We start from the raw sequence: 113,472 nt of genomic DNA, 5'->3' as shown, positions 1-113,472 counted from the left end.
CTCGACCTGAGGTCGATCGCCACCGACTCCGCCGTGGAGGCCGAGGAGCTCGGCCTGCTCGCCGTGGCCAAGTCCATGCTCGACTGGCACGCCCGCCACGGTTTCTGCGCCAATTGCGGCACCGCCACCGTCTCGAAGGCCGGCGGCTTCCGCCGGGAATGCCCGAGTTGCAGCGCCCACCATTTCCCCCGGGTCGATCCGGTGGTGATCATGCTGGTGCGCCGGGGCGACACCTGCCTGCTCGGCCGGGGTCCGCATTTCCGCCCGCACATGTATTCCTGCCTCGCGGGCTTCCTGGAGCCCGGCGAGACGATCGAGGACGCGGTGCGCCGCGAGGTGTTCGAGGAGACGCAGATCCGCGTCGGCGCCGTCACCTACCGGACGTCGCAGCCCTGGCCGTTCCCGTCGTCGCTGATGATGGGCTGCGCCGCCGAGGCGCTCGACGAGGTTATCGTGACCGATCCCAGCGAGCTGGAGGATGCGCGCTGGTTCAGCCGGGCCGACGTCGCGGCCATGCTGGCGGGAACGCATCCCGAGGGGATCCTGGCGCCGCCGCCCATGGCGATTGCCAACTACCTGATGCGCGCCTTCGTGGCCGGCGAGACCTGATCCGGATCAGCCGGACGCGCCGGAGCCGCTGATCTGCAGCTCCCCCGCCGCGCCCGCGTCATCGGCCTCAGACCGCGACGCGGGCCTGCTCCGCCTGGGCCGGCAGCGCGCCACGCATCTCCGAGAAGGCCTCGCCCACCATCAGCAGCGCCGGCCCGTCGAGGCCCGCCGCCTCGACCCGGTCGGCGAGGTCGGCGGCCGTGCCGCGCAGGGCCTGCTGGTTCGGGCGGGTGGCGTTGAACACCAGCAGCGCCGGCGTCGTGGGCGCCAGCCCCTCCTCCACGGCGCGCGCCAGCAAGGCCCGCAGGGTCCGCTTCGGCATGTAGACGATCGTGGTGACGCTCGGATCGGCGAGAGCGCCCCAGTTCAGGTCGTCCGGCAGCGCCCCGCGGCGGTCGTGGCCGGTGACGAACTGGAGCCGGCGCGCGGCGTCGCGATGGGTCAGGGACAGGCCGAGGGACGCCGCCGCACCCTGCGCGGCCGAGACGCCCGGCACCACGGTCACCGGGATGCCGGCGGCCCGGCAGGCCTCGATCTCCTCGCCGGCCCGGCCGAAGACCAGCGGGTCGCCGGATTTCAACCGCACCACCTGCTTGCCGGAGCGGGCGAGCTGCACCATCAGCGCGTTGATGTCGTCCTGGCGGCAGGACGGGCCGTGGCCGGTCTTGCCCACCAGCATGGTGCGGGCCTCGCGGCGGGCGTAGTCCAGGATCTCGGGTGCGACGAGGTCGTCGTAGAGGATGACGTCGGCGTTGCGCAGCGCCCGCAGCGCCTTGAGCGTGAGCAGCTCCGCGTCGCCGGGGCCGGCCCCGACCAGCGTCACGGCGCCGCCCTTCGGAGCGGTCTCGGTCTCGCCGAGCAGCTCGGCGAGATCCCGGTCCGACGGCGCCCGGTCGGGCTCCGCGAAGGCCCGGTCGGTGAAGCGCTCCCAGAAGAACCGCCGGTCGGCGAAGCCGTGGAAGCGGGCCGTGACGCCGTCGCGCCAGTCGCGGGCGGCCGCGACCCAGCGACTGAACCCGCGGGGCAGCATCGCCTCGATCCGGGCGCGCACGGTCTGCCCGAAGACCGGGGCCGCGCCCTCGGTCGAGATGCCGACCACGAGCGGCGAGCGGTTGACGATGGCGCCGAACTTCACGTCGCAGAGGTGTGGCCGGTCCACCGCGTTGACGATGGCGCCGGCGCCGCGGGCGGCCGCCACGAAGGCGACGCACTCGGCCTCGTCCTCCATCGCGCCGATGCAGAAGGCCGCGCCCCAGAGATCGTCCGGGCTCCAGGGGCGTTCGTGCAGGACCACCTGCCCGTCGACGATCTCGCCCGGCACGGCGCGCAGCTCCTCGCCGGGCTCGGGCGCGTAGACGTCGACATGGGCGCCGGCGGCGGCCAGCACCTTCACCTTCCAGGGAGCGCCGCCGGACGAGCCGGCGAGCACCACCCGCTTGCCGCGCAGGGGGACGAAGACGGGCAGCACCGCCAGCGGCTCCAGGCCGGCAGCCTTGGTCTCGCGGGGGGCGCGGGCTGCGCGCAGGGGGGTCTCGGTCACGGGCCTGTCCTGAATCGTCCTGATCCGGCCGGTCCCGACTGCCCCCTCATCCTCGGGTACCGGAGCGGAGGCCTCGAAGGAGGCTCCAGTCGGCCGCGATCCCTGGAGCTCTTCTTCGAGGACCGCTGACGCGGGCACCTCAGGATGAGGTGATCTGACAGGAGAAGCCGATCCATCCTCGCCGGCGAGTGTATCAGAAAATCACGCGGCGCATGCGGTCTGCCCGGCCAGCATCTTGCGGATCTCCGGTATGCACGAGCCGCAATTCGTCCCGGCCTTGCAGGCGGCGCCCACCGCCTCCGCGGAGCCGGCGCCTCCGGCGATGGTCGCGGCGATAATGTCCGCGCCGACGCCGTGACAGGCGCAGACCACCGGACCCGCCGAGGCGGTCGCCGCGCGGCCCGAGAGCAGCGCCCGCCGCTCGGCGGCGTCGGGCGCCTCGGCGGCGAACAGGACCTTGGCGGCCTCCCAGTCCGGCCGCTCGGCGGCGGGGGCGTAGGCGAGGCAGGCGACGAGGCGGTCGCCGTCGTAGACCGCGCAGCGGTAGCGATCGCGGGCGTGGTCGGCATATTCCGCCAGCTCGCCGCCCGGCAGCGCCTCGCTCTGGATCAGCCCGCGCACCATCAGCGCCACGGCGCGGGAGCTGTCGGCGGTGGCGAACTGCGCGCCCCAGCCGCCGGTGATCGCGGCGCGTGCCCACCACCAGCCCTCGGGCAGCGCCACCTGTCGGCGCGTCAGCAGGAAGCCGCGGGCGCGGTAGCCGACGGACTCGACCGCCGCGGGGGTCGCCTTGAGCTCGGGCTGACCCGAGACCGGGTCGGTCATGCCCCGCACCAGCGCGCCGACCCGGGCCCGCGACGCGAAGGCGCCGCCCCAGTGCATCGGCATGAACAGGCTGCCTGGCACCACCGTGTCGGTGACCGTCACCTCCAGCTCGGCCGCGCCGTGCGCGGTCGTGAGCCGGGCGATGTCGCCCTCCGCGAGGCCGTGGGCCGCCGCGTCGTCCGGATGGACCTCGACGAACGGCACGGCGCGGTGCGCGGAGAGCCGCTGGCTCTTCCCGGTGCGGGTCATCGTGTGCCAGTGGTCGCGGACCCGGCCGGTGTTGAGCATGAGCGGGAACGCCGCCGAGGCCGCGAGCGCGAGGGCCGGCGGCTGCACCGCGACGAAGCGGGCGCGCCGGTCGAAGGTGTAGAACCGGCCGTCGCCGAACAGCCTCGCCTTCCCCTGTTGGGCGCCCCGGAAGCCGGAGCGCTTCGGGATCGGCCACTGCACCGGCAGGGCCGCCTCGTAGGCGGCGTCGCCGATGTCCGCGAGCGCGCCGAGGTCGAAATCGCGGGTGCCGTTGTTCTCGTAGGCCGAGAGCCCGGCATGCTCGCGGAAGATCGCGGCGGCGGAATCGAACGCGAAGGCCCGGCCGTGGCCGAGGCGGCGCCCGACATCCGCCAGCGCCGCCCAGTCCGGCCTGGCCTCGCCGGGGCTCGCGAGGAAGCGGCGCTGGCGCGAGATCCGGCGCTCGGAATTGGTGACCGTGCCGTCCTTCTCGCCCCAGGCCTGGGCGGGGAGAAGCACGGTGGTCTTGGCCCGCCCCCGCGCGGTGTCGGAATCCGCCACCGCCTCGGACACCACGTAGAGGTCGAGGCCGGCGAGCGAGTCCCGGATCGCGTCGGCCCGCGGCATCGAGACCAGCGGGTTGGTGCCCATCACCCACAGCGCCTTGATCTTGCCCCGGCCGATCGCCTCGAACAGGGCCACCGCCTTCATGCCCTCGCCGGTGATGATCCGCGGGGCGCCCCAGTAGCGGCGCACCCGGTCCACCTCCTCGGGGGTGAAGTGCATGTGGGCGGCCAGCATGTTGGCGAGCCCCCCGACCTCGCGCCCGCCCATGGCGTTCGGCTGGCCGGTCAGCGAGAACGGCCCCATCCCGGTCTCGCCGATCCGGCCGGTGACGAGGTGGCAGTTGATGATGCTGTTGCCCTTGTCGGTCCCCTGCGCCGACTGGTTCACCCCCTGCGAGAAGGCCGTGACCACCCGGCGGGTGCCGGCGAACAGGGCGTAGAAGGCCGCGATGTCGGCCTCGGTCACGCCGGTGACGGCGGCGACAGCCGCGAGGTCCGGCGCGATCTGGCGGGCGCGGTCGAGGGCGCCGTCGAGGCCGGCCGTGTGGGAATCGATGAAGGCGCGGTCGCGGAAACCGTTGTCCGACAGGTAGACCAGCAGGCCCGAGAACAGGGCGGTGTCGGTGCCCGGCCGGATGCCGAGGAACAGGTCGCATTCCTGCGCGGTCTGGGTCCGGCGCGGGTCGATGACCACGAACTTGGTGCCGCGGCGCTCCTTGGCGTCGGCCATGCGGCGGAACAGGACCGGGTGGCACCACGCGGTGTTGGAGCCGACCAGCACGATCAGGTCGGCCTCGTCGAGATCCTCGTAGCAGCCCGGGACCGTGTCGGAGCCGAAGGCCCGGCGGTGGGCCGCGACCGCGCTCGACATGCAGAGCCGCGAGTTGGTGTCCACGTGCGGCGTGCCGATGAAGCCCTTCGCGAGCTTGTTGGCGACGTAGTAATCCTCGGTGAGGAGCTGGCCCGAGAGGTAGAAGGCGATCGCGTCCGGCCCGTGCTCGTCCGCCACCGCGCGGAGCTTGCCCGCGACCGTGTCGAGCGCGGCATCCCACGAGACCTGGGCGCCGTCGACCTGCGGGTGGAGCAGGCGGTTCTCGAGCGACAGGGTCTCGCCCAGCGCCGAGCCTTTCGAGCACAGGCGGCCGAAATTGGCCGGGTGCTCGGAATCGCCCGCGATGGTGGCGCCGCCCTGCCCGTCCGGGGTCGCGAGCACGCCGCACCCGACCCCGCAATAGGGGCAGGTGGTCCGCACCGTCGGCGCCGCCACTGGCTGGGTCATGGCTGAATCCTCGCAGGGTCGTCCTGGGCGGGAGCAAGCTTCGCGCCGCCGTTCCCCTCCCCGCTGTGGGGAGGGGTTAGGGGTGGGGGTGGTGCAGAAGGCACCGCCCGAGCCCCATCCTGCGCCACCCCCACCTCTGGCTCCTCCCCACAAGCTCGAGCGATCCCGGGCAAGCCCGGGGTCGCCAGGGGAGGAGAGCAAGTTGCGGTTCAGTACACGTCGGCCTGATACCGCCCGGCCTTCTTGAGCGCCGCGAGATAGGCCACCGCGTCCTCGGGGCTCTTGCCGCCGAACTGCGCCGCCACGTCGATGATCGCCCGCTCGACGTCCTTGGCCATGCGCTTGGCGTCGCCGCAGACGTAGAAATGCGCGCCGCCCTCCAGCCACTTCCACAGCTCGGCGCCGTTCTCGCGCATCCGGTCCTGGACGTAGGTCTTCTCCGTCCCGTCCCGCGACCAGGCCAGGGACAGGCGGGTGAGCACCTTGTCGTCCTTCAGGCTGTTCAGCTCGTCCTTGTAGAAGAAGTCCGAGGCCTGCCGCTGGTGGCCGTAGAACAGCCAGTTGCGGCCCGGCGCCCGCGTGGCGGCGCGCTCGCGCAGGAAGGCCCGGAACGGCGCGATGCCGGTGCCGGGGCCGCACATGATCACGTCCTTCGACAGGTCGGCCGGCAGTCCGAACCCGTGCGCCTTCTGGAGGTAGACCTTCACCCTGGTCTGCTCGGGCAGGCGCTCGCCCAGGTGCGTCGAGGCCACGCCCAGCCGCAGCCGCGAGCGGTGGTTGTAGCGCACCGCGTCCACGGTCAGCGACACGCGGCCGACATCCATCTTGGGCGAGGACGAGATCGAGTAGAGCCGCGGCTGCAGCTCGTCCAAGGCCTCCAGGAAGACCTCGGCGTCGGGCCGCGCGCCCGGGAACTTGTGGAGCGCGCCGAGCACGTCGAGATAGGCGGCGTCGCCGTCCGGATCCTCGCCGGAGGCGAGCGCCTGCGCCTTCTTGCGCGCCGCCCCGGAGGTGAGCAGCGACAGCAGCTGGTACAGATTGTCGGGCGCCGCGCCGAGCGCGTAGTTGATCAGCAGGTGCTCGCGCAGGGTCCTTTCCCCGATCACCCGCTCGGGCCGGGCGCCGAGTTCCGCGATCACGGCATCCACCAGTGCGGGGGCGTTGGCGGGGAACAGGCCCAGCGAGTCGCCGACCTCGTACTGGATCGGCGTGCCGTCGAGCCCGATCTCGATGTGCCACGTCTCCTTCTCGCCGCCCGGATCGTTGAGGCGTCGACGGGACAGGAACAGCGCCTCGACCGGGTTCTCGCGGCAGTAGCCGAGCGGGCCGAGATCGGCCGCCGCCTTCGGGACGTCGTCCTCCGCCTTCGGCGCCGCGGGGACGCCCCCGGCGGCGCCGAACTCCTCGTCCAGCTTCTTGAGCATGCGCAGGGTCTCTTTGCCGCCGGGCTGGCAAAGGTTCAGGCGCGCCTCGTTCTTGAGGAAGATGGCGTTGGCGTAGTCGGCGCAGTTGTAGCCGCACTGGCCGCAATCCTGCTGGGCCATGGCGGCCATCAGCTTCTGCGGTTCGGGCCGGTCCTTGGCCATCGCCATCCGGTCGGCGATCGGCACGGACGGGTCGTGCCAGGGGGCGTCGTCGTTGTCGGCGAGTTTGGGGCCCGTGGCGGGGCCCTCGCCGGGCGCGAGCGCCGTCGCGCCCGCGACGGCGGGGCCGAGCAGGGCCGCGAAGTAGCCCGAGAGCCAGGCGCGCTGGTCCTCGTTGAAGGGCGCGGTCTCGGGGATCAGGACGAGGGGGGGCGAGACGTGCTGGGTCATGCGGCGGCCTTCAGGGCGGGCTGGTCCTCGGCGGCGTCGCGGAGCGCCTCCGCGCCGGTGCGGCTGGTGAAGGCCTGGAAGCTCTCCTCGGGGCCTTGGCGTAGGGCGAGGTAGGCGCGCAGCAGCGCCTCGACGCGGGCGGGCGCATCCTCGGCCTTCACGGCCTTCCAGATCTCGGTGCCGATCTTCGGGTTCTCGGCGAAACCGCCGCCGACCACGACGTCGTAGCCCTCGACGGTGTCGCCCTCCTCCGAGACGACGACCTTGGCGCCGATCAGCCCGATATCGCCGATGTAGTGCTGGGCGCAGCTGTGGTGGCAGCCGGTGAGGTGGACGTTCACCGGCACGTCGAGGTTCGGCAGGGCGGTCTCGACGTGGTCGGCGATGATCAGCGCGTGGCCCTTGGTGTCGGAGGCCGCGAACTTGCAGCCCTTCGCCCCCGTGCAGGCCACGAGACCGGAGCGGATGCCCGCCGCCTTGGTGGTGAGGCCGAGATCGAGCACCCGCTGCTCAACCTCGGCGACCTTCGCGTCCGGAACCCCGGAGAAGATGAAGTTCTGCCAGACGGTGAGGCGGATCTGGCCGTCGCCGCACTCGGCGGCGATCTTGGCGAGCGCCCGGACCTGATCGCTGGTCATCTTGCCGACCGGCAGGACCACGCCGATCCAGTTGAGGCCGGGCTGCTTCTGGGCGTGGACGCCGACATGGGCGAACCGGTCGGTGGCCTTCCGCGGCGCGACCTGCTCCGGCGCGACCCGGTCGAGCTTGCGGCCGAGCTTGTCCTCGACGGCCGCGAGGTACTTGTCGAAGCCCCAAGCGTCGAGGACGTACTTCATCCGGCTCTTGTTGCGGTTCGTCCGGTCGCCGTTCTCGATGAACACCCGGATGATCGCGTCGGCGACGGCGTTGCAGTCCTCCGGCTTCAGCACGATGCCGGTGTCGCGGGCGAGGTCCCGGTGGCCCGAGATGCCGCCGAGCACGAGGCGCATGTAGATGCCGGGCGGCACGGCGGCGCCGTCCAGCACTTCCACGGCCTGGAAGCCGATGTCGTTGGTCTCCTCGAGCGTCGGCATCACGCCGCTGCCGTCGAAGGCGACGTTGAACTTGCGCGGCAGGCCGTAGAGCGAGCGGTCGTTCAGGATCCAGTTGTGCCAGGACTTGGCGAGCGGGCGCGTGTCCAGAAGCTCCTGGGCGTCGATGCCGGCGGTCGAGGAGCCGGTGACGTTGCGGATGTTGTCGGCGCCCGCCCCCCGGGCCGTGAGGCCGATATCGGTGAGCCCGTCGAGGAAGGGCTGGGCGTGCTCGGGATCGATCTCCCGCACCTGCAGGTTCGCCCGGGTGGTCACGTGGACGTAGCCGCCACCGTGCTGGTCGGCGAGGTCGGCGACGCCCGCGAACTGCCAGTGGTGCAGGATCCCGTTCGGGATCCGCAGCCGGCACATGTACGAGACCTGGTTCGGCGCCACCCAGAACATCCCGTGGTAGCGCCAGCGGAAATTGTCCTCGGGCTTCGGCTGCTTGCCGGCGGCGGCCTCCTGGATGAGGCGGTTGTGGCCGTCGAACGGGTTCTCGGCGCGCTTCCATTTCTCCTGGTCGCAGAGCTTGCCGCCGTCCTTGACGGTCCGGTCCTGCGCCTTGATGTGGATCGCGTCCGGGCCCGTCGGCTCGGCCGGCGGCGCGGCCGCCCCCGCCCCGCCCGCGGCGAGGCCGCCGGTCAGGCGGACGGCGGCGATGCCGGAGGCGAAACCCTCGAGGTAGCGCTTCTGCTCGGCCTCGAACGCGCCCGCGGCGGTCTGGGTGGTGGTCTCGGACATCCGCGCCTCCTCAAGCAGCCAGGGGCTCGGGCGCGGGGCGCCCGAACATCAAGTCGTCCACGTTCTCGATCGGGTCGCCGGAGCGGATCAGCCCCTTGCAGGCGCCCTGCTCGGCGATGTCGCCGACGAACACCGCGCCGATCAGCCGGCCGCCGCGCACCAGCAGCTTGCGGTAGAGGCCGGCGCCGGGATCGGAGAGCACGATCGCCTCCGCGTCGTCGGGCGTGTCCACGATCCCGGCCGAGAAGACCGGCAGGCCCGAAACCTTCAGGCTCGTGGACAGGGCCGTGCCCCGGTACTCGGCCGGCTCGCCCGAGAGGTGGCGGGCGAGCGTGTCGGCGTGCTCGTAGGCGGGCTCGACCAAACCGTAGATCTGGCCGCGGTGCTCGGCGCACTCGCCCAGCGCGAAGATCCGCGGGTCCGAAGTGGTCATCCGGTCGTCGACCGTGATGCCCCGGCCGATCGCCAGCCCCGCTTCCTGCGCCAGCGCCACCGAGGGGCGCACGCCCACCGACATCACCACGAGGTCGGCCGGGAGCGCGGTGCCGTCCGCCAGCACGAGGCGCTCGACCCGGGACGCGCCCTCGATCCGGGCGGTGTCGGCCTTGAGGATGACGCGCACGCCCCGCGCCTCCATGGCGCGCTTCACCAGCCCGGCGGCGTGGTGATCGAGCTGGCGCTCCATCAGCCGGTCCATGACGTGGAGCAGCGTGGTCTCGACGCCGAGGCGCGCGAGCCCGACCGCCGCCTCGAGGCCCAGGAGGCCGCCGCCGATGACGATCGCCTTCGCGTGCTGCACGGCGGCACGGCGGATCGCCGCCACGTCGGCGAGGTCGCGGAAGGTGATGACGCCCGGAAGGTCCATGCCGGGCTTCGGCAGGCGGATCGGCAGGGAGCCGACCGCGAGGACCAGCCTGTCGAAGGGCAGGACGTGGGTCTCGCCCACGATGACGAGCCCGTTCTCCCGGTCGATCCGCGTCGCCGGCGCGCCGGTGATCAGGCGGATGCCGTGATCCGCGTACCAGTCGAGGCCCCGGAAGGCGCAGGCCGCCTCGTCGACCTCGCCGCCGAGCAGCGAGGAGAGCAGGACCCGGTTGTAGGCGGCCGTGGGCTCGGCCCCGATGCAGGTGATGTCGTAGCGGCCGGGCGCGGCCTCGGTCAGCCGCTCCAGGAAGCGCAGCGAGGCCATGCCGTTGCCGACGACGACCAGCCTCTCGCGCGGCGGGCCGTTCCCGGCGCCCGCGTCGTGTCCGCGTGTGTCCATGGGGGATGTCGCCATCGCTCGATCGCGTCTGGAACCTCGAGTGCAGGGTCGTTGGCGGACCGCCCACGAAAAAGCCGCTGCCGGTCGTCTCCCGGCAGGCTTCAGCCCAAGGGAGAACCGGATCAGCGGCCTCGCTGACGGCGCTGTCCGTCGCCGTTGACGGACGGGGGGAGGTTTGCAGGTTCCGTGCCAGACGCCGCGCGGTCCGCGAGCGCCGCGCGGACCCGCAGGATCGGTGGGGCGGCCGGGACGTTTCGGCCGTCGAGGCGGCGGCTTCGGCACTGCACAAAAACTGTGCGACCCGTCGCAAAAGCGATCACGGGCGGACCGGGCTTTCCGGCAGCGACAGGAAGGTCGGGAAATTTCCGGAGGCGCGTCGACGGGGGGCTACCGCGCGCACGCGATCGCCGCGTCGGCCCCGATGGGCTGACCGGCAACGCGCAGCTTCGGATTATGATGAACGTATTACGTCAGTTCTCGCGACTATAACGCCGCGAGTCGGACCGATTCTCGAGTTGTAGAATCGCAGGCGCGCAATGCCGGCGCCTGGAACGCGCCCGCATCGACGTCGCGGTCCGTTACAGGAGTGTCGACAGCATCGCCAGGAGCCCCAGCGTCGGCATCGCGCCGGCGGCCAGGACCCAGTACCAGGCGTGGTGCGATCCCGCCCGACGGTTGTCGTTGCAGGCGCGGGGCACGCGGCCGCCCCGCGTGACGTAGCGTCGAAGCTCGACCCGCCCGCGCGGATGCGAGATCAACGATCCAGTTTCGAGTTTGCGGCATCCAGGCATGGCTCAAGCACAACGGGCGAGCGTGCCCCGCGTTCCGCCGCTGTTCGCCGCGATTCCGCGCGCCGATGACGAACCGCGCGAAGTGTCGCCGTCGTCAGAGATCCGCCATCGCCGCCCGGTACAGATCCGCCCTGTAGACGGTCGCGATCGCCGCCGCGATGTCGAACTGCGCGGGCACCTGCTGCGACGCCCGCATCTGCTCCAGCAGCCACCGGGCCTGCGCGGCGCGCGGCTCCTCGACCGACGCGCCGAAGCGGATGCGCGTGCCGGGCTCGGCGGACAGGTCCGGATCGCCGAAGGCCCGGCCGACCAGGGCGGGATCGAGATCGAGATAGGTCCGGCGGGCGAGGCGATGGATCAGTTCGGTCCGGTTCTCCGGATCCGCGCACCAGCGTCCGGCCCGGGCGACCGCCCGCACCAGCGGCAGGATCGCGCCGTCGAGCCGCGCGGAGACGGCCAGCACCTTCTCGGGCGCGTTCGGCGCGAGGGCGCTGCCGTGGACCGCCACACGCCCGTGGCCGGCCGCGACCGCCACGTCGTTCCAGGGCGCGCCCGCGCAGAACCCGTCGACCAGGCCGCGCGCCAGCGCCTCCACGCAGTGCTGCGGCGGGACCACGACGGTGCGGAACGCCGCCGCGTCGAGGCCGCCGGCCTCGGCGAACAGCCGCACTTGGTAGCTGTGGCACGAGAAGGGATGCACCGTGCCGAGGGTCAGCGGGCTGCCGGCGCGGTGCCGGGCCTCCGCCACGCCCGCGAAGGCGCGGGCGACATCCGCCAGGGCCTCGCTGGCCGGGTCCATCGCGGCCCAGAGGGTGTTGGACAGCGTGACGGCGTTGCCGTCGGTGCTGAGCTGGAGCGGCACGATCAGGTCTGAGGGCGGCCCCGACAGGGCGAGCCGGCTCGCCAGCGCCAGCGGCGCCAGCATGTGCGCGCCGTCGAGATGGCCCAGCGCCAGCCGGTCGCGCAGCGTCGCCCACGAGGGCTCGGCGGTGAGGTCGAGGTCGAGCCCCTCGGCCCGGGCGAAGCCGAGTTCGTGGGCCGCGATCAGGGGCGCCGCGTCGCAGAGCGGAACGTAGCCGAGCTGGAGCCTCATCCGAGCAGGTCCGCGGTGGTGACGATCGCCCGGGCGATGTCGGCGATCTTGCGCTTCTCGTTCATGGCCTTGCGGCGCAGCTGCTTGTACGCCTCGTCCTCGGAGAGGCCCTTCATGGTCATCAGGATGCCCTTCGCCCGCTCGATCAGCTTGCGGTCGGCGAGTTCGCCCCGCGCCTCCGTCAGCTCGCGCTGGAGGCGCGCGAAGGCGTTGAAGCGCAGGATCGCGATGTCGAGGATCGACTTGATCCGTTCCGCCCGCAGCCCGTCCACCACGTAGGCGGAGATCCCGGCATCGACGGCGGCCTGCATCATGGTCGAGTCCGAGCGGTCGACGAACATCGCCACGGGCCGCTCGACCTGCCGGGAGACACCCGACATCTGCTCCAGGATGTCCCGGCTCGGGCTCTCCAGATGGATCACCACCACGTCGGGCTTGAGCGCGGCGACGCGCTCCATGAGGTCGGCGGTGTCGGGAATCACGACCACGCGCCCGATCCCGGCGGCGCGCAGGCCCTCTTCCAGGATGGCCGCGCGGGCGCGGCTCGGGTCGATCACGGCGACGGTGAGATTGGTTTCAGTCATCGTGGCCCGGTACGGGGCGGGTCTTCTTCTCGAGGCCGGCCCGGCGCGGGCCGCCGCGAGCTAAGCAAGGCCCGTGCCCGTGCTGGGCCCGCGGCGCCCGTTTCCGCGGAATCCCACCTTGCGGCACCAGTAACCGCTGCGCAAAGAAACGGTCCAGCTTCCGCCGCAATGCTGGCCGCACTGTACAGGCCTCGCGGCGGTCAAGGAGATCGGTGATTCGGATGCGCAGGCCAGATCAGCCCGCCCTGACGGCCGCCGCCCACGGCCGCGTGTCCATGCCCTTCCTGCCGACGCTGGCCGTCGTGGCAATCCTGGGCGTGGCCTCGCTCTACTGCCCGACCTCGAAGCCCGGACAGCCCGGCGCCCGGGTCGAAGCGGGCGTGTCCGCCGCTCCCGGACCCACGGATTTCGCGCCGATCGCCGCCGTCGCGGCGCCGGGCCGCCCGCCCGCCGTGATCGCGTTCGCCGAGCAGTACCCGCTCGACGCCGTGATCGCGCGGACGGGGTCCCTGCCCGCCCGTCCGGCCGTGGCCGCACGGGCGAACGCCCACGTCGCGGCCGCGGGCCGGCGCGCCTGCCCCGGCCGGCGCTGCCCCGAGACGCCCCGCAGCAACACCGATCCCATGGCGCCCGCCCGCGGGGCGGCCGATGAGGCCGAGGACGCCCTGCTCCCGTCGCAGGCCATGCCCTTCGCGGCCTCGGTGGTGGAGACCCTGGTTCCGGCCGCGCGGGCCGTCGGCGACGCGGCGAATCTCGTGCGCAGCAGCGCGAGGGCGGTCCAGGGCACGGTGGCCCTGGCGGTGGCCGACTGCCTGCGCTGACCGCGTCGGGCAGCGGGCACCCCGACCTCTGGATCTCGTGACCGGACGTCCTAGGTGCGTCGCAGCGGACGGCCCGGACTGCCGGCCGCGGACCGGGGCCGGGGCCGGATGGCTGCACGCATCGAGGATTACGCGCTCGTCGGGGATTGCCGGAGCGCGGCGCTGATCAGCCGTCAGGGCAGCGTCGACTGGTTGTGCTGGCCGCGCTTCGACGCGGCCGCCCTGTTCACCAGCCTCCTGGGAACCGAGGCGCACGGCTTCTGGAAGATCTTCCCCGAGGCCGAGCACGTCGAGACGCGCTGGTCCTACCGGCCGGGCAGCCTCGTGCTGGAAACCCGCCACACCACGCGGCAGGGCGAGGTCCTGGTCACGGATTTCATGCCGGTCGGCGACGGGTCCCATCTGGTGCGGCTCGTCGAGGGCGTGCACGGGCGCGTCGCCATGCGGATGGAGATGGCGGTCCGGTTCGATTACGGCTCGGCCGTGCCCTGGGTCTCCCGCTCGGAGCTGGGCGACCTGCGCGCCGTCTCGGGCCCTCACAAGGTCGTGCTGCGCACCGACGTCCATCTCAAGGGATCGGACGCGCAGACGACGGTGTCCGAGTTCACCGTCCATGCCGGTGACAAGCACCGGTTCGTCCTGAGCTACGGTCCCTCCCACGAGGAGGACCCGCCCCCGATCGAGCCGCGCAAGGTCCTCGAGGCCACCGACCAGCACTGGCGCGAATGGTCGTCGCGCTGCGCCGGCGGCACGGGCTGGGACCGGATGCTCCAGCGCTCCCTCCTGACCCTCAAGGCGCTGATCTACGAGCCCACCGGCGGCATCGTGGCGGCGCCCACGGCCTCCCTGCCGGAGGGGCTCGGCGGGATCCGGAACTGGGATTACCGGTTCTGCTGGCTGCGCGACTCGACCCTGACGCTGATCGCCCTGATGGACGGCGGCTACATCGACGAGGCGCGCGACTGGCTGGGCTGGCTGCTGCGGGCCGTGGCGGGCAATCCCGAGCAGGCGCACATCCTCTACGGCATCGCCGGCGAGCGGCTGCTGCCCGAGATCGAGCTGGACTGGCTGCCGGGCTACGAGAACTCGCGGCCCGTCCGCATCGGCAACGCCGCCGCCAGCCAGTTCCAGCTCGACGTCTACGGCGAGCTGTTCGACGCGCTCTACCAGGCCCATGCCCGCGGCCTGCCGGTGAGCAAGGACGGCCTGCGGGTCGGCCTCGCGATCCTGAACCACCTGGAGACCGCGTGGCGCGAGCCCGACGAGGGGATCTGGGAGGTGCGCGGCGGGCGTCGCCACTTCACGCACTCGAAGGTCATGGCCTGGGTGGCGTTCGACCGGGCGCTGCGCATGCACGAGATGCACGAGAACGGCGCCACGCAGGAGCAGGCCGAGCGCTGGCGCGCCGTCAAGGACGAGATCCACGCCGAAGTCTGCGAGAAGGGCTTCGATCCCGCTCTCAACAGCTTCGTCCAGTCCTACGGCGCGAAGGCCCTGGACGCGAGCCTCCTGCTCATCGCCCATACGGGCTTCCTCCCGCAGGACGATCCCCGGGTGGTCGGCACCGTGGAGGCGATCGGCAAGGGGCTGATGCGGGACGGCTTCATCCTCCGCTACGAGACCGAGGGCCAGACCACCGACGGGCTGACCGGCTCCGAGGGGGCTTTCCTGCCCTGCACCTTCTGGTACGTGGACAACCTCATCGGCCTGGGGCGGCGCGACGAGGCCGGGGCACTGATCGAGCGCCTGATCGGCATCTGCACCGATCTCGGCCTCGTCAGCGAGGAATACGACGTGCAAGCCAAGCGTCTTGTGGGTAACTTCCCTCAGGCGTTCACCCACGTCGCCCTCGTCAACACGCTCCTCAGCTATACGCGCGGCGAAGGGCCGGCGGATCGGCAGGGTGGTAAGGCCAACGGAGCTCCTCCCGCCGTCCTACGGCAGCGCGAAGCCGCGAAGCGGACCGCGCGAGGCGAACTGGAAGACGCGACATCATGAGCGGTGCTGACACTCCCGCCAAGGCGGCCCTCGCTGAGATCGATACGCTCAGCATTAACACGATCCGGACGCTCGCGATCGACGCGGTGCAGAAGGCCAATTCGGGCCATGCCGGCGCGCCCATGGCGCTGGCGCCGGTCGCCTACACGCTGTGGAACCGCTACCTGCGCTACGACCCGGCGCACCCGCACTGGCCGAACCGCGACCGGTTCGTGCTGTCCTGCGGCCACGCCTCGATGCTGCTCTACGGGCTGCTGCACCTCGCGGGCGTCGCCGAGAGCGACGGCGGCAATGCCCCGGCGGTGTCGCTGGAGGACATCAAGAAGTTCCGGCAGCTCGACAGCCGGACCCCGGGCCACCCGGAATACCACTTCACCACCGGCGTCGAGACCACCACGGGCCCGCTCGGCCAGGGCGTCGCCAACTCGGTCGGCATGGCCATGGGCAGCCGCTTCCTCGGCCAGCACCTGAACCGGCCGAACCTGCCGCTGTTCGACTACAACGTCTACGCCGTCTGCTCGGACGGCGACCTGATGGAGGGCGTCGCCTCCGAGGCCGCCTCGCTCGCCGGCCACCTGCGGCTCGCCAACCTCTGCTGGATCTACGACGACAACACCGTCACCATCGAGGGCCACACGGAGCTGGCCTTCGGCGAGGAGGTCGCGACCCGCTTCCTGGCCTACGGCTGGCAGGTGCTGCGCGTCGCCGACGCCAACGACGTGCACGCGCTGGCGGGCTCGATCGAGACCTTCCTGGCCACCAACGACCGCCCGACGCTCATCATCGTCAAGTCGGTGATCGGCTACGGCGCCCCGAAGAAGCAGGGCACCTCCAAGGCCCACTCGGACGCGCTCGGCGAGGACGAGGTGAAGGGCGCCAAGCGCGCCTACGGATGGCCGGAGGACGCGCAGTTCCTCGTGCCGGACGGCGTGCAGGAGAACTTCCGCAACGGCATCGGCAAGCGCGGCGCCGGCCTCTACGATTCGTGGCAGGGCCTGCTCGCCAAGGCGAAGGAGGCGGACGCCGCCCACGCCGAGGACCTGAACGCCTTCCTGGAAGGCCGCCTGCCGGAGGGCTGGGACAAGGACATCCCCGTCTTCGAGCCGGACGCCAAGGGCCTCGCCACCCGCGAATCCTCCGGCAAGGTGCTGAACGCCATCGCCCAGCACGTGCCGTTCCTGCTCGGCGGCTCGGCCGATCTGGCGCCGTCCAACAAGTCGAACCTGACCTTCGAGGGCGCGGGCTCGTTCGGCCCGTTCTCGCCGGGCGGCCGCAACCTGCATTTCGGCGTCCGCGAGCACGCCATGGGCTCGATCGTGAACGGGCTCGGCCTCTCCGGGCTGCGGGCCTACGGCGCGACCTTCCTGGTCTTCGCCGACTACATGCGCCCGCCGATCCGGCTCGCCTCGCTCATGGAGCTGCCGGTCTTCCACATCTTCACCCACGACTCGATCGGCGTGGGCGAGGACGGGCCGACCCACCAGCCGGTGGAGCAGCTCCTGTCGCTGCGCTGCATCCCGGGCCTCGTGACCCTGCGCCCGGCCGACGCCAACGAGGTCGCCGAGGCCTACCGGGTGATCTTCACGCTGAAGAACCAGCCGGCGGTTCTCGCCCTCTCGCGCCAGCCGCTGCCGACCCTCGACCGCGCGAAGTACGGGGCCGCCTCCGGCACCGCCAAGGGCGGCTACGTGCTGGCCGACAGCGAGGGCACGCCCGACGTGATCCTGCTCGCCTCGGGCTCCGAGGTGCAGCTCTGCGTCGGTGCCTACGAGGCCCTGAAGGCCGAGGGGGTGAAGGCCCGGGTCGTGTCGATGCCGTCCTGGGACCTGTTCGAGCGCCAGGACGAGGCCTACCGCGACTCGGTGCTGCCCCCCGCCGTCAAGGCCCGGGTGGCCGTCGAGCAGGGCAGCGTCATCGGCTGGGACCGCTACGCCGGTTCCGAGGGCGCGATCATCGGCATGCACACCTTCGGCGCCTCGGCGCCGATCAAGGATCTCCAGACCAAGTTCGGTTTTACCCCCGAGAAGGTCCTGGACGCCGCGAAGGCGCAGGTGGCCAAGCACAAGAAGTAGCCCGGGGGCCTGCTCTCCCGCCCGGTCCGGGCGGGAGGGTGCGTTCGGGCGAGAGTACGCGGTACGCGAGGCGAGGAACCGACATGAACGCGCTCAAGGCCCTGCACGACGAACAGGATCAAGCGGTCTGGCTCGACTTCGTGGCCCGCGGATTCATCGAGAAGGGCGAGCTGAAGCAGCTCGTGGAGCGCGACGGCCTGCGGGGCGTCACCTCCAACCCGTCGATCTTCGAGAAGGCGATCGGCCACTCGGACGAGTACGACGACAGCCTGAAGGCCGTGCAGGCGACCGGCGACAGCCGCGTCATCGACCTCTACGAGGGGCTCGCCATCGCCGACATCCAGGCGGCCGCCGACGTGCTCCGCCCGGTCTACGAGGCGAGCGACGGCGCCGACGGCTACGTCAGCCTGGAGGTCTCGCCCTACCTCGCCCTCGACACCGAGGCGACGCTGGCCGAGGCGCGCCGCCTGCACAAGGCGGTCTCCCGCGACAACCTGATGGTCAAGGTGCCGGCCACCCCGGAGGGGATCCCGGCGATCCGGCAGCTGACGAGCGAGGGCATCTCGATCAACGTCACCCTGCTGTTCTCGCAGGAGGCCTACGAGGCCGTGGCGCGCGCCTTCATCGACGGTCTCGACGCGCGCGCGAAGGCCGGCCACGACGTCTCGCGGATCGCCAGCGTGGCGAGCTTCTTCATCAGCCGCATCGACGTCCTGGTCGACAAGCTCCTCGACGAGAAGATCGCGCAGGCCAACGATCCGGACGAGAAGTTCGCCCTCGAGCAGCTGAAGGGCAAGGTGGCGATCGCCAACGCCAAGCTCGCCTACCAGCGCTACAAGACGATCTTCGCCGAATCCAAGTGGACCGCCCTGGCCGAGAAGGGCGCCAAGGCGCAGCGGCTGCTCTGGGCCTCCACGGGCGTGAAGAACAAGGCCTATTCCGACGTCCTCTACGTCGAGGAGCTGATCGGACCGAACACCGTCAACACGATGCCGCCGGCCACCATGGACGCGTTCCGCGACCACGGCGTGGTGCGGGCCACGATCGAGGAGGACGTGCCCGGCGCCGAGGCGGTGATGAACCGCCTCGCCCGGGCCGGGATCGACATCGAGGCGGTGGCCGAGCAGCTGGTGAAGGAGGGCGTGCAGCTCTTCATCGACGCCGCCGACAACCTGCTGGGCGCCGTCGCCGGCAAGCGCGTCGCGCTGCTGGGGCACCGTCTGGACGGGCAGAGCCTCGCCATGGACGACACCCTGGCGGCCGAGGCCAAGAAGGCCGTCGAATCCTGGCGCGCCAGCGGGTCGATCCGCCGGCTCTGGGCGGGCGACGCCTCGGTCTGGTCCGGCCACGACGAGGCGAACTGGCTCGGCTGGCTGCACATCGTCGAGGAAGAGCTCGAGAAGGCCGCCGACTACGCCGCCTTCTCCGACTGGGTGAAGGCGCAGGGCTTCACCGACGCGGTCGTGCTCGGCATGGGCGGGTCGAGCCTCGGCCCGGAGGTCCTGAGCCTGACCTACGGCCAGCGCGAGGGGTTCCCGAAGCTCCAGATCCTCGACTCGACCCACCCGGATCAGGTGCGCGCCCTGGAGGCGAGCATCGACCTGGCCAAGACGCTGTTCATCGTCGCGTCCAAGTCCGGCTCGACCCTGGAGCCGAACGTCTTCCGCGACTACTTCCTGGCCCGCGCCAAGGACGTGCTCGGCGAGAAGGCCGGCGACCACTTCGTGGCCGTGACCGATCCGGGCTCCGACATGGAGCGCGCCGCGAAGGCGGATGGGTTCAAAAAGATCTTCTACGGCGTGAAGCAGATCGGCGGGCGCTACTCGGTGCTCTCGGCCTTCGGCCTCGTGCCGGCCGCCGCCATGGGCCTCGACGTGAAGGCGCTCCTCGAGACCGCCCGCATCATGGTCCGCTCCTGCGGCCCGGCCGTGCCGCCGGCCGTGAACCCGGGCGTCCTGCTCGGCACGGCCATCGGCGCCGCGGCGCTCGCCGGGCGCGACAAGGTGACGATCGTCGCCTCCCCGGCGATCGCGAGCTTCGGCGCCTGGGCCGAGCAGCTGATCGCGGAATCGACCGGCAAGCAGGGCAAGGGCCTCGTGCCGGTGGACGGCGAGCCGGTCGGCGTCCCGGCCGTCTACGGCCACGACCGGTTCTTCGTCTACCTGCGCCTCGACGGCAACGCCGAGGCCGCGCAGGACGAGGCCCTGCGCGCCCTGGAGCGGGACGGCCACCCGATCGCCCGCATCACCCTCGACTCGATCGAGCAGCTGCCGCAGGAATTCTACCGCCTGGAGATGGCGACCGCGGTGGCCGGTGCAGTGATCGGGATCAACCCGTTCGACCAGCCCGACGTCGAGGCCAGCAAGGTCGAGACGAAGAAGCTGTTCGCCGAGGCCGAGGCGAAGGGCGCCCTCCCCGCCGAGACGCCGCTCTACGAGGACGACTGGGTCGCGCTCTACGCCGATCCGCGGAACGCCGACGCCCTCAAGCCGGCCGCCGAGGGGCTCGAGGCCGCGATGAAGGCGCAGATCGGCCGCCTGAAGGACGGCGATTACCTGGGGCTCCTGGCCTACGTCCCGCGCGACGCCGAGGCCGCCGCGATCCTGCAGGAGCCGCGGATCGCCGTGCGCGACGCCCGCAAAGTCGCGACCTGCCTGGAGTTCGGGCCGCGGTTCCTCCACTCGACCGGCCAGGCCTACAAGGGCGGCCCGGACACCGGCGTGTTCCTGCAGATCACTGCGGACGCTGCCGAGGACCTGCCGATCCCGGGCCGGAAGCTCGGGTTCAGCACCGTCGTCGCGGCGCAGGCGCGGGGCGACTTCGCCGTCCTCGCCGAGCGCGGCCGGCGGGCGCTGCGCGTCCACCTCAAGGGCGGCGACACGAAGGCCGGCCTCGTGCGGGTCGCGGCGGCGCTGAAGATGGCTGTCGTCTAGCCGTCCCGGACCGCCGGCGGGGGGCTTCCCGGCCCGCCGCCGGTCCGCCGCGGCGGATCGCCTGTGACGTCGGTGAAGCCGTAGGGGCCTGACCCTCGCCGCGCGGGGGCAATCGGTAAGGAAGGGCAGCAATGCAACTCGGCATGATCGGCCTCGGCCGGATGGGCGGCAACATCGTCCGGCGTCTCCTGCGCGACGGGCACACAGCCGTGGTGTTCGACCAGAATCCGGCGGCCGTCGCCGCCCTGGTCGAGGCCGGTGCGGTCGGCGCGTCGAGCCTGGAGGACCTGGTCTCGAAGCTCGAGGTGCCGCGCGCGGCCTGGGTGATGCTGCCGGCCGGGGCGATCACCGAGCAGACCGTCCAGGCGCTCTCGGGGCTGATGCAGGCGGACGACTGCATCATCGACGGCGGCAACTCCTTCTACGGCGACGATGTCCGCCGCGGGGCCGCCCTGAAGGAGAAGGGCCTGCACTACGTGGATGTCGGCACTTCGGGCGGCGTCTGGGGCCTGGAGCGCGGCTACTGCATGATGATCGGCGGGGACAAGGAAGCCGTCGACCGCCTCGACCCGATCTTCAAGACCCTGGCGCCCGGCATCGGCGACATCCCGAAGACGCCGAACCGCGAGGGGCGCGACCCCCGCGCCGAGCAGGGCTACATTCACGCGGGCCCGACCGGCGCCGGCCACTTCGTCAAGATGGTCCATAACGGCATCGAGTACGGCCTGATGCAGGCCTACGCGGAGGGCTTCGACATCCTCCGCCACGCCAACGCGTCCGACCTGCCGGCCGAGCGCCGCTTCGATCTCAACATGGGCGACATCGCCGAGGTCTGGCGCCGCGGCAGCGTCGTCTCGTCCTGGCTGCTCGACCTGACCGCCCAGGCACTCGCGGGCGACGAGCAGCTCACCGACTTCTCCGGCTACGTCGAGGATTCGGGCGAGGGCCGCTGGACCATCAACGCCGCCGTCGAGGAGGGCGTCCCGGCGACGGTGCTCTCCGCCGCGCTCTACCGCCGCTTCCGCTCCCGCGAGCACGCGAGCTACGCCGACAAGCTGCTCTCGGCGATGCGCAAGGGCTTCGGCGGCCACCAGGAGCCGAAGGGCTGAGCGGGACGCCCGCAGGCCGACCTGTCCGACCCCCGAAGCCGCAGGGCCCGAACCCATGAGCCTTCCCGTCGGAACCCACGTCCTGAAGGATCCGGAGGCGGTTGCCCGCGAGGCGGCCGAGCGGATCATCGTGGCCTGCGGCGAGAGCCGGTCCGACCGGATCGCGCTCTGCCTCTCGGGCGGCTCGACGCCCAAGGTGCTGTACGGCCTGCTCGCCGGGCCGGACTACGCGGCCCGGGTGCCGTGGGAGCGGATCCACTGGTTCTTCGGCGATGACCGCGCCGTGCCGTGGGACGATCCGCGCAGCAATGTCCGGATGGTTCGGGAGGCCTTCGGGCACGGTTCCCAGATCCCGCCGACGCATCTCCACTTCATCCCCTCGGACGAGGGTCCGGAGGCGGGCGCCCGCGCCTACGAGCGGACGCTCCTCGACTTCTACGGGGCCGAGCGCCTCGATCCGGCCCGCCCGCTGTTCGACCTCGTGCTCCTCGGCCTCGGTGAGGACGGGCACACCGCCTCGCTGTTTCCCGGCAAGCCCGCCGTCGACGAGACCCGGCGGCTCGTCGTCGCCGTGCCCGAGGCCGGCCTGGAGCCGTTCGTTCCGCGGATCAGCCTGACGCTGCCGGCGCTCGCGTCCTCCCGGCACGTGCTGTTCCTCGTCACCGGGGCCGGCAAGCGGGTCCCGCTGGCCCGGCTGGCCGCCGGCGAGACCCTGCCGGCCGGCCGCGTAACCAGCGCGGGCGCCGTGGCGTGGCTGCTCGACGAGGCCGCGGCCGGCTGAACCCGCCGCGCCGGCGTCAGCCGCGCGGGAATGATCGGGCGCGCGCAACACCATTTCCTACTCGGGCGTCACCGGGCAATGGCATTGCCACGTCGCACGTGATGACGTTCGAGAACGCAACCCGTCATCGCCAGCCTCTGGGTATCCTTCGTGCAGCCTCGTGAAAGGGCACCGAAGGAGACCTGCCGATGCCGCAGACCACCACCCCGACCGACGTCGAGGCGATGCTGGCGAACCTCGCGCGCTCCGCGAGCCGCTCGCCGGAGGCCTATCTGGCCTCGGCCCGGGCGACCCTGGTGCGCCTGCTGGCCCAGCCGGATCTGCTCGACCCGTCGCGGCTGGTCGGCCGGGGGCCCGGCCTGAGCCGGAACCTCCTGTTCGGCACCGAGGCGATCAGCGTCTGGGCGATGGTCTGGGCGCCCGGCACGGTCACGCCGGTCCACGACCACCACTGCTCGTGCTGCTTCGGCCTGCTGCGCGGCAGCCTGCGGGAGACGTGGTACCGTCCGATCAGCGAGACCCACGCGGTGGCGACCATGGACGCCGTCCGCATGCCCGGCTTCGTCGCCTGCATGATGCCAACGGGGCCGAACCTGCACCGGATCGCCAATGACGGGCCGGAGGCGGCCGTCTCGATCCACGTCTACGGCTACGACCACCGGGCGCAGGACTCGTCGATCCACCGGACCTACGCGGTGGCGGCGGGCTGAGCCCCGCCGCGGCGCGGCCGCGTCACGCCACGTAGATCGTCGGGACGGCAGTCGTGTACTTCATCTCCTCCATGGCGATGGAGGAGGACAGGTTCGAGAAGTCGAGCTTGGCGATGAGGCGCTGGTAGACCGCGTCGTAGGCCTCGATATCGGGCACCACGATCCGCAGCAGGTAGTCGATCTCGCCGGTCAGGCGCCACGCCTCGACGATCTCCGGGAAGCCGGCGACCACCCGCCGGAACGCGTCCGACCAGTCTGCGGCGTGGCGCGGTGCCTTCACGGCCACGAACACCGTGGTGGGGACGTTGACCTTGCGGCGGTCCACCAGGGCGACCCGGCGGCGGATCACCCCGGACGCCTCCAGCTTCTTCACCCGCCGCCAGCACGGCGCCGCGCTGATGCCGACCTGCTCGGCGAGTTCGGCCACCGGGAGCGTCGCGTCCTGCTGGAGGAGATCGAGGATCTTCCGGTCCACGGCGTCCATGCGATCGATGCTCCCGTCGGCGCGTCCGGGCCGGACTACAGGGCGAAGTGCTTCGAGAGCTTGAGCCCCTGGGCCTGGTAGTTCGAGCCGGCCCCCGCCCCGTAGAGCGTCTCCGGCAGGTCGAGCATCCGCTCGTAGACGAGGCGGCCGACGATCTGCCCGTCCTCCAGAAGGAAGGGCACGTCGCGGGAGCGGACCTCCAGCACGGCCCGCGCGCCCGCCCCGCCGGCCCCGGCATAGCCGAAGCCCGGGTCGAAGAAGCCCGCGTAGTGGACGCGGAACTCGCCCACGAGGGGATCGAACGGCACCATCTCGGCGGCGTGGTCCGGCGGGACCTGCACCGCCTCCTTGGAGGCCAGGATGTAGAACTGGCCGGGATCGAGGATCAGGCTGCCCGATCCGTCGGCGGCGAGGGGTTCCCAGAAATCCGCCGCCCGGTGGCGACCGGGGGCGTCGACGTCGACGAGGCCGGTGTGGCGCTTCGCCCGGTAGCCGACGAGGCCGTCGAAGCCGGCGAGGTCGACCGAGACCGCCACGCCGCCCTGGAAGGACGGGCTGCCGGCGTCGACCAGGGCCGAGCGGGCGTGCAGCAGGCCGAGCTCGGCCTCGGTCAGCCGCGGCGCCCCGCGGCGGAAGCGGATCTGCGACAGCCGCGAGCCGCTGCGCACGAGGACCGGGAAGGTGCGCGGCGAGATCTCCGCGTAGAGCGGCCCGTCGTAGCCGGGCTCGACCTGGTCGAAGGCCTCGCCCCGGTCGGTGATGACGCGGGTGAAGACGTCGATGCGCCCGGTCGAGCTCTTCGGGTTCGCGGCCGCCGCGAGATCGGCCGGCAGGGCGAGGCTCTCCTGAAGCTCCGCGATGTAGACGCAGCCCGTCTCCAGGACGGCGCCCGGGCGCAGGTCGACGGCGTGCAGCGACAGCCGGTCGACGCAGGCCTGGACCGTCCGTCCCGAGCCGGGCAGGAAGCTCGTCCGCACCCGGTAGGCCCTGGCGCCCAGGCGCAGGTCGAGGCTCGCGGGCTGGATCTGATCGGCCGCGAAGGGGCTCGCATTCCGGATGCCGCCCGCCCGCGCGAGGGCGGCGATCGCCTGGGCCGGCAGGATGCCGGATCGGCCGTCCGCGCTCGTCTCGGCGGCTCCCGTGGCTGCGCCCGCGTTCATCGCGCCCCTGACTCCCTCGCGCGCCCCGGCCGGTCCGCGTCACGCCGAGCAGCGTTGTCCGCCGGGACCCGCTAACGCGGGCTTAACCGCGTCCGGAGGCCTCGTGAGGCCGGCGCCGCGACCGGCGGCCCGCCGCGCCGCGCGAGGTAGTCCGCCGCAATTGACGGCGATTCCGCCGCCCACTACCACCGGCCGGGAAGCGCGTTCCATTCGGCTTCCGCGAGTCGTACCGTCCGAAGAAGGGCCAAATAGGGCGATGTACAAGGCCGAGACGCGGGGAATAAGTGTGACGGTCCAGTCTCGTTTCGTCGAGGAGGAGTCCTCGCCGACCGAGAGCCGGTACTTCTTCGCCTACACGGTCGAGATCGTGAACAACGGCAGCGAGCAGGTCCAGCTGCGCTCGCGCCACTGGCGGATCATCGACGGCCACGGGGCCTGCCAGGAAGTGCGCGGCACCGGTGTGGTCGGCAAGCAGCCGGTGCTGGAGCCGGGCGAGTCCTTCTGCTACACCAGCGGCTGTCCGCTCAACACGCCCGACGGGTTGATGGCCGGCAGCTACACCATGGCGACGGTGGCCGGCGAGAGCTTCGAGGCCGAGATCCCCGCCTTCTCCCTCGACAGCCCGCACGTCCGCCGCAGCCTGCACTGAGGTCCCGGCCCGGGGCCTCGCCCCGGAGGAATCCATGTCCGCGACCGGCGAGCGGCTGAGCCCGCTCGACATGCTCGCCCGCCTCGTGTCCTTCGACACGGAGAGCGACAAGTCCAACCTCGCCCTGATCGACGCCGTCTGCGCCTATCTCGACGGCTGGGACGTCCCGTACCTGCGCCTCCCGAACGCGGCGGGCGACAAGGCCGCCATCCTCGCCACGGTCGGCCCGATGGTCGACGGCGGCACCATCCTGTCCGGCCACACCGACGTGGTGCCGGTGGCGGGCCAAGCCTGGACCGGCGACCCGTTCACCCTGCGCGTCGCCGACGGCCGGGCCTACGGACGGGGCGCGGTCGACATGAAGGGCTTCGACGCGCTGGCCCTGGCGCTCGTGCCCGACATGCTCGCCGCCGGTCTGAAGCGGCCGATCCACATCCTGCTCTCCTACGACGAGGAGACGACCTGCCTCGGCTCGATGGATGGGATCGCGCGGTTCGGCGACGGCCTGCCCCGACCGGCCGCGGTGATCGTCGGCGAGCCCACCGGCATGGAGGTGGCGGACGCCCACAAGAGCATCGTCACCTGCCTCACCACGGTCCACGGCCACGAGGCCCATTCCGCCCGCCCCGCCCTCGGCGCGAACGCCGTATCGGCCGCCTGCGACCTCGTCGCCGGCCTCAACCGGATCGCCGACCTGATGATCGAGCGCGGCGACCCGTCCGGGCGGTTCGACCCGGCCTCGACCACGGTCCATGTCGGGACGATCCAGGGCGGCACCGCCCGCAACATCCTCGCCAAGGAGTGCCGCTTCCTCTGGGAGTATCGCGGCCTGCCGGATCTCGACCCGGCCGAGATCCCGCGGCTCTTCGCGGCCGAGGTCGAGCGGGTCACCCGCGAGCGCCTCAACCGCTACGGCGCGTTCGGGCGGATCGAGACGCTGGAGGAGGTCGACATCCCCGGCCTCGCCCCGGAGCCGGGCTCGGCGGCCGAGCGCCTCTGCCTGCGCCTCGCCGGACGCAACCACACCGTCGCGGTCCCCTACGCCACCGAGGCCGGGCGCTTCCAGGCGGCCGGTCTCCCGACGGTGGTCTGCGGCCCCGGCGACATCGCCCAGGCGCACCAGCCCGACGAGTTCATCACCCTGGATGCCCTGGGCCAGGGTGAGCACTTCCTGCGCGAGCTGATCGAGGCCAGTGCGTCATGAATGCGGCGACCGGTATCACCATCAAGCTGCGTCCGCTGGAGCGGGAGGACCTGCGCTTCGTCCACCAGCTCAACAACAACGACAGCATCATGCGCTACTGGTTCGAGGAGGCCTACGAGTCCTTCGCCGAACTGCAGCAGCTCTACGAGCGCAACATCCACAACCAGACCGAGCGGCGCTTCATCGTGGCCGATCCGAGCGGGGAGCCGGCCGGGCTGATCGAGCTCGTCGAGATCAACCACCTGCACCGGCGCTGCGAGTTCCAGATCGCGATCCACCCGAGCTTCCAGGGCCGCGGCTACGCGTGGCAGGCCACCCGGATCGCCATGGATTACGCGTTCAGCGTGCTCAACATCCACAAGCTCTACCTGCACGTCGACCGGGACAACGCCCGGGCCGTGCGGATCTACGAGCGCTGCGGCTTCCACCCCGAGGGCGTGCTGAAGGACGAGTTCTTCGTGAACGGGCGCTACCGCGACGCCGTGCGGATGTGCCTGTTCCAGCCGGACTACCTGAGGGCCCGCGGCGGAGGCGGCGACATCGCCGAGCCCGTCCTGAAGGTCTGAACCGGGTCTCGTCCGCCGCCGACGGGCGACGGACGAGCTTGAAACGACGCGGGGGCGGAGCCCGTCGGCCCCGCCCCCGCGCTCACGCCGCTCAGTTGCGGCCGGCACCGCCCGTCTGGGTCTGGCCGCCGGCCCGGCCGGCACCTTGGGCGCCGCCCATGGCGCCGTTGCCGCCCGCGCTGCCGCCGCTCATGCCGCCGCGCTCCGCGCCGCCCGTCCGGCCGCCCTCGGCGCCGGACTTCATTCCGCCCTGCTGGCCGCCGCGATCGGACGCGTTGCGGATGCCGTCCTGCTGACCGCCGCGCATGTCGCTGTTGCGCATACCGTCGTTCTTGCCTTCCTGCTGACGGGAGGCCTTGTCCATCCCCCGATCCTGGCCGCGGTCGTTCCGGTCCATCCGGCCTTCGTTGCGGCCCTCGTTCCGCGACGCGTTGCGGATGCCGTCGCGCTCGCCGCGGTTGTCGAAGCGCGCGCCGGCGCGCTGCTCGGAGCGGAAGCTCGCGCTGACCGCACCGCCGCCGCTCAGGCGCCGGTACTCGGCGGAGCCGTAGCGCACCCGCTGGCCGCGGATCGTCACGAAGCGGTCCTCCTGGACGGAGACGAGGCGGCGGTACTCGGGGGAGCCGTACACCACGCGCTGGCCGCGGATGACGACGTAGCGCTCGCGCGGGCCGGTCTCGCGGACGCTGACCAAGCGGCGGTACTCGGGCGAACCGTAGAGCACGCGCTGGCCGCGGATCACGACGTAACGCGCGCGCGGGCCGCGATTCTCGGTGACGATCAGGCGGCGATACTCCGGCGAGCCGTACACGACCCGGCGGCCGCCGATGAACACGTAGCGGCCCTCGCGGCGGAAGCCGCCCTCGACCCGCTCGGACCGGACATCCGTCCGGCTCACGTCGGTCCGGCCCCGGAAATCGGCGCGGTCGGCGCGGCGGTCACCGCGACGGTCACCGCGATCGGCACGCGCGCCGTCGCGATCCCCGCGCTCGTCGCGGTCGGCGCGATCACCGCGGCGGTCGCCCCGCTCGGTGCCGGCCCGGTCCTTGTCCTGAGCCATGCGATCCTGACCCGTGCGGCCCTCGCCGCCGGCCTCGCGGCCCTGCGCGGACCGGCCTGCCTCGGCACCGGAGCGCTCGGACGCCGCCTGGCGGCCGCCCTTCATGTCACCCTGCATGCCACCCTGGGCGCCGCCCTGCATGCCGCCGCGCTCGCCGCCGCCGGCCTTCATGCCGGACTCGGCGTTACCCTGACCGCCGCGACCGCCCATCCCGGCGCCGCGATCGGCGCCACCCTGCTGGGCGTAGGCCGAGGTGCTGATCAGCAGCGCGGCCAATCCGATCGATAATTTCCGCATGGCGTACCCTCCAATGTTGAATCTGCGACGCAACGTCAAAGGTCGCGAAACGGTTCAGCCTGGAGGGATCAAAAATTTACGCAACGAATACCGATCTTCGTGCGTTTCGCGCGGAAAAGCTTGGCCGTAGACGCGGGCATGCTGGTCCGCAGGCCCGCTGTCCTGCGCTCTACTGGCCGGGCTGTCCGGCGATCTCGGCCTCGACCTCCTGGGGATCGAGGTCGTAGCGCCGGGAGCAGAACTCGCAGGTGATGACGATGCGCCCGTCATCCGCCACCATCTCGTGCCGCTCCTGCGGCGTGAACGAGCGGATCATGCCCATCACGCGCTCCCGCGAGCAGCGGCAGGTCTCCTGAACCGGCTGGCGGTCGAACACCCGCACCCCGCTCTCGTGGAACAGCCGGTAGAGCAGCCGCTCGCTCGACACGTTCGGGTCGACCAGCTCGTGATCCTCGATGGTCGCGACCAGCGAGCGGGCCTCGACCCAGGCATCGTCCTCCGGCGCCTCCCCCGAGAGGTGCGCGTGCCCCTCCGGGATATCGCCCGGGGGCAGGTCGGCGAGGCGCGCCCGATCCACCGACTGGGGCAGGAACTGCACGAGCAGCCCTCCGGCCCGCCAGCGCCCGGCCCCCTCCTCCACGGCCTCGGCCACGGCGAGGCGCACCTGCGTCGGGATCTGCTCCGACTGGCGGAAATACTGGTGCGCGGCCTCCTCCAGGCTCTGGCCCTCGAGGGCGACGACGCCCTGGTAGCGGCTCGCGGCGGTGCCCTGGTCGATGGTCATGGCGAGATGCCCGGTGCCGATCAGCTCGGCATCCTTGAGCGGGCCGGTCCCGAGGGCCGCGACCCGCTCCGGCTCGAACCGCGCGGTGGCGCGCAGCCGGTCCGGGGCCTCGAAATCGACCACGATCATCGCGACCGGACCGTCCGTCTTGGTCTGGAGCTGGAACCGGCCCTCGAACTTGAGGGAGGAGCCGAGCAGCACCGTCAGCGCCGCGGCCTCGCCGAGCAGGCGCGCCACCGGGTCCGGGTAGCCGTGGCGGCGCAGGATTGTGTCGACGGCCGGGCCGAGGCGGACGACGCGGCCGCGCACGTCCAGCGCCTCGACGGCGAAGGGCAGCACGGCGTCGTCGGCGCCGGCATGGCCGTTGCCGGCATTCGGGGCCTGCGGCTGGGATGGCGACTGGGGGTGCGACTGCGTTCCTGAGGTCATGCCCTCTCCGATCGATGCGTCCGGCGGCGCGTGCCGGCAAAGCGGGGATCCGTCCTCCCGGGGGCCGGGCGGCGTGAGGCGATGACCTTGGCGGAGCGATCGGATCCCTCACCCCGTCCAGCCCGGAGCGGGAGCGGCGGCGCAGCGCGCTCCGTTCGTCGCCGGGATGCCGCCTTCCGGCGGCCGTGATGGGGAGACGGGCAGCACGGGCCGCCCGCTCACGCCTATATGGTGCGCCGACCCCGCGAGCGCGAGGCCGGACAGTATGAGTGCGGGATCAGAGCCCGCTGGCGCCGAGGCACCAGGCCAGGATGCCCTTCTGCGCGTGCAGGCGGTTCTCGGCCTCGTCGAACACCACGGAGCGCGGGCCGTCCATCACCTCGGCCGTCACCTCCTCGCCGCGATGAGCCGGGAGGCAGTGCATGAAGATCGCGCCCGGATTCGCCGCCGCCATCAGCTTGTCGTTGACCTGATAGGGGCTGAGCAGGTTGTGGCGGTGCGCCTCGTCGTCGTCGCCCATGGACACCCAGCAATCGGTGACCACGGCATCGACGCCGTCGACGGCCGCGAAGGCGTCGGTGGTGACGTGGACGTCGGCGCCCTCCTGCTGCGCCCAGGCGAGGAGCGCCGGCGGCGGCGCGAGCTCCGGCGGGCTCGCGACGTTGAGCGTGAAGTCGAACCGGGCGGCGGCGTGGACCCAGCTCGCCAGCACGTTGTTCGAATCGCCCGACCACGCGACCTTGCGGCCGCGGATCGGCCCGCGATGCTCCTCGAAGGTCAGCACGTCGGCCATGATCTGGCACGGGTGGGAGACCTTGGTCAGGGCGTTGATCACCGGGACGGTGGCGTACTCGGCCAGCTCCAGCATCTGACCGTGGTCGAGGATACGGATCATGATCGCGTCGACGAAGCGCGAGAGCACCTGCGCGGTGTCGCCGATGGTCTCGCCGCGGCCGAGCTGCATCTCGGAGCCGGTGAGCATCAGGGTCTCGCCGCCGAGTTCGCGCATCGCCACGTCGAAGGAGACACGGGTGCGGGTCGAGGGCCGGTCGAACACCATAGCGAGGGTCTTGCCGGTGAGCGGGCGCTCGGCCGCCAGCTCGCCCTTGCGGCGGCGCGCCTTGATGGCGGCGCTGGCATCGAGGACCCGGCGCAGCTCCGCACCGGAGAAATCCTTGAGGTCGAGGAAATGACGAGGGCCGGCACCGTTCAGGTGCCTGGCCGGGGCCTGTGCCCGGCCGTCAATCTGGGCTTTCATCGCGTCACAATCACTAGAGTCTGCTCACCGATCACCTGATCATGAACCGCACTCTACCTCCTGGCAGGGGCATCTCCGTCACGCGCGGCGGGATCGACCGCGCCCGGAAATGCTTCGGGCCGCCCTCCGGGGTCCGGGGGGCGGTGTTCTCAATCGCGCGGATCGATCCTACTCGGCCGCGCCGCGCACGGCCTCGAAGCCGGACGCCGCCGCGTCCAGGCGGCGGACCGCCTCGTCGATCTCGGCCTCGCCGATGGTCAGCGGCGGCAGCAGGCGGACGATGTTGTCGCCCGCCGGGATCACCAGCAGATGCGCGTCCCGCGCGGCGGCGGCGAAGTCGGTGTTCGGCACGCCGAGCTTGAGGCCGAGCATCAGCCCCTCGCCGCGGATCTCCTGGATGACGTGCGGGTGGCGGTCGCGCAGGGCCGCGAGCTTCTGCTTGAGCAGCAGGCCGGAGCGGGCGACGCGCGCGAGGAAGCCCTCCTCCAGCACGACGTCCAGCACGGCGTTGCCCACCGCCATGGCGAGCGGGTTGCCGCCGAAGGTGGTGCCGTGCGTGCCGGCGGTCATGCCGCGCGCGGCCTCGCGGGTCGCGAGGCAGGCGCCCAGCGGGAAGCCGCCGCCGATGCCCTTGGCGACGCTCATGATGTCCGGGGTGATGCCGGACCATTCGTGCGCGAACAGCCGCCCGGTGCGGCCGACGCCGGTCTGGACCTCGTCCATGATCAGCAGGAGGCCGTTGGCGTCGCAGATCTCGCGCAGCCGGCGCAGGTCCGCGTGGGGGATCTCCCGCACGCCGCCTTCGCCCTGGATCGGCTCGATCATCAGCGCCGCCGTCTCCGGCCCGATCACCGCCTCCAGCGCGGCCCAGTCGCCGGCCGGGACCTGGTCGAAGCCCTCGACCTTCGGACCGAAACCCTCGATGTACTTCTGCTGGCCGCCGGCCGCGAGCGTCGCCAGCGTCCGCCCGTGGAAGGCGCCCGCGAAGGTGACGATCCGGTAGCGCTCCGGCTGCCCGCCGGCCGCGTGGTACTTGCGGGCGATCTTGATCGCCGCCTCGTTCGCCTCCGCGCCCGAGTTGCAGAAGAACACCACGTCCGCGAAGGTCGCGTCGACGAGGCGCTGCCCGAGGCGCTCGCCGCCCGGGATCTGGAACAGGTTCGAGGTGTGCCAGATCTTACCCGCCTGCTCGGTCAGCGCGCCGACGAGGTGCGGGTGCGCGTGGCCGAGGCCGTTCACCGCGATGCCGGCGCCGAAGTCGAGATATCGCTCCCCACCCTCCGTCACGAGCCAGGCGCCCTCGCCGCGCTCGAAAGCGAGCGGCGCGCGGACGTAGGTCGGCAGAAGGGCTGACGTCACGGGTCCCATCTCCGTTTCACGCAGGATCCCGGAGCGAGCGTTGAGCCGGCTCCAAATGAAAGTGCCGCCTCAGTCCTGGGCGGCACGCGCGCGATTACTATGAAAGAGCCGGCGCCTGTCAACGTTTCAGTGCCCGGCGGGCCCGACGGGCAGCCCTGCGCGCGGCACCGATAGAGCCGATCCTGACGGCGAATCTGCGGCGGGCCCGTCCCGGATCACCGGAGAATCGCGGGGCCGCGATCCCGGCCTTCGCGGCGGCGGCCCTTGCGCCGCGGGGGGCGGCCGTGCTCCTGCTCCCGCGGATTCGCAGGAACCAGGGAGAACCCGATGAGCTCGATCAAGGAACGCCTGGCGGCGCTGGGCCTGACGCTGCCGAAGGCGGCGGCGCCGGTCGCCAACTACGTGCCGTTCGTGCGCGCCGGCAACCTCGTGGTGATCTCCGGCCAGGTCTGCTTCGGCGCGGACGGCGCCATCGCGGCCGAGCACAAGGGCAAGGTCGGCGGCAACGTCTCGGCCGAGGCCGGCAAGGCGGCCGCGCGCCTCTGCGCCCTCAACGTGCTCGCCCAGCTCGAGGCCGCGGTGGGCGACCTCGACCGCGCGGTGGTCCAGTGCGTGCGGCTCGGCGGCTTCATCAACGCGGCGCCGGGCTTCTCGGCCGTGGCCGGGGTGATGAACGGCGCCTCCGACCTGATGGTCGAGCTCCTCGCCGACCGCGGGCGCCACGCGCGCTCCACCGTCGGCGTGGCCGAGCTGCCCCTCGACGCCGCCGTCGAGGTCGAGGCGATGTTCGAGGTCCGCTGACGGTGGCCGCCCCCGACTGGCTCACCGCGCGGCCGATCGCCCATCGCGGCCTGCACGACCGCGCGGCGGGCCGGCCGGAGAACACGCTGGCGGCGGCCCGGGCGGCCGTCGCGGGCGGCTTCGCCATCGAGTGCGACGTCCAGCTCAGCGCCGACGGCGAGGCGATGGTCTTCCACGACGCCGCGCTCGGGCGCCTGACCGGGGCGAGTGCGGCTCTGGCCGACCGGTCGGCCGCCGAACTCGGGACGCTCGCCGTCGCCGGGTCCGCGGAGACGATCCCGACGCTGCCGGCCTTCCTGGCGGCGGTGGCCGGGGCGGTGCCGGTGGTGATCGAGGTGAAGTCCCGCTACGACGGCGACCTGCGGCTCGCGACCCGCACCGCCGAAGTGGCCGCCGCCTATGACGGGCCGGTGGCGCTGAAATCCTTCGACCCGCAGGTGGTCGCGGCCCTGCGCGACCTCTGCCCCGCCGCGATCCCGCGGGGCATCGTGGCGGAGACGACGCAGGACGACCCGGTCTACGCGGCCCTGACGCCCTCGCTCCGCCGGTCCCTCTCCGACCTGCTGCACCTCGCCGAGACGCGGCCCGACTTCCTGTCCTGGCGGGTGGACGACCTGCCCTGCGCCCCGACCTACCTCTGCCGACTGCTCGGTCAGATCCCCGTCATGACCTGGACGGTCCGGAATGCGGAGCAGCGCGCCCGCGCGGCCGCGCACGCGGACCAGATGGTGTTCGAGGGCTTCGTCCCGTGAATTTTCCTACGCCCTGTCCGATTCTGTCCGACCAAGATCGCCATGACCGCTTCGAGTGACGCGCGCGCCCGATTCGCGCGGCTCTGCGGGGGCCTCGCCCTCGCCGCGACCCTGCTCTCCCCGGCGCCCGCTTCGGCGGCCGACCCGTGCGCGGGCACGACCCAGGCGGATCTCAACGCTTGCGCGGCTGCCGATTACCGGGCCGCCGACACGGCGCTGAACGCCGTCTACGGGCAGCTGATGAAGAAGATCGGCCCGAAGACGAAGGACGCCCTGCGGGGCGCCCAGAAGGCCTGGCTGTCGTACCGGGACGCGACCTGCTTCCTCGAGACCATGGGCCTCGACGGGGGCTCGGCCTACGCGATGGAGTACAACGGCTGCCTGAAGGGGCTGACCGACGCGCGGATCAAGGTCCTGAAGGGATACCTCGACTGCAAGGCGGACGACGTGTCGTGCGTCGGCCGCCTCGGCGAGTGAGCGCGGGCCGCGACGGCGCCGTCCGGTTCGGAGCGCGCGCGCGTCGCCGCGCGCCGTCCTGGAGGCCGCGCGAAAGCGCGGGGCGGGTGACGTCGGCGGCCGTCTGACAACGCTGCCATGGTCGCCGCGCGCATCCGCCCGCTTGCCCCCGGCCGGTCAGGAGCTAGAGTCCGGCCCATGAAGCAAGCACCCGGGCCGACGCCGGAGACCGCCGCACTGACCGTGCGGGCGCTTCCCGGATTGAAGGAGATCGGCGCGGCGGAATGGGATGCCTGCGCCTTCTCGCCCGAGACCCTGGCGGCGGGCGACGAGACCCACAACCCCTTCCTCTCGCACGCTTTCCTGTCGGCGCTGGAGGATTCGGGCTGCGTCTCGCGCAGGACCGGCTGGCTGCCGCTCCACGTCTCGGTCGAGCGCGACGGCGTCCGCCTCGGCGTCGCGCCCTGCTACCTGAAATCGCACAGCCAGGGCGAGTACGTCTTCGACCACGGCTGGGCCGACGCCTACGAGCGGGCCGGCGGCGCCTACTACCCCAAGCTCCAGGTCAGCGTGCCGTTCACGCCGGTGACCGGGCCGCGCTTCCTGATCGCGCCGGGGGCCGATCCCGACGAGGCCACGGCCGGCCTCGTCGCGGGCCTGCGGGCCCTGCGGGGCGAGACCAAGGCCTCCTCGATCCACGTCACCTTCATGCGCGAGCCGGAGTGGGAGCGGGCCGGCGCGGCCGGCTTCCTGCAGCGCACCGACCAGCAGTTCCACTGGCAGAACGACGGCTACGCGACCTTCGACGACTTCCTGTCCGCCCTCGCCTCGCGCAAGCGCAAGACCATCCGCAAGGAGCGCCGCGACGCCCTGGCGCCGGGCATCACCGTGGAGCACCTGACCGGCGCGGCCATCACCGAGGCCCACTGGGACGCGTTCTACGCCTTCTACATGGACACGGGCTCGCGGAAGTGGGGGCGGCCCTACCTCAACCGCCGGTTCTTCTCGCTCCTGTCCGAGCGCATGGCCGACCGGGTGCTCCTCGTGATGGCGAAGCGCGGGGACGCCTACATCGCGGGGGCGATCAACCTCATCGGCGATACCGCGCTCTACGGGCGCAACTGGGGCTGCATCGAGGACCACCCCTTCCTGCATTTCGAGATCTGCTACTATCAGGCGATCGACTTCGCGATTGCCCGGGGCCTGAAGCGGGTCGAGGCGGGTGCCCAGGGCGAGCACAAGCTCGCCCGCGGCTACCGGCCGGTCCTGATGCACTCGGCCCACGACATCGCCGACCCGGCGCTGCGCCGCGCGGTGGCCGATTACTTGCAGCGGGAGCGCGCCCACGTCGCCGAGGCGGTCGACGTTCTCGACACGCTGACGCCGTTCCGGCGCGCGGACGCGGGCGACGCCTGCGCGACGCCCCCCGACGCCTCGTCCCCCAACACCTCCCCCCCCGAGAGTTCCGAGTCATGAGCCCGATCGACCGCATCAAGACCTACGCCGACGAGCTGACGGCCCTGCGCCGCGACCTGCACGCCCATCCGGAGCTCGGCTTCGAGGAGGTGCGCACCGCCGGCATCGTGGCCGACATGCTGGAGAAGCTCGGCTGCGAGGTCCATCGCGGCGTCGGCGGCACCGGCGTGGTCGGGCTGCTCAAGGGCCGCACCGACAACGGAAAGCGCATCGGCCTGCGCGCCGACATGGACGCCCTGCCCATCGAGGAGGAGACCAACCTCCCCTATCGCTCGACCTACGCGGGCAAGATGCACGCCTGCGGCCATGACGGGCACACCACGATGCTGCTGGGGGCGGCGCGCTACCTCGCCGAGACCCGCGATTTCGAAGGCACCGCGGTGTTCGTGTTCCAGCCGGCCGAGGAGGGCCGTGGCGGCGCCCGGGCCATGCTGAAGGACGGCCTGTTCGAGCGCTTCCCCTGCGACGAGATCTACGGCCTGCACAACCAGCCCGGCGGCGGCCACGGCATGATCAAGCTGCGGCCGGGGCCGATCATGGCGGCGGCGGACTTCTTCGACATCCACATCCGCGGCAAGGGCATCCACGCCGCCCAGCCGCACCGGGGCGTCGACCCGATCATCATCGCCACCGGCCTCGCCCAGGCGCTCCAGTCGATCGTGTCGCGCAACGCCGACCCGCTGAAGTCCATCGTCCTGTCGATCACCCGGATCGAGGCGGGCTCCGCCTACAACGTGATCCCCGAGACGGCCCATCTCGCCGGCACGATCCGCACCTTCGACAAGGAGATCCGGGCGCTCGCCGGAACCCGCATGCGCGAGCTGGCGGCCGGCTTCGGCGCCGCCTACGGCGCCGAGGTCACGGTCGACCTGCAGGACGTGTTCTCCGTCCTGGAGAACGCCCCCGCGCAGGCGGCCGCCGCCACGGAGGTCGCCACCGAGCTCCTGGGCGCCGACAAGGTCGAGTCGAACGTCGTGCCCAAGATGGGCAGCGAGGACTTCGCCGACATGACCATGGCGGTCCCCGGCGCCTATGTCTGGCTCGGCGCCAATCCGGGGCCCGGCCTGCACAATGCCGGCTACAACTTCGACGACTCGATCATCCCGATCGGCAGCGCCTTCCTGGCGCGGATGGTCGAGCGCCGCACCGCGGCCTGACGCCGGGCGCCGTCCCCGCCCTCCGGGACTTTCCGGATGGCGGGCGATGTCGCCGCGCGAGCCCGTCCGGCCGTCGACAGCGCGGCCGGCCGGTGCGAATCCTGACGGAACTCGCCCGCGAGCCAACGCGGGCCGCGAAGGGAGGGCGCCATGTCACCGGAGATGCGGGAATCGCGCGCGGCGCTCATCCTGCTCGCCGCCTCGGTGGGGGCGGTCCTGATTTTCGGCGCCTTCACGCTGCTCACGCAGCTCGGCTGAGGCGCGACCGCGATTGCAACCTGAGCGGGTCGATCCCGGCCCCGATCGGCGCGGCCCGGCGGCCCGACGATCTGGATTCCGCCGTCCGCGCAGGGGAATGCCGTTGATGCTTCACGGGCTATCGAGTTGAGTTAACTGCTCATTAATTCCATCAGCGGTTGTATATCTCCGACGAAGGCGGGCACGGTGCGCGCTGGAACCGGAGTTCGCCCATGATGGCCGACGCAATCCAGGGCCCCCGCCCTCGGCCGGTCGACCTCTCGGCCGCCCTCGACGCCTCCGGGATCATCGGCGCGTGGTCGTGGTCGCCGCGCGCCGAGCGGTGCGTCCTCGATGCCGGCGCCGCCGAGGTGCTGGCCGGGGATGCCGGGCTCGCCGGGCGCCCCCTCCCGCTCTCGGTCGCCAAGGCCTGCGTCCATCCCGAGGATCGGCCGGCCGTGGTGCGGCAGTTCAAGGCTCTGCGCGAGCGCGGCGGCCTATTCGTGGCCGAGTACCGGACGCTGTCGCCCTCGGGGCAGGTCCGCCGGATCCTCGATCGCGGCCGGATCCCGCCGGGCGCGTCGAGCCGGCGCCTCGGGCACGGTGTCATCATCGACGTGACCGACGAGCCGTCGGCGACACGCGCGATGCCCGAGCCCGCGGACGCGCTCACCCAGGCGGTCGACCGCGCTCTCGAATGCCGCGACGCCCTGGAGGGGGTGGCGGATTCCGAGCTTCAACTCCTGATCGACATGCTGCTGCTGCACCTCGGACGGCGCATCGCCAAGGCCTCCACGACCGGTGCGCGCCGCGGCGGCCACTGAGCGGGGCTGCCGCGTCCTGTCGGGGCTCTGCCGGGCCGTCCGGCCCGGCTCACTGCACCAGCACGGCCTGGTTGCAGAGGGTGCCGTCGACCTCGAGGTCGGCGTAGCCCAGACGCAGGCCGAGGCTGCGCAGGACGGTGTCGAGCACGAGGTCGACACCCGGCGTCACGGTGCCCAGGGCGGTCGTCAGGGTCGACTGGATCAGCGGCGGCACGCCGACGTCGCCGACGCTCAGCACGAGATTGCGCAGCAGGCTGCCGGTGAGCGACTGGGTCAGGTTGCCCGAGGCGACCGTGCGAACCGTGTGGTTGGCGATGTCCGCGTCCGAGAACACGAGGGTCTGCGACCCGCTGCCGAGCGTCGCCAGGGCGCGCCCGGAGACGGTGATCCCGAGCACCGTGACCAGGGGCGCGGGCTGCGACAGGTCGGGGCTCGCGCTGCCCCCGTTGATGGCGGTGCGCGGCACCTGCGCGATCGCCAGCGTCGCCAGTCCCGTCTGCGCGTCGAGGGTGACCTTGCGTCCGCCGGACCCGGCGCAGCTGAGCGACCGCAGGGTCGCCTGCGCCGGTGCCACCTCCGCGTAGACCGGCAGGGTGATGGTTCCGAGCCCGAGCGCCGTGACGGTGGTCTCGATCAGCAGCCGGGTCTGCGCCGTCTGCACGGTGGCGTTCCGGCTGCCCGGCCGGACCCAGCCGGAGCTGCGCTTGCGCTCTCCGATCGCCAGGGTCAGGCGGGTCGAGAGCAGGCCGGGCACCGTGGCTCCGAGATCGATCGCCACCTGATTCTGGCCGTTCGCCAGGGAGGCGGCCGCGCCCAGCAGGTTCAGCACGTTGAGCGAGGGGCCGGCGAAGCCCCGCGGCGGCGCCAGCGCGGCGGCGTCGCCGAGCCCGTCCACCTGGCCGATCGCGACGAGGTTTCCGGCATTCGGCAGGGCGTTGAGGATCCCCGACAGGGCCGACACCGCGCTGCCGTTGTCCGCCGCGGCGACCCGGAGCGCCATCAGCATCTGACCGACGCTGGCATTCGCCTGAACGATGTCGGTGTAGTTCGCGGCCTGCATGTTGAGGCTCGCCCCGAGGGCGTCGAGGACGCGCAGCCCGTCGACGCGGGCGCTGGCCAGGGCATCGTAGTCGCTGACGCTGAGCGACAGCTTGGCGCCGAGCAGCGCGCCGAGCAGGGCGTTGGCGATGCCGCCGTCGAGCTTCAGCGTGCCGGACCCGATCGTGAAGGCGGCGAATTGCGCGCTCGCGGCGGTGCCGGTCACCCGCAGCGGCACCGCGGCGGGCAGGCCGATCGCCCGGCCGAAGGTCACCGGGACCGAGGTCGCGAGGCCGACCCGCACCGCGTTCGCCGGGCTGCCGCCGGCGCTGAACCGGCCGCCCGGGGCGACGCCCTTGGTGCTCGCGTCGTAGCTGCCGGGCGCGACCGTGGCGGTCGCCGCGCCGTAGCCGTTGTCGCCGAGGGAGCGGCGGGCGACCGTGTCGGCCTGGCTCGGATCGACGGCCGCCAGCATGGCGGCGATGTCCACCGCCCCCTGCGCCTTGCGCCGCGCCTGGAAGACCAGGCCGAGATCGATCCCGACCGCGCCCGCCCCCATCAGCATCGCGCTGCCGAGCGCCACCAGGATCGCGACGTTGCCGCCGCGCGCGGCCCCGAAGCGGCGCAGGCGCCCGCCCCGGCCGATCACAGGCCGCCCTTCCGGACGCTGACGGTGCTGCGCAGCACGGTCGGGAGCATCGGCAGCAGGCGCGCGAAGGCGTTGATGCCGAGCGTGTTGGCGTCGAGGGTGACGGTGACCGTGTACACCGTCGCGTCGCTGGGATCCGGCCCGACCTGCACGACGATGCTGCCCGGCCGGAACATCGCGCCGGCGCTCAGGCTCCGGTTCACCATGGACTGGGCGAGATTCGCGCGCTCGGCATCCGTGACGCCGGCCACGGAGGCGCGGGCCGCCTCGGCGGCGATCTGGCGGAGGTTGTGGGCGGCGCCGAGGCAGATCCCGAACACCGCGATCCCGGCGAAGAGCAGGAACAGCACGGGTGCCACGAGGGCGAACTCCACCGCGGAACTGCCGCGCCGGCAGGTCCACCCGTTCGGCGCGCTCCGCCGGCGCAAGCGCCGCATGCCCATCGCATCGCCCTCCGCGACTCGCGCAGCACGACCACTGCACGATCCATCGTGGCGGCGATGTTCTAACTAATGGTTGTTTTAATGCTCAATTTTACAACCAAAGCGAGTGGTTCGCGTCCCGGGTGCGCCTCCCGGGCTCGACCGGCTCGTCGCGCCGAGCCGTGTCGCGGTCTCAGATCGCCCGCGGAGGCCGCAGCAGGCCGATCCCCGCCGGATCGAAGGACGCGCTCTTGACGATGGCGTGGACCTCGCGCCCCGGGGCGAGGCCGAGTTCGCGGACGGCCGCGCCGGTCACGCGCGCCACGAGACGGGCGCCGTTGCAGTCGATCTCCACCGCCGTCTCGGCGCCCGCGGCCGTCAGGCCGCAGATCCGGCCGGCCAGCACGTTGCGGGCGCTGAGGCCGCGGGGAGGCTCGGTGGCGACGAGCACGTCGCGGGCGGGGATGCGCACCCGCAGCCGCGTCCCGGCCGGGCGCGACAGGCCCGGCACCAGCAGGCTCCCGGCGGCGCCCGTCAGGCGCGTGAGCCCGGTGGCGGCGTCGAGGGCCTCGACGACCATGTCGAGGAGCGCGCCGGCCTCGGCCTCGTGGATCGGCACGAGATCGGCGCGGCGCAGGATCGTCTCCGCGGGGCCGGCGGCGGCCACCCGCCCGGCCTCCAGCACGATCACCGTGTTGGCGAGCCGGGCCACCTCGGAGACGGCGTGGCTGACGTAGAGGATCGGCACGCCGGCCTCGTCGCGCAGGCGCTCGATGTAGGGAAGGATCTCGGCCTTGCGGGCCTCGTCCAGGGCCGCGAGGGGCTCGTCCATCAGCAGGAGGCGCGGCCTCGCCAGCAACGCTCGGCCGATCGCCACCCGCTGGCGCTCGCCGCCCGAGAGACCGGCGGGCCGCCGGTCGAGGAGATGGTCGATGCCGAGCATGTCGGTCACGGCCGCGAAGGCCGCCGGGTCGGCGCGGCGCCGCGCGAAGACCCGGCCGTAGCCGAGATTGGTCCGGACGCTGAGATGCGGGAACAGCCGCGCGTCCTGGAACACCACGCCGACGTGGCGCCGGTGCGACGGCAGCACCAGGCCGGACGCGGTGTCGACCCACGGGGTGCCGCCGACGACGATCCGGCCCCGGTCCGGCCGCGCGAGGCCGGCGATCAGGTCGATCAGCGTGGTCTTCCCCGAGCCCGAGCGCCCGAACAGGGCGGTCAGCCCCGGACCGGCCTCGAAGGCGGCCGCGAGCGCGAAGGCGCCGCGCCGGAGCTGGACGTCGACCTGGATGCTCACGCGGACAGACTCGCGTAACAGGAGCCCCGGCGCGTCCCGACGCCGGCCCGGACTTGCCCGCGATGATCACGGTCCACCACCTCGAGAACAGCCGCTCGCAGCGCGTGCTCTGGCTGCTGGAGGAACTGGAGCTGCCCTACCGCGTGATCCGCCACGCCCGCGACCCGCGGACCCTGCGCGCGCCCGCCGAACTCCTGGCCGTCCACCCGCTGGGCAAGGCGCCGGTGATCACCGACGGCGGGACGGTGGTCGCCGAGACCGGCGCGATCGTCGCCTACCTGACGGATCTGGCCGGCGCGCGGCTGGTGCCCGTACCCGGGACGGAGGAGCGGCGGCGCTACGTCTACTGGTCGCACTACGCCGAGGGCTCGGCGATGCCGCCGCTGCTGCTGAAGCTGGTCTTCGGGCGGCTGGCGCCGGGCAGTCCCTGGCCGCTGCGGCCCCTTGTCCGCCGGATCGCCGACACGGTGCTGCGGGGCTTCGTCGATCCGGACCTGCGCCGGCACGCGGCCTTCTGGGAGACGGAACTCGCCGGCCGCCCGTATTTCTGCGGCGCCGATTTCACCGCGGCCGACATCCTGATGAGCTTCCCGCTGGAGGCCTTCGCGGCGCGCGGCACGGGCGCGGGCCCGCGCGTCGCGGACTGGCTCGCGCGCATCCACGCCCGTCCGGCCTACCAGAGGGCGCTGCAGCAGGGCGGGCCCTACGCGTATGCCTGAGCGGGCGTCCCGCCCCGGATCGATCGCCATTCAGCCCGCCCCCAGGCGCCGACCGGCCCGCCGCGCCAGGAATTCCGACACCAGCAGCGCCGCGACCGACAGCGCGATCGAGATCAGGGTGAGGCGCAGGGCCGGCCCCTCCCCGCCCGGAACCTGCGTCAGCGTGTAGATCGCCGACGGCAGGGTCTGGGTCTCGCCCGGGATGTTCGAGACGAACGTGATGGTCGCGCCGAACTCCCCCATCGCCTTGGCGAAGGCCAGCACGGCGCCCGCGAGGCACCCGGGCAGGCTGAGCGGCAGCGTGATCGTCAGGAACACCGCGAAGGGGTTCGCGCCCAGCGTCCCGGCCGCCTGCTCCAGGCGCCGGTCCACGGCCTCGATCGACAGCCGCATCGCCCGCACCATGAGCGGGAAGCCCATCACCGCGCAGGCCAGCGCCGCCCCGGTCCAGCGGAAGGAGAAGACCACGCCGATCTCGGCGAGGGGCGCGCCGAGCGGGCCGCGCCGGCCGAAGGCCAGCAGCAGCAGGTAGCCGGTCACGACCGGGGGCAGGATCAGCGGCAGGTGGACCAGCCCGTCCAGCAGGGCGCGGCCGGGGAACCGGCGCCGCGCCAGCAGCCACGCCACGGCGAGGCCGGGCACGAGGCTCGCGAGCGTCGCCACCGTCGCCACCCGCAGGCTCAGGCCGACGGCGGTCCACTCGTCCGGCGTGAGCCCGAGCAAGGGGGCGGCGCGCCGCTACTGGCTGGCGCCGGGCTGCGCGACCACCGTGAAGCCCTGGCGCTCGAAGGAGCCCCGGGCCTCCGGGCCGCGCAGGTAGCCGAGCAGCGTCCCGGCATCCGGGTTGCGCGACTCCCGGGTCACCGCCGCCGGATAGACGATCGGCGGGTGGCTGTCGGCCGGGAAGGTCGCCACAACGTGGACGCTCGGGTCCGCGGCCGCGTCGGTGGCGTAGACGATGCCGAGCGGCGCCTCGCCCCGGGCGACCAGCAGGAGGGCGGCGCGCACGTTCTCGGCCTGGGCGACCTGCCCCTTCACGGCGTCCCAGGCGCCGAGCTTCTCCAGGGCGGCCTTGCCGTACTTGCCGGCGGGAACGGCGTCGATCGTCGCCATCGCCAGCCGCCCGCCGCCGAGGATCCGCGTCAGCGTGGTGCCGAGGTTCGGCGCCAGGGCCACCTGCGGATCCGCGGCGCTGTCCTTCGGCCCCGGGGCGATCAGCACCAGGGCATTGCGCAGGAGGTCGATCCGCGAGCCGGCCTTCAGCAGCCCGGCCCGGTCGACGTAATCCATCCACGCGAGGTCGGCCGAGATGAACAGGTCCGCCGGCGCCCCCGCCTCGATCTGCTTCGCGAGGGCGTTCGAGCCGGCGTAGGAGATCCGCGCGGTCTTGCCGGTCGCCTTCGTCCAGGCTGCCGCGGCGTCGTCGAGGGCGTTCTTGAGGCTCGCGGCCGCGAACACGACGACCGGCTCGTCCGCCCGCGCGGCTCTGTCGGTCGGCGCGAGGACCAGCGCCGCGAGCGCGCAGGCGACCAGGATCCGTCGAGTCAGGGGCATCACGCAGATCTCTCCGGTCGCGACCCGCTATATACGGCGGGGAACGACGGGGATCATAGGCGCGCGCGGGCGGTCGGCCAAGGCCCGGCCGACCCGGGTGACCGCGCGTCAGCCGAGCTTGGCCTCCGGCCGGTCCTTGGGCTCGGCCTCGGCCCGGTGGAGGCGGCTCAGCAGGACGAGGAGATGGCCCGGGAGCGGCCCGTCCGGTGCGGGACCGCCGAAGATCCGCTCGCGTGGTCGGGCAGGCACGGCCGCACCGTTGACGACCACGGGCCCGCGGGGGCCGGAACGCCGGGACTTGGTCACGCTGTACGCACCCTGCTCAATCGTGATTCACGTAAAAAGCCGGCAAAAACGCCGCGCAAGTCGGCCAGTTCCGCAGCTGCCGTACATCATTTGGTTAACGCGCGAACAACCTGCCTCATTCCTGGGCGCCCGCTCGCGCGAATCGGTGTCGCGCCGTCACCAGGTCCGGATGTCGTGCCGCTCGGTCGGGCGCGCCTCCGGCATGCCGTTCATGCCGTTCGCGACCAGCAAGGCCCAGAGCGTGGCGGCGCCCGCGGTCACGGCCGCGAAGGCGACGCTGATGAGGAGAGGCGCGGTCATGGCAGCACGATCGTCTGTCAAAACAGGCGCGCCGCTCCGGGAAGTGCGGCGCGCCCGAGTTGAGGGTCCGGCCTTGGGTAAGCCGAGATTGTTTAAGCACACGCGATGGCTGTGGACACTGGTTTAAGTCGCGCAGAAGATAAGTATTGGCGCTTGTGACCGTCCGGCAACAACGGGCGGGGCCGCCGGTCCGCTCCGCCGCCCTGCCCCGCGGCCCCACCCTTGCCGGGCCCGGATTTTTTCGCGCCAGCCCCTGGGCTGCGGCGCGCCCCGGCGTTACAGCCGGGCACCATGCTCGAAGGCCTGCCGCCCCATCGCCCGTCCCACGTCCTGCGTCTGCTGACCGACGAACGCTCGGCCCGCGCGATGACCGACCTCCTCGGAGAGATGTTCGATCCCACGGAGACCGCGGTGGCGGCCTTCGAGGACGAGGACGGGCGCACGTGGCGGCTTGAGGCCTACTTCGCGGACGCCCCCGACGAGGATTACGTCCGCGAGTTGATCCGCCCAGTCATCGGCGACGCGGCCGACGCGGCGGAGTTCCGCACGATCGACCAGCAGGACTGGGTGCGCGCGTCGCTGGAGGGCCTGAAGCCGGTCCGGGCGGGCCGGTTCCTCGTCCACGGCTCGCACGACCGCGCCTCCGTCCGGGGCAACGATCTGGCCATCGAGATCGAGGCCGCCCTCGCCTTCGGGACCGGGCATCACGGAACGACGCTGGGCTGCCTCCGCGCCCTGGTCTCGGAACTCAAGCGCCGGCGCCCGGTCCACGTCCTCGATGTCGGCACGGGAACCGGGATCCTCGCCTTCGCGGCCGCCAAGGCCCTGCGGCAGCCCGTGGTGGCCGGCGACCTCGACGCGGAGGCCGTGCGCACGGCCCGCGAGAACGCCCGCGCCAACGGGCTCGGCCCCTACCTCAAGCTCTACGAGGGGCCCGGGGTCCGCCACCGCCTCGCCGACCGGCCGCGCCACTTCGATCTCGTCTTCGCCAACATCCTGGCCCGGCCACTCAGGCTCCTGGCGCCGACCCTGGCGCGGGTCGTCGCCACCGAGGGTGTGTTGGTCCTGTCCGGCCTGATCGAGCGCGACGTGCCGGGCGTGCTCTCCGCCTACCGTCTCCAGGGCTTCTCCCTCGTGCGGCGCGGCGTGATCGAGGGGTGGGTCGCCCTGGTCCTGACGCGCGGCGGTGCGGCGCAGCGTCCGCGGCGCTGACCCGCGCGGCATCGCCCCGAACTCCCCGCGCGCCGGCGTGTTGTCCGGCCATGAGCCAGACGTCGCTCCACGATCCGCCCGCGGACCCCATCGCCGAGGGCGCCCGCGCCCGGGCGCAGGGGCGGCCCAAGGATGCCTGCCCCTATCCGGCCGACTCGCCCGCGCGCCGGGCCTGGCTCGAGGGCTACGATGGGGCACCCGCGGACCGGGCGCCGGACCTGCCGATCACGAACGGCTGATCAGCGCGCGGTGCGCAGCCGGTCCGGCGCGCCCGCGGTCTCGGCCGGCGACCCCGGTGCGTCCGCCTGCGACACCGGCGCGCCGAGCGCCGCCATCAGCGTGCGCAGGCCGTCGATCCACTCTTCGAGTTCGGCGAGCGAATCGAAGCCGTCGCGGCGGACGACCGTGTCGGGCTCGATCGTCACGACGGCGTCGAAGCGGCCGTCGGGTCTGTCGCTGATCCGGTAGTAAACGCGGCGTGGCATGTCTGAGTAATAAGCGAGAATCCGCGGCGTGATAAGATTGCTAACGATCTTTAAGCACCGCAACCGACCTCCGACCAACCTCTTTCTCATGACAACAGGGTGTTGCGACGCGGGAGCGGCGGGCGCTAGGCTCGCCGCATGACCGAGACCCGTCCGTCCCGACAGCGTCAACGCTTCCAGAGCTTCGACGACCCGAGCCACCGGAAGGGTGCCGAGCGGATCGAGGCGCTGCGGGCCGCCTTGCGCGAGACCGGGCTCGACGGCTTCGTCGTGCCGCGGGCCGACGAGCACCAGTCGGAATACGTTCCCGCCGACGCCGAGCGGCTGGCCTGGCTCACGGGCTTTACCGGCTCGGCCGGCACGGCCGTGATCCTGATGGAGTCCGCGGCGCTGGTCGTCGACGGGCGCTACACCCTGCAGGCGCCCGAGCAGGTCGATACCGGCCTCGTCACGGTGGTGCCGCTCGCCGAATCGACGCCGGAGGCCTGGGTCGGGGCCAACCTGCGGCGGGATCAGGTGCTCGGCTACGATCCCTGGCTGCACACCCCGGACGGTCTGGCGCGCCTCGAGCGGGCCGTGACCCGCGCCGGCGGGACCGTGCGGGCGGTGCCGAACCTCGTCGACGCGGTCTGGGCCGGTCGGCCGCGGTCGCCGGCCGGTCCGGTGGTGGTCCATCCCGACGCGCTGTGCGGCGAGGGGGCCGCCGACAAGCTCGGCCGAATCCGGGCGGCGCTCGCCGAGGGCGGCTGCGATGCCCTGGTGATCTCCGACCCGCACAACCTGGCCTGGGCCTTCAACCTGCGCGGGTCCGACGTCGCCCACACGCCCCTGGCGCTGGGTTACGCCATCCTGCCGCGCGAGGGACGGGCCCGGCTGTACCTCGTCTCTCCGAACATCGATCCGGCCCTGCGGGCGGAGCTCGCGCCGATCGCCGAGATCCTGCCGCGAGCGGACCTGGACGACGGGCTGGCATCCCTGGCGGGCGTGCGCGTCCGCCTCGACGCCGCGACCGGCGCCGTCGCCCTGAAGGAGAAGATCGAGGCCGCCGGCGGCACGGCCGATGTCGGCAAGGACCCGATAACCGGCATGAAGGCGGTCAAGAACGCCGCCGAGATCGCGGGCGCCCGCGCCGCCCATGTCCGGGACGGGGCGAGCGTCGCGCGCTTCCTCGCCTGGCTCGACGGTGCGGCCGTGGCCGGCGGCCTCACCGAGATCGCCGCCGTCGAGGCCCTAGAAGATTTCCGGGCCGCCGGCGGCGACCTGCGCGAGGTCTCGTTCCCCACGATCTCGGGTTCCGGACCGAACGGCGCGATCGTCCACTACCGGGTGAGCCGCGCCACGGACCGGGCGGTCCAGTCGGGCGAGCTGTTCCTGATCGATTCGGGAGCGCAGTACCCGGACGGCACTACCGACATCACCCGGACGGTCGCGGTCGGCGCGCCGAGCCCGGAGATGCGCGACCGGTTCACGCGGGTGCTGAAGGGGCACGTCGCCATCGCCCGGGCGGTGTTCCCGGTCGGCACGACCGGCGCCCAGATCGACGCCTTCGCGCGGGCACCGCTCTGGCAGGCGGGCCTCGACTTCGACCACGGCACCGGTCACGGCGTCGGCGCCTTCCTGTCGGTGCACGAGGGGCCGCAGCGGATCGCCAAGACCGGCACGGTGGCGCTCGAGCCCGGCATGATCCTGTCGAACGAGCCGGGCTACTACGCCCGCGGCGCCTACGGCATCCGGATCGAGAACCTCGTCCTGGTCGAGGCCCGCGCGATCGCGGGCGGGGAGCGCCCGATGCTCGGCTTCGAGACGCTGACGCTCGCTCCCTACGACCGCCGGCTGATCCGGCCGGACCTGCTCGAACCCGGGGAGCGGGCCTGGATCGACGCCTATCATGCGAGGGTCCGCGAGACCCTGGCGCCCGGGCTCGACACCGCGACGCGCGACTGGCTCGAGCGGGCGACGGCGCCGCTCGAGGAGTGAGCCGGCCGCAGGGGATCCCGAACGCGGTCCGTGGTAAGACCCGACGCCATGGTAAGACCGGACGCCATGGAAACGCCCGCGCCGAGCCCGACACGCCGCGCGTGAAACCGCGACCGCCCCGCGCGCGAAGGGACAGCATGATCCGCCGCCTCGCCCTCCTGATCCTGGCCGTCGCCGCGAGCCTCTCGGCCGCCGCGGCACAGGGGTTCCGCACGCCCGCGGACCTCGTGCGCGCGAGCCTCGTGGCCGAGCCCGCCGCTGTCGCCGGCGCGCAGCCCTTCACGCTGGCGGTGCGGATGCAGGTCAAGCCCGGCTGGCACGTCTACTGGCGCAACCCGGGCGATTCCGGCTTGCCCCCGGAGGTGACCTGGACTCTGCCGGCCGGCTTCAACGCGAGCGCGATCCGCTGGCCGGCGCCGGAGCGCATCCCGATCGCGACTCTCATGAACTACGGCTACGAGGGTGAGGTCACGCTCCTCGTCCCGGTGACGCCGCCGCCGAGCCTCGACCCGGCCGACCCGGTGCGGATCCAGGCCAAGCTGACTTACCTCGTCTGCGAGACCGAGTGCGTGCCCGGCTCGGCCGATCTCGCCCTGACCCTGCCGGTCGGCAAGGCCGAGCCGGACCCGGCCAACGCCGCGCTGTTCGCGCGCGCCCGCGCCGCGCTCCCCGTGCCGGCGCTCTGGCCCCTGAGCCTGTCGAGCCAGGGCGACACCCTGCGCCTCGATTTCGTCGCGGCCGGCCTCAAGCCCGAGGCGGTCCGGAACGCCGCGTACTTCCCCTACGCCGAGACGGCGATCGACAACGCCGCCGCGCAGGTGATGAGCGTCGACGGGACCGGCCTGCACCTGACCCTCGCCCGGAGCAGCCCGACCGACCCGGTGCCCGCCGCGCTGCCCGGCGTCCTGACGGTCGAGGCGGTCGACGCCGCCGGGACCCGCCGGCTCGCCTTCGCGTACGGCGACGAGCCGGTCCTCCCGGCCGCCGCGGCGCCGGCCGCGACCGCGCCGCCCGCGACCGCGCCGGCCGCCGCCGACTTCGACGCGCTGACGCTGGCGACCGCCGCGGCCTTCGCCTTCCTCGGCGGCCTGATCCTCAATCTGATGCCCTGCGTCTTCCCGGTCCTGTCGATCAAGGTGCTCGGCCTCGTGCGGCACGCGGGCGAGGGGCCGGCTCGGCTGCGGCTCCACGGCCTCGCCTACACGGCCGGCGTCCTGGCGAGCTTCCTGGCGCTCGCCGCCGCGCTGATCGGCCTGAAGAGCGGCGGGGCCGCGATCGGCTGGGGGTTCCAGCTCCAGTCGCCCGCCATCGTGGCGGGGCTCGCCTACCTGCTGTTCGCGATGGGCCTGAGCCTCTCGGGCGCGGTCCATGTCGGAGGCCGGCTCGCCGGCCTCGGCGACGGCCTCACCCGGCGCGGCGGCCTGAGCGGCTCGTTCTTCACCGGCGTGCTCGCGACCCTGGTGGCGACGCCCTGCACGGCGCCGTTCATGGGCTCGGCGGTGGGCTTCGCGCTGACCCAGAGCGCCGGCGTGGCGCTCGCCGTCTTCGCGAGCCTCGGCCTCGGCCTCGCCCTGCCCTTCCTGCTCCTGACCCTCTGGCCGCCGGCCCTGCGGGCGCTGCCGCGGCCGGGCGCCTGGATGGAGACCCTCAAGCAGGTGCTGGCCTTCCCGGTCTACGCCACCGTGGCGTGGCTGATCTGGGTGCTGGCGCAGCAGGTCGACCCGCGCGGGCTGCTGGCGGCGCTGATCGGCCTCGTCCTCGTGGGCTTCGCCGCCTGGGCCTGGGAGCACGGCCGCGCCGCCCCGCCGCGGGCCGGCCGGGTCGCGCAGGCCGCCGCCGCGCTGGCGCTGATCGCCGTCGGGGCCCTCGCCGTCACCCTGCCCCGGGACCGCGCCGCGCCGGCCGCGCAGGCCGCCGCCGACGGGATCGAGCCGTTCACGCAGGCGCGCCTCGACGCCCTGGTCGACGCGCACCGCCCCGTCTTCGTGGACATGACCGCCGCGTGGTGCATCACCTGCGCGGTCAACGAGGCGACCTCGCTCAACACCAAGGCCGTGCGGGCCGCGATGGCCGAGCGCGGCGTGACCTACATGAAGGGCGACTGGACCAACCAGAACCCCGAGATTACCCGCCTCCTGGAGAAGCACGGGCGCAGCGGCGTCCCGCTCTACCTGCTCTATACCGGGACGGGAGAGCCCCAGGTGCTGCCGCAGATCCTCACCGAGGGGACGGTCCTGGCGGCGCTGGAGGCGGTGCCGGCCGCCTCGGGCCGGAGCGCGGCGCTGGCGCGCTGAATCCCTGGAGACCGGGACGCGCGGATCTTCGCGGGCCCGTCCCACCGTCTTTGCGAGCGGAGCGAAGCAACCCAGCAGCGCCGCGCGCATCGGCGTCCCGCCGCCCTGGGTCGCTTCGCTGCGCTCGCGATGACGGTGCGCCGGAGCGAAGTCCTATCCGGACGGCCAGTGAGGCCGCCTCAGGCCTCCAGCGAGAAGGTCTCGTCGAAGGCGTAGCCCGAGCCCCGGACCGTACGGATCGGGTCGGTCTGGCGCGGGCCGTTCAGCGCCTTGCGCAGCCGCCCGACATGGACGTCGACGGTACGCTCGTCGATGTAGACGTCGTGGCCCCACACCCCGTCGAGGAGCTGCTCGCGGGAGAAGACCCGGCCCGGCGCCAGCATCAGGAATTCCAGGAGCCGGAACTCCGTGGGGCCCAGATGCAGCTCCTCGCCGCCGCGGCGGACGCGGTGGCCGATGCGGTCGAGTTCCAGGTCGCCGGCCGCTAGCCGGTCCGAGACGTGGGCGGGCTTGGCCCGGCGCAGGAGCGCGCGGATCCGGGCGAGCAGCTCCGGGACCGAGAACGGCTTGACGATGTAGTCGTCGGCGCCCGTGCCGAGACCGCGGACGCGGTCGCCCTCCTCGCCCCGGGCGGTGAGCATAATCACCGGCAGGCGCTCGGTCTCCCGGCGCGCCCGGATCCGGCGGCACAGCTCGATCCCCGAGAGGCCGGGCAGCATCCAGTCGAGCAGGACGAGGTCCGGGATCCGCTCCGCCAGGAGCAGCTCGGCGTCGTCGCCGCGCGCCGCCGAATCCACCAGGAAGCCCTCGGCCTCCAGGTTGTAGCGGAGCAGCGTGCTCAGGGCCTCCTCGTCCTCGACGATCAGGACTTGCATGCTCACGTTCGAAGACTCGTTCTGCGGGCGGTCCCCGGATGGTGCAGGAGGCGCCGCCCCGCCTCAACCCGCACGGAGAGTGACCCCGGCCGCGCCCACAGGAAGGCGCCGGGGTCGGCGCCTCACGGCGCCTGCACGCCGTCCACGGTCGCGTAGTTCGACGCGTCGTTCTTCGGCCGGTCACCCGCCAGCGTCTCGCCCGTGGCGAGGTAGTGGATCGTCTCGGCGATGTTGGTGGTGTGGTCGCCGATGCGCTCGACGTTCTTCGCGCAGAACAGGAGATGCGTGCAGAACGAGATGTTGCGCGGATCCTCCATCATGTAGGTCAGGAGCTCGCGGAACAGGGAATTGTACAGGGCGTCGATCTCGCCGTCGCGCTCCCAGACGTCGTGGGCCGCCTGGACGTCGCGGCTCCCGTAGGCGTCGAGCACGTCCTTGAGCTGACCCTCGGCGAGGTCGCTCATGTGGCGCACGCCGAGCACGATCTTCTGGGCCGGCGCCTGGTCGGAGATCGCCACCACGCGCTTGGCGACGTTCTTGGCGAGGTCGCCGATCCGCTCCAGATCGCCGGAGACGCGGATCGCCGAGATGGTCTCGCGCAGGTCGATCGCCAGGGGCTGGCGCCGGGCGATCAGCAGCACGGCGCGCTCCTCGATGTCCCGCTGCAGCGCGTCGAGGCGCTTGTCGGCGAGGATCACCGCCTGGGCGAGCGTGTCGTCCCGGCGCACGAGGGCGTCGGTCGCCTCCGCGGTCATCTTCTCGGCGACGCCGCCCATCTCCGAGATCGAGCGACGCAGGTTCTCCAGGTCGGTGTCGTAGGAGGTGACGATATGGCCGGGCATGGCGGATCCTTCGATGGGGTCCCGGGGACGGCCCTCCGGGAGGCTTGCGGGACCCGCCGGCGCGCCGGAGACGCGAGCGGCGGTCCCGGGACCGGAGCGGCCCGGCAGACTAGCCGAAGCGGCCGGTGATGTAGTCCTGCGTGCGGCGTTCCGTCGGGTTCATGAACATCCGGTTGGTCGGACCGAACTCGACGAGCTGCCCCAGATACATGAAGGCGGTGAACTGCGAGATGCGCGCCGCCTGCTGCATGTTGTGGGTGACGATCACGATGGTGAACTCGTCGCGCAGCTGCTCGATCAGCTCCTCGATGCGGCCGGTGGAGATCGGGTCGAGCGCCGAGGTCGGCTCGTCGAACAGGATCACCTCCGGCTTCTGCGCCACCGTCCGGGCGATGCACAGGCGCTGCTGCTGGCCGCCCGACAGGCCGGTCCCGGGCTGCCGGAGCTTGTCCTTCACCTCGTCCCAGAGGGCGGCCTTGCGCAGGGATTCCTCGATCCGGCCGTCGAGCTCGGATTTCGGCAGCTTCTCGTAGAGGCGCAGGCCGAAGGCCACGTTGTCGTAGATCGACATCGGGAACGGCGTCGGCTTCTGGAACACCATGCCGATGCGCGAGCGCAGCTCGTTCAGGTCGACGGAGGGGCTGAGGATGTTCTCGCCGTCGAGCAGGATCTCGCCCTCCGCGCGCTGCTCCGGGTAGAGGCTGTAGATCCGGTTGAAGCAGCGCAGCAGGGTGGACTTGCCGCAGCCGGAGGGGCCGATCAGCGCCGTCACCTGCCGGTCGTGGAAGTTGAGGTTGACGTCCTTCAGCCCGTGGAAGCTGCCGTAGTAGAAGTTCAGGTCCTTGACGGCGATCCGCACGGGGCCGCCCTCTTCGGCGCGGTTGCGGTTCAGCTCGACCGTGGGGATCGCGGAGGCGGCGTTCATCGTCGTGTCCTCGAAAGGGGGCTCAGCGCGAGGCCTGCGGCTTGATCACGAGGCGCGCGATGATCGACAGCGCCAGGATGGTGGTGGTGATCAGGAGCGCGCCCGCCCAGGCCAGGCCCTGCCAGTTCGGGTAGGGCGAGAGGGCGAACTGGTAGATCATCACCGGCAGGTTCGCGACGCCGCCCATCAGGTTGGCCGAGAACCAGGAATTGTTGTTGAGCGCGGTGAACAGCAGCGGCGCGGTCTCGCCGGCGATGCGGGCGAGAGCCAGGATGATGCCGGTGACGATTCCGGCCGAGGCCGCCCGCCAGGTCACGCTCATGATCACCGTCGAGGGCGGCGCGCCGAGCGCCGCGCCGGCCTCCCGCAGGGTGCCGGGCACGAGGCGCAGCATGTCCTCGGTGGTGCGCACGATCACCGGCACGGCGATGATCGCCAGCGCCACGCCGCCGGCCCAGCCCGAGTAGGTGCCCATCGGCCGCACCATCAGCGTGTAGACGAACAGGCCGATCAGGATCGACGGCGCCGAGAGCAGGACGTCGTTGAGGAAGCGGATCAGGGCGGCCAGCTTCGAGCCGCGCCCGTACTCGGCCAGGAAGGTCCCGGCCATGACGCCGACCGGCGTCGCGATCAGGATGCCGATCCCGGTCAGAACGAGGCTGCCCAGGATGGCGTTGGCGATGCCGCCGCCCTCCGAGCCCGGGCCCGGGGTCGGGTTGGTGAACAGGGTCGGCGTGAAGCCGCGCACGCCCTGGACGATCAGCATCACCAGGATCGAGCCGAGGACCAGGGCACCCACCACGGTGGCGCCGGTGCAGGCGACGCGCAGGGTCCGGTCGGCGACGCGGCGCCCCTGGCGGACCCGGCCGGGGCGGCGCTGGGCGGTGGCGGCGATCGTGCTGGAGGAAACCATCGCGCGTGCTCCTCAGGCGGCCTGGACGCGGCGCGTCAGCAGCCGGGCGATGATGAGCACCACGAAGGTGATCACGAACAGGATGCAGCCCAGAGCCATCAGCGCGTTCAGCTGGAGGCCGTCCGCCTCGTTGAACTCGTTGGCGATGCGCGACGCGATGGTCGAGCTGGGGTCGAAGATCGAGGCCGAGAGCCGGTTGGCGTTGCCGACCACGAAGGTCACCGCCATCGTCTCGCCGAGCGCCCGGCCGAGGCCGAGCATGATCGCGCCGATGATCGAGACGGCCGCCTGCGGCACCAGCACGTGGCGCACGACCTCCCAGGTGGTGCAGCCGATCCCGTAGGCGCTCTCGCGCAGCACGGTCGGGATCTGGTCGAGCATGTCGCGGGCGATCGAGGCGATGAACGGCACGATCATGATCGCCAGGATGATCCCGGCGGTGAAGACGCCGACGCCCGACGGCACCCGGGCGTAGAACAGCGTGCCGACGATCGGCATGCCCTCCACGAGGTTCGAGACCGGGATCTGGACGTAGCGCGCCAGGAGCGGCGCGAACACGAACAGGCCCCACATGCCGTAGATGATGCTCGGCACGGCCGCGAGCAGCTCGATCGTCATGGCGACCGGCTTGCGGGCCCAGCCCGGACAGAGCTGGGTGAGGTAGACCGCGATGCCCAGCGAGACGGGCACGCCGATCAGCAGGGCCAGGAAGGCGGAGGCGACAGTCCCGATCACCGCGACCAGGGCGCCGTACTGCTCGGTCCCGACGTTCCAGGCGCTGGAGGTCAGGAAGCCGAAGCCGAACTCGCGGAAGGCGGGCCAGCCGCCGTACAGGATCGAGCCGAGGATGCCGGCGAGCACGAGCAGCACCAGCAGGGCCGCGCCGTACGAGCAGGTCCGGAACAGCGTGTCGAGGCTCCGGCTCGGCGCCTTCCGCGCGGTCGCGGAACGGGTTCGGCCGAGGGCGATCGATTCGGTCAAAGCGGGCATCCGCGGTTCTCTGCGAAGGGGGGCGTGGTAGCGCGGTGCGTTCCCGGAAGCGAGGGAGGAGGTTCTCACCCCCTCCCCGCCACGCTCACATGTTGAGGACAGGCTTGCCGTCCTTGCCCTTCACGTCCTTCCACTCCTGGTGGATCAGTTCGACGACGTTGTCCGGCAGCGGGACGTAGTCGAGGTCGGTGGCGAGCGTGTCGCCGTTCTTGTAGGCCCAGTCGAAGAACTTGAGCACGGCGGCGGACTTGGCCGGATCGGCGGCGTCCTTGTGGACCAAGATGAAGGTCGCCGCCGTGATCGGCCACGCCGCCTCGCCCGGCTGATTGGTCAGCGAGATGCCGAAGCCCGGGGTCGCCTTCCAGTCGGCGCTCGCCGCCGCGGCCTGGAACGCCTTGTCGTCGGGCTGCGGGTACTGGCCGGCCTTGTTCTGCAGCAGGGCGTAGGAGAGCTTGTTCTGCTTGGCGTAGGCCGACTCGACGTAGCCGATGGCGTTCGGAACCTGCTTGACGGTGGCGGTCACGCCCTCGTTGCCCTTGCCGCCCTGACCGACCGGCCAGGAGATCGTCGTGGCCGCGCCGTACTCCTTCTTCCAGGGCTCGGAGACCTGGGACAGGTAGGTGGTGAAGATGTTGGTCGTGCCCGACGCGTCGGAGCGGTAGACCGGGGTGATGTTGGCGTCGGGCAGCTTCAGCCCGTCATTGAGCTTGGCGATGCGCGGATCGCTCCACTTCGCGATCTTGCCGGCGTAGATGTCGGCCAGCACGTCGCCGGTGAGCTTCAGCTTGCCGGGCTCGATCCCGGGGATGTTCACCACCGGCACGACGCCGCCCATCACGGTCGGGAACTGGACGAGGCCGTCCTTGGCCAGCTGCTCGGGCTTCAGGGGCGCGTCGGTGGCGCCGAAATCGACCGTCTTGGCCTGGATCTGCTTGATGCCGCCGCCGGAGCCGATCGACTGGTAGTTGAGGCCCGAGCCGGTCTCCTTGCGATAGGCCTCGGCCCACTTCGAGTAGACCGGGAACGGGAAGGTGGCGCCGGCGCCGGTGATATCGGCGGCGAGCGCCGCGGACGCCAGCTGAACCGTCGCGAGGCCGACGGCGAGCGCGTAAGCGAAGGGTCTCAAAGGAATCTCCGTTGCCGTCGGGCTAGAGCCTGCGCTGCCCCGCCGGCGGGCCCGTGCCCGCGGCAGAGCCCTGCGGCCGATCTTCCGAAGAGACCCAGCGCCGGCCGCCCGATGGCCGGGCGGTTACGACAAGTAGATGACACCGGGATGACACGGGGGATGACGGGGGGACGACACGGGGGACGACACCGCGCGTCGGCCGGGCGCGGCACGGTTCCGGCCTCTCGCGCGTTCCTCTCAGCCAGGAGCGGCAGCCGGCAGCAGAAGGACGCGCGGATCGTGGGCGGCGACGAGGTGGATGCGGCGACGGAATCCGATCCGGCCTGGCTGGCCCTGCACGCCGAGCGGGAGGCCGTGGAGCGGGCGCTCGCGCTGGCGCAGGCCCGGCAGAAATTCAGCCCCGACCCGGACGCGGCCTCCGCGGCGCGCGTCGAGGAGGCGGAGCTGCTGGTGAGCCTCGACCGCGTGCTGACGCTGATTCGTGCGGCCGAGTACCGTCGCCGGCCGGGGGCGCGCCGCTGGTGAGGCCGCCGCCCCGGGTCAGACCGCCCGGCGCAGCTCCCGCTCCTTCTGGCGCAGGCGCAGGAGCAGCTCGACATGCGTGTCGGTGATCGGCTGCGTGTCGACGCTGCCCTCGTAGACCGTGCGGAGCGTGAGGCCGAGCTGGCGGGTGTCGACCGCCCGCTTCAGGGGCTGTCCCGCGGGCAGAGACCCATCGGAGTCGACGACTGACGGCTTCATGGCTCCTCCCGCCCTTCGACCGCCCAACCCTGCCGCGGTACCGGGATGACAGCATTCTCACGATGAATAGTTAACGAATTATTACCTTCAACCAACGGTTAAGGTTGACGCCGGTTCACGCGTCGGCGCCCTGGAGGAGTCGCGCGGCCGCCGCCCGGGCCTCGTCGGTGACGGTGGCGCCCGCCAGCATCCGGGCGATCTCCTCGCGGCGCTCGGCGACCGGCAGGCTCGCGACCCGCGTGGCGACGCGGCCGGCCCCTTTCACGGGGGCCTTGGCGATCAGGAAATGCGTCTCCGCCCGCGCGGCGACCTGGGGCGCGTGGGTGACCGCGACCACCTGCACGGTCGCCGCCAGCCGGGCGAGCCGCATCCCGATGGCATCCGCCACCGCGCCGCCCACGCCGGTATCGATCTCGTCGAAGATGAGCGTCGGGGCCGAGCCCTTGTCGGCCAGCACGACCTTCAGCGCCAGCATGAAGCGCGACAGCTCGCCGCCCGAGGCGACCTTCATCATCGGGCCGGGCTTGGTCCCGGGATTGGTCTGGGCCCAGAACTCGACCCGGTCGGTGCCGGCCGGGTCGCGGGAATCCGGGTCCGTGGCGATCTCGGTGATGAAGCGGGCGCGCTCCAGCTTGAGCGGCGGCAGCTCGGCCTTCACGGCCGCGTCGAGCTGCTTGGCCGCCCGGCGCCGCCCGGCGCTGAGCTTCTCGGCCGCCTCGGCGTAGGCGGCCTCCGCCGTCGCGAGCGCCTGCTCCAGCCCGGCCAGCGCCGCCTCGCCGGCATCGATCGCCGCCACGTCGCCGGCGTAGCGTTCCGCCAGGGCGGCGAGGTCGTCGGCCGGGACATCGTACTTGCGCGAGGCGGCGCGCAGGGCGAAGAGCCGCTCCTCGACGCGCTCCAGGTCGCGGGGATCGAACTCCGTCTCGGCCACCGCCGCCTCGAGGACCGCGCGGGCTTCGTCGAGGGCGACCATCGCGGCGTCGAGGACGTTCACGCACGGGTCCACCAGGGCCGGCAGCTGCGCGGCGCGCCGCTCCAGCTTGCGCAGGGCGGCCGAGAGGTGCGGCACGCCGGAATGGGGGCCGCCGACGGCCTCGAGCGCCTCGTTGAGCTCGCGCGCGACCTTCTCGGATTGCTGCATGATCGTGCGGCGCTCGGCGAGCTGGGCCTCCTCACCGGCGAGCGGCGCCAGTGCGGCGAGCTCCTCCACGGCGTGGCGCAGGAAGTCGGATTCCTTTCGGGCCGCCTCAACGCGGGCGCGGTGCTCGGCGAGTTCGGTGCGGGCATGCCGCACGGTTCGCGACGCGGCGGCGACCTTCGCGAGCTGGGTCTGGAGGCCGCCGAAGGCATCGAGGATCGCCCGGTGCGAGGCGGGGTCGGCCAGCGCCCGGTCATCGTGCTGACCGTGGATCTCCACGAGAGCCGCGCCGATCGCCCGCAGGACCTGAACGCCCACCGGCTGGTCGTTGACGAAGGCGCGGGTCCGGCCGTCCGCCATCTGGGTCCGGCGCAGGATCAGGTCGCCCTCGGTGTCGATCTCGGCCTCGGCCGCGATCCGGCGCGCCGGATGGTCGAGGGGCAGGTCGAACACGGCCGTGACCGCGCCCTGCGCCTCGCCGTGGCGGACGAGGCGGCCGTCGCCGCGGCCGCCGAGCGCCAGGGCGAAGGCGTCGAGCAGGATCGATTTGCCCGCGCCCGTCTCCCCGGTCAGGACGCTGAGTCCCGATCGGAAATTCAGTTCGAGCCTGTCGATCAGGACGATGTCGCGGATCGCGAGCTGCGCCAGCATGCGGCGACGGGGATTCCTCAGGATGGGACCGCAGACATAAGGCCGCCGCGGCGCGGATTCACCCCAAAAATGCGTCGCACCGCGCGGTCGGTGCAACGCGCCGGGCGCCGCAATGGGCAAGGCCCGGAGCGGCGGCTCCGGGCCTCGAGGTTTCGTGGGCAGTCCCCGCGCGGGCGCGGCGGCTTACTGGGCCGAGGCGGTCTTGCCCGTGACGGTCCGGTAGATCTTCGAGAGGAACGAGCTCTTCTCCTCGCGGGGCTCGAGACCGCCCTGCGCCAGCAGCGCGTGGGCGTCCTTGTACCAGAGGCTCTCCGGGAAGTTGTGGCCGAGCACCGCGGCGGCGTTCTGCGCCTCCTGGGTGATGCCGAGCGCCCAGTAGGCCTCGGTCAGGCGCTCGAGCGCCTCCTCGGCGTGCCGGGTGGTCTGATACTTGGCGACCACGTCGCGGAAGCGGTTGATCGCCGCCGGGAAATTGCGCTTCTCGAGGTAGAAGCGGCCGATCTCCATCTCCTTGCCGGCGAGCTGATCGCGGGTGATCTGGATCTTCGCCTTCGCGTCCGCGGCGTATTCGGAGGTCGGGTACTTCTGCACCAGCTCCTGCAGCGCGACGAGGGCCTTCTCGGAGCGCTCCTGATCGCGGGTGACGTCCGGGATCTGCTTATAGTTCGACATCGCCATCAGGTACTGCGCGTAGGCCGCATCCTTGCTGGCCGGATGGCGCTGCAGGTAGCGCTTCGAGGCGCTGATCGCGTCGTCGTACTTCTGGCCCTCGTAATTGGCGTATGCCGTCATCAGCAGCGCCTTCCGGGACCAATCGGAGTACTGGTACTGCTTGTCCAGGCTGTCGAACTTCTTGACCGCGCCCTCGTAGTCGCTGTCCTCGAGCTTGGCGAGGCCGTCGCTGTACAGCTTGTCGGCCGGAACGTCCGGCACGACCTCGGGCTTGTACTTCTCGGCGAAGATGCTCGTCGGGTCGAAGTCGCAGCCGCCGAGGCCCAGGCCGAGGACGGCCACGAGGGGCGCCGCGAAGGCCGCTGCCCGGCGATAACGAATGGTGACAGGCATCTGGCGCTCTTTCCCGGAACCGGCGCCGTTGCGCGCCGTCATGCCATCGCGTGGGTGGATCCGGCCCGCCCCGGGCCGTGCCCGCCGTTCACGGACCGTTAAACCGTGCCGTTCGATTCGGGCACGAAAGCGGCAAGGCTGCGGCAGTCAGGATCGGTTGCGGGCTGTGGCCCGTCGGTCACAGGGGCTACAGGTCGCCCGCGAAGGCGGCGAGGCCCAGGCCGGCGCCGAGTTCGGACAGCACGGTCTCGCGGCGCGAGCCCTGCGCCTCGACGATGGCGTAGTTCGCCCGGTCGGCGAACAGGGCCGACAGCACCCCGACATTCATCCGGTGGCCGCCGCAATAGGAGCGGTAGGCTCCCTGGATCGGCAGGCCCGCCAGGGCGAGGTCGCCGATGGCGTCGAGGATCTTGTGGCGGACGAACTCGTCCTGGAAGCGCAGGCCCTCGGGATTGACCACCGCGGTCTCGCCGACCGCCACGGTGTTCTCCAGGGAGGCGCCGAGGGCGAAGCCCGCCTTCCAGTAGCGCTCCACGTCCCGCATCATCCCGAAGGTGCGGGCGCCGGCGATCTCGCGGCGGTAGGTCGCGGGCGACAGGTCCATCGCCTTGCGGGAACGGCCGATCACCGGGCTCTCGAAGTCGATCTCGACGTCGAGGCGGAAGCCGCGGTCGATCGGGCGCAGTTCCGCGAAGGATGTCCCGGTCTCGATGCGGACGTGGCGGAGGATCTTGAGCCAGCGCCGCGGCGTGTCGCAGGTGGCGATGCCGGTCTGGTCAATCGCCTGGACGAAGGGGAGAGCGGACCCGTCGAGGATCGGCATCTCGGGGCCGTCGATCTCGACCAGAGCGTTGTCGACGCCCAGCCCGTACAGGGCGGACATCAGGTGCTCGACGGTGGCGACCGCGCCGGTCTCGACGTCACCCAGGACGGTGCAGAGTTCGGTGGCGGAGACGAGGGCGTGATGCGCCTTGATCAGGCGGTCGTTGCCGTGGGTGGTGCCGGTGCGGAGGAAGGCGATGCCGTGATTGGCCGGAGCGGGTCGGATGGTGATCTCGGCGGGGTTGCCGGAGTGAACTCCGATCCCCGAGAGAGTCGCCGGCCCTTTGAGGGTCGTCTGTTTATGCGTTCGCATTCCTTAGCCCCCGGGCGCGATCATTTCCGCCACCCCGACTGGGGGTGAGGAGAAACTGACTGATCCGTCCGCTGCTTGATGCCCTAGCCCACGCGATCAGGTTGTGTCCTGCTGCGTGTCGTCTCGATCACATGGTTTCTATAGCTGCGCCGCACAGGGCAGCCAAATCACGGATTCTTACGGTCTGTTACAGACACGCTTAGCGGTTCGTAACCACAAAGCGCTGCTCCACCAAAGGCTTAAAGGTTGGTTAATGCGTGACTAACCCGCGGCCGTTCTGTGGCGCGGATGCACCATGCGCCACGGCTCGAGAGCCGCGGTGCACAGCCTCGTCGAGCCCTATTCCTCACTGCAACAACCATGAGTTGCTTTGCTGCAGCGCGAAGGGGCCGGCGGTTTCCCGCCAGCCCCGGGCCATGCCGGAGACCCGCCCCGGTCAGTTCGCCTGACGGCGGAGGAAGGCCGGGATCTCGAGCTGATCGTCGTCCATCATCCGCGGCTGGGGCGCGGCCCGTCCCTGACCGTCGAGGTTGCCCTGGGCCGGGCGGTACTGCGGGACCGCGGGGGCGGCCGGAGCGCGCGGGGCCGGCGGCACGTGGGGCTGCGCCATGTGGGGCTGGGCCATGTGCGACTGGGCCATGTGCGACTGGGCCATATGCGGCTGCGGGGCGGCTGGCGAGGCCGGCCGGGCCGCCGGGGCGCCGTCCATGTCCTCGCGGCGGCCGCCGAAGCCCACCGTCGCGAGCCGGCGCAGCAGCGAGGTCCGCTTGGATTCCGGGGCGGCCTCCTCGGCAGCGCGGTTCGCCATGATCTGCGTCTGGGCGATCGGCGGCAGCTCGTGGATCTGCGGCATGCGCGGGGCGCGGGCGAGCGGCGTGCCCGTCGGGGCGGCCGGACGCGGCGGCACGAACGGGCCGGCCTCGACGGCGGGCGCCGCCTCGACGCGCTGCGGCGCGGGGGCCGGGACGAACGGCGCCGCGGCGCGCGCCTGGACCGGGGCGAGCACGACGTCGTCGCGGGTCATCGGCGCGGCGGCCTCGATGCGGCTGTCGATCCGCGACTCGGGGCGCATCTCGGGGGCCGCGAGCGGCGCGGGGGCCGGGGCGGGCATCGGCGCCGGGGCGACCGACTCGGTGCGGATGCTCGGCACCGGCGAGGCGGCGCGCGAGCGGGCCTCGGCGCGCAGGCGCTCGGCAACCTCGGCGATGCGCTGCTCGGTCTCGGCGATGGCCGGGTTGTTGGGCGAGTTCGCCGAGATCAGCGCCGGCTCGATGCCGGTGGCGACCACCGACACGCGGATGATGCCGTCGAGGCTCTCGTCGAAGGTGGCGCCCAGGATGATGTTGGCGTCCTGGTCGACCTCCTCGCGGATGCGGGTGGCGGCCTCGTCGAGCTCGTAGAGGGTCAAGTCGGAGCCGCCGGTGATCGAGATCAGCAGGCCGCGGGCGCCCTTCATCGAGACGTCGTCGAGCAGCGGGTTGGCGATGGCGGCCTCGGCGGCGCGGTTGGCGCGCTTCTCGCCGGACGCCTCGCCGGTGCCCATCATGGCCTTGCCCATGCCGCGCATGATCGCCCGGACGTCGGCGAAGTCGAGGTTGATGAGGCCCTCCTTCACCATCAGGTCGGTGATGCAGGCGACGCCCGAGTAGAGCACCTGGTCGGCCATCGCGAAGGCGTCCGCGAAGGTGGTCTTCTCGTTGGCGACCCGGAACAGGTTCTGGTTCGGGATCACGATCAGGGTGTCGACCGCGGCCTGCAGCTCCTGGATGCCGGACTCGGCGGTCCGCATGCGGCGCATGCCCTCGAACTGGAACGGCTTGGTCACGACGCCGACCGTCAGGATGCCCATGTCGCGGGCCGCCCGGGCGATGACCGGCGCGGCGCCGGTGCCGGTGCCGCCGCCCATGCCGGCGGTGATGAAGCACATGTGGGCGCCGGAGAGCTGGTCGCGGATCTCGTCGATCACCTCGTCGGCGGCGGCCGAGCCGACCTCCGGGTGCGATCCGGCGCCGAGGCCCTGGGTGACGCCCAGGCCCATCTGGATCACCCGCTCGGCCTTCGAGGAGGTGAGCGCCTGCGCGTCGGTGTTGGCCACGACGAACTCGCAGCCGAGGAGGCCCGACTCGATCATGTTGTTGACGGCGTTGCCGCCGGCGCCGCCGACGCCGAAGACGGTGATGCGGGGCTTCAGTTCCCGGATGTCCGGCGCCTGGAGGGTGATGGCCATGGTGTCGAGCCTCTCGCTAACTGTGCTGTCCGTGCGACGCCTGGGCGCCGGATCCCTTCGATCCCCCCGCGCGAGCGGGCGGGCGTGAAACCTAGAAGCTGTCCCGGAGCCAGCGGCCGACCCGGTTCAGGTAGTTGTCGGTCCCGGTCGCCGCGAAGGCGCCGTGCCCCCGCGGCTCGAAATGCTCGGCATGGGCGACCTGCGGGTAGACGAGCAGGCCGACCGCGGCCGAGAAGGCCGGACCCTTGGCGGCTTCCGGCAGGCCCCGGATGCCGAGGGGCCGTCCGATCCGCACCTGACCCTGGAGGACGCGGCGGGCGACCTCGGGCAGACCGACGAGCTGGCTGGCGCCGCCGGTGAGGACGACGCGCCGCCCGGCCTGGGCGGCGAAGCCCGCGTCGCGCAGGCGGTCCCGCACCAGCTCGACCACCTCCTCGACGCGCGGCTTGATGATCCGCACGAGCTGCGAGCGCGGGATGTGGGCCGGCGCCTCGCCCTCGTCCTCGCCGACGCCGTGCACGGCGATCATGTCGCGGTCGTCGGAGGGGGTGGAGAGGGCCGAGCCGTAGAGGGTCTTCAGCCGCTCGGCCGCCGCCATGCGGGTGGAGAGGCCGCGGGCGATGTCCATGGTGACGTGGTGGCCGCCGACCGCCAGGGCGTCCACGTGAACGAGGTGGCCGCCGGAGAACACGCCGACGCTGGTGGTGCCGCCGCCCATGTCGACGACGCAGACGCCCATCTCGGCCTCGTCGTCGACCAGCGCCGAGAGGCCGGCCGCGTAGGGCGTGGCGATCACCGCCTCGACGCCGAGGTGGCAGTGCTCCACCGCCAGCATGACGTTGCGGGCGGCCGCGAGCTCGCTGGTGACGACGTGCAGGTCGACGCTGAGCGCCTCTCCGATCATGCCCGACGGGTCGATGACGGCGCCCTGCCCGTCGAGGGCGTAGCCGGTGGGCAGCGCGTGCAGCACGGCCCGGCCGGGGCTGACGCCGTGGGCGCTGGCGGTCTCGAGCACCCGCTCGACGTCGCTGCCCGTGACGGTGCCCGAGCGGACGTTCACCCGCGCCTGGAAATGCTGCGAGGCGAGCCGGCCGCCCGACATGTTGACGATGACCGACTGGACCTCGACCTTGGCCATCCGCTCGGCGGCGTGGACCGCCTGACGGATCGCGCTCTCGGCCGCGGCGAGATCGACGATGGCGCCGCCCTTCAGGCCCAGGGAGCGCTGGTGGCCGATGCCGATGATGCGCGCGAGGTGCGTGCGGCCGCGGAGCGTCGTGAGCGCTTCGGCGGGCTGCAGCTCGGCGATGAGGCAGACCACCTTGCTCGTGCCGATGTCGAGCACCGAGAGGGTGGTCGAGCGCCGGGCGGAGAGCGGCTTCAAGCGCGGCGTGAGGCCGTGTTGGCTGTGCATTGACGCTACCGGGCGCGGGATGCGGGACGGGCGGAGATCGACAGGAAGGGCATCAGCTGGCCGCGCCCTTCTTCTTCGCCTTCTGGGCTTCCGCGCGGGCGGCGGCGGCCTCCTCGGTCAGGCGCACCACCAGGCGGTCCGGCATGCGCAGGTCCACCGCGATGACGTCCTTCTCGAGCAGGTGGGCCTCGCGCTCGAACCGGACGAGGCGGGCGAGCGCCGCGGCCGGATCGACCTCGGGCAGGCGCACGTCGATGCCGTCGAACTTGAGGGTCCAGCGCCGGCCCGACACGTAGGTGCCGGCCTTGATCCGCTCGGCGAGCGGCCCCGCGGCGGCGATGAGGGCGAGGTATTCCGGAAGCTTGGTGTTGGCGTCCTCGCCGACCACCAGGGGCAGGCTGGCGTAGCGGTCGTCGCGCATGGCGTCGATGACGGTGCCGTCGGCGGCGATCACGCTGATCTCGCCGTTCTTCTGCCAGAGGGCCGCGGGCTCGCGCTCCACCTGGGTGATGGCGATCTCGTTGGGGTAGATCTTCCGGACCGAGGCCTGCGCGATCAGCGGCACGCGGAGCAGCCGCTCGCGCACGTCGTTGACGTCGAGGAAGGGAACCGAGGAGCGCCAGTCGATCCCGGCGGCCGCCAGGACCTCGCGCTCGTACATGCGGGAGATGCCCGAGATGGTGACGCGCTCGACGCCGAAGCCGGCGACGCGCGCGGCGATGTCGAGGGGGCGGCCCTGCTCGGCCACGAACGCGTCGTAGCGGCCGCTGGCCACGAAACCGGCGAGCGCCACGGCGGCGGCGGAGACGGAGACCGCCACGATCCCGGCGCCGCGGGGCAGGCGCTCGCTCAGGCGCTGACTCGGGCGGGCCCGACGAACCGAGAGCGACCGGGACGTGCCGCGGCCGGTGAGCCGTCCCAGGATCGCGCCGGCGAGGCGCGCGGGACCGCTCCGGCCGGCGGCGTCGCCGCTCAGCGATTCAGGGAAGCGTCCTCCACCATCCATCGGACGAGCTCACCGAAACTCAGGCCCGCATGGGCCGCCATCTCCGGCACAAGGCTCGTCTGGGTCATGCCGGGTTGCGTGTTGACCTCCAGAACCACGAGCAGACCGGTTCCACCCGGTGTGTCGTCGTAGCGAAGGTCGGCACGGCTGACGCCCCGACAGCCCAGTGCTTGATGCGCCGTTAACGACAGTTCTTGGACACGCTGGTAAACATTTGGTTTAAGTTCGGCCGGGAGCACGTGCACCGAGCCCCCCGGGGCGTACTTGGCGTCGTAATCGTACCAATCCCCCGTGGCGGCCTTCACCTCGATCACCCCGAGGGCCTTGTCGCCCATCACGCCGCAGGTGAGTTCGCGGCCAGCAATGTAAGGTTCTGCAAGGACTTGCTCGCCGAACGTCCACTCCTCGGAGGCGAGGATCTGGGGCGGGTGCGAGCGGCCGTCGCGCACGATGATCACACCCACCGATGAGCCTTCCGCGATCGGTTTCACGACGTAGGGTGGCGGCAGGGGGTGTGTCCTGGCGGCCTCACGACGGTTAACGATCCGGCCCTCGGGCACGTCGACGCCGGCGGCGCGCATGACGGTCTTGGCCCGCTCCTTGTTCATCGCGAGCGCCGACGCGAGGACGCCGGAATGGGTGTAGGGGATCTTGAGGATCTCCAGCAGGCCCTGGATGGTGCCGTCCTCGCCGTCCGGCCCGTGGAGCGCGTTGAAGGCCACGTCCGGCCGGAGCGCCGTCAGCACCGCGGCGATGTCGGGGCCGACATCGACCCGGGTGACCCGGTAGCCCTCCCCTTCGAGCGCGTCGGCGCAGGCCTTGCCGGAACTGAGGGAGACCTCGCGCTCGGCGGAGGTGCCGCCCAGCAGGACGGCGACGTGCTTGGACATCAGGGCACCTCGAATAGGTCGGCTTCAATCAGGATCTGAGCGCACCGGTCCGTCCGGAACACCGCTCTCACGTCGTGCCGGCGGGGCGGCCGATGCGCCGGATCTCCCAGCGCAATGCGACCCCGCTGGTCTCCCGGACGCGGCGGCGGACCTCCTCGCCGAGCCCCTCGATGTCGGCCGCGCTCGCGGTACCGGTGTTGATCAGGAAGTTGCAGTGCATCTCGCTGACCTGGGCGCCGCCCCGCCTCAATCCGCGGCAGCCGGCGGCGTCGACGAGCTGCCACGCCTTGCCGCCGTCCGGGTTGGCGAAGGTCGAGCCGCCGGTCCGCTCGCGGATCGGCTGCGCGGCCTCGCGGGCGGCGGTGACCCGCTCCATCTCGGCCTCGATGGCGACCCGGTCGCCGGGCCGCCCGCGGAAGACGGCGCGCGTGAAGATCACGTCCTCCGGGGCGTCCGAGTGCCGGTAGGAGAAGCCCATGTCGGCGTGGCTGAAGGTGCGCAGCGCGCCCCCGCGGTCGATGCCGCGGGCCTCGACCAGCACGTCGGTGGTCTCGCCACCATGCGCGCCCGCGTTCATGCGCAGCGCCCCGCCGATCGAGCCGGGGATGCCCCGGTAGAAGGCGAGCCCGTCGAGCCCGGCCTCGGCGGCCGCCTTGGCGAGGCGCATGTCCGGGACCGCGGTGCCGACGGTCAGCGCGTCGCCGTCGACCGCGATGCTGCCGAAGGCCTTGCCGCCGAGGCGCACGACCACGCCCGGCACGCCGCCGTCCCGCACGATCAGGTTCGAGCCGAGCCCGATCACCGTGACCGGCACGTCCGGATCGAGAGCGGCGAGGAGGCGGGCGAGATCCTCCTCGTCGGCCGGGGTGAACAGCACCTCGGCCGGTCCGCCGACCCGGAACCAGGTGAGGTCGGCGAGCGGCTGGTCGGCGAGCAGGCGCCCGCGGAGGTCGGGCGCGGCGGCCCGGATGCGATCGTGCAGAGAGGCGGTCATCTGTGTGTCTCCCCTCGCCCCGCCCGCGGGGAGAGGGATGCGGCGATCCTGGTGTCGTCGCATCGGGGTGGCAGCGGACGCTGCGAGGCCGGGGTCCGGAGAGTCACCGCCGGGTTCATCCTCGGAGCGCAGCCCAGTGTGGACGGTCGAGGGTGCCGCCGACCCGAGAGGCTTCCCGGGGCGGGCGCGCGCACCGCGCCTACCGTCCCCGCGCGGCGAGTTCGTCCGGCAGGGCGTAGGCCCACTGGGTGATCGTGCCGGCGCCAAGGCACACCACGTAGTCGCCGGGCTTGGCGAGGTCCGCGATGATGCCCGCGAGTTCCTCCGGCCGCTCCAGGGCCCGGGCGTCGCGGTGGCCGCGGGAGCGCAGGCCGGCCACGAGGCTGTCGCGGTCGAAGCCCTCGATCGGCTGCTCGCCGGCCGCGTAGACCGGCGCGACGATGACCGTGTCGGCATCGTTGAAGCAGGTGCAGAAATCGTCGAACAGCGACTGCAGGCGGGTGTAGCGGTGCGGCTGCACGATGGCGACGACGCCGTGCTCGGTCGAGGCGCGGGCGGCCTTGAGCACCGCCTTGATCTCCACCGGATGGTGTCCGTAATCGTCGAAGATCGTCGCGCCGTTCCACTCGCCGGTGCGGGTGAAGCGCCGCTTCACGCCGCCGAAGCCCGCGAGCGCCTGGCGGATCGCGTCCGGCTTCACGCCGAGCTCGTGCGCGACGGCGAGCGCCGCGGTGGCGTTGAGGGCGTTGTGCTTGCCGGGCATCGGGAGGACGAGATCCTCCATCTCCATCCGGTAGCCGGGCCGACGGTCGCGGATCATCACCCGGAAGCGGCTCTGGCCGCCGCGCAGGTCCACGTCGATCAGGCGCACGTCGGCCTGCGGGTTCTCGCCGTAGGTGATGATCCGCCGGTCCTCGATATGGCCGACGAGGTCCTGGACCACCGGGTGGTCGATGCACATCACCGCGAAGCCGTAGAACGGGATGTTGTCGATGAAGCGCCGGAACGCGTCCTTGATCGCGTCGAACGAGCCGAAATGGTCGAGATGCTCGGGATCGATGTTGGTGACGATCGCGACGTCGGCCGGCAGCTTCAGGAAGGTGCCGTCGGACTCGTCGGCCTCCACCACCATCCACTCGCCCGCCCCCATGCGGGCGTTGGTGCCGTAGGCGTTGATGATGCCGCCGTTGATCACGGTCGGGTCGAGGTTGCCGGCGTCAAGCAGCGTGGCGACGAGCGACGTGGTCGTGGTCTTGCCGTGCGTGCCGGCGATCGCCACGCAGGACTTGAAGCGCATCAGCTCCGCCAGCATCTCGGCCCGTCGCACCACGGGCAGGCGTCGCTCGCGGGCGGCCTGCAGCTCGGGGTTGTCGCGCCGGATCGCGGTCGAGACGACGACGAGGGCGGCCTCCTCGACGTTCTCGGCGTCGTGGCCCACGAAGGTGCGCATGCCCTTCTCGGCGAGACGGCGGACATTGGCGTTGTCGGAGGCGTCCGAGCCCTGCACCGTGTAGCCGAGGTTGTGCATCACTTCGGCGATGCCGGACATGCCGATGCCGCCGATGCCGATGAAGTGGATGGGGCCGAGCTTGTCGGGCAGCTTCATGGGTCGAACCGTCTGGTGGCGGGACCGCCGGTGCGGAATCCCTCAAGAAATCAGGTGCGGGCGGCCGTCTCGACGACGACCTCGGCCAGCCGCTCGGCGGCGTCGTGGATGCCCGCGCTTCTGGCCGCATCGGCCGCCGCGGTCAATTTTGCCGGCGTCTCGAAGCAGGCGGTCAGCTCCGCGGCGAGCCGTTCGGGCGTGAAATCCGGCTGCTTCACCGCCAGCGCCGCGCCGATGGCGTCGAGGGTCGCGGCGTTGGCGGCCTGGTCCTGGTCGAGGGAGCCCGGCAGCGGCACGAGGATCGACGGGCGGCCGATCGCCGCGAGTTCCGAGACCGTCGAGGCGCCCGAGCGCGAGACCACGAGGTGGCTCGCGGCCATGCGGGCGGGCAGGTCCTTGAAGAACGGCGCCGCCTCGATCCCGGCGAGCCCCATGGCGAGATAGCGATTCTGAACGGCCGTCAGGTCCTCGGGGCGGACCTGCTGGACGAGGTGCAGGCGGGCGCGCAGCGCGTCGGGCAGGCGGGCGATCGCCTCCGGCACGACCTCGCCCATCACGCGCGCGCCCTGGCTGCCGCCGAACACCAGGAGCCGCAGGGCGTCGCCTGCGCCGAAAGCGGGATACGGGAACCTGGCCGCCTCGATCACCGCCGGGCGGAGCGGATTGCCGGTGTGGATCCGCGGGGCCTTGGCCTTGTCGGGCACGCCGCGCACGACCTTGAAGCCGGTGGCGATGGTGCGGGCGCCCCGCGCCAGGAAGGCGTTGGCCCGGCCCATCACGGCGTTCTGCTCGTGCAGGATCGTCGGCACGCGCAGGATCTGGCCGGCGAGCACCGGTGGGACGGTCGGGTAGCCGCCGAAGCCCACGATGGCGGCCGGGTTGATCCGGCGGATCTCCTTCGCGGCCACGCCGAAGCCCCGGCCGAGGGTCAGCACGGCGCCGGCCCGCTTCAGCGGCGAGCGGCCGGACGGCGTCGCCGAGGCGATGGTGACAACCTCGGAGGCCGGGAACTCGGACGCGATGGAATCGACCCGGGCGTCGGTGGCGAGCGCCACGCGGATGCCGCGGGCCCGCAGGGCGTGGGCGAGGCTCTCGGCCGGGAACAGGTGGCCACCGGTGCCGCCCGCGCAGAGCAGGATCGTGGGGGTGAAGACGGTCACCGCATCACCCCGGCGACGGTGGCCGGCGCGGTGCCGGGGGGCTTCTGGCTGAGCATGACGGTGCGGGGGCGCTTACGGGTCAGGGCGACGAGGAAGCCGGTGCCGAGCGCCAGCGAGATCAGCGAGGAGCCGCCGTAGGAGACGAACGGCAGCGTCATGCCCTTGGCGGGCATCAGCTGGGTGTTCACCGCCATGTTGATGCAGGCCTGCAGGCCGAACAGCGTGGTCAGGCCGGTGATCGCCAGCCGCGAGAAGGTGTCGTCGGTGCGCCGCGCGAGCTTGAGGCCGCGCAGGACGATGAAGGCGAACAGCGCCACGAGGCAGAGGCAGACGATCACGCCGAACTCCTCGCCGGTGACCGAGAAGATGAAGTCGGTATGCGCGTCCGGCAGGTGGCGCTTGGCCACGCCCTCACCCGGCCCGGTGCCGAACCAGCCGCCCGAGCGGAACGATTCGCGCGACCAGAAATCCTGGAAGCCGCCGCCGGAATCCCGGTCGAGGAACTTGTTGAAGCGCTCGCGGACGTGGTGGAAGAACAGGTAGGCAGCGAACACACCTCCGAGGCCCAGCACGCCGAGGACGGCCACCCAGATCAGGTGGAGGCCGGCCACGAAGAACAGCGCGCACCACACCATGGTAATCAGCATGGTCTGGCCGAAATCGGGCTGGAGCAGCAGCGGCACGATGGTGATCGGCAGGAGCAGCAGCGCCAGGATGCCGCCCGGCATGTCGCGGCGCTGGGCGCCCTCCGAGAAGGCCCAGGCGGCGACGACTACGAAGGCCGGCTTCACGAATTCCGAGGGCTGCAGGCCGAAGGAGCCGAACTGGATCCAGCGATGCGCGCCCTTGATCTCGGGCCCGAACTTGCCGGCGAGCAGGCACAGGATGACGCCCAGGATCCAGGTGACGAGCGCCAGCCGCCGGATGCCGCGCAGCGACAGGAACGAGACCGCGCAGATCAGCAGGATGGTCGGCGCGAGGTACATCGCCTGCCGGTTGAGGAAGTAGAAGGTCGGCAGGCCGATCCGCTCGGCCACGGGCGGGCCGCCGCCCATCAGGAAGACGAGGCCCGCGACCATCAGCGCGAACAGCGCCGCGAGCAGGCCGCGGTCCACCGTCCACCACCAGTCCGTCAGGGGGGTGCGTTCCGCGCGTGACATCATGCCGGGCAACGACTCCAGGCCGCGCGGATGCCGATCCGCGCGGGTCGGCCGGGATCCTCGGCAGGAATGGTAAACGGAGCCTTATGACCGACAGATCGGGGCGCGTCGGGGCACGTCAGGACGCGCCGGCCACGCAGCCGGCGGCCCCTGGGATGCTGTATTAGGACCGCGCAATACTAGTAAAAAGACACTCTATGTTAATCTTCCCATTGCAACTTTCGGATGTATCGACCCGGCGGGTCGCGGTGCGCCGCGCCCGATCCGCCCAGCGGAAGCCGACGCGCCATGTTCTCTGCCCTGAACGTCCGTGAAGCGCATGCCAAGCTCGCGGCCCTCGACCGGGTTCAGGGCGTGATCGAGTTCGACCTGGCGGGGCGGATCCTGTCGGCGAACCGGAATTTCCTCGACGTCGTCGGGTACACGCTGCCGGAGATCGTCGGCCAGCACCACAGCATGTTCATGGAGCCGGCCCAGCGGGACGCCCCGGATTACCGGGCCTTCTGGGAGCGCCTGCGCTCCGGCACCTTCGAGTCGGGCCAGTTCCAGCGGGTCGGTCGGGGCGGCCGGTCGATCTGGATCCAGGCCTCCTACAACCCGATGCTCGACGTCCGCGGCCGGCCCTACAAGGTGGTGAAGTTCGCCACCGACATCACGCAGCAGCGCACCGAGGAGGCCGACCGCGCCGGGCAGATCGCCGCGATCGACAAGGTGCAGGCGGTCATCGCCTTCGACCTCGACGGCACGGTGATCGCGGTGAACGACAATTTCCTCGCCGCGATGGGCTACAGCCGCGCCGAGGTGCTCGGGCAGCATCACAGCCTGTTCGTGGAGCCCGCCTACCGGGAGAGCGAGGCCTACCGGGCCTTCTGGGCGGCCCTGCGGAACGGCACCTATCAGGCGGCCCAGTTCCGGCGGATCGGCAAGGACGGGCGCGAAGTCTGGATCCAGGCCTCCTACAACCCGATCCTCGACGCCGCCGGCCGGCCCTACAAGGTGGTGAAATTCGCCACCGACATCAGCGACCAGGTCCGACTGTTCGCCAACCTGCGGACCCTGATCGATCAGAACTTCGGCGAGATCGAGCAGGCGGTGACGCACTCGACCACGGCGGCCTCGCTGGCCTCGTCGGCGGCGGACTCGACCTCCGGGAACGTCCAGACCGTGGCGGCCGCCGCCGAGGAGCTGGCGGCCTCGGTGGCGGAGATGTCTCAGAGCATCGTGCGCTCCCAGAGCGCCACCGACACCGCCTATGCCTGCGTTCAGGACGCGGACGGCCACACCAAACGGCTGGCCGAGACCGCCACCGCCATGACCGGCATCGTCGGTCTGATCCAGGACATCGCCGGCCAGATCAACCTGCTGGCGCTGAACGCCACCATCGAGGCCGCCCGCGCGGGCGCGGCGGGCCGCGGCTTCGCGGTCGTCGCCTCCGAGGTTAAGGCGCTGGCCGACCAGGCGGCGCGCGCCACCGGTCAGATCAACGGCGAGATCGCCAGCGTGCAGCGCGTCTCGCAGGAGGTCGTGCAGGCTCTCAGCTCGATCGGGTCCTCGGTCTCGGTGATGCGCGAGACCGTGGTGGCCACCGCGGCCGCCATCGAGGAGCAGAGTGCCGTGACCCGGGATCTGGCCGAGAGCATGCAGAGCGCCGCGGGGGCCGTCACGGAGATCACAGGCAACATCGGGGCGATCGTCCAGTCGGTGGCCAACGTCTCGCATGCGGTCGACACCACCCGCGACGCCGCCAAGGTTCTGGCGCGCTGAGGTTCTGGCGCGCTGAAGTGGCGCTGCCTCAGGGCAGCGCCTGAACCAGCTCGCGGAAGCGGTTGCCGCGGATCTCGAAGTTCCGGAACTGGTCGTAGGACGCGCAGGCCGGCGACAGGAGCACCACCGGCTCCGGTGCGCCCGAGGCGGCGGCGTTCTCGGCGGCCTTCGGGACGGCGTTCTCGAGGGTCTCGCAGCGCGTGTAGGGCACGGCGCCCTCCAGGGTCGCCGCGAAGGCGTCCGACGCCGCGCCGATCAGGTAGGCGTGCGCGACCCGCTCGAAATACGGCACCAGCGGGAAGATCCCGCCCTCCTTGGCCTTGCCGCCGAGGATCCAGTGGATGTCCCGGAAGGCGGTGAGGGCCTTCTCGGTGGAATCCGCGTTCGTCGCCTTGGAATCGTTGACGAACAGCACGTGGCCGCGCCGCCCGACTTCCTCCATCCGGTGCGGCAGGCCCGGGAACGAGGTGAGGCCGGCCTGGATCTGCTCCGGCGACAGGTCGAGGGCCCGCGCGACGGCCACCGCCACCGCGGCGTTCTGCCAGTTGTGCGCCCCCCGGAGCGAGCCGATCCCGTTGACGTCGGCGAGGGCCGTCCCGTCCGGCTCCCGGACGATCCCGTCGCGCACCGTCAGCGCGTCGGTGCACAGCACGTCGCCGTGGGGCACGTGGACGCGCACGAGGTCGGCGCCGCGGCGGTCCGCGATGGCGCGGCTCGGGGCGTCGTCGACGCCGACCACCGCGAGGTCGGCGCCCTGGATCAGGCGCTCCTTGATGGCCGCGTACTGCTCCATCGTGCCGTGCCGGTCGAGATGGTCCGGCGTGATGTTCATCAGCACGCCGACGCTCGGGTCGAGGCTCGGCGTCAGGTCGATCTGGAACGACGACATCTCGATCACGTGGACGCGGTCGGCGGCCGGCGGCTCCAGCGACAGGATCGCGGTGCCGATGTTGCCGCCCATCTGCACGTCGCGGCCCCCCTGCGCGAGCACGTGGGCGATCAGCGCCGTGGTGGTCGACTTGCCGTTGGTCCCGGTGATCGCCACGAACGGCGCCCCCGGCGCCTGCGCCCGCCGCTCCCGGCAGAACAGCTCGATGTCGCCGATGATCTCGACGCCGGCATCCCGGGCGAGCCGGACGCTCCAGTGCGGCTCGGGATGGGTCAGCGGCACGCCCGGGCTCAGCACGAAGGCGGCGAACGCAGACCAGTCGGCCGCGCGCAGGTCCCGCGTCTCTATGCCGGCCTCCCGCGCGCGGGCGAGGCTGTCGGCATTGTCGTCCCAGGCCTGCACGGCCGCGCCACCGGCCTTCAGCGCCAGCGCCGTGGCGAGCCCCGAGCCGCCGAGCCCGAACAGGGCGACGGTCTTGTCCTGGAAGACGGTGACGGGTGTCATGCGGAACTCCGGATGCGGCGGCCGGACCCGGCCGACCCGAACCGGACCCTCGTCCCGGGCGCCCCGCCTCGGCGACCCCGAAGGCGGGCTCCCGGGATCGCGCGGCCGGCCGGAAGCCTCCTTCGAGGCTCCCCTCCGCGGCCGCGCCTCAGGACGAGGGCGAGGATCGGATCGACCTCTCAGGCCGCCCGTCTAGCACGATTTCTCAGCGCAGCTTCAGCGTCGCCAGGCCGGCCATCGCCAGGATCACCGCGATGATCCAGAACCGGATCACGACCTGCGGCTCCTTCCAGCCCTTCTGCTCGAAATGGTGGTGGATCGGCGCCATGCGGAACACGCGCTTGCCCGTGAGCTTGAACGACGCGACCTGGATGATCACCGACATCATCTCCAGCACGAAGAGGCCGCCGACGATCGCCAGGACGATCTCGTGCTTCGTCGCCACCGCGATGGAGCCCAGCAGGCCGCCCAGCGCCAGGGAGCCGGTATCGCCCATGAAGATCTGGGCCGGCGGCGCGTTGAACCAGAGGAAGCCGAGTCCGGCGCCGATGACCGCGCCGCAGACGACGGCGAGCTCGCCCGTGTCGCGGACGTAGTTCACCTGCAGGTAGCTGGCGGTGAACGAGTTGCCGACGAGGTACGCGATGAAGCCGAACGTGCCGCAGGCGATCATCACCGGCACGATCGCGAGGCCGTCGAGGCCGTCGGTCATGTTCACGGAATTGCCCGCCCCGACGATCACGAAGGCGCCGAACAGCGGGTAGAACCAGCCGAGGTTCAGCAGCGCGTCCTTGAACACCGGGAAGGCGAGCTGATTCTGCAGCGCGGCGGGCGAGTAGACCGCGATGGTCACGCAGGCCGCCATGGCGATCAACGCCTCGAGGGCGAGGCGGAACTTGCCCGAGAAGCCCTTGTGCGACTGCTTCGTGACCTTGAGGTAGTCGTCGTAGAAGCCGATCGCGCCGAAGCCGAGGGTGACGGTCAGCGTCACCCAGACGTAGTGGTTGCGCGGGTTGGCCCAGAGCAGGATCGCCACGACGGCGCCGGCCAGGATCATCAGGCCGCCCATGGTCGGCGTGCCGCGCTTGGTCAGCAGATGGGTCTGCGGCCCGTCCTCGCGGATCGGCTGGCCCTTGCCCTGGCGGATCCGCAGCAGCGAGATGATCCAGGGCCCGAACCAGAACACGAACAGGCCCGCCGTGAACAGCGCGCCGCCGGTGCGGAAGGTGATGTAGCGGAACACGTTGAGCGGCGTGAAGCTGCTGCTCAGGTCCGAGAGAAGGTACAGCATCCGGGCGCTCGGCCCCCTTGTTCAGGCTCAGGTTTCGGGGGACGGCGCCGCACGCGCAGGCGTGCCGGTCACGGGACGGCCTGGGTCCGCCGGGTCGGATCGACCGCGTAGCGGGCTTTCAGCGCCTCGACAATCCGGCCCATGCGGCTGCCGTTCGATCCCTTCACCATGACGGCGTCGCCGGACCGCAGGGTCCGGGCGAGCGGCTCGAGCAGGTCGGCCGCGGTGTCGGCCACCGCGCCGCGGCGGCTCACCGGCAGGGCCTCGAACAGGTGGCGCATCAGCGGACCGGCCGTGAAGACGAGGTCGACCCGGGCCGCCTCGATCGCCTCCGCCAGGCCGCGATGCAGGTCGGGCGCGGCGGCGCCGAGCTCGAGCATGTCGCCCAGCACCGCGATCCGGCGGCCGCGGGGCCCGGTCTCGATCCCCGCCAGGGTCGCCAGCGCCGCGCGGACGGCGACGGGATTGGCGTTGTAGCTCTCGTCCACGAGGTAGGCGGTGCCGCCGCCGATCTCGAGGGCGGTGCGCTCGCCGCGTCCCGCCGGCGGCGTCAGGCCGCCGAGCGACAGGGCCGCACGGGCGAGGTCGGCCCCGAGGCTGTGGACCACCGCCATGACGCCCAGCGAGTTCAGCGCCGCGTGCCGGCCGGCGGTGCCGAGCTTGTAAGTGACGGGCTGGCCCATCACCACCGCGTCGATCACCGACAGGTCGGGCCGCAGCACGATTCTCAGGGCGCGGACGTCGGCATCCGCGTGCTCGCCGAAGGTCACCACCCGGCCCGCCCGGGAGGCCTGGGCGTGGGCGGCCAGGCGGTCGAAATGCGGGGCGTCGCGGTTCAGGATGGCGACGCCGCCGGGCTGGAGCCCGGAGAAGATCTCGCCCTTCGCGTCCGCGATCGCGGCCAGCGAGGCGAAATGCTCGATATGGGCGGGCGCGATCGTGGTGATCAGCGCGATGTCCGGCCGGACCTGCGCGGTCAGCGGCACGATCTCGGCGCCGTGGTTCATGCCGATCTCGAACACGCCGTAGCGCGCGGAGCGCGGCATCCGCGTCAGGGTCAGGGGCACGCCCCAGTGGTTGTTGTAGGAGGCCGCCGAGGCGTGGGTCTCGCCCTGCTCGGACAGGACGTGGCGCAGGGCCTCCTTGGTCCCGGTCTTGCCGACCGAGCCCGTGATCGCCACGACCTGCGCGCGCGTCCGGTCCCGGGCGGCGGCACCGAGGCGCACCATCGCGGTGAGAACCGGGTCGGCGCCCCCCTCGGGCACCGCCAGGACGGGGCCGTGGAGCGCGAGCGCCTCGGCGCGCGCGGCGCTCACCACGGCGGCGCCGGCGCCGCGCCCCAGGGCGTCGGGGACGAAGTCGTGGCCGTCGCGGGTGTCGCCGCGGATCGCGAAGAACAGGTCGCCGGGCTGGAGCGTGCGGGTGTCGATTGAGGCGCCGCCGATCGCGCGCCCGGCGCCGATCAACCGGCCGCCCGTCGCGGATTCCAGCTCCTGCCGCGTCCAGAGTGCGGTCATCGTCGGTCCCCCGTCGTCCTCAGGCCGCCGCGGCGATCGCGGCGCGCAGGACCGCGTGGTCCGAGAACGGCAGCGTGCGATCTCCCACGATCTGGCCGGTTTCATGACCCTTGCCGGCCACGACCAGCACGTCGCCCGGCCCGAGCCGGTCGACGGCGCTGTGAATCGCCTCCGACCGGTCGCCGATCTCCTCCGCGCCCGGCGCCGCGTCCAGGATGGCCCGGCGGATGGCGGCCGCGTCCTCGGTGCGCGGGTTGTCGTCCGTGACGATGACGACGTCGGCGAGCCGCTGCGCGATGGCGCCCATCAGCGGCCGCTTGCCCCGGTCGCGGTCGCCGCCGCAGCCGAACACCGCGATCAGCCGGCCCGACGCGAAGGGGCGGAGCGCGGCGAGCACGCTCTCCAGGGCCTCGGGCTTGTGGGCGTAGTCGACGAGGCAGAGGCCGCCCCGTGCCTCGCCGATCCGCTCCATGCGGCCGGGGACGCCGGTGAGGTGGTCGAGGGCCGCCAGGACGCCGTCGGGATCGGCCGCCCCCGCCGGGGTAGCCAGTGCGAGGCCGGCCGCCACCAGGGCATTCTCGACCTGGAACTCGCCGACGAGCGGCAGGCGCAGCTCCCGGGCCCGGCCCGCGAACAGGATCCGGGCGACCTGCGCGAACCCCTCCGTGCGGACCGCCTCGACCCGCAGGTCCCGGCCGCCCCGCCCGACCGTGCGGACCGGCCGGCCGGCGGCCTCGGCGGCGGCGATGACGCGCTCGGCGTAGGCGCCGTCGGCGTTGACGATGGCCGGGCGGCCCGCCGGGAGTAGGTCCGTGAAGAGGCGTAGCTTGGCCGCGAGGTACTCCTCGATGCTCGCGTGGTAGTCGAGATGGTCCCGGCCGAGATTGGTGAAGCCCGCCGCGTCGAGGCGCACGCCGTCGAGCCGGCGCTGCTCGATCCCGTGGGAGGACGCCTCCATGGCGAGGTCGGTGACGCCGTCCGCTGCGAGTTGCGCCAGCGTCCGGTGCAGCGTCACGGGGTCCGGGGTCGTGAGGGAGCCGTACTGCGCGCCGCGGTTGGTGACGATGCCGACGGTGCCGAGGCTCGCGGAGTCGCGGCCGAGACGCGCCAGGATCTGGCGGACGAAGTCGGCCACCGAGCTCTTCCCGGCGGTGCCGGTGACCGCCACCACGGTCTCGGGCTGCGGGCCCGCGAGGCGGGCCGCCGCGAGGGCGAGCGACCGGCGCGCGTCGGCGACCGGGATCCAGGCGACCGCGTCGGGCAGGTCGGCGGGACGGGCCCCCTCCCCGGCGACCGCGGCGGCGCCGCGCTGCGCGGCCTGCGCGGCGAAACGTCGGCCGTCGGCCTTCGTGCCGGGAACGGCGACGAACACCGTGCCGGTCGCGACCTGCCGGCTGTCGGCCGTGAGGTCCGAGACGGCGAGGTCCGCGGCGGGGCCGGCGGCCTCGGGGAAGAGGTCGGCGAGCCGCGCGCTCATCGCTGCACCCTCATCGATCCGGTCTCACGGGCCGCCCAGCTGGTTGACGTGGTAGGCGTTGAGCTTGACCATCTGCGGGAACGGCCTCACCGGCGGCTCGAACTGCGGCGGAAGGCCGAGGATCGGCGCCACGCGCTCGATCACCTTGCCGGTGACCACGCCGGAATTCCAGGCCGCCGTGGCGTAGCCGCCCGATTCCGGCAGGCCCTGCGGCTCGTCCATGATCGTCACGAACAGGTACTTCGGATCGTTCATCGGCGCCGCCGCCATGAAGGTCGTGAACAGGCGGTTGTGGATGTAGCGGCCGCCGATGACCTTCTCGGCGGTGCCGGTCTTGCCGCCGACGAAATAGTACGGGACCGCCGCCTTCTTGGCCGAGCCCTCGGCCGCGTTGAGCCGCATGATGTAGCGCATCGCCTCGGAAGTCTGGCCCGAGAGGACGTGCGTGGCCCGCGCCCGCGCCGCCTCGGGCGTCGTCTTGAGGAAGGTCGGCGTCATCAGGTCGCCGCCGTTGGCGATGGCCGCCACCGCGGCCGCGGCCTGGATCGGCGCCACCGCGATGCCGTGGCCGAACGCGATGGTGATGGTGTTGATCTCGGTCCAGCGGGACGGGACGATCGGCGCCGCGCTCTCCGGCAGCTCGGTGCGCAGCCGGTCGAGCAGGCCCATCTTCTTCAGGAAGGCCTTGTGGCCGGGCACGCCGACGCCGAGCGCCATCTTGGCGGAGCCGATGTTGGAGGAGTGGGTGAACACCTCCGGCATGGTGATGACGCGGTTCGTGCCGTGGTACTCGTGGATCTTCTGCCGGCCCCAGTTGAGCACGCCGCCCCGGGTGTCGAAGGTCGAGTTGACGTTGTACTTGCCGGAATCGAGCGCCATGGCGAGGGTCATCGCCTTGAAGGTCGAGCCCATCTCGTAGACGCCGACATTCATCCGGTTGATGCGGTCGGGCGAGAGCGCGTCCTTGGGGTCGTTCGGGTCGAAATCCGGCATGGAGACGAGCGCGATGACCTCGCCGGTCTTCACGTCGAGGATCATCGAGGCGCCGGCCTTGGCCTTGAAGTGGTCGATGCCCCAGGCCAGCTCGTCGCGCACGGCGAACTGCGCGCGCAGGTCGAGCGAGAGCTGCACCGGCTTCAGGTCGGCCTGCTTGTTGATCAGCCCGAAGCTGTTGAGGGCCTGCAGCCCGGTGGAGTCGATGTACTTCTCCATACCGGCGATGCCGATGCCGTCGAGGTTCGTCGCGCCCAGGATGTGGGCGGCCGCGACGCCGTTCGGGTAGACCCGCTTGTGGTCGGGCAGGAAGCCGATGCCGGGGATGCCGAGCCGGTGGACCTCGGCCTGCTGTTTCGGGGTCAGCTCGCGCTTCACCCAGACGAAGCCCGCGCCCTTCTTGTCCTTGCGTTGCGTCAGCTTGGCGCGCAGCTCGGAGGCGTTGAGTTCCGGCAGGACGGCGGTGAGCAGCTCGACCGCCTCGTCCTTGTCGTAGATGTTGCCCGGCTCGGCGAAGACCGAGACCGTGCGGATGTCGGTGGCCAGGATCTCGCCGTTGCGGTCGATGATGTCGGGCCGGAAGGCGGTTGAGGACGCGGCCGCGACCCGGTGCTCCTGGCTGGGCGGCTCCCCGAAGATCGCCATCATCAGGAGCTTGGCCGAGATCGTCCCGAACACGCCGACGAAGACCAGCCCGACCATCGCGACCCGCAGGTGCGAGCGCTCGATCGCCAGCCGGAACATGCTGCGCAGGAGCGCCTTGGCGCGGTCGGCGCGCGGCTCGGGCTCGCGCGCCTCCTCCTCCAAGGGGCGCGGCGCGCCGGCGGCATGCGCCAGCGCGGCGGCTTCGAGCAGCGCCGCCTCGTGGTCCGACACGGCGGGCTCGACCGCCGGGTCTAGGGTCTCGTCGGCGTGATCGGACACGGGGGTTTACCTCGAAGCCGTCGTCGGGGTGCGGGTCGTGGTGACGGTGCGGGTGATCGAGCCGGTCGTGCGCGGCTCGATCGCGCCCTTGTCCTTGGGCGTCGCCGTGGCGGCGAGCAGACGGCCGATCTCGTCGCCGCGCTCCGGCCGGGCGGGCAGATCCGAGAGGCGCGCCAGGTGGCTGGTGCCGATCGGCTCCAGGGCGAGATGCTTGTCGACGGCCGCCTGGAGCCGGTCGGGCCGCGTCAGGAGCTGCCACTCGGCGCGCAGCACGGCGATCGCCTGCCGCTCCTTGTGCAGGGCGGTCTGGAGCTTCGAGACCTGACCGCCCTGGTAGAGCGTGTCGTACTTGATCGAGTAGGCGTAGATCGCCGAGGCGACGAGGCCGGCCACCGCCAGCAGGTTCAGGAGGCGGATCATCGGCGATGGCCTCCGCGGGCCGCGTCGGGCAGGCTCGCCAGCGCGGTCAGCGCGGCCAGCGGCTCGGGAACGTCGGATTCGGTGCGCTCCGCGGCCCGGAGCTTGGCCGAGCGCGCGCGCGGGTTGCGGGCGGTCTCGGCCTCGCCCGGCAGGACCGGGCCCTTCGTGACGGGACGGAAGCTGCGGACGGTCTCGACCAGGCCCCCGGGCAGATGGCGGGAGCCCTGCGCGGAGCGGCCGCTGCGCGCCGCGAAGAACTGCTTGACGATGCGGTCCTCGAGCGAGTGGAACGTCACGACGGCGAGCCGGCCGCCGGGCCTGAGCACGCGCTCGGCCGCGTGCAGGGCACGGACCAGCTCGCCGAGCTCGTCGTTCACGGCGATCCGCAGGCCCTGGAAGGTCCGCGTCGCCGGGTGGATGTGGCTGCCGGGCTCGGTCCGGACCACGCCGGCGACGAGTTCGGCCAGCTGCGCGGTGGTCTCGATCCGCCCGCGGCGCCGCGCCTCGAGGATGGTCCGGGCGACCGCGCGCGAGCGCCGCTCCTCGCCGAAATGGTAGATGATGTCGGCCAGAACGGTCTCGTCGGCCTCGTTCACGAGGTCGGCGGCGCTCGGCCCGTCGCAGGCCATGCGCATGTCGAGGGGGCCGTCGCTGCGGAACGAGAAGCCCCGCTCCGGCGCGTCGAGCTGCATCGACGAGACGCCGATATCGAGGACGACCCGGTCGACCTGCGCGATGCCGGCCTCCGCGAGGAGGCTGTCGAGGTCGCCGAAGCGGCCGGAGAGGAGGCGCAGGCGCCCGCCGGACTCCGCGACGAGCGCCTGTCCGCCCGCGATGGCCGTGGGGTCACGATCGATCGCGACGACCTGCAGGGCCGGATCCGCCGCGAGGAGCGCGCGGGTGTAGCCGCCGGCACCGAACGTGCCGTCGACCGCGATCCCGCCCGCGGTGCCGAGCGCGTCGACGACTTCCGCGAGGAGGACGGGGACGTGCGGTTCAGCCGCCGCATCGCCGCCATGGCGGGGCGAACTCTCGGGAGAGGAGCGGCGCCGGCTCATGGCCGCCTCGACGCGCCGGCGCGCCGTGGCGCGCGCGGATGGGCGGATTGTCGGCGCGTCCCGGAAACCCGGGCGCGGATGCGGCTCGTGCGTCTCATGGTGCCCTGTGCCGGGCCGCGCGAGCGCGGCGCGCGTGACGGGAACGGCACCGGATGCGGAGCGCGCAAGACGCCGCGCACGGACGGGACCTGCGCGATGGCAGGGTGCGCCCGGCGATCCGATACACGCCGTTGACGGGAGGATGCCGGGTATCATGGGCCTCGGAGGATCGTCAACGCACAAGCTTGGCACTGCCGCGCGGACCGATCTGAACCCGGCAAGGTTAACCGAAGGTTTTTACCGCCGCGGAATCTTCGGCGCGCCGGCCGTCCGCGCGGGAACGCCGGCGGGGCGATAAAGCCTTGCAGGTGCAGGTCTTATCGGGAAGTGGATCAGCCGGCCTGTAAGCCGGGTTCTGTAGGGCCGGAGCGCTCGCGCGCGCCGGCGTGGCAGCCATTCCTCTGGGACGATCGTCGCCGATCGCCTCGAGCAACCAACCCGGGCGACTGGCCTGGAGAGCCGGCCTGCCCTTCTCGCGAAGGGCGCGCCGCCCCTATTCGGTCTTGCTCCCGGTGGGGTTTGCCGTGCCGTCCGCGTTGCCGCGTCCGCGGTGCGCTCTTACCGCACCCTTTCACCCTGACCCCGGACGGATCCGGGGCGGTCTGCTCTCTGTGGCACTGTCCCTGGGGTCGCCCCCGCCGGAGGTTATCCGGCACCGTCTCTCCATGGAGCCCGGACTTTCCTCCCCGAACGCTCGCGCGTCCGGAGCGGCCGCCCGGCCGGCTGATCCGCGGGCAGATGCGCCCGCGGGGCCGTCCGGGTCAAGGGCGCGGGCCCGCTACCAGGTGCCGGTGTTCTCCATCGACTTCCACGGCTCCTGCGGCTCCTTGGCGCCGCCCTTCTGGAGGATCTCGATGGAGATGCCGTCCGGCGACTTCACGAAGGCCATGTAGCCGTCGCGCGGCGGCCGGTTGATGGTGACGCCCTTCTCCTGCAATTTGGTGCAGAAGCCGTAGATGTCGTCGACCTGATAAGCGAGATGGCCGAAATTGCGCCCGCCCGAGTAGGTTTCCGGATCCCAGTTGTAGGTGAGCTCGATCAGGGGCGACTTGGTCGCTGAGGCCCGCTCGACATCGCCGGGCGCGGCGAGGAAGACGAGGGTGAAGCGGCCCTTCTCGTTCTCGACGCGGCGCACCTCCTTCAGGCCGAACGTGTCGACGTAGAAGGCGAGTGCCCGGTCGAGGTCGGCGACCCGGACCATGGTGTGCAGAAATTCCATCGGATCCTGTCCTGTTCTCTTCGAAGACGGACCACCGGCCCGCTCCGACTGACTCGCCCCGCTAGCTAGCGGCCGGTCCGGCGGTGAGAAGGCCGTCCGATACAGACTCGGGACAATCGGGCCCGGGCGTTCGCGCGGTCGGACCCCGTCGAGCCGACCGGGCGGGCGTTTCGGCAGCCCCCGGCATCGTCGGCCCGGCGGCGGGCCTCGCGCCGCTTGCGTCCCGTCGGCCCCGCCGCGAACTCCCGATCCGCCGGAGGAGAGACCCTTCGGCCGAAAGTATGGGCGCGTCTTACCCAGCAAGATGTAGCCCGGCTGCGACGGATTCGTCTTACTCGGTGGGATGATGAGAGCGGTTTCGAACGTCGGGGGCCGTGATGAGGACGCAGGGATCCGAGGGCGGCAAGCATGATGCACAGATGATCGGTCTCGATGCGGCACGATTCCTAGCCGCAATGCTGGTCATGGTCTTTCATCTCGGCGCCTACGCGTGGCAGGCGCCGCTCTCGACGGCCGGGCGCGCCTTCGACTCCGCCGCAGCTTACCCCGGCCTGTTTGCCTGGACGTGGTTCGGATGGATCGGGGTCGAGTTGTTCTTCGTCATCTCGGGCTTCGTGATCGCCTACTCGGCCGAGCACGCGACCGCGCGCGCCTTCCTGCGCAGCCGCATCCTGCGCCTCGTGCCGGCGGTCTGGATCTGCGCCACGCTCACCGCCCTGGTCTCGCTCGCCATCGGCCGCATGGGGTCCGGTCGGCACGTGCTGCGGGCCTATCTCGACTGCGTCCTGTTCGTTCCGGTCGAGCCGTGGCTGGACGGCGTCTACTGGACCCTCGGTGTGGAGATCGCCTTCTACGCACTCGTCTTCGCGCTGCTGCGGCTCGGGCGATTCCGGAGCATCGGCCCGATCTGCGCCGTGGTCGGCGGTGTGAGCACCCTCTTCTGGGTCGCGACCTTGGCCGTGCCGAACCTCCCCGCCCTGGCGGCGAACCGCGTGGCCGAGCTGACGCTCCTGCGCCACGGCTGCTGCTTCGCGCTCGGCGTCTTCCTGTGGTTGTCGCTCGTCAAGGGGCCGACGGCCGGTCGGCTCTGCGTGATCGCCGTCTGCGCCGTCGGGGCGCTCGTCGAGATCGGTGACGCGGCCGGGTCGTTCCTGTTCCAGATGGGCCGCAGCGAGGATCCGCTCCTCCCGCGCCTCGTCTTCGCGGGCTGCGTCCTGATGATCGTGGCCAGCTTGCGCGGCAACGCGTGGCTCCGCGCGCGGCTCGGCGAGCGGGGCTGCGCGCTGGCCCGACGGATCGGACTGATGACCTACCCGCTCTACCTCCTGCACAACGTCAACGGTGCCGCCCTGATCCACCGCCTCGTCGGCGGCGGGGTTCCGCCCTACGCGGCGCTCGTGGCCGCGTGCTGCGCCATGCTCCTGCTGAGCTACGCCGTGATGCGCTGGGCCGAGCCGTTCGTCCGCGCCCGCCTGTCCGCCACGCTCGACAGGGTCGGCCTCGAGCGGCCGCTCCGCGCGGAGGGCCGCCCCGCCCCGGGGCTCTGAGCCGGGCGAGGACCGCGCCACGCCGGCCGTTTCGACGGCTCCGATCGTTGCGCCGCGCGCTCCGAGGGACCAGAACGGGCCCGCCCCGCACCCGGAGTGAGCCGAATGCGCACCGAGACGCCGCCGCTGATCCGCCTCGAGGAATACCGGCCCAGCGACTACCTGATCGATCGCGTCGACCTCGACATCCGTCTCGACCCGCACGCGACCCGCGTCGACGCGACGCTGACGCTGCGGCCGAACCCGGCCGGCGTGCCGGCGGCGCCGCTCACCCTCGACGGCGACGATCTCCGGCTGGTCTCGGTCGCGCTCGACGGCGCGCCGCTGGCGCCCGACGCCTACGCGGCGACGCCGTCCGGACTGATCCTCCGCGATCCGCCGCAGCGGCCCTTCGCGCTGCGTCTCGTCACGGAGGTGGATCCGACCGCCAACACCAAGCTGATGGGCCTCTACCGGTCGAACGGCGTCTACTGCACCCAGTGCGAGGCGGACGGCTTCCGCCGGATCACCTACTTCCTCGATCGGCCGGACGTGCTGTCGGTCTACACCACGCGCATCGAGGCCGACCGGGCCGAGGCGCCGGTCCTGCTCGGCAACGGCAATCCCGTCGGGACCGGCGCGGCCGGGCCGGACCGCCACTTCGCGATCTGGCACGATCCCCACCCGAAGCCCGCCTACCTGTTCGCCCTCGTGGGCGGCCGGCTCGGGAAGGTCGAGACGCGCTTCACCACGATGGAGGGCCGCCCCGTCACCTGCGCGGTCTACGTCGAGCCCGGCAAGGAAGACCGGGCGGGCTACGCCCTCGACGCCGTCATCCGCTCCATGGCCTGGGACGAGACCGCCTTCGGCCGCGCCTACGACCTCGACGTGTTCAACGTCGTCGCGGTGTCCGACTTCAACATGGGCGCCATGGAGAACAAGGGCCTCAACATCTTCAACGACAAATACGTCCTGGCGAGTCCCGAGACCGCGACCGACGGCGACTACGCGGCGATCGAGGCGATCATCGCGCACGAGTACTTCCACAACTGGTCTGGCAACCGCGTCACGTGCCGGGACTGGTTCCAGCTCTGCCTGAAGGAGGGTCTCACGGTCTTCCGAGACCAGGAATTCTCCTCCGACATGCGCTCCCGGCCAGTGCACCGCATCGCCGAGGTGCGCTCGCTGCGGGCGCGCCAGTTCCCCGAGGATGCCGGGCCGCTGCGGCACCCGGTGCGGCCGCGGGCCTACGCGGAGATCAACAACTTCTACACGGCGACCGTCTACGACAAGGGCGCCGAGATCGTCCGGATGCTGCGGACGCTGATCGGTCCCGAGGCCTTCCGGGCCGGCATGGACCGGTACTACGCCGACAATGACGGCCGCGCCGCCACCGTCGAGGACTTCCTGGCGGCCTTCGCGGCGGTGACCGGGCGCGATCTCGGCGCCTTCGCCCGCTGGTACGAGCGTCCCGGCACGCCCCGCCTCGCCGTCGCGGCCGCGTACGATCCGGCCGCCGCCCGCTACACCCTCCGGTTCGCCCAGAGCCTGCCCGGCGGCGGTGCGGAGTCCGGCGGGCCGCCCCTGGTGATCCCCGTGGCCCTCGGGCTGGTCGGGGCGTCCGGGCCGCTGACGGGCGCGACCTGCCCGGACGTGCGGGACGGCGTCTACGTGCTCGACCGCCCCGAGGCCGAGATCGTGTTCGACGCGGTCGCCGAGGAGCCGGTCCCCTCGCTCCTGCGCGACTTCTCCGCCCCGGTGCGGCTCGACCTCGCCCTGACCGACGCGCAGCGGATGCGGCTCCTCGCGCAGGACAGCGACCCGTTCAACCGCTGGCAGGCCGCGCAGGACGTCGCTTTGCGGCTGATCCTCGAGCCAGACGCCGATCGGACGGAGGCGTTCGCCGCGGCACTCGGCCAGTTCCTCGAAGACGAGGCCCTGGCCGACTCGGCCTTCGCGGCCCTGGTCCTGGCGCTGCCGAGCGAGGGCGAGGCCGCCGACGCGGTGCCGGCCGACGTGGATCCCGACGCGATCCACCGGGCGCGATTCAACCTGCGGGCGCGTCTGGGCCAGGCCCTGCGGCCGCGGCTCGAATCGATCGACGCGGCGCTCGCGCCGGTGGCCGGTGCGCCCTACAGCCCCGACGCCGCCTCGGCGGGGCGCCGGTCGCTCCGCAACGCGGCCCTCGACCTGGTCGCCGCCGGCGATCCCCGGGAGGGGGCCGCCCGCGCCGCCGCGCGGCTGGCCGAGGCCACCAACATGACCGACCGGCTCGCCGCCCTCGGCACGCTGGCGCTGATCCCGGGGGAGACCCGCGAGGCCGCCTTCGCGGAGTTCGCGGCCCGCTACGCCGACGAGCCCCTGGTCCTCGACAAGTGGTTCGCCCTCCAGGCCCAGATCCCCGAGCCCGGCACCCTCGACCGGATCGCGCGGCTGCAGGAACACCCGGCCTTCACCATGACCAACCCGAACCGCGTGCGGGCGCTGATCGGGAGCTTCGCGTTCGGCAACCCGACCCAGTTCGCCCGGCGGGACGGGGCGGGATTCGCCCGCGTGACCGAGACGGTCGCGGCGCTCGATTCGACCAACCCACAGGTGGCCGCACGGCTCCTCACGGCCTTCGGATCCTGGCGCCGGCTGGAAAAATCACGCGGCGCCAAAGCGGTCGAAATGCTGAATGGGATCAAGGCGATCCCGGGGCTTTCCCGGGACACCGCCGACATCCTCGCGCGCACCCTCGGAGGCGGCTAACCGTCTGAACCTGCGGTAGAAATCGATTCTCGGGCTCCCAGGCAACACCTGGGTTCCGTCAAGCCCTTATGGTAAAAAATCCGTGGACAAACTGCCCCCCGAAGTGATTGTATTCAGTCAGATTCGGGGGGCCTTCGGGGGTCGGGTGCCCACACCGGATCACAGTTCCCACGGGCGAGGTTCGGCCATGCCGGAGGCGGCTTCCGCTTCCTTCTCCGCGCGTGCGGATTCGAGTCTCACGATCTCGTGGCCCATGCGGAGCCGGGATCCGCGGCTCGGCCAGGCCGAGCGCTGGCTGCGCTACGCCGTGCCGGGAACGCTCGCGGTGTTTCTGGCCTGCCTCGTCGGGCTCGCCACCCTCCATATCCAGGGCCAGCGTGCCGAGATCCTGGCGGGCGCGAAGGCCGAGGTCGAAGGCTTCGCCCGTCTGGCCGCCCGGGCGGTGGATCCGGCCGGCACTGTGGCGGAGGACCTGCGCGCCCTGATGCCCGAGAGCGAGCGGCATCCCGGCCGCCGCCTGCTGGTGGTCCGCCCCGACACCCGCATCGTCGCCGCCCATCCGCCGCTGCCGGCCGACCGCACGACCCTCTCGGCGGTGCTCGGCGAGAGCGAGCCGCTCTCCGGCCTCGGCGAGCGCGCCGGCGCGATGGCCCTCGAGCTTCCCGGCGGCGAGAGCGTGCTCGCCGCGGTGCACAGCCTGCCCGGCGGCGCGGGACAGGTGGCGGTGCTCCAGCCCATCGAGCCGCTGCTGCGCGGCTGGAGCGCCCGGACCCGCGACCAGATCGTCCTGATCGCCGCCGCCGCGATCGTGATCGTCGGAGTCGGACTGGCCTACGGCCTGCAGACCCGCCAGGCCGCCCGCGCCGACCGTGCCCGCGAGCAGATCCGCGGCCGCCTGGAGACCGCTCTGCGCCGGGGCGCCTGCGGGTTGTGGGACTGGGACATCGCGCGCGGCCGGATCTACTGGTCCGATTCGATGTACACGCTGCTCGGCTACAGGCGGCAGCACGAGTACCTCTCGTTCGGGGACGTCAACGGCCTGGTCCATCCCGACGACGGCGACCTGTACAGCCTCGCCCGGGGGCTCGCGGCCAACCAGACGCATATCGATCACGCCTTCCGCATGCGCGGCGCCGACGGGGCCTACGTCTGGCTGCGCGCCCGCGCCGAGGTCGTGGCGGACGCCGCCGACGGCGGCCGCCACCTCGTCGGCATCGCCAACGACATCAGCGAGCAGCGGGCCCTGGAGGAGACCAACGCCGCGGCCGACATGCGCCTGCGCGACGCCGTCGAGGCGATCTCGGAAGCCTTCGTGCTCTGGGATACCGGCAACCGCCTGGTCCTGTGCAATTCGAAATTCCGCCACCTCCACGCCCTGAGCCCCGAGGATGCGCAGGCGGGCCGGAGCTACACGGACGTGATGGGCCGCGGCGTGCTGCCCCAGGTCCGGCGGGAATCGCCCGAGGCCGGGATGGCGCTGACCGACATGGCCGCCCGCACCTTCGAGGCGGAACTCGCCGACGGCCGCTGGCTGCAGATCAGCGAGCGGCGCACGAAGGACGGGGGCTACGTGTCGGTCGGGACCGACATCACCAGCCTGAAGCGCAATCAGGAGCAGCTCCTCGCCTCCGAGCGCGAGCTGATCGAGACCGTCAAGGACCTCAAACGGTCCCGCCGCACCCTCGAACTCCAGACCCAGCAGCTCGCGGATCTCGCCGAGCGCTACCTCGATCAGAAGGCGGCCGCCGAGGCGGCCAACCAGGCCAAGGCCGAGTTCCTGGCCAATATGAGCCACGAGCTGCGCACCCCGCTCAACGCCATCATCGGCTTCGCCGACGTGATGGAGAACGCGGTTCTCGGGCCGCTCGGCACCCCGCGCTACACCGAGTATTGCCGCGACATCCGCGAGAGCGGTTCGCACCTGCTGTCCATGATCGACGACATCCTCGACATGGCCCGGCTGGAGGCCCGGCGCGTGCGCCTGAGCCCCAGGGCGATCTCCGCCGAGACCGCGATCAGCGCGGCCCTCGCGCCCGTCGAGGCGGCCGCCCGCGAGAAGGCGATCACCGTCAGCGTCGACGTCGTGCCCGGCCTCGAGCTGCTGGCCGATCCGCAGGCGATCCGGCAGATCCTCGCCAACCTCGTGCAGAACGCCGTGAAGTTCACGCCCGCCGGCGGCCGCGTCGCGGTCCGGGGCCGCCGCGCCGGCGCGTGCACCCACCTCTATATCGAGGACAACGGCATCGGCATCCCGACTTCCGACCTCGCCCGCCTCGGCCGGCCCTTCACGCAGGTCGAGCGGCAGATGACCCGGTGCCACAAGGGTTCGGGCCTGGGCCTCGCCATCACCCGCTCGATGGTCGAGCTCCACGGCGGCTCGCTCCGGATCCGCTCCGAGGAGACGGTGGGCACCATCGTGCTCGTCCGCCTGCCGGCCACGCCGGCCGAGCGCCCGGAGGCCGGCGTTCCGGCCGGCTCGGCCCCTTCCGCGACGGCCGATTCCACGATTGTCAGGCGCGAGGCGCCGCGGGCGGGCCGCTCCGCCGCCTGAGCGGGACTGTTCACGGACGCGGGTCGAGCCCGCCGCGGCGTGCGAGGCGGCCCTGTTCCGCGTGCCAGCGCGCGTCCGCCACGGCGCGTGCCAGGCGCCGGATGCGCCAGCGCCGGTACAGCGACAGGACCGGGTTGCCGCCGAGACCGGCCTGATGCCGGCTCAGGCGTCGCAGCAGGTCCGGCAGCTGCGCCGAGGCCGCCTCGCCCGTGGCGATGTCGATGGCCCGCATTTCCGCCCGGAGCCCCGCCTTCCAGTCGTCCATGACGCCCGCCTCCGCGATCATCGCCCGCCCCCGCGGCCGGCCGGAATTCCCAACAGCCCGCCCGCCGTCTCGCCCGCGGCATGAGTACACGCCGGAAAACCCTCCGTTCCGGATCCGGGTTTGCCCCGCAGGTGGTCCGCCCGGCGGACCGGACTGGAGGATATGGCCGATGCGATCCAGGACAACGTACCGCTGCACGCTGGCGCTCCTGCTCGGGCTCGCCGCCGGGCCCGCGCTCGCCCAGAGCACGGGCTACGTCACGGGTTTCCCGGGCAAGGATCCCGCGGGCGACGAGGAGATCGGCTGGGGGCCGGCCTACCGGCCCGAGACGAGCTTCGCGCAGCCCGGCACGCCGCCGACCCCCGGCGCGATCGCCGGCCGCGCCTATCGTGCCCGGACCGGGCACGGCGTCTACGATCGGGTGCAGGGCGACGGTCTGTACCGGGGCCGGTAGTCCCGCTCACGCCCGATGCGCGACGGCGGCGATGATCGGGCCAGAGCCGAGCGAGGCGCGATACCCCTCTCCCGTGCTGGAGAGGGGCACGGCGCGGATGTCTCGACCGGGATCAGCGGCTCCGTCCACGCTCTCGAACCCGACCGGGACCGGCCCTAGCGCCGCCGCAGGGCCCGCTTCGCGGCCGCGCGCGCGTCCCGCTCGAACCGGGCGAGCCGGAGGCGCCGCTCCAGCGAGATCACGTGTCGACCGGGCGGGACCGCGATGATCTCGGCGACCGGAACCCGGTCGCGGTAGAGACCTTCCAGCGCCGATCCTTCCAGCGTCGCCGAGTCGAGCCGGTCGGCGAAGCCGGTCTCGTGGCAGGCCCGCACGATCTCGGCCTCGAGCAGCAGGCCCGGGGCGTGGCCGCGCAGATCCTCGTCGTAGGCGGTCTTCAGCAGGGTCGCGGTGCCGCCGCTGACCAGGGCGAGGCTGACGGCGACAGGCCGGCCGTCGAGGGTCAGCGCGTCGGCCCGGACGGCGACCGGGCCCGGAACCGCGGTGAACAGCGCCCTGGCCAGCGCGGCGCTCTCGGGCCGGCAGGCCATGGCGGTGCCGGCCTGCCCCTTCCAGCCGGCGCGCTCCAAGTCGAGGAAGGCCGCGACGAGGCGGGTGAGGTCCGATCCGTCCGTGGCGCACGCGTGGGCGACGGTTCCGGTCTCCGACAGGCGGCGCGCCCGGCGGCGCAGATCCTTGAAGCGCGCCCGGCCGGGATGGTCGGCGAGGAACGCCGCGTGGTCGGCGCGCCGGTCCATGACCGGGCGGTCGAAGCCCGCCACCGTGCCGATGGCCCAGCCGCGCGCGCGCATCGCCGCGAGCATCTCCGGCACGGCGCCCTCCCCGGTCGGCAGCAGCGGCCAGCGCCAGGGGCATCCGCCGGAGGCGGCCTCGAGGCCGGCCACCAGGGCCAGCGCGTGCGCGGCCCGGTCCGGACCGTCGGCGACCAGGGGAGCCGTGGCGGTCACGTAGGGCGAGAGGAAGGGCCGCAGGACCCGGCCGCCGAGGCCCGTCAGGTCCCGGGCCCCACGGTACGGGAGCAGCCCGACGAGACGGTCGCCCGCGCGGACCGTGACGTAGCGGAGGGCCGCCGGCAGCAGCCCGGCGGTCCGATGGGCCTCGATGACGTGCCGAGAGAAGTGCGGGTGCGCCGCGGCGCCCGCCGCGACCAGTGCGTCCCAGGCCTCCGGCTCCGGCGCGTCGCCGAGGGTGACGACGGCTCCGGACGGCGCGCGGAGGGGGCTCGCGGCGATCATCGGACCGCTCCGGCGGCCCAGACCGGTGTCGGCAACCCGTGGATGCGCCCCGCGGCGCGCGCCAGCAGGGCGGCCCGGCCCACGCTCGCCACCGCGACCGCAACGGCCGCGCCGAGCGTCCCGAGCGCCGGGACCAGGGCGAGGCACAGGCCGGCGGCGGCGAGGAGACTCCCCGCCGTGATGCCGGCGCAGAGCCGCTCCCCGCCCAGCATGGTCAGCAGATCCTCGCCCGGGCCGAACAGGCTCGCCCCGACGCTGCCGGCGATCAGGATGCACAGGATCGGCACGCTGTCGCCGAGACCCGGCCCGAACATGGCCAGCAGCAGGGGGCTGACGGCCAGGATCGCGCCGCCGACCACGAGCGTCGCGGCCGCCGTCAGACGGCCCTGGCGCCGGACCAGCTCGGCGAGGAGGAAGCGGTTGGCCTGCGCCTGGGCGGCGCTGTAGCGCTGGAGCGTCGCCGCGCTGACCGCGTAGTGCACGAACACCACGAATTGCTGGATGCGGGTCGCCGCGAAGTAGATCCCGACCTCGGCCGGGCTCACCAGGGCGCCGAGCACGATCACGTCGACGAAGGTGAAGCCGGCGTTGGCGAGGTCGATCGCGGCGATCGGCAGGCCCGTGCCGAGCCACGTGCGCCACCGGTAGCGGTGCGGCCCGGCCGGCAGCTCCCGCCGGAGCCGCGCGGCGAGGAGGGCGGCCTGCAGGGCGGTCGCGACCGCGGCGGCGACCAGCATGCAGGCCATCGCGACCTCGGCCCGGGGCGGCGCGCCGAGCAGGATCGCCGCGACCATGCAGGCCATCATCAGAGTCTGGCGCAGCAGGTAGGGCGGCGCGATGGCGAGCCCGACCCAGTTCTGGCTGCGCGCCACACCCTCGAGGTAGTCCTGGAGCGCGAAGAGCGGCATCACGCAGAGCGCGACCAGGATCGGTGCCCAGTAGGCGGGGGCGAACAGGTCCGGCTCGAGCGCGAGCAGCGCCGCGCCGAGGCAGGCGACGGCGAGCGCCGCTCCGCCGGTCACGAGGGCGCCGGCCCGGATGTAGCCGCGCGCGAGGTCGAGGTCGCCCTGCGCCTGGTCGCCCGGCACGAACCGGCTGGCGCCCTGCGAGAGGCCGAGGGTCAGGGTGTGGCCCAGCATCGCGGTCCAGACCCAGACCGACGCGAAGATCCCGTAGGCGTCCCAGCCCATCAGCCGCGCCGCGAGCACCTGGGCGCCGTAGGCGAAGCCGGCCGACCCCACGCGGATCGCGAAGACCGTCAGGGCCGCCCGCTGCGGGCCGCTGCGCAGCGCCCGGAGGTGCCGGAGCGCGAGGACAGGGAGGGCCGTGGCTGACACTACGCGCTCCGCGCCGGTCCCGAACTCGGCGGGAGGCCGATCTCTGGCCGTCCGGTCTAGCCCGGGGCGCGTTGCGGCTCGGTTAAGGGCGGCTGGGCCGGGGCCGCCTTGGGCTCCTTGGGCGCCTCCGTCCGCATCAGCGAGGTGGCGATCGTCAGCGCCACGTGCTCGGCCATGCAGCGCAGGCCGAGGTCGTTGAGCCGGAACTGGCGGCCGAGCATGTGACCCTCGCCCTTGTCGCTGCGGCGCGACAAGTACTGCAGGGCCTCGTAGCGCCGGACCAGCGGCACGCCCTGCTGGGTCGCGACGCTCCGGACGGCCTCGACGATCCGGTTGTAGTCGACGTCGGCCGCCATGCTGGCCGTGTAGATCGGGTCGACCAGCACCACGTCGATCCCGTGGGACCGCATCCAGCCCACGGCCTCGGCCAGCGCGCTCGCGAAGGCGTCCACGTCGACGCGGGCGATGGCGTCGTGGGTGCCGACCTGCCAGACGACGAGGTCGGGCTCGGCCTCGGCCACCATGGTGCGCAGGCGCTCGGCGGCCCCGGAGGCGATCTCGCCCGGCAGGCCGCGGTGGTCGATCACGACGTCGACCTTCGGCAGGGCGTGTTCCAGGGCGGCCTCGAGCTTGGCCGGATAGGAGGCCGAGGCGCCCGGCGCCGCGCTGCCGCCGATCGCCAGGATCTTGAGCGGTCGGTTCTCCGCCAGCGCCGCCTTGACGGCGCCGAGCTGGGCGACGCTGTAGAGCTGCGCCCCCGGGACCCGGCATTCCTGCGACAGGGCCGGATCGTCCGCCACGGGGCCGGCGGCCTGCTCGGCCGCGGCCGCGCCGCCGGCGGGGCCCGACAGCAGGAGCACGGCCAGCGCCGCGGCGAGCCGGGCCCGCGTCATGCGCGGGGTCGCGACGATCTGCTGCGGCTGCGCCATTCGACGAACCATGCCGTAAACCCCAGCCCGACGAGGCCCGAGCCGGCGACCAGCATATCGATCAGCGCGCCGCCGCCCGTCTGGAAACGCACGAGCTGTCCGATCAGGCTCAGGATCGAGCCCATCGAGAAGACAGCCAGTGAATTCCGGCCCATCTGACTCAGATAACCGACGACGCGGCCGATTCGGGGGGCGAGCACCGCGTAAAGCGGTGCAAACGCTAACAATACCCCCAAGAAATGAACCAGTCGCGCCGGGGTCAGGTAAGTCTTCTCGAACGTGAACAGCAGGCGCGGCTCCGGAACGAGCATCGGATCCGGGCGGATCTCCGTCACGGCGAGCACGATCCCGAGGAGAACGATCACGACGCCCGCCGGGATCAGGCGCCGCGACCAGCGGCGCAGGGCGTCGGAGCGGAGGTTCCAGCCCTGCAGGACGAAGCCCAGGACGAGCAGGAGCTGCCAGCAGAGCGGATCGAAGAACCAGTCGCCCTCGCCCGGCCAGGACGGGACGTTCCACCCGAAGACGAGGCTCGCGAGATAGACGCTCACGGACAGGCCCAGGGCCCCGAGCAGGCTGAAGCGGCCGACCAGGACGAAGACGGGCGCGATGCCGATCAGCAGCACGTAGAGCGGCAGGATGTTGAAGTAGCCGAGCTGGTAGGTCAGCAGCGCCATCCCGCAGACCGACTGGATCGGGTCCGCGAAGAAGCCGCCGGCATTGTGCCACTCGAGGATCAGGGGGTTGTCGAGCAGCAGCGCCGCGCCCGCGATGATCGCGAGCGCCAGCAGCATCACGGTGAGCTGCGCCCGGTAGACCTCGACGGTGCGGGCGAGGAGCCGCACCACGCTCCGGCCCGGCGGCTCCGGGTTGCCGTCGCGCCCGCGGGTGGCGATCCCGATCGACCAGCCGGCCAGGAACACGAACAGCTCGGCCGCGTCCGAGATGCCGTACTGCGAGAAGGTGTAGCGCTCGAAGGTGTTGCCCGGGATGTGGTTGATGAAGATCGTGATCAGGGCGAAGCCGCGCCAGAAGTCGATCGCGTTGGGGTCCCGCATCGTCGCGGCGGCTCCGAGTTTCGACGCATCAGGATGGCGGCGGCGGGAACGCGGCCCCTGATACGGCGCCGCATCGCGTCTGCAAAGGCGAACAAAGGTGGGGATCGCGCGGCCCGATCGAACCGGACGGTCACACCCGCGTTATGGCCCGGCACGGAGTTCCGCACCCATGACCCGCCCCCTCACCGCCCTCGGCCTCGCGCTCCTCCTGCCGGTCCTGGCGACCGGCCCCGCGCTGGCCCAGGCCCAGACCGGCACCGGCGGCGGCCCCGCCTCCACGGCGACCGCCCCCAACACCTCGTCGGTCGGCCGCGTCATGCCGCCGAGCCGCGGCGCCGGTGCCGAGACGCCGGACGACCGGCGCGTGCGGACGCCGCGCGAGGCGGAGAACGACAAGCTCATGCGCGGCATCTGCATCGGCTGCGCCCCCCGATAAGGGGGCAGCGCCCGGGTGCCGCCGACGACGCTACTTGCCGCGGCGCAGGCGCAGGTCGTCCTCGCTCTCGCGGGAGAGGCGCAGCAGGTTCTGCCCGTAATTGGTCTTGGCGAACATCTCGCCGCGGGCCACGAGCTGGTCGCGGGTGATGAACTTCTGCAGGTAGGCGATCTCCTCCAGACACGCCACCTGCAGGCCCTGCCGGTTCTGCAGGGTGCGGACGAACTCGCTCGCCTCCAGCAGGCTGTCGTGGGTCCCGGTGTCGAGCCACGCGTAGCCGCGCGACATGCGCTCCACGTGCAGCTGGCCGCGCTGCAGGTAGGCCTCGTTGACGCTGGTGATCTCCAGCTCGCCCCGGGCCGAGGGCTTCACGTCGGCGGCGATGTCGAGCACTTGGTTGTCGTAGAAGTACAGGCCGGTCACCGCCCAGGTCGATTCCGGGTTCTGCGGCTTCTCGACGATCTTCGTCGGCCGCCCCGACTTGTCGAGGTTGACGACGCCGTAGGCCTGGGGGTTGTCGACGTGGTAGGCGAAGACGGTCGCGCCCTGCTTGCGGCTCGACGCGCGCTCCAGGAGCTCGCCCATGCCGGCGCCGAAGAACAGGTTGTCGCCGAGGATCAGCGCCACGTCGTCGTCGCCGACGAAGTCGCGCCCGATCACGAAGGCCTGGGCGAGGCCCTCCGGCCGCGGCTGCAGGGCGTAGGAGAACTTGAGGCCGAACTGCTCGCCGGTGCCGAACAGGCGCTTGTAGTTGTCGAGGTGCTCCGGCGACGAGATGATCAGGATCTCGCGGATGCCGGCGAGCATCAGCACCGAGACCGGGTAGTAGATCATCGGCTTGTCGTAGACCGGCAGGAGCTGCTTGTTGATCGACAGCGTGGCCGGGTGCAGGCGCGTGCCGGATCCGCCGGCCAGAACGATGCCCTTCATGGCTTGGAAACTCCCTCTGAGACCGGCCCGACGAGCCGGTCCAGGATGTCGTCGAGCGCCGCCTGCCAGGGCCGCGGCGCGATGCCGTAGGCCTCGTTGAGGCTGTCGGTGGACAGGCGCGAATTGGCCGGCCGCCGGGCCGGTGTCGGGTAGGCGGAGGTCGGGATGCCCTTGACCGGCACGGAGCGCCCGCCGCGCCGGGCCGAGCCCGCCACGATCGCCTCGGCGAAGCCGCACCACGTGGTGTCGCCCCGGTTCACGCAGTGGAACGTGCCGGTCGGCGCCTCCGGATCCGCGGCCATGGCCTGCGCGATCGTCGCGAGGGCCGCGGCGAGGTCGGCGGCCGAGGTCGGGCAGCCATGCTGGTCGTTCACCACGGTCAGCGCGTCGCGCTCCGCCGCGAGCCGCAGCATCGTCTTGACGAAGTTGCCCCGGTGCGGGCTCACCACCCAGGCGGTCCGCACGATGGCGTGGCGCGGGTTGCCGGTGCGCACCGCCAGCTCGCCGGCGGCCTTGCTGGCACCGTAGACGCTCTGCGGGTCGATCGGCGCGTCGGGCGCGTAGGCCCCGTCGGGCTTGGTCCCGGCGAAGACGTAGTCGGTCGAGACGTGCACCAGCGGGATTCGCTTGGCGGCGGTCGCGGCCGCCAGGATCGCCGGGGCCAGCGCGTTGAGGCGCCACGCCGCGACGACGTCGGACTCGGCCTTGTCGACCGCCGTGTAGGCGGCGGTGTTGATCACCGCCCGGTAGGCGCGGGCGGCGAGCGCCGCCGCGACGGCGTCCGCGTCGGTGATGTCGAGGTCCGCGCGGCCCGGCGCGTGGACGGTGACGCCGTCCGGCCACATCAGGGCCTGCAACTCGGTGCCGACCTGGCCGGCGCCGCCGAGGACGAGGACGTCCATCAGCCGTTGAGCCCCAGGCGCTCGCCCTTGTAGCGGCCCTCGCGGATCGGGCGCCACCAGCCCTCGTTGCCGAGGTACCACGCCACGGTCTCCTCAAGCGCCTGCTCGAAGGTCTTCTGCGGGCGCCAGCCGAGCTCGGTCTCGGCCTTGGTGCAGTCGATCGCGTAGCGCCGGTCGTGGCCCGGGCGGTCGGCCACGAAGCTGATCAGCTGCTCGTGCGGGGCGCCCTGCGGGCGGAGCCGGTCGAAGGCCGCGCACAGCGCCTTGACCACCGCGAGGTTGTTGCGCACCGCGCGGCCGCCGAGCAGGTAGGTCTCGCCGATCCGGCCGCGCTCCAGCACGGCGACGAGGCCCTTGGCGTGGTCCTCCACGTGGATCCAGTCGCGCTCGTTCAGGCCGTCGCCGTAGACGGGCAGCTTCTTGCCCTCGAGGGCGTTGAGGATCATCAGCGGGATCAGCTTCTCGGGGAAGTGGCGCGGCCCGTAATTGTTCGAGCAGTTGGTCACTAGGACCGGTAGCCCGTAGGTCTCGTGCCAGGCGCGGGCGAGGTGGTCAGAGGCCGCCTTCGAGGCCGAGTAGGGCGAGCGCGGATCGTAGCGGCTCTCCTCCGTGAAGAACGCGTCCGGCGGCAGCGAGCCGTAGACCTCGTCGGTGGAGACGTGGAGGAAGCGGAAGGTCTTCTTCTCGGCCTCCGGCAGGGTCTCGTAATGGCCGCGGGCGCCGTCCAGCATGGTCTGCGTGCCGATCACGTTGGTGCGCACGAAGGCGCCCGGGTCGGTGATCGAGCGGTCGACGTGGCTCTCGGCGGCCAGGTGCATCACCGCCTCGGGCTTGAAGTCCGCGTAGGCCTTCTGCACGGCGGCGCGGTCGCAGATGTCGGCCTCGACCAGGCGATGGCGCGGGTTGTCGGCGAGCGGCGCCAGCGAGACCGGGTTGGCCGCGTAGGTCATCGCGTCGAGGGTGCAGACGTCGTGGCCGAGATCGTTGACGAGGTGCAGCACCAGCGCCGAGCCGATGAAGCCGCAGCCTCCGGTCACCAGGATGCGCATGGTGGATTACCTCTTCGGATCGATCGAGAACTGAGAAAGCCGGGGCAGCCTAAGACCGGCCGTCGTGACAAAATTGCGGCCGGGCCGCGCTCTTCAGAAGACGCGGCCGAGATCGGCGAGCTTCGGCGCCCGGCGATCCTTGTCGGACAGGATCGCCGCCTCGCCGGAGACCGGCCACGGGATCCCGATCGCTGGATCGTTCCAGAACAGCGCCCGGTCGTGCTCGGGGCTGTAGTAGTCGTCGACCTTGTAGGCGACCATGACGTCGGGCGTCAGGGTGCAGAAGCCGTGCGCGAAGCCGTGCGGGATGTAGAGCTGCTCGCCGTTCTCGGCGTCGAGCGTGACGGCGACGTACTTCCCGTAGGTCGGCGAGTCGCTGCGGATGTCGACCGCGACGTCGAGGATCGCGCCCTGCAGCACGCGGATCAGCTTGGCCTGCGCGCGGGGGGCGATCTGGAAGTGCAGGCCGCGGACCGTCCCCTGCGGGGCCGAGAAGGACTGGTTGTCCTGCACGAACGGCGTGGTGATGCCGGCCCGCGCCAGGGTGTCGGCCCGGAAGGTCTCCGAGAACCAGCCCCGCGCGTCGCCGAAGCGCTTCAGGACGATGCGCTTCACGTCCGGGATCTCGGTCTCGATGACGTCCATGCCAGCGCCCTTCTTGCGGATCCCGTCGCGAGGTCCAGCGGACGTCTCCGCGTCGGTCGTTCCGGGTCGCGCGCCCGCCTCGCCGACCACAACCTCGGTGATGCACCGCGACTTCCGGTCATTCGCCGTCCGTGTCAAGGCGTGCGGGCTGCGGTGGCGTGCACGAGGGAAGCCGATGACGGGCGGAGCCGGACCCGCGGTGGACGGCCTGCTGCGTGCCCAGCTGGCCGATCCGGCCTGCACGTGGAGCCTCGGCGGCTACGGAGCCGCCGCCGTGTTCGCGCGGGAACCCGACGAGCCGGCACGGCCCCTCGAGGACGACGCGATCGGGCTCCGCACGGCCCGCGGCGCGCTCGCGGTCCGGGCGCATCCGGATCTCAGGCCGTTCGCCTACGAGACCGGCTTCGCCGACGGCTGGAGCCAGGCGGTCGCGCTCTGCCTTCCCGCGGCCGCCTGCGCGATGGGCCGGCGCACCGTTCTGACCGAACTGGGTCCCGACGAGGCGGCAATCCGGCCGGAGGACCGCGCCGCGCGCCTGTTCGATCTCGGCCTCGGTCTGCGCGCCGCGGATGCCTGCCTCCGGACCGCCGACCCCGCGCGGATCGCCCGCTTGCGGGCGCTGGCGGGCCGACCGCTCCTCGCCGCCGGCGCCGCGGCGATGCCGTCCGCTGTCATCTCGAGCCTGGACCAGATCGTCATCACCCGCATCGGTCGCGTCGAGGTCTTCGCGCCGGAGGCGGATCGGGCGGCCGCGGGGCCCGGGCCGCGGTGCCACCTGCTGCCGCAACTCCTGCGACTCGCACGCACGCACGCGGCCACCGCGCCGATCCCGCCGGGTTGGATCCCCTGCGGGACGCTGCATCCGGCCCATCCCGCGCGGGACGGGGCCGGGCGACCGGTCCCGTTCGATGCCGGGCGCCACGCCGCGTTCGGACGCGTCCTCGACCGATGGGGCGATCCCGCGCTGGCGGCCCTGCGCCGCGCCGTGCTGGACGGCCAGGATCCCGATCCGCCGCGCGCGGGCGGACGGTTCGCGCGCTCGGCGATCCGCGCGGCGCGCGCCCAGCGGAGGGCTATCGTCAGGTAGTGCCGTCCCCGATCGCGTCCTGACGGTTCGGAGAGACGGCGATCCCGGTCGAGACAACCGCGCCGTAACCCCCTCTCCCGTGCGGGAGAGGGTCGGGGTGAGGGACGAGAAGCTTCAGGATCAGGCGCGCTCTCGGGTTGCCGACAGGCCGCGACTCGTCCGGATGGCCCTGATCCCTCACCCTGTCCCTCTCCCGCACGGGAGAGGGGACCGGCGCCTCGTGCGGCACCGGCTTGGCGATCACTTCGTCCGAACCCAATCCCGGGACCAAATCCAGGCCCCTCAGGGAATGCCGATCATCTTGTGGGTCTGCAGCGAGAGCCGCCAGCGGGCGTCCCGGCGGCAATAGGCGATCGCCGCCTCAGTGCTGGCGACCCGGTCGGGGCCGTCCATGGGCTGGAGGAAGCGGTGCTGGAAGGCGAGATCCACGAAGGCCGCGGGATCGGCATCCGCCTGCGGGTAGACGAGCTTCAGCTCGTGGCCGGAGACCTGTGCGAGGGCGTTGCTCCCCTTGGGGCTGACGCAGATCCAGTCGATCCCCGGGGGCGCCGGCAGCGTGCCGTTGGTCTCGATGGCGATCTCGAACCCGGCCGCGTGGACGGCCTCGATCAGCGGCGTGTCGAGCTGGAGCAGCGGCTCGCCGCCGGTGAAGACAACGTAGCGGTTCGCGGCGCCGCCCGCCCAGGTGGCGGCGATCGCGTCGGCGAGGGAGGCCGCGTCCGCGAAGCGCCCGCCGCCCTCCCCGTCCATCCCGACGAAATCGGTGTCGCAGAACCGGCAGGCCGCGGCGGCGCGATCGGCCTCGCGCCCGGACCAGAGGTTGCATCCGGCGAACCGGCAGAACACGGCGGCACGGCCCGCCTGCGCGCCCTCGCCCTGGAGCGTGTGGAAGATCTCCTTGACCGCGTAAGCCACAACCGTCCCAGTCACCGTCGCGCGCGATCCGGCTTGCGCGCCCGGCCTGCACATAAGCCGTGCCGCCCGCGCGGGCCACCGACAACCGCGCCGTGCAGACCCGCGATGTGATCTCGCCTTGCTCTTGCCACGGTAGGCTCGTTCATGCCGAGATGCAGTCCGGCGATCGCCTTTCGGCCGTCCGGGCTGCGCCACTCTCCGGCTGGCCGGCCGGAAATCCGACGCCCCCAGGGCGTCGATCCAGGCGATCCTCTGACGAGTCGGGCTCGAATGTCCTCTTCTCTCTACCGACGCCTCACCGTCGGGCTTGCGGCGCTGACGGGTCTGCTCGGGGCGGGCCTCGTCGGGATCGGCGCCGCGAACGCCGTGACGGTGCCGATCCTCGTGGCCGACGTGGATTCGGGCAAGGTCATCTACGCGCAGGCGCCGACCGACCCCTGGTACCCGGCCTCGATCACGAAGCTGATGACGACCTACGTCGCACTGGACCTCGTCCGCCAGGGCAAGGTTTCGCTCGACTCGATGATCACCATCTCGGCCGCCGCCGCCGCCGAGCCGCCCTCGAAGATGGGCTTCAAGCCGGGCACGCAGCTCACCCTCGACAACGCCCTGAAGATCATCATGGTCAAGTCGGCGAACGACGTCGCCTACGCGATCGGCGAGTCGCTCGGGGGATCCGTCGAGAACTTCGCCGCGCTGATGAACGAGACCGGGCAGCGGATCGGCATGCATGACAGCCGCTGGTTCAACCCGAACGGCCTGCCCGACCCGCGCCAGTGGACCTCCGCCCGCGACATGGCGGTCCTCGCCCGGGCGCTGATCCGCGACTTCCCGGATTCCCACGACCTGTTCTCGATCTCGGCGATCCAGTTCGGCCGCGCCGTGATGGCGAACCACAACGGGCTGCTCGGGCGCTATCCCGGCACGGACGGGATGAAGACCGGCTTCATCTGCTCGGGCGGCTTCAACGTCGTGGCGACCGCCACGCGCAACGGCCGGCGGATCGTCACCATCGTGATGGGGCAGCCGACCCCGCGCGAGCGCGACGTGAAGACCGCCGACCTGTTCGACTACGCCTTCGGCCAGAGCGCCGGCTGGACCAGCCCGACCCTCGACGCGCTGCCGGCCTCCGCGATCCCGGCGCCGCCGGACATGCGTCCCTTCGTGTGCGGCGGCAAGAAGCCCCCGGCCATCGAGGACGGTCCCGGCGCGCTGAGCGCCCCCGGTTCGGCCGCGCAGTTGATCGGCGGCTCGGCGGCGAACTCGCCGGCGCTGGCGCTCGCCGCGTTCTCCAACCCGGCCCTCCGGGCGCGGTCCCTGCCGCCGCGGGCGCCGCTCCAGCCGATCGCCGTCTGGGTCGGTCGCAACCCGGCCGAGGGCCAGCAGATCCTCGAGGCGCAGGAGGCCGAGCAGAAGGCCGCCGCCGCCAACACCCGCGCCGCCAAGCTCGAGGCTGCCAAGGCCAAGCGCGCGGCGGCCCTCGAGGCGGCCAAGCAGGCGCGCGCGGCGCGCCTGGAGCGCGCCGAGGCCGCGAAGGCGGCCGCTAAATCCGCTCCCAAGGTCGCCGCGAAGCCGGGCCACGGCGTGCCGCGGAACGCCAGCGCCTACACGTCGGACGTCACGCCCGGGATGCCGGAGGCCAAGCCCGGGAAGGGCCTGACCAAGCCGGCTCCGAAGGCGGCCGCCCACAAGCCGGTGCCCGCCAAGGCCGATACGACGTCCCACAAGGCGGCGGCCAAGGCCCCGGCCAGGAAGCCGGCCGCCAAGAAGGCGGCGGCCGACGAGTAGGCCCACTCCGGTGCTCGGCGCACCGCCGCGTTGCCGCGGAGGCCGCCACACCCCACTTCGTCGCCCATGTCGCCGCCTCTGTCAGAGACCCCCGCCCCCGCTCCGGACCCGCGCCGCCCGGAGCCCATCCCGCTGACCGTGCTCACCGGCTTCCTCGGAGCCGGGAAGACCACCCTGCTGAACCGGCTGCTGCGCGATCCCGCGCTCGCCGACACGGTGGTGATCGTCAACGAGTTCGGCGAGATCGGCCTGGACCACCTGCTGATCGAGACCGTCGACGAGGACATGATCCTGCTCGGCGCCGGCTGCCTGTGCTGCACGGTGCGGGGCGACCTGATCGCGACCCTTGAGGATCTGCTGCGCAAGCGCGACAACGGCCGGATCCGGCCGTTCCGCCGGGTCGTGATCGAGACGACGGGCCTCGCCGATCCGGCGCCGATCCTGCACGCGCTGATCTACCATCCCTATCTGGTGCTGCGGTACCGTCTCCAGGCCGTGGTGACGGTGGTGGACGCGTCCACCGGCGCCGCGACCCTCGACGCCCATCCGGAAGCCCTGCGGCAGGCCGCGGTCGCCGACCGGATCGTGCTGACCAAGGCCGACCTCGCGGGCGACCTCTCGGGGATCCGCGCGCGCCTCGCGGCGCTCAACCCGGCCGCCCCGATCGTCGCGCCCGACGCCCCCGCGGACACGCTCCTCGGCGGCCTGTTCGGCCTCGACGGCAAGACCGCCGACGTGCGCGCGTGGCTCGGCGACGCGGCGCTGGAGCAGGCGCATCACCGCCACGCCGACGTGAACCGCCACGACGCGTCGATCCGGGCGATCTGCCTGACCAGCGCGGCGCCCGTGCCGCGCCCCGCCTTCGAGATGTTCATGGATCTCCTGCGCTCCGGCCACGGGCCGAAGCTGCTCCGGCTCAAGGGCCTCGTCGCCCTCGCCGACGATCCCGAGCGGCCCCTCGTCGTCCACGGCGTCCAGCACGTGTTCCACGCGCCGGTCACCCTGCCGGCCTGGCCGGATCCCGACCACACCTCGCGCCTCGTCCTGATCCTGCGCGACCTCGATCCGGCCTTCGTGCGCCAGCTCTGGGACGCCTTCCTCGGCCGCCCCCGGGTCGACGCGCCGGATGCCGCCGCCCTGACCGACAATCCCCTGGCGATCCCCGGCCCCTGACGCCGGCGGTCGGCACCGTCCTTGAAGCCCTCGACGCGAAGGGCGCCCCGGAGGCGCCGGATCGTCCCGGATCGGGACGGGTCGTCGAGAGGCAGGACACGCGGATGGCGCGACGCTTCACCGTGATACAGGGCGGGCTCACCGAGCGGCCGGACCGCGCGGCGGATCCGGAAGCCGGAGCCGGTGCCGAGGACGGCGCCGAGGACGGCGCCGAGACCGGGACTTGGCGGGTCGATCTGCGGCGACCCGGTGCCGTCGACGCGGCCTCCGTCGCCGCGTGGCGGGCCATGCTGGTGCGCAACGCGGTGACCGACCCGCTGCGCGACCCGGACCACCTTCTCCCGCTCGCCCAGCACCGCCCGGCCGGTCGTCCCGTCGCCGTCGCCCTCGCCTGGAGCCGCGACGCGCGCGACGGCCACGAGACCCTGCGCGGCGTGGTCCCGCTGGCGATGCCGCATCCGGTCTGGGGCCGCCGCGCCCGGCCCTGGCAGCTCGCCGAGCCCGACGCGGCTGCCCTCGTGGAGCGCGCGGCCGCGGAGGCCGTCGACCGGGCGCTGCGGGAGCGGCTCGGGGCGCTGCGCCGCCCGCTCCGACTCGTCGGCCAGTCCGCACCCGCCCCGGATCCGGAGCCGCGGCGCCCCGTCCTGGCGGCCAGCCGCCCGGCGCGTTCCCGGCCGATCCCGGCCGGGAACCTGCTCGGCGTGCGTCCCGAGGGCTGGGAGCCCGCGGAGACCGAGATGCTCGCCGTCACCGAGCCGGAAGCGGTCCGCGACGCCGTCGAGACCTTCCTCGCCCTCGACGCCCGCACGGCCGCGCGGCCGATCATCGCCGATCCGGCCGAGGCGTCGCTGGTGCGTGTGGTCACCCGGCTGTTCGCCCGCCGCGGCGCGCTGCGGGTCGAGTTCCGCCGGCGGGCCGGCGCGGTGGTCGCCGGGACGCTCCACCTGTGCGCCGGCGCCAACGCGGTGCCCTGGCGCCGCGCCCGGGCCTGAGTGGTCGGTGAGCGGTCAATCCGCCGCGTCCGGGGCGCCTGTCGACGGGGGCGGCGAACCCTAGCTGGCCGACATGACCCGCGACCTGCCCCACGGCGTTCGACCCGCTCCGCGCCGGAAGGCGGCCGCACAGACTGTGCCGCGCTCGCGCGGGGCGGGCGAGGCCGACCGGGTGGCCGCCATCCTCGCGCGCCTCGCCGAGCGGGACCCGGATCCGAAGGCCGGATTCGACCGCACCGACCCGTTCCGCCTGCTCGTGACCGTGCTGCTCTCGGCCCAGTCCACCGGCCCGACCGTCTCGCGGATCGCGGACGCGCTGTTCGCCGAGGCCCGCGATCCCGCCGCCATGGCGGCCCTGGGGGAGGCCCGGATCACCGAGATCGTCCGGCCGGTCGGGCTCGGGCCCTCCAAGGCGCGCAACATCGTCAGGCTGTCGGCGGTCCTGCTCGCGGAGCACGGCGGCGCCGTCCCGCGCAGCGCCGCGGAGATGCGCCGCCTGCCGGGGATCGGCCGGAAGAGCGCCGAGGTCACGGCGAACTTCGCCTTCCACGAGCCGGTGATCGCGGTCGACACCCACATCTTCCGGATCGCGAACCGGATCCCCCTCGCCCCGGCCGCGACCGTCGACGCGGTGGCCGACGGCCTCGCCCGAGTCGTGCCGGACGCGTTCAAGGACAACGCCCATGTCTGGCTGTTCCGGCACGGGCGCGACACCTGCACGGCCCGGAAGCCCGCCTGCCCCCGGTGCCCGGTCTCCGACCTGTGCGCGTGGCCGGGCAAGGCGACGGCCTAGACGCTACTCGTCCTCGCCGAAGCGGTTGGCCAGCAGGGCCTCGATGGCGTCGAGGCAGCTCTCCGCGTCCGGGCCGACGGCGGTGACGGCGATGCGTGTGCCCATGGCGGCGCCGAGCGTCAGCAGGCCCATGATCGAGCGTCCGCCGACTGTCTCGCCGGCCCGGGTGACCGTCACGGCGGCGTCGTAGCGCTCCACGGTCTGCACGAACTTCGCGGAGGCGCGGGCGTGGAGGCCCCGCCTGTTGATGATCGGGAGCTTGCGGATAAGGCCGCCCTCCGGAACCGGCGGATCGTCATCGGTCTCGAAAAGCTCGTCCATCGCCCGTGGTGTTTCCCGCCCGATCGGCGGCCCTGGCGGCCGCTCGTCCCGAACCTAAACCATTGACCGGGCGTGTCGATCCCGCAGCCCCGCGGGCGCGGTGGAACGGGCGGCTGTGTGACCGTGCCGGCTACCACTCGTACTCGGCGCCGACGCCGAGGCTGGTGCGGCCGTCGGTCCCGGCCTCGCCCTTCAGCTTGATCCGGCGGGTGACGTCGAAGTCGACCCCGACGGCGGTGTCGGCGGGCTTCGCCCCGGCCTTCACGCCGACGCTGACCCGATCCGAGATGTAGCGCGAGGCGCCGATCGCCGGCCCGCCGCTCGCGCCGGTGGAGACGTCGAGGCTGTCGAGGCCGAGGCTCTTGCGCGCCTGCTCGAACACGTCCGGACCGGCGGCGCCCCCCGAGAGCTGGGCGACCGCCTGGGCGAGCTGCAGCGCCTGGAACGGCGACAGGCCGGCCGAGGCCTTCTTGAACAGGATCCGCGACAGGATCTCGTCCTGCGGCAGGACCGGATCCGAGGTCAGGGAGAATTGCGGCGCGTCCGCGAAGCCCGAGACCGCGATGCGGGCGGTCACGTCGGTGGCCTTGGTCTCGGCGACGAAATCGAGCTCCGGCGTGGTCAGGCTGCCGGCGAAGGTCAGCCGGCCGCGGCTGAAATCCAGGCGCTGGCCGACGAGCTCGAACTGTCCGCGCCGCAGCGAGAACGCGCCGTTGGCGTTGGGCGACGCGGAGGTGCCGGTGACGCGCAGCGCACCGCCGAGTTCCGCGTCGATGCCGCGCCCGCGCACGAAGATGCGGCTCGGCGCGTCGATCGTCACGTCGAGGGTGGCGTCGAACGGGACGGCCGGCTTCCCGCCCCGTCGCCCGGACCGGGTCGCGGCCTTCCGCTCCGCCCGCTGCGCCAGGCGCGCCTTCAGGGCCGGCGGCGTGTTGACGTGGCGGACGCCCGGCAGCGGCCGGATAGTGGCCGGCAGCCGGTCCGGAACCGCGACGTCGATCGACACGACGTTCACCCGGCCGGCGATCCGCGGCGTCCGCGCCAGCGGCCCCGCCAGCGTGATGTCGACGCTCGACACGGCCGTCATCAGAGGGCTCGAGACGAGTTCGGCCTTGTCGGCGACGACGTGGAAATTGCCCGGGAAGTCGGGCGCGAGGGAGACGCGGCCGGTTACGGAGACCTGACCGCCGTTGCGGGCGGTCGCGGTCAGGCGCTCGACCACGACGCTGTCGCCGCGGCCGGTGACGCGGCCCTCGATCCCGGTGAAGCGGAGCCCGTTCAGCGGATCGGTGAAACTCCCGCCGCTCAGCACCGCCGCGCCCTGGGCCCGCGGCGCCGCGAGCGTGCCGGTGACGCCGCCGTCGATGGCGATCTTGCCGGTGACGCTCTGGCCGCCGACGCTCAGGAGGGAATTGGCGAGGGCGGCGTCGAGCGTCCCGCGCGCGCGCAGGTCCAGCGGACCCCCGGCCTCCACGGGCAGCGACCCGGAGACCGTCAGGGCGACGCCGCGCCCGGCCGTGACCCGCCCGTCCAGGCTCGCCTGCCCGTCCGACAGCGTGCCCTTGGCGGTCGCGTCGATCGCCGGCAAGCCGGCCTGCCGCGTCTGCGGGGCGACGAGCTTGGCGACGCTGACCGCGTAGCGCCCCTCCGGCCGCGTCGCGCGGCCGCGGAGATCCGCCTCCCCGTCCAGGGTCCCCGAGAGGGCGAGGCTCGGTGCGGCGATTCGGGCGAGCGACAGGGGCAGCGACCGGATCGCCACCTTGAGGTCGAGATCCCGCCCGGCGCGGCCCGCGACCGTGACGCGGCCGGAGCCCGCCGCGATCGACAGGCCGTCGATCACCGCGCCGCCGTCCCGGAGGGTGATCGCCGCCGGCCCGGTGAGGGCGAAGCGGTCGTTGCCGCGGGCCGCTGACAGGCGCTGGATCTCGATCCGCGTGTCCGCGGCCGGGACGACCCGCGCGGCACCGTCGAGCGTGAAGCCGCGCGCCCGGGCGGTGAGGCTCACGTCGCTGAAGGCGGGCGTGCCGTTCGCGAGGAGCCGGATCGTGTCGACCTGCTGGCCGGCGGCCACGAGCCGGTCGGCCTCGACGCGCCCGTCGAGGACCGGGTGGGCGCGCAGGTCTCGTCCCGAGAGGTCCGCGTCGAGCCGCGCGAGGGCGGTCTCGCCGTAGCGGAGACCGGCCCCGGTGGCACGGACGGTCACGTCCTGGCGCCCGCCGTCGCGGGCGAGGGTCAGCGCGGCGTCGAGGCGGCCCGCGACCGGTTCCGGGACCAGGGGCGCGATGTCCGTCAGGTCGCCGGCCCGCACGGTGAGCGCGCCGGCCGACAGCCACGTGTCGGCCGCGACCGTCGCCTGGCCCGCGACGGAGACCGAGCCGAGATCGAGGCCGAGCCGGTCGAGGACCCAGTCCCCGCCGACGCGCGCGAGGTGCGCGCCGCCGGTCAGCGGCTTGCCGCCGACATCGCCGCCGAGCCGGACCGTGCCGTCCGGCGCGAGGAGCGCGTCCCGCAGGACCGCCTCGACGCGCAGGTCCCGGATCGGCTTGCCGGCCGCCGTGGCGGAGGGCGCCGTCAGGGTCGCGGTCACGTCCGGATGCTCGAGGGATCCGGTCAGGCGCGCGTCGACGCCCGCCCTGCCGGTGAGGCGCCCGTCGAGATCCGCGAGGCTCTTGAGGTCGATCCTGCCGGTGACGTCCGCGCGGGTCGCCGTCGCCTCGCCCTGCAGGGTCGCGGTGACGCCGGAGCCTTCCAGGCGCAGATGGTCGAAGCCGTACCCGTCGAAGGTCTGGGAGACGCGCCCCTGGAGGCTCGGCGCGGGGCCGAGGGTGCGGTCGGCCGCCCGGACCCCGGTGACGACGCCGCTCGTCGTCACGGCGAGGTCGGCGGCGACGGCCTTGCGCGCCGGATCGCCGCTGAGCCGCGCCTTGGCGTCGAGGCTGCCCGCGAGACCCTGGCCCGCGAGGCCCGAGAAGACGGAGAGGTCCGGCAGCGCCGCGTCCACGGTGCCGGTCAGGGTGTTCTGGCCGACCCGGCCGGCATAGGCGGCCCGCGCCGTGTCGGAATCGAGGTTGAGCGCCGCGATATCGAGAACGCCGTCGGCGCCGGCCGAGGCCCGGAGCGTCACGGTGGCCCGGCTGCCGATCGCCCGACGCAGGGCCGGGTCGGCGAGCTTCAGCCCGTCGACCCGGCCGTCCGCCGCGATGGCGAAACGCTGCGCCGACGGCTCGCCCTGCGGGTCGATGCCGAGGCTGGCCTCGATCCGGTCGAGGCTGGAATCGCGGCTGCGCAGGGCGGCCGCGTCGAGACGGCCCCGGACGGTGGGCGCCGCCAGCGGTCCCTTGAGGCTGCCGTCGAAGACGAGCTTGCCGATCTCGGCCTCGCCGGCCCGGGTGACGTCGCCCTCCGTCGGCAGGGCGCGCGCCTGCAGCGTCAGGTCGGCGATCCGGTCGCGGGTGAGGCTGCCGCCGGCCGTCAGGCGCGCCGTGCGGGAGGTCAGCTCCAGCCGGTCGATCCGGAAGGCGCCGCTATCCGCGAAGGCGAGGCCGCCGTCGAGCTTGGTGGTGCCGGCGAAGACCGCCGCCGCCGGACCGGGCATCAGCCCCTCGATCCGGGCCGCGAGGTCGAGGGCGAGGCGCCGCTCGGCCCCGATGCGGGAGATCTTCGCCCCGCCCCTGGCGCCGATGTCGGGACCGGCCGTGAAGTCGAGCTTGGCCCCCCAGGCATCCAGTGTCCCGGTCCCGTCGAGCGCGAAGTCGATCGGCGGGGTGCCGGGCAGGTTGGCGGCCTTCGAGAGCAGGCCGCCCGCCGGCTCGACCAGGTTCGCCTTGAGTTCCAGCCGCTCGCCGTTCGGCACGAACAGCAGCGACAGCAGGAAGCGGCCCGGCGCGTCGAGGCGCTGCGCCCTCGCCTGCAGGTCGAGCCCCTCGCTGGCGGCGCCGAGCTTCGCCCGGCCCTCCGCCGACAGCCGCGCCGGCTGCCCGGCCACCGCCTCGCCCAGGGTCAGCTCGGCCAGCTTGAAGCCCTTGATCTCGACCTTGACCGGCAGGTCCGGGAGGAGCCGCCCGTCGGGCTTGGCCTCGGGCGGCGGCGGTCCGGGTATCGGCCGGCGCAGCACGTCGAGATGCCCGATCTCGAGGCTGTCGACCTCCAGCCGTCCCGACAGGAGGGCCAGCCGCCGCCAGACGATGCGGGCCCGGTCGAGCTTCAGCCAGACGCCGTCGCGGTCGCTGATCGCCACGTCCCGGATGGTCGCGTCCGAGGACAGGGCGCCGTCGATGGCGCCGATCGCCACCCGCGACGAGGGCGTCGACAGGGCGCGGGACAGGAGGCCGCCGAGGACGGACTTGTCGCCCTCGTCGGCGCGCGTCGCCGCGAGGGTCCAGGGCAGCAGGGCGAGGCAGACCAGGACGAGCGCCAGGCTCCACCGGCCGGGACGGGCGGTCGGACGCGCGGTGCGCGGCGTGAGTCCGGTTCGGAACACCATTCAGAACGCCTGCCCCAGGCTGAGATACAGTACGGCGGGACGCACGTGTCCGCCCTTGTAGGGGTCGAGCGGGAAGGCGACGTCCGCGCGGATCGGCCCGATGCCGGTGTAGTAGCGCAGGCCGATGCCCACGGATTTGCGGATCTTCTCATCGAAATCCGGCGTCGCCGAGGCGAAGGCGGTGCCCGCGTCGAAGAACGGCACGACGCCGATCGTGTCGGTGACCTTGATGCGCGCCTCGAGCGAGGCCTCCAGCAGGCTGCGGCCGCCGATCGGCAGGTTGAAGGGACCGATCGGCCCGAGGGTCCGGTACGGGTAGCCGCGGACCGAGCCGCCGCCGCCCGCGAAGAACCTGAAATTGTCGGGGATCTCCCCCAGCGGCGCGCCCGAGACCGAGCCGAAGCCGACGCGGCCGGCCAGGATCACGCGGGCCTCGTCGTCCAGGGCGTAGTAGGTCGATCCCTGCGCCTTGGCCACGACGATGCCGGGCGAGGAGATCGCGCCGGGATAGACCGCCAGCGACGCGATGGCCCGGACGCCCCGGGTCGGGTCGAGGAGGCTGTCGGTGGAATCGTAGGTCACCGAGGCCGGCACGCCGATCAGCCGGTAATTGACCGTGCCGAGGGCGTCCTTCGACCGGCCCGCCTGCGCGTCGAGCCCGATCTGCGCCGAGAACGTGTCCGAGAACCGGTGGCGGATCGCCCCCGAGACGCCCCCGCCATCCACGAGGTAGCTCTGCTGCACCTCGCGGGTGATGAAGGCGTTGGCGAGAAAGTCGTTGCGCGTCCCCCACAGGGCCGGCTGGACGTAGGTCGCAGAGAGGCGGCCGCCGAGGCCGTTCGTGCCGATCCCCGCGAGCTTGCGCTGGTTGGCGAACGGGTCGTTCCCGAGGCCCAGGTAGTAGATGTCGGCGTCCACCCTGAAGGACTCGCCGCCACCGAACAGGTTGCGGTTGGCGTAGTAGGCCCGCACGCCCGGCCCGTCGACGGTGGAGTAGCGCGCCGAGACGCCCACGAGGTTGCGCTCGCGCTCGGTGACCGCGACGAACAGCGGCAGGTTCCCGTCGGCGTCGAGGGTCGTGCCCTCGCGGACCCGCACGCCGCCGATCCCCTCGATCCGCGCCACCGACCGGCGGATCGCCGCCACCGCCTGGGGCGAGTACGGGTCGCCCGGCTCGGCGTAGATGAAGGAGCGGATGGTGGCCGGGTCGATGCCCGGCGCTCCGCTGATGGCGACCGGGCCGAGTCCGGCCACCGGGCCCGGCGCCACCGTGAAGGTCACGTCCATGACGTGGGCGGAATCGTCCACCACGGGGTCGCGCGCGATCACCTTGGCGAAGGGATGGCCCTGCGCGCGGAACTGGTCGACGATCTGCGCTTCCCGCGCCAGCACCGTGGCCGAGCGCGCGGGAACGTCGTCGTCGACGCGGGTGACCCGCGCGGGTAGCGCGGAGTCCGGGAACGGGTTGCCCGCCGGATCGCGCACGGTGATCCGGCGCAGCTGGTAGAGGGGCCCGAGATCGACCGCGATCCGCACCGGGACGAGGCCGCGGTTGCGCCACGCCTCCGCGGCACCGACCGCCGACGCCGCCTGGCCCGGCACCGGCGCGCCGTCGATCCGGATCGTGACCGTTCCCTGATAGTAGCCGTAGCCCGACAGGACGTCGGCGAGCTTGGCGCGATCGGTCTCGGCCCGGCGCAGCAGGCCCTCGCCGTCGGGCGGCGGCTCCTGCCGCAGGCGATAGAGGGTGGACGTGTCCTGCAGGGCCCGCAGCACGTCGGAATCGTCCGTGCCGGTGATCCGCAGCGTGTACGGAAGCGCCGTCGCGCTCGGTGGCGGCGGCTCCGGCTCGCTGCCGAACAGGCCGAACAGGTCGAAGGCACGCGCGGGTTGAGTCCCCACGGCGATGAGCAGGGTCAGGGCCAGGGCGACCAGCCTCGGCGGCGATGCGCGACGCATCACCGGGCGGGCCGCACGATGAGAGGGAGCGGAGACGCGCAAACCGCGCTCTTCAGCTCCGATCGAGGTCGGCCGTGCCGCCTGCCTGTGAGATCATTGCCGCTCCCCCCTCACGCCGTATCACGACGTACCCCACCGCATCTTAAGGCCAGGTGCCTGCGAGGCCAACACCGCCAAGGTCGCGGCCCGGGGACCGCGCCCGGGAACCGGTTCGGCCGCTCGCGATGAGGCTGGTCAACGACGGGCTCCGACGCGCGTGATGCAGGCGGCACAGACCGCGAACCCGGGGCGGCGCGGTGCTCGGACTCCCCTCCCCTCGCGGAGGGCAGGCCGTGTTCCGGAGCGTGTCCGCGCCACGAGCGGGTCCACGCGACTTACTGCCACAACGCAGAACCCGCCGCGCTGTTAAGCGCGGCGGGTTCTGTGCGTCGGATTTGGTTGCGGGGACAGGATTTGAACCTGTGACCTTCAGGTTATGAGCCTGACGAGCTACCGGGCTGCTCCACCCCGCGCCAAGTCTGTACGGCTGGTCCGGGTCGACGCGGGCTCAGTGTGAGCGTGCGCCGTGTCCGGGGGCCGGATCGGTGTTCGTGCTGAGGGAATGATGATTGCGATGGGCGGGTCTGGCGGCGACCGACTCTCCCGTGTCTTGAGACACAGTACCATAGGCGCTGGCGTGTTTAACGGCCGAGTTCGAGATGGGATCGGGTTCTGGGCACGCCGCTCAGGCCACCAGACCGGCGCATCGCAATTTCTTTCGGACTTGGCCGTCGCGGGTTGCGA

At 72.4% G+C, this 113,472-nt stretch carries 95 protein-coding genes, 1 tRNA gene, 1 rRNA gene and 1 other RNA gene (1 of these 98 only partly in view); 34 read left to right on the top strand and 64 right to left on the bottom strand.

The window, feature by feature from the left end; translation table 11 throughout:
• Positions 1 to 609: the 3' portion of an NAD(+) diphosphatase gene (gene nudC, locus H288_RS0119120; RefSeq protein WP_020094187.1), read on the top strand. It extends 294 nt beyond the left edge of the window; only the last 609 of its 903 coding nucleotides appear in the window; its start codon lies off the left edge, out of view; its stop codon occupies positions 607 to 609.
• Between the two features lie 67 nt (positions 610 to 676).
• Here the strand turns inward: nudC and cysG are convergent, their stop codons facing one another.
• The 8 genes from cysG to H288_RS0119080 form a co-directional block, all read right to left on the bottom strand.
• Complete coding sequence (gene cysG, locus H288_RS0119115; protein WP_020094186.1) at positions 677 to 2,149, bottom strand: siroheme synthase CysG; 1,473 nt, start codon at positions 2,147 to 2,149, stop codon at positions 677 to 679.
• Between the two features lie 201 nt (positions 2,150 to 2,350).
• Positions 2,351 to 5,047, bottom strand: a complete 2,697-nt coding sequence (locus tag H288_RS0119110; protein WP_020094185.1) for a nitrate reductase — start codon at positions 5,045 to 5,047, stop codon at positions 2,351 to 2,353.
• A gap of 209 nt (positions 5,048 to 5,256) precedes the next feature.
• Positions 5,257 to 6,861: a sulfite reductase subunit alpha gene (locus H288_RS0119105; RefSeq protein ID WP_020094184.1), complete on the bottom strand. Its 1,605-nt coding sequence runs from the start codon at positions 6,859 to 6,861 to the stop codon at positions 5,257 to 5,259.
• Positions 6,858 to 8,675, bottom strand: a complete 1,818-nt coding sequence (locus H288_RS0119100) for a NirA family protein (RefSeq protein WP_020094183.1) — start codon at positions 8,673 to 8,675, stop codon at positions 6,858 to 6,860. Before H288_RS0119100 ends, H288_RS0119105 begins: the two co-directional genes overlap by 4 nt.
• Before the next feature lie 10 nt (positions 8,676 to 8,685).
• Positions 8,686 to 9,954, bottom strand: coding sequence for an FAD-dependent oxidoreductase (locus H288_RS32495; protein ID WP_085986811.1), 1,269 nt, complete (start codon positions 9,952 to 9,954; stop codon positions 8,686 to 8,688).
• Between the two features lie 563 nt (positions 9,955 to 10,517).
• Entirely contained in the window at positions 10,518 to 10,697 is a 180-nt protein-coding gene (locus H288_RS32490; RefSeq protein ID WP_020094181.1) for a hypothetical protein, read from the bottom strand.
• Positions 10,698 to 10,824: 127 nt separating this feature from the next.
• A complete protein-coding gene (locus tag H288_RS0119085) occupies positions 10,825 to 11,823 on the bottom strand; it encodes a CmpA/NrtA family ABC transporter substrate-binding protein (protein WP_020094180.1) in 999 nt (332 codons plus the stop codon).
• On the bottom strand, positions 11,820 to 12,407 hold the full coding sequence (locus H288_RS0119080) for an ANTAR domain-containing protein (RefSeq protein WP_026605088.1): 588 nt from the start codon (positions 12,405 to 12,407) through the stop codon (positions 11,820 to 11,822). The genes H288_RS0119085 and H288_RS0119080 overlap by 4 nt, the downstream gene beginning before the upstream one ends.
• Before the next feature lie 221 nt (positions 12,408 to 12,628).
• Between H288_RS0119080 and H288_RS0119075 the strand changes: the two genes are divergently transcribed.
• The 7 genes from H288_RS0119075 to H288_RS0119045 all read left to right on the top strand — a co-directional run bounded on the left by H288_RS0119075 (position 12,629) and on the right by H288_RS0119045 (position 22,831).
• Positions 12,629 to 13,228 carry a hypothetical protein gene (locus tag H288_RS0119075; RefSeq protein WP_020094177.1) on the top strand — a complete coding sequence of 200 codons (600 nt, stop codon included), beginning with the start codon at positions 12,629 to 12,631 and terminating at the stop codon, positions 13,226 to 13,228.
• Between the two features lie 108 nt (positions 13,229 to 13,336).
• Positions 13,337 to 15,226 (top strand): glycoside hydrolase family 15 protein, encoded by a 1,890-nt coding sequence (locus H288_RS0119070; RefSeq protein WP_020094176.1) that lies wholly within the window; start codon positions 13,337 to 13,339, stop codon positions 15,224 to 15,226.
• Positions 15,223 to 17,298: a transketolase gene (gene tkt / locus H288_RS0119065; RefSeq protein ID WP_020094175.1), complete on the top strand. Its 2,076-nt coding sequence runs from the start codon at positions 15,223 to 15,225 to the stop codon at positions 17,296 to 17,298. The genes H288_RS0119070 and tkt overlap by 4 nt, the downstream gene beginning before the upstream one ends.
• An 83-nt stretch (positions 17,299 to 17,381) precedes the next feature.
• Positions 17,382 to 20,231, top strand: a complete 2,850-nt coding sequence (locus H288_RS0119060; RefSeq protein ID WP_020094174.1) for a bifunctional transaldolase/phosoglucose isomerase — start codon at positions 17,382 to 17,384, stop codon at positions 20,229 to 20,231.
• 131 nt (positions 20,232 to 20,362) lie between these two features.
• Positions 20,363 to 21,340, top strand: coding sequence for a phosphogluconate dehydrogenase (NAD(+)-dependent, decarboxylating) (gene gnd / locus H288_RS0119055; protein ID WP_020094173.1), 978 nt, complete (start codon positions 20,363 to 20,365; stop codon positions 21,338 to 21,340).
• A gap of 55 nt (positions 21,341 to 21,395) precedes the next feature.
• Complete coding sequence (pgl, locus tag H288_RS0119050) at positions 21,396 to 22,121, top strand: 6-phosphogluconolactonase (protein WP_020094172.1); 726 nt, start codon at positions 21,396 to 21,398, stop codon at positions 22,119 to 22,121.
• A gap of 188 nt (positions 22,122 to 22,309) precedes the next feature.
• Entirely contained in the window at positions 22,310 to 22,831 is a 522-nt protein-coding gene (locus tag H288_RS0119045) for a cysteine dioxygenase family protein (protein WP_020094171.1), read from the top strand.
• 22 nt (positions 22,832 to 22,853) lie between these two features.
• Here H288_RS0119045 and H288_RS0119040 read toward each other — a convergent pair whose 3' ends face one another.
• Entirely contained in the window at positions 22,854 to 23,315 is a 462-nt protein-coding gene (locus H288_RS0119040) for an Lrp/AsnC family transcriptional regulator (protein ID WP_012319278.1), read from the bottom strand.
• Positions 23,316 to 23,350: 35 nt separating this feature from the next.
• Positions 23,351 to 24,475 carry a 2'-deoxycytidine 5'-triphosphate deaminase gene (locus tag H288_RS0119035; protein ID WP_020094170.1) on the bottom strand — a complete coding sequence of 375 codons (1,125 nt, stop codon included), beginning with the start codon at positions 24,473 to 24,475 and terminating at the stop codon, positions 23,351 to 23,353.
• Between the two features lie 256 nt (positions 24,476 to 24,731).
• On the opposite strand from H288_RS0119035, the gene apaG reads away from it, so the two are divergent.
• From apaG to speG, 3 genes are read left to right on the top strand one after another with little or no spacing between them, the layout of a single operon-like run.
• Positions 24,732 to 25,124, top strand: coding sequence for a Co2+/Mg2+ efflux protein ApaG (gene apaG, locus H288_RS0119030; protein WP_012319280.1), 393 nt, complete (start codon positions 24,732 to 24,734; stop codon positions 25,122 to 25,124).
• Positions 25,125 to 25,158: 34 nt separating this feature from the next.
• Positions 25,159 to 26,328 carry an acetylornithine deacetylase gene (gene argE, locus H288_RS0119025; protein WP_020094168.1) on the top strand — a complete coding sequence of 390 codons (1,170 nt, stop codon included), beginning with the start codon at positions 25,159 to 25,161 and terminating at the stop codon, positions 26,326 to 26,328.
• A 14-nt stretch (positions 26,329 to 26,342) separates the two neighbouring features.
• Positions 26,343 to 26,894 (top strand): spermidine N1-acetyltransferase, encoded by a 552-nt coding sequence (speG, locus tag H288_RS0119020; protein WP_026605087.1) that lies wholly within the window; start codon positions 26,343 to 26,345, stop codon positions 26,892 to 26,894.
• Between the two features lie 91 nt (positions 26,895 to 26,985).
• On the opposite strand, the gene H288_RS0119015 is transcribed toward speG, so the two are convergent.
• The 4 genes from H288_RS0119015 to H288_RS0119000 form a co-directional block, all read right to left on the bottom strand.
• Entirely contained in the window at positions 26,986 to 28,251 is a 1,266-nt protein-coding gene (locus H288_RS0119015; RefSeq protein WP_026605086.1) for a hypothetical protein, read from the bottom strand.
• Positions 28,252 to 28,420: 169 nt separating this feature from the next.
• On the bottom strand, positions 28,421 to 29,464 hold the full coding sequence (locus H288_RS0119010; protein ID WP_020094165.1) for an Hsp33 family molecular chaperone: 1,044 nt from the start codon (positions 29,462 to 29,464) through the stop codon (positions 28,421 to 28,423).
• A gap of 277 nt (positions 29,465 to 29,741) precedes the next feature.
• A complete protein-coding gene (gene argF, locus H288_RS0119005; protein WP_020094164.1) occupies positions 29,742 to 30,722 on the bottom strand; it encodes an ornithine carbamoyltransferase in 981 nt (326 codons plus the stop codon).
• A gap of 168 nt (positions 30,723 to 30,890) precedes the next feature.
• Entirely contained in the window at positions 30,891 to 32,081 is a 1,191-nt protein-coding gene (locus H288_RS0119000; protein ID WP_026605084.1) for an aspartate aminotransferase family protein, read from the bottom strand.
• 327 nt (positions 32,082 to 32,408) lie between these two features.
• Between H288_RS0119000 and H288_RS0118995 the strand changes: the two genes are divergently transcribed.
• The 6 genes from H288_RS0118995 to H288_RS0118965 all read left to right on the top strand — a co-directional run bounded on the left by H288_RS0118995 (position 32,409) and on the right by H288_RS0118965 (position 37,784).
• Positions 32,409 to 32,882 carry a RidA family protein gene (locus H288_RS0118995; protein WP_020094162.1) on the top strand — a complete coding sequence of 158 codons (474 nt, stop codon included), beginning with the start codon at positions 32,409 to 32,411 and terminating at the stop codon, positions 32,880 to 32,882.
• Positions 32,883 to 32,884: 2 nt separating this feature from the next.
• The gene (locus H288_RS0118990; protein WP_020094161.1) at positions 32,885 to 33,634 is read left to right on the top strand and encodes a glycerophosphodiester phosphodiesterase family protein; all 750 of its coding nucleotides are present in this window, start codon (positions 32,885 to 32,887) and stop codon (positions 33,632 to 33,634) included.
• 42 nt (positions 33,635 to 33,676) lie between these two features.
• On the top strand, positions 33,677 to 34,111 hold the full coding sequence (locus tag H288_RS0118985) for a lysozyme inhibitor LprI family protein (protein ID WP_020094160.1): 435 nt from the start codon (positions 33,677 to 33,679) through the stop codon (positions 34,109 to 34,111).
• A 177-nt stretch (positions 34,112 to 34,288) separates the two neighbouring features.
• Positions 34,289 to 35,566 (top strand): GNAT family N-acetyltransferase, encoded by a 1,278-nt coding sequence (locus H288_RS0118980; RefSeq protein WP_020094159.1) that lies wholly within the window; start codon positions 34,289 to 34,291, stop codon positions 35,564 to 35,566.
• Entirely contained in the window at positions 35,563 to 36,723 is a 1,161-nt protein-coding gene (locus H288_RS0118975) for a M20 aminoacylase family protein (protein WP_020094158.1), read from the top strand. Before H288_RS0118980 ends, H288_RS0118975 begins: the two co-directional genes overlap by 4 nt.
• Positions 36,724 to 37,193: 470 nt before the next feature.
• Positions 37,194 to 37,784, top strand: a complete 591-nt coding sequence (locus H288_RS0118965; RefSeq protein ID WP_020094157.1) for a PAS domain-containing protein — start codon at positions 37,194 to 37,196, stop codon at positions 37,782 to 37,784.
• 49 nt (positions 37,785 to 37,833) lie between these two features.
• Here the strand turns inward: H288_RS0118965 and H288_RS0118960 are convergent, their stop codons facing one another.
• The 3 genes from H288_RS0118960 to modC all read right to left on the bottom strand — a co-directional run bounded on the left by H288_RS0118960 (position 37,834) and on the right by modC (position 41,190).
• Positions 37,834 to 39,471, bottom strand: coding sequence for a TadG family pilus assembly protein (locus H288_RS0118960; protein WP_020094156.1), 1,638 nt, complete (start codon positions 39,469 to 39,471; stop codon positions 37,834 to 37,836).
• On the bottom strand, positions 39,468 to 39,908 hold the full coding sequence (locus H288_RS0118955; protein WP_234082799.1) for a TadE/TadG family type IV pilus assembly protein: 441 nt from the start codon (positions 39,906 to 39,908) through the stop codon (positions 39,468 to 39,470). Before H288_RS0118955 ends, H288_RS0118960 begins: the two co-directional genes overlap by 4 nt.
• Before the next feature lie 178 nt (positions 39,909 to 40,086).
• On the bottom strand, positions 40,087 to 41,190 hold the full coding sequence (modC, locus tag H288_RS0118950; protein ID WP_020094154.1) for a molybdenum ABC transporter ATP-binding protein: 1,104 nt from the start codon (positions 41,188 to 41,190) through the stop codon (positions 40,087 to 40,089).
• Between the two features lie 62 nt (positions 41,191 to 41,252).
• Between modC and H288_RS0118945 the strand changes: the two genes are divergently transcribed.
• Entirely contained in the window at positions 41,253 to 41,909 is a 657-nt protein-coding gene (locus H288_RS0118945) for a glutathione S-transferase (RefSeq protein ID WP_020094153.1), read from the top strand.
• Between the two features lie 30 nt (positions 41,910 to 41,939).
• Here the strand turns inward: H288_RS0118945 and modB are convergent, their stop codons facing one another.
• The 4 genes from modB to H288_RS35680 form a co-directional block, all read right to left on the bottom strand.
• A complete protein-coding gene (gene modB / locus H288_RS0118940) occupies positions 41,940 to 42,632 on the bottom strand; it encodes a molybdate ABC transporter permease subunit (RefSeq protein ID WP_020094152.1) in 693 nt (230 codons plus the stop codon).
• Between the two features lie 15 nt (positions 42,633 to 42,647).
• Positions 42,648 to 43,463, bottom strand: a complete 816-nt coding sequence (gene modA / locus H288_RS0118935; protein ID WP_020094151.1) for a molybdate ABC transporter substrate-binding protein — start codon at positions 43,461 to 43,463, stop codon at positions 42,648 to 42,650.
• 108 nt (positions 43,464 to 43,571) lie between these two features.
• Complete coding sequence (locus H288_RS0118930; protein ID WP_234082796.1) at positions 43,572 to 43,712, bottom strand: hypothetical protein; 141 nt, start codon at positions 43,710 to 43,712, stop codon at positions 43,572 to 43,574.
• 213 nt (positions 43,713 to 43,925) lie between these two features.
• A complete protein-coding gene (locus H288_RS35680) occupies positions 43,926 to 44,069 on the bottom strand; it encodes a hypothetical protein (RefSeq protein WP_020094149.1) in 144 nt (47 codons plus the stop codon).
• A gap of 291 nt (positions 44,070 to 44,360) precedes the next feature.
• Here H288_RS35680 and H288_RS0118920 point away from each other — a divergent pair, with 291 nt between their 5' ends.
• Both H288_RS0118920 and H288_RS0118915 read left to right on the top strand, forming a co-directional pair.
• Positions 44,361 to 45,281, top strand: coding sequence for a 50S ribosomal protein L11 methyltransferase (locus H288_RS0118920; protein ID WP_020094148.1), 921 nt, complete (start codon positions 44,361 to 44,363; stop codon positions 45,279 to 45,281).
• A 50-nt stretch (positions 45,282 to 45,331) separates the two neighbouring features.
• Positions 45,332 to 45,520 (top strand): Rmf/CrpP family protein, encoded by a 189-nt coding sequence (locus H288_RS0118915; protein WP_020094147.1) that lies wholly within the window; start codon positions 45,332 to 45,334, stop codon positions 45,518 to 45,520.
• Here the strand turns inward: H288_RS0118915 and H288_RS0118910 are convergent, their stop codons facing one another.
• The gene (locus tag H288_RS0118910; RefSeq protein ID WP_020094146.1) at positions 45,521 to 45,766 is read right to left on the bottom strand and encodes a hypothetical protein; all 246 of its coding nucleotides are present in this window, start codon (positions 45,764 to 45,766) and stop codon (positions 45,521 to 45,523) included. It lies immediately after the preceding gene.
• A 138-nt stretch (positions 45,767 to 45,904) separates the two neighbouring features.
• On the opposite strand from H288_RS0118910, the gene H288_RS0118905 reads away from it, so the two are divergent.
• A complete protein-coding gene (locus tag H288_RS0118905; RefSeq protein ID WP_020094145.1) occupies positions 45,905 to 47,743 on the top strand; it encodes an aminopeptidase P family protein in 1,839 nt (612 codons plus the stop codon).
• Positions 47,744 to 47,880: 137 nt separating this feature from the next.
• Positions 47,881 to 50,037: a protein-disulfide reductase DsbD domain-containing protein gene (locus tag H288_RS0118900; RefSeq protein WP_020094144.1), complete on the top strand. Its 2,157-nt coding sequence runs from the start codon at positions 47,881 to 47,883 to the stop codon at positions 50,035 to 50,037.
• Positions 50,038 to 50,216: 179 nt separating this feature from the next.
• Here the strand turns inward: H288_RS0118900 and phoB are convergent, their stop codons facing one another.
• The 6 genes from phoB to pstS all read right to left on the bottom strand — a co-directional run bounded on the left by phoB (position 50,217) and on the right by pstS (position 55,708).
• Positions 50,217 to 50,912, bottom strand: a complete 696-nt coding sequence (phoB, locus tag H288_RS0118895) for a phosphate regulon transcriptional regulator PhoB (RefSeq protein ID WP_020094143.1) — start codon at positions 50,910 to 50,912, stop codon at positions 50,217 to 50,219.
• A 122-nt stretch (positions 50,913 to 51,034) separates the two neighbouring features.
• Complete coding sequence (phoU, locus tag H288_RS0118890; protein WP_020094142.1) at positions 51,035 to 51,754, bottom strand: phosphate signaling complex protein PhoU; 720 nt, start codon at positions 51,752 to 51,754, stop codon at positions 51,035 to 51,037.
• Between the two features lie 109 nt (positions 51,755 to 51,863).
• Entirely contained in the window at positions 51,864 to 52,679 is an 816-nt protein-coding gene (pstB, locus tag H288_RS0118885) for a phosphate ABC transporter ATP-binding protein PstB (protein ID WP_020094141.1), read from the bottom strand.
• Between the two features lie 22 nt (positions 52,680 to 52,701).
• Positions 52,702 to 53,592: a phosphate ABC transporter permease PstA gene (gene pstA, locus H288_RS0118880; RefSeq protein ID WP_020094140.1), complete on the bottom strand. Its 891-nt coding sequence runs from the start codon at positions 53,590 to 53,592 to the stop codon at positions 52,702 to 52,704.
• 12 nt (positions 53,593 to 53,604) lie between these two features.
• Entirely contained in the window at positions 53,605 to 54,582 is a 978-nt protein-coding gene (pstC, locus tag H288_RS0118875; RefSeq protein ID WP_026605081.1) for a phosphate ABC transporter permease subunit PstC, read from the bottom strand.
• A gap of 85 nt (positions 54,583 to 54,667) precedes the next feature.
• The gene (pstS, locus tag H288_RS0118870; protein WP_020094138.1) at positions 54,668 to 55,708 is read right to left on the bottom strand and encodes a phosphate ABC transporter substrate-binding protein PstS; all 1,041 of its coding nucleotides are present in this window, start codon (positions 55,706 to 55,708) and stop codon (positions 54,668 to 54,670) included.
• Positions 55,709 to 55,987: 279 nt separating this feature from the next.
• Here pstS and H288_RS0118865 point away from each other — a divergent pair, with 279 nt between their 5' ends.
• Positions 55,988 to 56,233 carry a hypothetical protein gene (locus tag H288_RS0118865; protein WP_020094137.1) on the top strand — a complete coding sequence of 82 codons (246 nt, stop codon included), beginning with the start codon at positions 55,988 to 55,990 and terminating at the stop codon, positions 56,231 to 56,233.
• A 15-nt stretch (positions 56,234 to 56,248) separates the two neighbouring features.
• On the opposite strand, the gene H288_RS0118860 is transcribed toward H288_RS0118865, so the two are convergent.
• From H288_RS0118860 to H288_RS0118805, 12 genes are all read right to left on the bottom strand, one after another.
• Positions 56,249 to 56,449 (bottom strand): hypothetical protein, encoded by a 201-nt coding sequence (locus tag H288_RS0118860; RefSeq protein ID WP_020094136.1) that lies wholly within the window; start codon positions 56,447 to 56,449, stop codon positions 56,249 to 56,251.
• 115 nt (positions 56,450 to 56,564) lie between these two features.
• Positions 56,565 to 58,238, bottom strand: coding sequence for a DNA repair protein RecN (recN, locus tag H288_RS0118855; RefSeq protein ID WP_020094135.1), 1,674 nt, complete (start codon positions 58,236 to 58,238; stop codon positions 56,565 to 56,567).
• A gap of 183 nt (positions 58,239 to 58,421) precedes the next feature.
• Positions 58,422 to 59,303, bottom strand: a complete 882-nt coding sequence (locus H288_RS0118850) for an outer membrane protein assembly factor BamD (RefSeq protein ID WP_026605080.1) — start codon at positions 59,301 to 59,303, stop codon at positions 58,422 to 58,424.
• A 187-nt stretch (positions 59,304 to 59,490) separates the two neighbouring features.
• Entirely contained in the window at positions 59,491 to 60,438 is a 948-nt protein-coding gene (gene lpxC / locus H288_RS0118845) for a UDP-3-O-acyl-N-acetylglucosamine deacetylase (protein ID WP_020094133.1), read from the bottom strand.
• A gap of 436 nt (positions 60,439 to 60,874) precedes the next feature.
• Positions 60,875 to 62,665, bottom strand: a complete 1,791-nt coding sequence (gene ftsZ, locus H288_RS0118840) for a cell division protein FtsZ (RefSeq protein WP_020094132.1) — start codon at positions 62,663 to 62,665, stop codon at positions 60,875 to 60,877.
• Between the two features lie 91 nt (positions 62,666 to 62,756).
• On the bottom strand, positions 62,757 to 64,079 hold the full coding sequence (gene ftsA, locus H288_RS0118835; RefSeq protein WP_012319319.1) for a cell division protein FtsA: 1,323 nt from the start codon (positions 64,077 to 64,079) through the stop codon (positions 62,757 to 62,759).
• 52 nt (positions 64,080 to 64,131) lie between these two features.
• Complete coding sequence (locus H288_RS0118830; protein WP_020094131.1) at positions 64,132 to 65,085, bottom strand: cell division protein FtsQ/DivIB; 954 nt, start codon at positions 65,083 to 65,085, stop codon at positions 64,132 to 64,134.
• Positions 65,052 to 65,975, bottom strand: coding sequence for a D-alanine--D-alanine ligase (locus tag H288_RS0118825; protein ID WP_020094130.1), 924 nt, complete (start codon positions 65,973 to 65,975; stop codon positions 65,052 to 65,054). The genes H288_RS0118830 and H288_RS0118825 overlap by 34 nt, the downstream gene beginning before the upstream one ends.
• A gap of 67 nt (positions 65,976 to 66,042) precedes the next feature.
• On the bottom strand, positions 66,043 to 66,969 hold the full coding sequence (gene murB / locus H288_RS0118820) for a UDP-N-acetylmuramate dehydrogenase (protein ID WP_020094129.1): 927 nt from the start codon (positions 66,967 to 66,969) through the stop codon (positions 66,043 to 66,045).
• A gap of 199 nt (positions 66,970 to 67,168) precedes the next feature.
• Positions 67,169 to 68,575: a UDP-N-acetylmuramate--L-alanine ligase gene (murC, locus tag H288_RS0118815; RefSeq protein ID WP_020094128.1), complete on the bottom strand. Its 1,407-nt coding sequence runs from the start codon at positions 68,573 to 68,575 to the stop codon at positions 67,169 to 67,171.
• A gap of 50 nt (positions 68,576 to 68,625) precedes the next feature.
• Positions 68,626 to 69,735, bottom strand: a complete 1,110-nt coding sequence (gene murG, locus H288_RS0118810; protein WP_020094127.1) for an undecaprenyldiphospho-muramoylpentapeptide beta-N-acetylglucosaminyltransferase — start codon at positions 69,733 to 69,735, stop codon at positions 68,626 to 68,628.
• On the bottom strand, positions 69,732 to 70,898 hold the full coding sequence (locus H288_RS0118805; protein ID WP_020094126.1) for a putative peptidoglycan glycosyltransferase FtsW: 1,167 nt from the start codon (positions 70,896 to 70,898) through the stop codon (positions 69,732 to 69,734). The genes murG and H288_RS0118805 overlap by 4 nt, the downstream gene beginning before the upstream one ends.
• A gap of 285 nt (positions 70,899 to 71,183) precedes the next feature.
• Here H288_RS0118805 and H288_RS0118800 point away from each other — a divergent pair, with 285 nt between their 5' ends.
• Positions 71,184 to 72,659: a PAS domain-containing methyl-accepting chemotaxis protein gene (locus tag H288_RS0118800; RefSeq protein ID WP_020094125.1), complete on the top strand. Its 1,476-nt coding sequence runs from the start codon at positions 71,184 to 71,186 to the stop codon at positions 72,657 to 72,659.
• Between the two features lie 28 nt (positions 72,660 to 72,687).
• Here H288_RS0118800 and murD read toward each other — a convergent pair whose 3' ends face one another.
• The 9 genes from murD to H288_RS0118760 all read right to left on the bottom strand — a co-directional run bounded on the left by murD (position 72,688) and on the right by H288_RS0118760 (position 83,050).
• Complete coding sequence (murD, locus tag H288_RS0118795) at positions 72,688 to 74,052, bottom strand: UDP-N-acetylmuramoyl-L-alanine--D-glutamate ligase (protein ID WP_020094124.1); 1,365 nt, start codon at positions 74,050 to 74,052, stop codon at positions 72,688 to 72,690.
• A 205-nt stretch (positions 74,053 to 74,257) separates the two neighbouring features.
• Positions 74,258 to 75,343 (bottom strand): phospho-N-acetylmuramoyl-pentapeptide-transferase, encoded by a 1,086-nt coding sequence (gene mraY, locus H288_RS0118790; RefSeq protein ID WP_020094123.1) that lies wholly within the window; start codon positions 75,341 to 75,343, stop codon positions 74,258 to 74,260.
• A 68-nt stretch (positions 75,344 to 75,411) separates the two neighbouring features.
• The gene (locus tag H288_RS0118785) at positions 75,412 to 76,860 is read right to left on the bottom strand and encodes a UDP-N-acetylmuramoylalanyl-D-glutamyl-2,6-diaminopimelate--D-alanyl-D-alanine ligase (RefSeq protein WP_020094122.1); all 1,449 of its coding nucleotides are present in this window, start codon (positions 76,858 to 76,860) and stop codon (positions 75,412 to 75,414) included.
• 19 nt (positions 76,861 to 76,879) lie between these two features.
• Positions 76,880 to 78,337, bottom strand: coding sequence for a UDP-N-acetylmuramoyl-L-alanyl-D-glutamate--2,6-diaminopimelate ligase (locus H288_RS0118780; protein WP_020094121.1), 1,458 nt, complete (start codon positions 78,335 to 78,337; stop codon positions 76,880 to 76,882).
• Positions 78,338 to 78,361: 24 nt separating this feature from the next.
• The gene (locus H288_RS0118775) at positions 78,362 to 80,254 is read right to left on the bottom strand and encodes a penicillin-binding protein 2 (protein WP_020094120.1); all 1,893 of its coding nucleotides are present in this window, start codon (positions 80,252 to 80,254) and stop codon (positions 78,362 to 78,364) included.
• Between the two features lie 6 nt (positions 80,255 to 80,260).
• Entirely contained in the window at positions 80,261 to 80,674 is a 414-nt protein-coding gene (locus H288_RS0118770) for a hypothetical protein (protein WP_012319332.1), read from the bottom strand.
• On the bottom strand, positions 80,671 to 81,732 hold the full coding sequence (gene rsmH / locus H288_RS0118765; RefSeq protein WP_020094119.1) for a 16S rRNA (cytosine(1402)-N(4))-methyltransferase RsmH: 1,062 nt from the start codon (positions 81,730 to 81,732) through the stop codon (positions 80,671 to 80,673). The genes H288_RS0118770 and rsmH overlap by 4 nt, the downstream gene beginning before the upstream one ends.
• A gap of 427 nt (positions 81,733 to 82,159) precedes the next feature.
• Positions 82,160 to 82,558: RNase P RNA component class A (gene rnpB, locus H288_RS33530), an RNA gene on the bottom strand.
• A gap of 51 nt (positions 82,559 to 82,609) precedes the next feature.
• Positions 82,610 to 83,050, bottom strand: a complete 441-nt coding sequence (locus H288_RS0118760) for a VOC family protein (RefSeq protein WP_020094118.1) — start codon at positions 83,048 to 83,050, stop codon at positions 82,610 to 82,612.
• A 419-nt stretch (positions 83,051 to 83,469) separates the two neighbouring features.
• Here H288_RS0118760 and H288_RS0118755 point away from each other — a divergent pair, with 419 nt between their 5' ends.
• The 3 genes from H288_RS0118755 (at position 83,470) to H288_RS0118745 (ending at position 89,878) form a co-directional block, all read left to right on the top strand.
• Positions 83,470 to 84,597, top strand: coding sequence for an acyltransferase (locus H288_RS0118755; RefSeq protein WP_245274522.1), 1,128 nt, complete (start codon positions 83,470 to 83,472; stop codon positions 84,595 to 84,597).
• A gap of 105 nt (positions 84,598 to 84,702) precedes the next feature.
• On the top strand, positions 84,703 to 87,327 hold the full coding sequence (pepN, locus tag H288_RS0118750; protein ID WP_020094116.1) for an aminopeptidase N: 2,625 nt from the start codon (positions 84,703 to 84,705) through the stop codon (positions 87,325 to 87,327).
• Between the two features lie 253 nt (positions 87,328 to 87,580).
• Positions 87,581 to 89,878, top strand: coding sequence for a PAS domain-containing sensor histidine kinase (locus H288_RS0118745; protein WP_020094115.1), 2,298 nt, complete (start codon positions 87,581 to 87,583; stop codon positions 89,876 to 89,878).
• 10 nt (positions 89,879 to 89,888) lie between these two features.
• Here H288_RS0118745 and H288_RS0118740 read toward each other — a convergent pair whose 3' ends face one another.
• A complete protein-coding gene (locus H288_RS0118740; protein ID WP_026605077.1) occupies positions 89,889 to 90,143 on the bottom strand; it encodes a hypothetical protein in 255 nt (84 codons plus the stop codon).
• A 169-nt stretch (positions 90,144 to 90,312) separates the two neighbouring features.
• On the opposite strand from H288_RS0118740, the gene H288_RS0118735 reads away from it, so the two are divergent.
• On the top strand, positions 90,313 to 90,597 hold the full coding sequence (locus H288_RS0118735; protein ID WP_020094113.1) for a hypothetical protein: 285 nt from the start codon (positions 90,313 to 90,315) through the stop codon (positions 90,595 to 90,597).
• A 155-nt stretch (positions 90,598 to 90,752) separates the two neighbouring features.
• On the opposite strand, the gene H288_RS0118730 is transcribed toward H288_RS0118735, so the two are convergent.
• The 4 genes from H288_RS0118730 to H288_RS0118715 are packed head-to-tail and all read right to left on the bottom strand — an operon-like array spanning position 90,753 to position 95,216.
• The gene (locus tag H288_RS0118730) at positions 90,753 to 91,892 is read right to left on the bottom strand and encodes a GNAT family N-acetyltransferase (protein WP_020094112.1); all 1,140 of its coding nucleotides are present in this window, start codon (positions 91,890 to 91,892) and stop codon (positions 90,753 to 90,755) included.
• Positions 91,889 to 93,229: a lipopolysaccharide biosynthesis protein gene (locus tag H288_RS0118725; protein ID WP_020094111.1), complete on the bottom strand. Its 1,341-nt coding sequence runs from the start codon at positions 93,227 to 93,229 to the stop codon at positions 91,889 to 91,891. The genes H288_RS0118730 and H288_RS0118725 overlap by 4 nt, the downstream gene beginning before the upstream one ends.
• A gap of 56 nt (positions 93,230 to 93,285) precedes the next feature.
• A complete protein-coding gene (locus H288_RS0118720) occupies positions 93,286 to 94,158 on the bottom strand; it encodes a GDSL-type esterase/lipase family protein (RefSeq protein ID WP_020094110.1) in 873 nt (290 codons plus the stop codon).
• On the bottom strand, positions 94,119 to 95,216 hold the full coding sequence (locus H288_RS0118715; RefSeq protein ID WP_020094109.1) for an OpgC domain-containing protein: 1,098 nt from the start codon (positions 95,214 to 95,216) through the stop codon (positions 94,119 to 94,121). Before H288_RS0118715 ends, H288_RS0118720 begins: the two co-directional genes overlap by 40 nt.
• Before the next feature lie 169 nt (positions 95,217 to 95,385).
• Between H288_RS0118715 and H288_RS0118710 the strand changes: the two genes are divergently transcribed.
• Complete coding sequence (locus tag H288_RS0118710; protein WP_020094108.1) at positions 95,386 to 95,652, top strand: hypothetical protein; 267 nt, start codon at positions 95,386 to 95,388, stop codon at positions 95,650 to 95,652.
• A gap of 30 nt (positions 95,653 to 95,682) precedes the next feature.
• On the opposite strand, the gene rfbA is transcribed toward H288_RS0118710, so the two are convergent.
• The 4 genes from rfbA to rfbC all read right to left on the bottom strand — a co-directional run bounded on the left by rfbA (position 95,683) and on the right by rfbC (position 99,178).
• Positions 95,683 to 96,582: a glucose-1-phosphate thymidylyltransferase RfbA gene (rfbA, locus tag H288_RS0118705; RefSeq protein WP_020094107.1), complete on the bottom strand. Its 900-nt coding sequence runs from the start codon at positions 96,580 to 96,582 to the stop codon at positions 95,683 to 95,685.
• Positions 96,579 to 97,484 (bottom strand): dTDP-4-dehydrorhamnose reductase, encoded by a 906-nt coding sequence (gene rfbD / locus H288_RS0118700; protein ID WP_020094106.1) that lies wholly within the window; start codon positions 97,482 to 97,484, stop codon positions 96,579 to 96,581. The genes rfbA and rfbD overlap by 4 nt, the downstream gene beginning before the upstream one ends.
• Positions 97,484 to 98,533 carry a dTDP-glucose 4,6-dehydratase gene (gene rfbB, locus H288_RS0118695; protein ID WP_020094105.1) on the bottom strand — a complete coding sequence of 350 codons (1,050 nt, stop codon included), beginning with the start codon at positions 98,531 to 98,533 and terminating at the stop codon, positions 97,484 to 97,486. Before rfbB ends, rfbD begins: the two co-directional genes overlap by 1 nt.
• A gap of 93 nt (positions 98,534 to 98,626) precedes the next feature.
• Positions 98,627 to 99,178 (bottom strand): dTDP-4-dehydrorhamnose 3,5-epimerase, encoded by a 552-nt coding sequence (gene rfbC / locus H288_RS0118690; protein WP_020094104.1) that lies wholly within the window; start codon positions 99,176 to 99,178, stop codon positions 98,627 to 98,629.
• Between the two features lie 175 nt (positions 99,179 to 99,353).
• Between rfbC and H288_RS0118685 the strand changes: the two genes are divergently transcribed.
• On the top strand, positions 99,354 to 100,265 hold the full coding sequence (locus H288_RS0118685; protein WP_020094103.1) for a hypothetical protein: 912 nt from the start codon (positions 99,354 to 99,356) through the stop codon (positions 100,263 to 100,265).
• 282 nt (positions 100,266 to 100,547) lie between these two features.
• Here H288_RS0118685 and queE read toward each other — a convergent pair whose 3' ends face one another.
• The gene (queE, locus tag H288_RS0118680) at positions 100,548 to 101,180 is read right to left on the bottom strand and encodes a 7-carboxy-7-deazaguanine synthase (RefSeq protein ID WP_020094102.1); all 633 of its coding nucleotides are present in this window, start codon (positions 101,178 to 101,180) and stop codon (positions 100,548 to 100,550) included.
• A gap of 270 nt (positions 101,181 to 101,450) precedes the next feature.
• Between queE and H288_RS0118675 the strand changes: the two genes are divergently transcribed.
• The 4 genes from H288_RS0118675 (at position 101,451) to nth (ending at position 105,926) form a co-directional block, all read left to right on the top strand.
• Positions 101,451 to 102,968: a D-alanyl-D-alanine carboxypeptidase family protein gene (locus H288_RS0118675; protein WP_020094101.1), complete on the top strand. Its 1,518-nt coding sequence runs from the start codon at positions 101,451 to 101,453 to the stop codon at positions 102,966 to 102,968.
• Between the two features lie 66 nt (positions 102,969 to 103,034).
• The gene (locus H288_RS0118670) at positions 103,035 to 104,141 is read left to right on the top strand and encodes a GTP-binding protein (RefSeq protein ID WP_042672494.1); all 1,107 of its coding nucleotides are present in this window, start codon (positions 103,035 to 103,037) and stop codon (positions 104,139 to 104,141) included.
• A gap of 104 nt (positions 104,142 to 104,245) precedes the next feature.
• A complete protein-coding gene (locus H288_RS0118665; protein ID WP_020094099.1) occupies positions 104,246 to 105,133 on the top strand; it encodes a hypothetical protein in 888 nt (295 codons plus the stop codon).
• A 73-nt stretch (positions 105,134 to 105,206) separates the two neighbouring features.
• A complete protein-coding gene (nth, locus tag H288_RS0118660; RefSeq protein ID WP_026605075.1) occupies positions 105,207 to 105,926 on the top strand; it encodes an endonuclease III in 720 nt (239 codons plus the stop codon).
• A gap of 3 nt (positions 105,927 to 105,929) precedes the next feature.
• Here nth and H288_RS0118655 read toward each other — a convergent pair whose 3' ends face one another.
• The 5 genes from H288_RS0118655 to rrf all read right to left on the bottom strand — a co-directional run bounded on the left by H288_RS0118655 (position 105,930) and on the right by rrf (position 113,426).
• Positions 105,930 to 106,247: an HPr family phosphocarrier protein gene (locus H288_RS0118655; protein ID WP_020094097.1), complete on the bottom strand. Its 318-nt coding sequence runs from the start codon at positions 106,245 to 106,247 to the stop codon at positions 105,930 to 105,932.
• 130 nt (positions 106,248 to 106,377) lie between these two features.
• Positions 106,378 to 110,730: a translocation/assembly module TamB domain-containing protein gene (locus H288_RS0118650; RefSeq protein ID WP_020094096.1), complete on the bottom strand. Its 4,353-nt coding sequence runs from the start codon at positions 110,728 to 110,730 to the stop codon at positions 106,378 to 106,380.
• Positions 110,731 to 112,689, bottom strand: coding sequence for an autotransporter assembly complex family protein (locus H288_RS0118645; protein ID WP_020094095.1), 1,959 nt, complete (start codon positions 112,687 to 112,689; stop codon positions 110,731 to 110,733).
• A 435-nt stretch (positions 112,690 to 113,124) separates the two neighbouring features.
• Positions 113,125 to 113,201: transfer RNA gene (locus H288_RS0118640), tRNA-Met, on the bottom strand.
• 109 nt (positions 113,202 to 113,310) lie between these two features.
• A 5S ribosomal RNA gene (rrf, locus tag H288_RS0118635) occupies positions 113,311 to 113,426 on the bottom strand.
• Positions 113,427 to 113,472 lie beyond the last annotated feature (46 nt).

It is taken from the genome of Methylobacterium sp. 285MFTsu5.1 (genome assembly GCF_000383455.1).
In the GTDB taxonomy this organism is placed as follows: domain Bacteria; phylum Pseudomonadota; class Alphaproteobacteria; order Rhizobiales; family Beijerinckiaceae; genus Methylobacterium.
The sequence above is the reverse complement of the archived record's forward strand: the minus strand, read 5'-3'. Positions and strand labels throughout refer to the sequence as shown.

Excerpts from the sequence above, each read along its gene's own strand:
- H288_RS0119110 (WP_020094185.1), bottom strand. The coding sequence starts at position 5,047 with ATGACCCAGCCAGTGGCGGCGCCGACGGTGCGGACCACCTGCCCCTAT.
- H288_RS0119105 (WP_020094184.1), bottom strand. The coding sequence starts at position 6,861 with ATGACCCAGCACGTCTCGCCCCCCCTCGTCCTGATCCCCGAGACCGCG.
- H288_RS0119100 (WP_020094183.1), bottom strand. The coding sequence starts at position 8,675 with ATGTCCGAGACCACCACCCAGACCGCCGCGGGCGCGTTCGAGGCCGAG.
- H288_RS32495 (WP_085986811.1), bottom strand. The coding sequence starts at position 9,954 with ATGGCGACATCCCCCATGGACACACGCGGACACGACGCGGGCGCCGGG.
- H288_RS0119085 (WP_020094180.1), bottom strand. The coding sequence starts at position 11,823 with ATGAGGCTCCAGCTCGGCTACGTTCCGCTCTGCGACGCGGCGCCCCTG.
- H288_RS0119080 (WP_026605088.1), bottom strand. The coding sequence starts at position 12,407 with ATGACTGAAACCAATCTCACCGTCGCCGTGATCGACCCGAGCCGCGCC.
- H288_RS0119075 (WP_020094177.1), top strand. The coding sequence starts at position 12,629 with ATGCGCAGGCCAGATCAGCCCGCCCTGACGGCCGCCGCCCACGGCCGC.
- H288_RS0119070 (WP_020094176.1), top strand. The coding sequence starts at position 13,337 with ATGGCTGCACGCATCGAGGATTACGCGCTCGTCGGGGATTGCCGGAGC.
- tkt (WP_020094175.1), top strand. The coding sequence starts at position 15,223 with ATGAGCGGTGCTGACACTCCCGCCAAGGCGGCCCTCGCTGAGATCGAT.
- H288_RS0119060 (WP_020094174.1), top strand. The coding sequence starts at position 17,382 with ATGAACGCGCTCAAGGCCCTGCACGACGAACAGGATCAAGCGGTCTGG.
- gnd (WP_020094173.1), top strand. The coding sequence starts at position 20,363 with ATGCAACTCGGCATGATCGGCCTCGGCCGGATGGGCGGCAACATCGTC.
- pgl (WP_020094172.1), top strand. The coding sequence starts at position 21,396 with ATGAGCCTTCCCGTCGGAACCCACGTCCTGAAGGATCCGGAGGCGGTT.
- H288_RS0119045 (WP_020094171.1), top strand. The coding sequence starts at position 22,310 with ATGCCGCAGACCACCACCCCGACCGACGTCGAGGCGATGCTGGCGAAC.
- H288_RS0119040 (WP_012319278.1), bottom strand. The coding sequence starts at position 23,315 with ATGGACGCCGTGGACCGGAAGATCCTCGATCTCCTCCAGCAGGACGCG.
- H288_RS0119035 (WP_020094170.1), bottom strand. The coding sequence starts at position 24,475 with ATGAACGCGGGCGCAGCCACGGGAGCCGCCGAGACGAGCGCGGACGGC.
- apaG (WP_012319280.1), top strand. The coding sequence starts at position 24,732 with ATGTACAAGGCCGAGACGCGGGGAATAAGTGTGACGGTCCAGTCTCGT.
- argE (WP_020094168.1), top strand. The coding sequence starts at position 25,159 with ATGTCCGCGACCGGCGAGCGGCTGAGCCCGCTCGACATGCTCGCCCGC.
- H288_RS0119015 (WP_026605086.1), bottom strand. The coding sequence starts at position 28,251 with ATGCGGAAATTATCGATCGGATTGGCCGCGCTGCTGATCAGCACCTCG.
- H288_RS0119010 (WP_020094165.1), bottom strand. The coding sequence starts at position 29,464 with ATGACCTCAGGAACGCAGTCGCACCCCCAGTCGCCATCCCAGCCGCAG.
- argF (WP_020094164.1), bottom strand. The coding sequence starts at position 30,722 with ATGAAAGCCCAGATTGACGGCCGGGCACAGGCCCCGGCCAGGCACCTG.
- H288_RS0118995 (WP_020094162.1), top strand. The coding sequence starts at position 32,409 with ATGAGCTCGATCAAGGAACGCCTGGCGGCGCTGGGCCTGACGCTGCCG.
- H288_RS0118985 (WP_020094160.1), top strand. The coding sequence starts at position 33,677 with ATGACCGCTTCGAGTGACGCGCGCGCCCGATTCGCGCGGCTCTGCGGG.
- H288_RS0118980 (WP_020094159.1), top strand. The coding sequence starts at position 34,289 with ATGAAGCAAGCACCCGGGCCGACGCCGGAGACCGCCGCACTGACCGTG.
- H288_RS0118975 (WP_020094158.1), top strand. The coding sequence starts at position 35,563 with ATGAGCCCGATCGACCGCATCAAGACCTACGCCGACGAGCTGACGGCC.
- H288_RS0118965 (WP_020094157.1), top strand. The coding sequence starts at position 37,194 with ATGATGGCCGACGCAATCCAGGGCCCCCGCCCTCGGCCGGTCGACCTC.
- H288_RS0118955 (WP_234082799.1), bottom strand. The coding sequence starts at position 39,908 with ATGCGGCGCTTGCGCCGGCGGAGCGCGCCGAACGGGTGGACCTGCCGG.
- H288_RS0118945 (WP_020094153.1), top strand. The coding sequence starts at position 41,253 with ATGATCACGGTCCACCACCTCGAGAACAGCCGCTCGCAGCGCGTGCTC.
- modA (WP_020094151.1), bottom strand. The coding sequence starts at position 43,463 with ATGCCCCTGACTCGACGGATCCTGGTCGCCTGCGCGCTCGCGGCGCTG.
- H288_RS35680 (WP_020094149.1), bottom strand. The coding sequence starts at position 44,069 with ATGACCGCGCCTCTCCTCATCAGCGTCGCCTTCGCGGCCGTGACCGCG.
- H288_RS0118920 (WP_020094148.1), top strand. The coding sequence starts at position 44,361 with ATGCTCGAAGGCCTGCCGCCCCATCGCCCGTCCCACGTCCTGCGTCTG.
- H288_RS0118915 (WP_020094147.1), top strand. The coding sequence starts at position 45,332 with ATGAGCCAGACGTCGCTCCACGATCCGCCCGCGGACCCCATCGCCGAG.
- H288_RS0118910 (WP_020094146.1), bottom strand. The coding sequence starts at position 45,766 with ATGCCACGCCGCGTTTACTACCGGATCAGCGACAGACCCGACGGCCGC.
- H288_RS0118905 (WP_020094145.1), top strand. The coding sequence starts at position 45,905 with ATGACCGAGACCCGTCCGTCCCGACAGCGTCAACGCTTCCAGAGCTTC.
- H288_RS0118900 (WP_020094144.1), top strand. The coding sequence starts at position 47,881 with ATGATCCGCCGCCTCGCCCTCCTGATCCTGGCCGTCGCCGCGAGCCTC.
- phoB (WP_020094143.1), bottom strand. The coding sequence starts at position 50,912 with ATGCAAGTCCTGATCGTCGAGGACGAGGAGGCCCTGAGCACGCTGCTC.
- phoU (WP_020094142.1), bottom strand. The coding sequence starts at position 51,754 with ATGCCCGGCCATATCGTCACCTCCTACGACACCGACCTGGAGAACCTG.
- pstB (WP_020094141.1), bottom strand. The coding sequence starts at position 52,679 with ATGAACGCCGCCTCCGCGATCCCCACGGTCGAGCTGAACCGCAACCGC.
- pstA (WP_020094140.1), bottom strand. The coding sequence starts at position 53,592 with ATGGTTTCCTCCAGCACGATCGCCGCCACCGCCCAGCGCCGCCCCGGC.
- pstC (WP_026605081.1), bottom strand. The coding sequence starts at position 54,582 with ATGCCCGCTTTGACCGAATCGATCGCCCTCGGCCGAACCCGTTCCGCG.
- H288_RS0118860 (WP_020094136.1), bottom strand. The coding sequence starts at position 56,449 with ATGAAGCCGTCAGTCGTCGACTCCGATGGGTCTCTGCCCGCGGGACAG.
- recN (WP_020094135.1), bottom strand. The coding sequence starts at position 58,238 with ATGCTGGCGCAGCTCGCGATCCGCGACATCGTCCTGATCGACAGGCTC.
- H288_RS0118850 (WP_026605080.1), bottom strand. The coding sequence starts at position 59,303 with ATGCCTGTCACCATTCGTTATCGCCGGGCAGCGGCCTTCGCGGCGCCC.
- lpxC (WP_020094133.1), bottom strand. The coding sequence starts at position 60,438 with ATGCGAACGCATAAACAGACGACCCTCAAAGGGCCGGCGACTCTCTCG.
- ftsZ (WP_020094132.1), bottom strand. The coding sequence starts at position 62,665 with ATGGCCATCACCCTCCAGGCGCCGGACATCCGGGAACTGAAGCCCCGC.
- ftsA (WP_012319319.1), bottom strand. The coding sequence starts at position 64,079 with ATGCACAGCCAACACGGCCTCACGCCGCGCTTGAAGCCGCTCTCCGCC.
- H288_RS0118830 (WP_020094131.1), bottom strand. The coding sequence starts at position 65,085 with ATGGATGGTGGAGGACGCTTCCCTGAATCGCTGAGCGGCGACGCCGCC.
- H288_RS0118825 (WP_020094130.1), bottom strand. The coding sequence starts at position 65,975 with ATGTCCAAGCACGTCGCCGTCCTGCTGGGCGGCACCTCCGCCGAGCGC.
- murB (WP_020094129.1), bottom strand. The coding sequence starts at position 66,969 with ATGACCGCCTCTCTGCACGATCGCATCCGGGCCGCCGCGCCCGACCTC.
- murC (WP_020094128.1), bottom strand. The coding sequence starts at position 68,575 with ATGAAGCTGCCCGACAAGCTCGGCCCCATCCACTTCATCGGCATCGGC.
- H288_RS0118805 (WP_020094126.1), bottom strand. The coding sequence starts at position 70,898 with ATGATGTCACGCGCGGAACGCACCCCCCTGACGGACTGGTGGTGGACG.
- H288_RS0118800 (WP_020094125.1), top strand. The coding sequence starts at position 71,184 with ATGTTCTCTGCCCTGAACGTCCGTGAAGCGCATGCCAAGCTCGCGGCC.
- murD (WP_020094124.1), bottom strand. The coding sequence starts at position 74,052 with ATGACACCCGTCACCGTCTTCCAGGACAAGACCGTCGCCCTGTTCGGG.
- mraY (WP_020094123.1), bottom strand. The coding sequence starts at position 75,343 with ATGCTGTACCTTCTCTCGGACCTGAGCAGCAGCTTCACGCCGCTCAAC.
- H288_RS0118785 (WP_020094122.1), bottom strand. The coding sequence starts at position 76,860 with ATGACCGCACTCTGGACGCGGCAGGAGCTGGAATCCGCGACGGGCGGC.
- H288_RS0118780 (WP_020094121.1), bottom strand. The coding sequence starts at position 78,337 with ATGAGCGCGCGGCTCGCCGACCTCTTCCCCGAGGCCGCCGGCCCCGCC.
- H288_RS0118770 (WP_012319332.1), bottom strand. The coding sequence starts at position 80,674 with ATGATCCGCCTCCTGAACCTGCTGGCGGTGGCCGGCCTCGTCGCCTCG.
- rsmH (WP_020094119.1), bottom strand. The coding sequence starts at position 81,732 with ATGAGCCGGCGCCGCTCCTCTCCCGAGAGTTCGCCCCGCCATGGCGGC.
- H288_RS0118760 (WP_020094118.1), bottom strand. The coding sequence starts at position 83,050 with ATGGAATTTCTGCACACCATGGTCCGGGTCGCCGACCTCGACCGGGCA.
- H288_RS0118755 (WP_245274522.1), top strand. The coding sequence starts at position 83,470 with ATGATCGGTCTCGATGCGGCACGATTCCTAGCCGCAATGCTGGTCATG.
- pepN (WP_020094116.1), top strand. The coding sequence starts at position 84,703 with ATGCGCACCGAGACGCCGCCGCTGATCCGCCTCGAGGAATACCGGCCC.
- H288_RS0118745 (WP_020094115.1), top strand. The coding sequence starts at position 87,581 with ATGCGGAGCCGGGATCCGCGGCTCGGCCAGGCCGAGCGCTGGCTGCGC.
- H288_RS0118740 (WP_026605077.1), bottom strand. The coding sequence starts at position 90,143 with ATGGACGACTGGAAGGCGGGGCTCCGGGCGGAAATGCGGGCCATCGAC.
- H288_RS0118735 (WP_020094113.1), top strand. The coding sequence starts at position 90,313 with ATGCGATCCAGGACAACGTACCGCTGCACGCTGGCGCTCCTGCTCGGG.
- H288_RS0118730 (WP_020094112.1), bottom strand. The coding sequence starts at position 91,892 with ATGATCGCCGCGAGCCCCCTCCGCGCGCCGTCCGGAGCCGTCGTCACC.
- H288_RS0118720 (WP_020094110.1), bottom strand. The coding sequence starts at position 94,158 with ATGGCGCAGCCGCAGCAGATCGTCGCGACCCCGCGCATGACGCGGGCC.
- H288_RS0118715 (WP_020094109.1), bottom strand. The coding sequence starts at position 95,216 with ATGCGGGACCCCAACGCGATCGACTTCTGGCGCGGCTTCGCCCTGATC.
- H288_RS0118710 (WP_020094108.1), top strand. The coding sequence starts at position 95,386 with ATGACCCGCCCCCTCACCGCCCTCGGCCTCGCGCTCCTCCTGCCGGTC.
- rfbA (WP_020094107.1), bottom strand. The coding sequence starts at position 96,582 with ATGAAGGGCATCGTTCTGGCCGGCGGATCCGGCACGCGCCTGCACCCG.
- rfbD (WP_020094106.1), bottom strand. The coding sequence starts at position 97,484 with ATGGACGTCCTCGTCCTCGGCGGCGCCGGCCAGGTCGGCACCGAGTTG.
- rfbB (WP_020094105.1), bottom strand. The coding sequence starts at position 98,533 with ATGCGCATCCTGGTGACCGGAGGCTGCGGCTTCATCGGCTCGGCGCTG.
- rfbC (WP_020094104.1), bottom strand. The coding sequence starts at position 99,178 with ATGGACGTCATCGAGACCGAGATCCCGGACGTGAAGCGCATCGTCCTG.
- H288_RS0118685 (WP_020094103.1), top strand. The coding sequence starts at position 99,354 with ATGACGGGCGGAGCCGGACCCGCGGTGGACGGCCTGCTGCGTGCCCAG.
- H288_RS0118675 (WP_020094101.1), top strand. The coding sequence starts at position 101,451 with ATGTCCTCTTCTCTCTACCGACGCCTCACCGTCGGGCTTGCGGCGCTG.
- H288_RS0118670 (WP_042672494.1), top strand. The coding sequence starts at position 103,035 with ATGTCGCCGCCTCTGTCAGAGACCCCCGCCCCCGCTCCGGACCCGCGC.
- H288_RS0118665 (WP_020094099.1), top strand. The coding sequence starts at position 104,246 with ATGGCGCGACGCTTCACCGTGATACAGGGCGGGCTCACCGAGCGGCCG.
- nth (WP_026605075.1), top strand. The coding sequence starts at position 105,207 with ATGACCCGCGACCTGCCCCACGGCGTTCGACCCGCTCCGCGCCGGAAG.
- H288_RS0118655 (WP_020094097.1), bottom strand. The coding sequence starts at position 106,247 with ATGGACGAGCTTTTCGAGACCGATGACGATCCGCCGGTTCCGGAGGGC.
- H288_RS0118650 (WP_020094096.1), bottom strand. The coding sequence starts at position 110,730 with ATGGTGTTCCGAACCGGACTCACGCCGCGCACCGCGCGTCCGACCGCC.
- H288_RS0118645 (WP_020094095.1), bottom strand. The coding sequence starts at position 112,689 with ATGCGTCGCGCATCGCCGCCGAGGCTGGTCGCCCTGGCCCTGACCCTG.